Source organism: Amycolatopsis sp. ATCC 39116, assembly GCF_000231075.2.
Classification (GTDB): Bacteria; Actinomycetota; Actinomycetes; order Mycobacteriales; family Pseudonocardiaceae; genus Amycolatopsis_E; species Amycolatopsis_E tucumanensis.
Window position 1 is genome coordinate 1 of the sequence record NZ_AFWY03000033.1, and the last position, 87,462, is coordinate 87,462.

The 87,462-nt window shown below is 72.1% G+C and carries 84 protein-coding genes, 1 tRNA gene and 1 riboswitch; of the genes, 54 read left to right on the plus strand and 31 right to left on the minus strand.

The window, feature by feature from the left end; translation table 11 throughout:
* Positions 1-186: 186 nt before the first annotated feature.
* Both AMY39116_RS0327070 and AMY39116_RS0327075 read right to left on the minus strand, forming a co-directional pair.
* Positions 187-2,073, minus strand: a complete 1,887-nt coding sequence (locus AMY39116_RS0327070) for a glycosyltransferase family 39 protein (protein ID WP_020420744.1) — start codon at positions 2,071-2,073, stop codon at positions 187-189.
* The gene (locus AMY39116_RS0327075) at positions 2,070-3,584 is read right to left on the minus strand and encodes a cell wall metabolism sensor histidine kinase WalK (RefSeq protein WP_020420745.1); all 1,515 of its coding nucleotides are present in this window, start codon (positions 3,582-3,584) and stop codon (positions 2,070-2,072) included. The genes AMY39116_RS0327070 and AMY39116_RS0327075 overlap by 4 nt, the downstream gene beginning before the upstream one ends.
* 156 nt (positions 3,585-3,740) lie before the next feature.
* Between AMY39116_RS0327075 and AMY39116_RS0327080 the strand changes: the two genes are divergently transcribed.
* Positions 3,741-4,304, plus strand: coding sequence for a hypothetical protein (locus AMY39116_RS0327080; RefSeq protein WP_020420746.1), 564 nt, complete (start codon positions 3,741-3,743; stop codon positions 4,302-4,304).
* A 168-nt stretch (positions 4,305-4,472) separates the two neighbouring features.
* On the opposite strand, the gene AMY39116_RS0327085 is transcribed toward AMY39116_RS0327080, so the two are convergent.
* Complete coding sequence (locus AMY39116_RS0327085; protein ID WP_020420747.1) at positions 4,473-5,054, minus strand: helix-turn-helix domain-containing protein; 582 nt, start codon at positions 5,052-5,054, stop codon at positions 4,473-4,475.
* Positions 5,055-5,145: 91 nt separating this feature from the next.
* Between AMY39116_RS0327085 and AMY39116_RS0327090 the strand changes: the two genes are divergently transcribed.
* Positions 5,146-6,300 carry an MFS transporter gene (locus AMY39116_RS0327090; protein WP_039791781.1) on the plus strand — a complete coding sequence of 385 codons (1,155 nt, stop codon included), beginning with the start codon at positions 5,146-5,148 and terminating at the stop codon, positions 6,298-6,300.
* Here AMY39116_RS0327090 and AMY39116_RS0327095 read toward each other — a convergent pair.
* A complete protein-coding gene (locus AMY39116_RS0327095; RefSeq protein ID WP_020420749.1) occupies positions 6,297-6,704 on the minus strand; it encodes a MarR family transcriptional regulator in 408 nt (135 codons plus the stop codon). The genes AMY39116_RS0327090 and AMY39116_RS0327095 overlap by 4 nt on opposite strands.
* 51 nt (positions 6,705-6,755) lie before the next feature.
* Here AMY39116_RS0327095 and AMY39116_RS0327100 point away from each other — a divergent pair, with 51 nt between their 5' ends.
* Positions 6,756-7,085 (plus strand): SRPBCC family protein, encoded by a 330-nt coding sequence (locus tag AMY39116_RS0327100; protein ID WP_020420750.1) that lies wholly within the window; start codon positions 6,756-6,758, stop codon positions 7,083-7,085.
* 4 nt (positions 7,086-7,089) lie between these two features.
* On the opposite strand, the gene AMY39116_RS0327105 is transcribed toward AMY39116_RS0327100, so the two are convergent.
* Positions 7,090-8,634 carry an FAD-binding oxidoreductase gene (locus tag AMY39116_RS0327105; protein WP_020420751.1) on the minus strand — a complete coding sequence of 515 codons (1,545 nt, stop codon included), beginning with the start codon at positions 8,632-8,634 and terminating at the stop codon, positions 7,090-7,092.
* 219 nt (positions 8,635-8,853) lie between these two features.
* Here AMY39116_RS0327105 and tig point away from each other — a divergent pair, with 219 nt between their 5' ends.
* The 5 genes from tig to AMY39116_RS43630 all read left to right on the plus strand — a co-directional run bounded on the left by tig (position 8,854) and on the right by AMY39116_RS43630 (position 13,625).
* The gene (gene tig / locus AMY39116_RS0327110; protein ID WP_020420752.1) at positions 8,854-10,245 is read left to right on the plus strand and encodes a trigger factor; all 1,392 of its coding nucleotides are present in this window, start codon (positions 8,854-8,856) and stop codon (positions 10,243-10,245) included.
* Positions 10,246-10,385: 140 nt separating this feature from the next.
* Complete coding sequence (locus AMY39116_RS0327115; protein ID WP_020420753.1) at positions 10,386-11,000, plus strand: ClpP family protease; 615 nt, start codon at positions 10,386-10,388, stop codon at positions 10,998-11,000.
* A 26-nt stretch (positions 11,001-11,026) separates the two neighbouring features.
* Positions 11,027-11,656, plus strand: a complete 630-nt coding sequence (locus AMY39116_RS0327120) for an ATP-dependent Clp protease proteolytic subunit (protein WP_020420754.1) — start codon at positions 11,027-11,029, stop codon at positions 11,654-11,656.
* A 226-nt stretch (positions 11,657-11,882) separates the two neighbouring features.
* A complete protein-coding gene (gene clpX, locus AMY39116_RS0327125; protein WP_020420755.1) occupies positions 11,883-13,178 on the plus strand; it encodes an ATP-dependent Clp protease ATP-binding subunit ClpX in 1,296 nt (431 codons plus the stop codon).
* A gap of 42 nt (positions 13,179-13,220) precedes the next feature.
* Positions 13,221-13,625: a hypothetical protein gene (locus AMY39116_RS43630; protein WP_020420756.1), complete on the plus strand. Its 405-nt coding sequence runs from the start codon at positions 13,221-13,223 to the stop codon at positions 13,623-13,625.
* Positions 13,626-14,176: 551 nt separating this feature from the next.
* Here the strand turns inward: AMY39116_RS43630 and AMY39116_RS0327135 are convergent.
* On the minus strand, positions 14,177-15,109 hold the full coding sequence (locus AMY39116_RS0327135) for an alpha/beta hydrolase family protein (RefSeq protein ID WP_020420757.1): 933 nt from the start codon (positions 15,107-15,109) through the stop codon (positions 14,177-14,179).
* 73 nt (positions 15,110-15,182) lie between these two features.
* On the opposite strand from AMY39116_RS0327135, the gene AMY39116_RS0327140 reads away from it, so the two are divergent.
* A complete protein-coding gene (locus tag AMY39116_RS0327140) occupies positions 15,183-16,085 on the plus strand; it encodes an LLM class flavin-dependent oxidoreductase (RefSeq protein WP_020420758.1) in 903 nt (300 codons plus the stop codon).
* Between the two features lie 3 nt (positions 16,086-16,088).
* Here the strand turns inward: AMY39116_RS0327140 and fdhD are convergent, their stop codons facing one another.
* A complete protein-coding gene (gene fdhD, locus AMY39116_RS0327145; RefSeq protein WP_020420759.1) occupies positions 16,089-16,925 on the minus strand; it encodes a formate dehydrogenase accessory sulfurtransferase FdhD in 837 nt (278 codons plus the stop codon).
* 99 nt (positions 16,926-17,024) lie between these two features.
* Here fdhD and AMY39116_RS0327150 point away from each other — a divergent pair, with 99 nt between their 5' ends.
* Positions 17,025-18,383 carry an OFA family MFS transporter gene (locus AMY39116_RS0327150; RefSeq protein ID WP_020420760.1) on the plus strand — a complete coding sequence of 453 codons (1,359 nt, stop codon included), beginning with the start codon at positions 17,025-17,027 and terminating at the stop codon, positions 18,381-18,383.
* On the plus strand, positions 18,380-18,514 hold the full coding sequence (locus tag AMY39116_RS47920) for a hypothetical protein (RefSeq protein WP_020420761.1): 135 nt from the start codon (positions 18,380-18,382) through the stop codon (positions 18,512-18,514). The genes AMY39116_RS0327150 and AMY39116_RS47920 overlap by 4 nt, the downstream gene beginning before the upstream one ends.
* On the opposite strand, the gene AMY39116_RS0327160 is transcribed toward AMY39116_RS47920, so the two are convergent.
* A complete protein-coding gene (locus tag AMY39116_RS0327160; RefSeq protein WP_020420762.1) occupies positions 18,511-19,245 on the minus strand; it encodes a glucose 1-dehydrogenase in 735 nt (244 codons plus the stop codon). The two genes, AMY39116_RS47920 and AMY39116_RS0327160, sit on opposite strands and share 4 nt — an antisense overlap.
* A gap of 69 nt (positions 19,246-19,314) precedes the next feature.
* Between AMY39116_RS0327160 and AMY39116_RS0327165 the strand changes: the two genes are divergently transcribed.
* Positions 19,315-19,731 carry a MarR family winged helix-turn-helix transcriptional regulator gene (locus AMY39116_RS0327165; RefSeq protein ID WP_020420763.1) on the plus strand — a complete coding sequence of 139 codons (417 nt, stop codon included), beginning with the start codon at positions 19,315-19,317 and terminating at the stop codon, positions 19,729-19,731.
* A 27-nt stretch (positions 19,732-19,758) separates the two neighbouring features.
* Here the strand turns inward: AMY39116_RS0327165 and AMY39116_RS0327170 are convergent, their stop codons facing one another.
* Positions 19,759-20,427, minus strand: coding sequence for a GntR family transcriptional regulator (locus AMY39116_RS0327170; protein WP_020420764.1), 669 nt, complete (start codon positions 20,425-20,427; stop codon positions 19,759-19,761).
* A gap of 66 nt (positions 20,428-20,493) precedes the next feature.
* On the opposite strand from AMY39116_RS0327170, the gene AMY39116_RS0327175 reads away from it, so the two are divergent.
* Both AMY39116_RS0327175 and AMY39116_RS0327180 read left to right on the plus strand, forming a co-directional pair.
* Positions 20,494-20,913, plus strand: a complete 420-nt coding sequence (locus tag AMY39116_RS0327175; protein ID WP_020420765.1) for a VOC family protein — start codon at positions 20,494-20,496, stop codon at positions 20,911-20,913.
* Entirely contained in the window at positions 20,910-21,665 is a 756-nt protein-coding gene (locus AMY39116_RS0327180; RefSeq protein WP_020420766.1) for an SDR family NAD(P)-dependent oxidoreductase, read from the plus strand. The genes AMY39116_RS0327175 and AMY39116_RS0327180 overlap by 4 nt, the downstream gene beginning before the upstream one ends.
* Here AMY39116_RS0327180 and AMY39116_RS0327185 read toward each other — a convergent pair.
* Positions 21,650-22,123, minus strand: a complete 474-nt coding sequence (locus AMY39116_RS0327185) for a MarR family winged helix-turn-helix transcriptional regulator (RefSeq protein ID WP_020420767.1) — start codon at positions 22,121-22,123, stop codon at positions 21,650-21,652. The genes AMY39116_RS0327180 and AMY39116_RS0327185 overlap by 16 nt on opposite strands.
* A gap of 94 nt (positions 22,124-22,217) precedes the next feature.
* Here AMY39116_RS0327185 and AMY39116_RS0327190 point away from each other — a divergent pair, with 94 nt between their 5' ends.
* Positions 22,218-22,775: a YceI family protein gene (locus AMY39116_RS0327190; RefSeq protein WP_020420768.1), complete on the plus strand. Its 558-nt coding sequence runs from the start codon at positions 22,218-22,220 to the stop codon at positions 22,773-22,775.
* Between the two features lie 70 nt (positions 22,776-22,845).
* Entirely contained in the window at positions 22,846-23,343 is a 498-nt protein-coding gene (locus AMY39116_RS0327195; protein WP_020420769.1) for a VOC family protein, read from the plus strand.
* A 334-nt stretch (positions 23,344-23,677) separates the two neighbouring features.
* On the opposite strand, the gene AMY39116_RS0327200 is transcribed toward AMY39116_RS0327195, so the two are convergent.
* The 5 genes from AMY39116_RS0327200 to AMY39116_RS44795 form a co-directional block, all read right to left on the minus strand.
* Positions 23,678-25,984, minus strand: coding sequence for an FdhF/YdeP family oxidoreductase (locus AMY39116_RS0327200; RefSeq protein WP_020420770.1), 2,307 nt, complete (start codon positions 25,982-25,984; stop codon positions 23,678-23,680).
* A gap of 5 nt (positions 25,985-25,989) precedes the next feature.
* On the minus strand, positions 25,990-27,327 hold the full coding sequence (locus AMY39116_RS0327205; RefSeq protein WP_157358704.1) for an MFS transporter: 1,338 nt from the start codon (positions 27,325-27,327) through the stop codon (positions 25,990-25,992).
* Positions 27,328-27,388: 61 nt separating this feature from the next.
* Positions 27,389-27,826, minus strand: a complete 438-nt coding sequence (locus AMY39116_RS0327210) for a MarR family winged helix-turn-helix transcriptional regulator (protein ID WP_020420772.1) — start codon at positions 27,824-27,826, stop codon at positions 27,389-27,391.
* Between the two features lie 40 nt (positions 27,827-27,866).
* Positions 27,867-28,844: a hypothetical protein gene (locus AMY39116_RS0327215; protein WP_020420773.1), complete on the minus strand. Its 978-nt coding sequence runs from the start codon at positions 28,842-28,844 to the stop codon at positions 27,867-27,869.
* A gap of 56 nt (positions 28,845-28,900) precedes the next feature.
* The gene (locus AMY39116_RS44795; RefSeq protein ID WP_020420774.1) at positions 28,901-29,731 is read right to left on the minus strand and encodes a hypothetical protein; all 831 of its coding nucleotides are present in this window, start codon (positions 29,729-29,731) and stop codon (positions 28,901-28,903) included.
* Positions 29,732-29,823: 92 nt separating this feature from the next.
* On the opposite strand from AMY39116_RS44795, the gene AMY39116_RS0327225 reads away from it, so the two are divergent.
* A complete protein-coding gene (locus AMY39116_RS0327225) occupies positions 29,824-32,448 on the plus strand; it encodes a valine--tRNA ligase (protein ID WP_020420775.1) in 2,625 nt (874 codons plus the stop codon).
* 280 nt (positions 32,449-32,728) lie between these two features.
* Here AMY39116_RS0327225 and AMY39116_RS0327230 read toward each other — a convergent pair whose 3' ends face one another.
* Genes AMY39116_RS0327230 through AMY39116_RS0327240 form a run of 3 tightly spaced genes read right to left on the minus strand, consistent with a single transcriptional unit; the run spans position 32,729 to position 34,779 of the window.
* Positions 32,729-32,956 (minus strand): hypothetical protein, encoded by a 228-nt coding sequence (locus tag AMY39116_RS0327230; RefSeq protein WP_020420776.1) that lies wholly within the window; start codon positions 32,954-32,956, stop codon positions 32,729-32,731.
* 32 nt (positions 32,957-32,988) lie between these two features.
* Positions 32,989-33,480 (minus strand): DinB family protein, encoded by a 492-nt coding sequence (locus AMY39116_RS0327235; protein ID WP_051123605.1) that lies wholly within the window; start codon positions 33,478-33,480, stop codon positions 32,989-32,991.
* 9 nt (positions 33,481-33,489) lie between these two features.
* On the minus strand, positions 33,490-34,779 hold the full coding sequence (locus AMY39116_RS0327240; RefSeq protein ID WP_157358705.1) for a hypothetical protein: 1,290 nt from the start codon (positions 34,777-34,779) through the stop codon (positions 33,490-33,492).
* 188 nt (positions 34,780-34,967) lie between these two features.
* On the opposite strand from AMY39116_RS0327240, the gene AMY39116_RS0327245 reads away from it, so the two are divergent.
* The gene (locus AMY39116_RS0327245) at positions 34,968-35,414 is read left to right on the plus strand and encodes an ATP-binding protein (protein WP_020420779.1); all 447 of its coding nucleotides are present in this window, start codon (positions 34,968-34,970) and stop codon (positions 35,412-35,414) included.
* Here AMY39116_RS0327245 and AMY39116_RS0327250 read toward each other — a convergent pair.
* Complete coding sequence (locus AMY39116_RS0327250) at positions 35,403-36,269, minus strand: SGNH/GDSL hydrolase family protein (protein WP_020420780.1); 867 nt, start codon at positions 36,267-36,269, stop codon at positions 35,403-35,405. The two genes, AMY39116_RS0327245 and AMY39116_RS0327250, sit on opposite strands and share 12 nt — an antisense overlap.
* 88 nt (positions 36,270-36,357) lie before the next feature.
* On the opposite strand from AMY39116_RS0327250, the gene AMY39116_RS0327255 reads away from it, so the two are divergent.
* From AMY39116_RS0327255 to AMY39116_RS0327270, 4 genes are read left to right on the plus strand one after another with little or no spacing between them, the layout of a single operon-like run.
* Positions 36,358-37,074, plus strand: coding sequence for a GntR family transcriptional regulator (locus AMY39116_RS0327255; RefSeq protein WP_020420781.1), 717 nt, complete (start codon positions 36,358-36,360; stop codon positions 37,072-37,074).
* On the plus strand, positions 37,071-38,066 hold the full coding sequence (locus AMY39116_RS0327260; RefSeq protein WP_020420782.1) for an ADP-ribosylglycohydrolase family protein: 996 nt from the start codon (positions 37,071-37,073) through the stop codon (positions 38,064-38,066). The genes AMY39116_RS0327255 and AMY39116_RS0327260 overlap by 4 nt, the downstream gene beginning before the upstream one ends.
* Before the next feature lies 1 nt (position 38,067).
* Positions 38,068-39,510, plus strand: a complete 1,443-nt coding sequence (locus AMY39116_RS0327265) for a cytosine permease (RefSeq protein ID WP_020420783.1) — start codon at positions 38,068-38,070, stop codon at positions 39,508-39,510.
* Positions 39,507-40,397 (plus strand): PfkB family carbohydrate kinase, encoded by an 891-nt coding sequence (locus AMY39116_RS0327270; RefSeq protein WP_020420784.1) that lies wholly within the window; start codon positions 39,507-39,509, stop codon positions 40,395-40,397. Before AMY39116_RS0327265 ends, AMY39116_RS0327270 begins: the two co-directional genes overlap by 4 nt.
* A gap of 279 nt (positions 40,398-40,676) precedes the next feature.
* Here AMY39116_RS0327270 and AMY39116_RS0327275 read toward each other — a convergent pair whose 3' ends face one another.
* Both AMY39116_RS0327275 and AMY39116_RS0327280 read right to left on the minus strand, forming a co-directional pair.
* Positions 40,677-41,843: an acyl-CoA dehydrogenase family protein gene (locus tag AMY39116_RS0327275; RefSeq protein ID WP_020420785.1), complete on the minus strand. Its 1,167-nt coding sequence runs from the start codon at positions 41,841-41,843 to the stop codon at positions 40,677-40,679.
* Positions 41,840-43,060, minus strand: a complete 1,221-nt coding sequence (locus tag AMY39116_RS0327280) for an amidase (protein WP_020420786.1) — start codon at positions 43,058-43,060, stop codon at positions 41,840-41,842. The genes AMY39116_RS0327275 and AMY39116_RS0327280 overlap by 4 nt, the downstream gene beginning before the upstream one ends.
* A gap of 71 nt (positions 43,061-43,131) precedes the next feature.
* On the opposite strand from AMY39116_RS0327280, the gene AMY39116_RS0327285 reads away from it, so the two are divergent.
* Positions 43,132-43,407 carry a DUF2277 domain-containing protein gene (locus AMY39116_RS0327285; protein ID WP_017987717.1) on the plus strand — a complete coding sequence of 92 codons (276 nt, stop codon included), beginning with the start codon at positions 43,132-43,134 and terminating at the stop codon, positions 43,405-43,407.
* Here the strand turns inward: AMY39116_RS0327285 and AMY39116_RS0327290 are convergent.
* A complete protein-coding gene (locus AMY39116_RS0327290) occupies positions 43,395-43,988 on the minus strand; it encodes a bifunctional 2-polyprenyl-6-hydroxyphenol methylase/3-demethylubiquinol 3-O-methyltransferase UbiG (protein WP_020420787.1) in 594 nt (197 codons plus the stop codon). The genes AMY39116_RS0327285 and AMY39116_RS0327290 overlap by 13 nt on opposite strands.
* A gap of 73 nt (positions 43,989-44,061) precedes the next feature.
* Here AMY39116_RS0327290 and AMY39116_RS0327295 point away from each other — a divergent pair, with 73 nt between their 5' ends.
* The 9 genes from AMY39116_RS0327295 (at position 44,062) to AMY39116_RS0327335 (ending at position 51,949) form a co-directional block, all read left to right on the plus strand.
* Positions 44,062-45,531, plus strand: coding sequence for a folylpolyglutamate synthase/dihydrofolate synthase family protein (locus AMY39116_RS0327295; RefSeq protein ID WP_020420788.1), 1,470 nt, complete (start codon positions 44,062-44,064; stop codon positions 45,529-45,531).
* A complete protein-coding gene (locus AMY39116_RS0327300) occupies positions 45,528-45,920 on the plus strand; it encodes a DUF4233 domain-containing protein (RefSeq protein WP_020420789.1) in 393 nt (130 codons plus the stop codon). The genes AMY39116_RS0327295 and AMY39116_RS0327300 overlap by 4 nt, the downstream gene beginning before the upstream one ends.
* 113 nt (positions 45,921-46,033) lie before the next feature.
* Positions 46,034-46,399 carry a DUF4260 family protein gene (locus tag AMY39116_RS0327305; protein WP_020420790.1) on the plus strand — a complete coding sequence of 122 codons (366 nt, stop codon included), beginning with the start codon at positions 46,034-46,036 and terminating at the stop codon, positions 46,397-46,399.
* A 61-nt stretch (positions 46,400-46,460) separates the two neighbouring features.
* Positions 46,461-48,002, plus strand: a complete 1,542-nt coding sequence (locus tag AMY39116_RS0327310; RefSeq protein WP_020420791.1) for an alkaline phosphatase — start codon at positions 46,461-46,463, stop codon at positions 48,000-48,002.
* 54 nt (positions 48,003-48,056) lie between these two features.
* Entirely contained in the window at positions 48,057-48,467 is a 411-nt protein-coding gene (gene ndk, locus AMY39116_RS0327315; protein WP_017987723.1) for a nucleoside-diphosphate kinase, read from the plus strand.
* A 69-nt stretch (positions 48,468-48,536) separates the two neighbouring features.
* On the plus strand, positions 48,537-49,292 hold the full coding sequence (locus tag AMY39116_RS0327320) for an IclR family transcriptional regulator (protein ID WP_020420792.1): 756 nt from the start codon (positions 48,537-48,539) through the stop codon (positions 49,290-49,292).
* A gap of 56 nt (positions 49,293-49,348) precedes the next feature.
* Positions 49,349-50,260, plus strand: a complete 912-nt coding sequence (locus tag AMY39116_RS0327325; RefSeq protein WP_051123608.1) for an ABC transporter ATP-binding protein — start codon at positions 49,349-49,351, stop codon at positions 50,258-50,260.
* A complete protein-coding gene (locus AMY39116_RS0327330) occupies positions 50,260-51,063 on the plus strand; it encodes an ABC transporter permease (protein ID WP_020420794.1) in 804 nt (267 codons plus the stop codon). The genes AMY39116_RS0327325 and AMY39116_RS0327330 overlap by 1 nt, the downstream gene beginning before the upstream one ends.
* 58 nt (positions 51,064-51,121) lie before the next feature.
* Positions 51,122-51,949 carry an ABC transporter permease gene (locus tag AMY39116_RS0327335; protein ID WP_020420795.1) on the plus strand — a complete coding sequence of 276 codons (828 nt, stop codon included), beginning with the start codon at positions 51,122-51,124 and terminating at the stop codon, positions 51,947-51,949.
* A 713-nt stretch (positions 51,950-52,662) separates the two neighbouring features.
* On the opposite strand, the gene AMY39116_RS0327345 is transcribed toward AMY39116_RS0327335, so the two are convergent.
* A complete protein-coding gene (locus AMY39116_RS0327345; RefSeq protein ID WP_020420797.1) occupies positions 52,663-53,973 on the minus strand; it encodes a S8 family serine peptidase in 1,311 nt (436 codons plus the stop codon).
* A 523-nt stretch (positions 53,974-54,496) separates the two neighbouring features.
* Here AMY39116_RS0327345 and AMY39116_RS0327350 point away from each other — a divergent pair.
* The 5 genes from AMY39116_RS0327350 to proB all read left to right on the plus strand — a co-directional run bounded on the left by AMY39116_RS0327350 (position 54,497) and on the right by proB (position 61,477).
* Entirely contained in the window at positions 54,497-58,051 is a 3,555-nt protein-coding gene (locus AMY39116_RS0327350; protein ID WP_020420798.1) for an Rne/Rng family ribonuclease, read from the plus strand.
* Positions 58,052-58,206: 155 nt separating this feature from the next.
* On the plus strand, positions 58,207-58,521 hold the full coding sequence (gene rplU / locus AMY39116_RS0327355) for a 50S ribosomal protein L21 (protein WP_017987730.1): 315 nt from the start codon (positions 58,207-58,209) through the stop codon (positions 58,519-58,521).
* A 15-nt stretch (positions 58,522-58,536) separates the two neighbouring features.
* On the plus strand, positions 58,537-58,794 hold the full coding sequence (rpmA, locus tag AMY39116_RS0327360) for a 50S ribosomal protein L27 (RefSeq protein ID WP_017987731.1): 258 nt from the start codon (positions 58,537-58,539) through the stop codon (positions 58,792-58,794).
* Positions 58,795-58,913: 119 nt separating this feature from the next.
* Entirely contained in the window at positions 58,914-60,371 is a 1,458-nt protein-coding gene (obgE, locus tag AMY39116_RS0327365; RefSeq protein WP_020420799.1) for a GTPase ObgE, read from the plus strand.
* A complete protein-coding gene (proB, locus tag AMY39116_RS0327370; RefSeq protein ID WP_020420800.1) occupies positions 60,368-61,477 on the plus strand; it encodes a glutamate 5-kinase in 1,110 nt (369 codons plus the stop codon). Before obgE ends, proB begins: the two co-directional genes overlap by 4 nt.
* Here the strand turns inward: proB and AMY39116_RS0327375 are convergent.
* Both AMY39116_RS0327375 and AMY39116_RS0327380 read right to left on the minus strand, forming a co-directional pair.
* Positions 61,474-62,763: an MFS transporter gene (locus AMY39116_RS0327375; RefSeq protein ID WP_020420801.1), complete on the minus strand. Its 1,290-nt coding sequence runs from the start codon at positions 62,761-62,763 to the stop codon at positions 61,474-61,476. The two genes, proB and AMY39116_RS0327375, sit on opposite strands and share 4 nt — an antisense overlap.
* 942 nt (positions 62,764-63,705) lie before the next feature.
* Positions 63,706-65,811, minus strand: a complete 2,106-nt coding sequence (locus AMY39116_RS0327380; RefSeq protein ID WP_020420802.1) for an ATP-dependent DNA helicase RecQ — start codon at positions 65,809-65,811, stop codon at positions 63,706-63,708.
* Between the two features lie 264 nt (positions 65,812-66,075).
* Between AMY39116_RS0327380 and nadD the strand changes: the two genes are divergently transcribed.
* The 7 genes from nadD (at position 66,076) to AMY39116_RS0327415 (ending at position 72,652) form a co-directional block, all read left to right on the plus strand.
* A complete protein-coding gene (gene nadD, locus AMY39116_RS0327385; protein WP_081617688.1) occupies positions 66,076-66,669 on the plus strand; it encodes a nicotinate-nucleotide adenylyltransferase in 594 nt (197 codons plus the stop codon).
* Between the two features lie 73 nt (positions 66,670-66,742).
* Positions 66,743-67,132 carry a ribosome silencing factor gene (rsfS, locus tag AMY39116_RS0327390; protein ID WP_020420803.1) on the plus strand — a complete coding sequence of 130 codons (390 nt, stop codon included), beginning with the start codon at positions 66,743-66,745 and terminating at the stop codon, positions 67,130-67,132.
* A complete protein-coding gene (locus AMY39116_RS0327395) occupies positions 67,129-67,740 on the plus strand; it encodes a histidine phosphatase family protein (RefSeq protein WP_020420804.1) in 612 nt (203 codons plus the stop codon). Before rsfS ends, AMY39116_RS0327395 begins: the two co-directional genes overlap by 4 nt.
* Position 67,741: 1 nt before the next feature.
* Complete coding sequence (gene octT / locus AMY39116_RS0327400; RefSeq protein ID WP_020420805.1) at positions 67,742-68,476, plus strand: diglucosylglycerate octanoyltransferase; 735 nt, start codon at positions 67,742-67,744, stop codon at positions 68,474-68,476.
* 10 nt (positions 68,477-68,486) lie between these two features.
* Positions 68,487-69,350 carry a DegV family protein gene (locus AMY39116_RS0327405; RefSeq protein ID WP_020420806.1) on the plus strand — a complete coding sequence of 288 codons (864 nt, stop codon included), beginning with the start codon at positions 68,487-68,489 and terminating at the stop codon, positions 69,348-69,350.
* A gap of 198 nt (positions 69,351-69,548) precedes the next feature.
* Complete coding sequence (locus AMY39116_RS0327410; protein WP_020420807.1) at positions 69,549-70,304, plus strand: ComEA family DNA-binding protein; 756 nt, start codon at positions 69,549-69,551, stop codon at positions 70,302-70,304.
* 35 nt (positions 70,305-70,339) lie between these two features.
* The gene (locus AMY39116_RS0327415) at positions 70,340-72,652 is read left to right on the plus strand and encodes a ComEC/Rec2 family competence protein (RefSeq protein ID WP_020420808.1); all 2,313 of its coding nucleotides are present in this window, start codon (positions 70,340-70,342) and stop codon (positions 72,650-72,652) included.
* 49 nt (positions 72,653-72,701) lie between these two features.
* On the opposite strand, the gene thrC is transcribed toward AMY39116_RS0327415, so the two are convergent.
* Complete coding sequence (gene thrC / locus AMY39116_RS0327420) at positions 72,702-73,967, minus strand: threonine synthase (RefSeq protein ID WP_020420809.1); 1,266 nt, start codon at positions 73,965-73,967, stop codon at positions 72,702-72,704.
* A gap of 13 nt (positions 73,968-73,980) precedes the next feature.
* Positions 73,981-74,113, minus strand: a riboswitch (SAM riboswitch).
* Positions 74,114-74,249: 136 nt separating this feature from the next.
* On the opposite strand from thrC, the gene holA reads away from it, so the two are divergent.
* Positions 74,250-75,230, plus strand: coding sequence for a DNA polymerase III subunit delta (gene holA, locus AMY39116_RS0327425; RefSeq protein ID WP_020420810.1), 981 nt, complete (start codon positions 74,250-74,252; stop codon positions 75,228-75,230).
* A gap of 347 nt (positions 75,231-75,577) precedes the next feature.
* Here holA and rpsT read toward each other — a convergent pair whose 3' ends face one another.
* Complete coding sequence (gene rpsT, locus AMY39116_RS0327430) at positions 75,578-75,838, minus strand: 30S ribosomal protein S20 (protein WP_020420811.1); 261 nt, start codon at positions 75,836-75,838, stop codon at positions 75,578-75,580.
* A gap of 152 nt (positions 75,839-75,990) precedes the next feature.
* Between rpsT and AMY39116_RS0327435 the strand changes: the two genes are divergently transcribed.
* Positions 75,991-76,854 (plus strand): EamA family transporter, encoded by an 864-nt coding sequence (locus AMY39116_RS0327435; protein WP_020420812.1) that lies wholly within the window; start codon positions 75,991-75,993, stop codon positions 76,852-76,854.
* A 22-nt stretch (positions 76,855-76,876) separates the two neighbouring features.
* Positions 76,877-77,257 (plus strand): VOC family protein, encoded by a 381-nt coding sequence (locus tag AMY39116_RS0327440; RefSeq protein WP_020420813.1) that lies wholly within the window; start codon positions 76,877-76,879, stop codon positions 77,255-77,257.
* 508 nt (positions 77,258-77,765) lie between these two features.
* Here the strand turns inward: AMY39116_RS0327440 and AMY39116_RS0327445 are convergent.
* Positions 77,766-78,365 carry a class I SAM-dependent methyltransferase gene (locus AMY39116_RS0327445; protein ID WP_020420814.1) on the minus strand — a complete coding sequence of 200 codons (600 nt, stop codon included), beginning with the start codon at positions 78,363-78,365 and terminating at the stop codon, positions 77,766-77,768.
* Positions 78,366-78,467: 102 nt separating this feature from the next.
* On the opposite strand from AMY39116_RS0327445, the gene lepA reads away from it, so the two are divergent.
* Entirely contained in the window at positions 78,468-80,318 is a 1,851-nt protein-coding gene (lepA, locus tag AMY39116_RS0327450; protein ID WP_020420815.1) for a translation elongation factor 4, read from the plus strand.
* A gap of 7 nt (positions 80,319-80,325) precedes the next feature.
* Here the strand turns inward: lepA and AMY39116_RS0327455 are convergent, their stop codons facing one another.
* From AMY39116_RS0327455 to AMY39116_RS0327465, 3 genes are read right to left on the minus strand one after another with little or no spacing between them, the layout of a single operon-like run.
* Positions 80,326-80,769 (minus strand): pyridoxamine 5'-phosphate oxidase, encoded by a 444-nt coding sequence (locus tag AMY39116_RS0327455; protein WP_020420816.1) that lies wholly within the window; start codon positions 80,767-80,769, stop codon positions 80,326-80,328.
* A 9-nt stretch (positions 80,770-80,778) separates the two neighbouring features.
* The gene (locus AMY39116_RS0327460) at positions 80,779-81,549 is read right to left on the minus strand and encodes an ABC transporter permease (protein ID WP_020420817.1); all 771 of its coding nucleotides are present in this window, start codon (positions 81,547-81,549) and stop codon (positions 80,779-80,781) included.
* A complete protein-coding gene (locus tag AMY39116_RS0327465) occupies positions 81,546-82,469 on the minus strand; it encodes a daunorubicin resistance protein DrrA family ABC transporter ATP-binding protein (protein WP_020420818.1) in 924 nt (307 codons plus the stop codon). The genes AMY39116_RS0327460 and AMY39116_RS0327465 overlap by 4 nt, the downstream gene beginning before the upstream one ends.
* A gap of 64 nt (positions 82,470-82,533) precedes the next feature.
* Here AMY39116_RS0327465 and AMY39116_RS0327470 point away from each other — a divergent pair, with 64 nt between their 5' ends.
* From AMY39116_RS0327470 to AMY39116_RS44800, 6 genes are all read left to right on the plus strand, one after another.
* Positions 82,534-83,307, plus strand: a complete 774-nt coding sequence (locus AMY39116_RS0327470) for a TetR/AcrR family transcriptional regulator (protein WP_020420819.1) — start codon at positions 82,534-82,536, stop codon at positions 83,305-83,307.
* Positions 83,308-83,317: 10 nt separating this feature from the next.
* The gene (locus tag AMY39116_RS0327475; RefSeq protein ID WP_020420820.1) at positions 83,318-84,370 is read left to right on the plus strand and encodes a nitronate monooxygenase; all 1,053 of its coding nucleotides are present in this window, start codon (positions 83,318-83,320) and stop codon (positions 84,368-84,370) included.
* A 43-nt stretch (positions 84,371-84,413) separates the two neighbouring features.
* Positions 84,414-84,485 (plus strand) — tRNA-Val (locus AMY39116_RS0327480).
* A gap of 435 nt (positions 84,486-84,920) precedes the next feature.
* Positions 84,921-86,126 (plus strand): glycosyltransferase, encoded by a 1,206-nt coding sequence (locus AMY39116_RS0327485; protein ID WP_020420821.1) that lies wholly within the window; start codon positions 84,921-84,923, stop codon positions 86,124-86,126.
* 53 nt (positions 86,127-86,179) lie between these two features.
* Complete coding sequence (locus AMY39116_RS0327490) at positions 86,180-87,031, plus strand: helix-turn-helix transcriptional regulator (RefSeq protein WP_020420822.1); 852 nt, start codon at positions 86,180-86,182, stop codon at positions 87,029-87,031.
* Between the two features lie 41 nt (positions 87,032-87,072).
* Positions 87,073-87,462, plus strand: a 390-nt coding sequence (locus tag AMY39116_RS44800; RefSeq protein ID WP_020420823.1) for a glycine-rich domain-containing protein, incomplete at its 3' end; no start/stop codon positions are given.

Here is an 87,462-nt window from a genome sequence, read left to right on the forward strand (position 1 = left end):
CTCCCCGGTGCTCGGGTCGGCGTAGGCCGCGGTGGCGTCGGCGTTCACCGAACGCGGGCCGCGGGTGGTCGCGGTGGCCCACACGGGGCTGGTGGTGAGGCGGTGCATGGTGGCCTCCTTCGTGCTGTTATACCTCCACTGTCGACCGCCCGCCTGTGCTCAGGCTGAGATCAGCGTGAAGCCCAGTTATGAGCTCAGCAGGTACACCGTGGTGCCGCCGACGGTCGTGGCGGTGAAGTTCGCGGCGACCCACTCGGCGATCTCCTCGGCCGAGTCGCTGCCGCCGGTGCTGTTGATCTCGGTCGGCACGCCGATGAAGTAGTGGATCCGCCCGTCCGCCACGTACTGCTGGAACTGCGCCAGCGTCGGGGACGGGTCGGTGCCGTTGAACCCGCCCAGCGCCATCACAGGGAAGCCGGACGCCAGCTGGTAGCTCGCCGCCGGGTTGGAGCCGACGGTGGCCGCGACCCACGTGTAGTTCTCCGCGTCGGCTTGCAGCAGCGCGGTCATCTCGGCGCTCGGTGTCGTGGTGGTGAGCAGGCTGCCGACGCCGCCGCGCATCCCGCCGCGCTGACCACCACCGGGCGGGCCGCCCTGGCCGCCGAAGCCGCCGAACCCGCCGCTGCTCGGCCCGGCCGAGGGGATCGCGCCGGAGTGCGGCGTGGCGACGGTCGCCACCGTGTACGCGCCGGACCCGAGGAGCGAGGCGATCAGGGCCAGCGCCGCGACCCCGCGGGCGCCGGCGCGCGGCAGCCGGTCGGACACCAGCACCAGCACCGCGGCGGCCAGCCCGAGCAGCAGCACCACGTACTTCAGCCAGGGCAGCCAGGTGGATTCCCGCGTCAGCAACAGGTATGCGGTCAGCGCGGTGAGCACGACCCCGCTGGACAGCAGCCCGGACGCGATCGGGTGCGTCCGCGCCCGCCACAGCCGCACGGCGCCGGTGCCGACGAGCGCGGCGACCGCCGGGGCCAGCGCGACCGTGTAGTAGGGGTGGATGATCCCGCTCATGAAACTGAACACGCCGCCGGTGACGACCAGCCAGCCGCCCCACAGGATCGTCGCGGCGCGGGTCCGGTCGGTGCGCGGGGCGCGCCAGGTCAGCCACGCGAGCGCGCCGGTGGCGATCGCGGCGGCGGGCAGCAGCCAGGCGATCCCGCCCGCCATCTCACTGCCGAACAGCCGCGCCCAGCTGCCGCTGCTCTGCGCGCCGCCGAGGCTGCCGACCTCGTCGCCGGTGATCCGGCCGACGCCGTTGTAGCCGAGGGTCAGTTCGAGGATGCTGTTGCTCTGCGACCCGCCGATGAACGGCCGCGAGTCCGCCGGCCACAGCTCGACGACCGCGAGGTACCAGCCCGCCGAGACGACCACCGCGCCCAGCGCGCCGAGCAGGTGCAGCAGCCGCTTGCCCAGCGAGGCGGGTGCGGCGACGAGGTAGGCGATCGCGAACGCCGGGAGCACCAGGAACGCCTGCAGCATCTTCGCCAGGAAGCCGAACCCGACCGCGACCCCGGCCAGCGCGAGCCACTTCGGGGACGCCTTCTCCAGCGCCCGCGTCACGCAATACGCGCCGAGCACGAGCAGCAGGACCAGCAGCGCGTCCGGGTTGTTGAAGCGGAACATCAGCGCCGCCACCGGGGTCAGCGCGAGCACCGCACCTGCCAGCAGTCCTGCCGCCGGCCCGGAGACGCGGCGCACGGAAGCGAACAGCGCCCATACCGAGCCGACGCCCATCAGCGCCTGCGGCACGAGGATGCTCCACGAGCTGAGCCCGAACAGCCGCACCGACAGGCCCATCACCCACAGGGCGGCGGGTGTCTTGTCGACGGTGATCGCGTTCGCGGCGTCGCTGGAGCCGAAGAACCACGCCTTCCAGCTCTCCCCGCCGGCCTGCGCGGCGGCCGAGTAGAACGCGTTGGCCCAGCCGGACGCGCTCAGCCCCCACAGGTAGAGCACGGCGGTGGCGATCAGCAGCCCGCCCAGTGCCGGGCGCACCCACCCCGGGCGGGACGGGTGCGGATCGGCGGGTTCGGGGGTCGAGGGCGTGGAGCCGCGCTCGGCGAGGGCCGTCATGAGTTCACTGTGACCGCGCGAGCTTGGCCGGTCTTGTGGCGTTCCTGTGCGGAACCTGTGCGCGGCAGCCGCACCTCGAACTCGGTGCGGCCGGGTCTGCTGTGCACGCCGACCGTGCCGTGGTGCGCGTGCACCACCGCGGCGACGATGGCCATGCCGAGACCGGTGCTGCCTGCCGTGCGGGAGCGTGACGAGTCGCCGCGCGCGAAGCGTTCGAAGACGTGCGGCAGCAGGTCCGGCGCGATGCCGGGGCCGTCGTCGGTGACGGTCAGGACCGCGCTGCCGTCCGCCGACACGGTCAGCCGCGTGGTCACCGTCGTGCCGGGCGGGGTGTGCGTGCGGCCGTTGGCGAGCAGGTTGCCGAGCACCTGGTGCAGGCGCTGCGCGTCGCCGGTCACCACGACCGGGTCGGGCGGCAGCTCGAGCCGCCACCGGTGCCCCGGCCCGGTGATGTGCGCGTCGCCGACGGCGTCGGCGACCAGGCGGGTCAGGTCGACCTCGCCGGCGTCGAGCGGGCGTCCCGCGTCCAACCGGGCGAGCAGCAGCAGGTCGTCGACCAGCGTCGTCATGCGGTCGGCTTCGGATTCGACGCGGCTCATCGCGTGCGCGATTTCCGGCGGCACGCGGCCGCCGCTGCGCCGGGTCAGCTCGGCGTACCCGCGGATCGCGGCGAGCGGCGTGCGCAGCTCGTGGCTGGCGTCCGCGACGAACTGGCGCACCCGCATCTCGCTGTTCGCGCGGGCGTCGAGGGCGTTGTCGATGTGCACGAGCATCCGGTTCAGCGCGTAGCCGACCTGACCGACCTCGGTGGAGGGGTCGGTGTCGGTGACCGGGACGCGCACTGACAACGCGACGTCGCGGCGGTCCAGCGGCAGCTCGGTCACCTTGGACGCCGCCGCGGCCACGCGGTCCAGCGGGCGCAGGGTCCGGCGCACGACGAACGCCCCGACGAACCCCGCGCCCAGCACGGCGATCGCGGCGACCGCGGCGAGGATGATCCCGACGGTGAGCAGCGTGTCCTCGGCCTGGTTCATCGGCAGGCCGAGGACCAGCACGACCCCGTCGTCGATGGTCGCGATGACCCGGTAGTCGCCGCTGGACAGCGAGATCGTGTGGGCGTGGCCGTCGACCGGGATCGCCGGCAGGGCCGCGGCGTCGGCGGCGGGCAGCGCCTGCGCCTCGTTCTCCGGCGAGCCCGGGATGGGGGCGAGGGTGGCCGCTTCGAGCACCCGGCCGCCGGAGAGCTGCGCGTACAGGGTGCCTTCCGCGGTGCCCGGGATGTGCAGCGGATCGTTTCCGGCGGGCCCGTCGAAGTGCCGGGTCCGCTCGACCGCGTCCCGCACCTGGGTGTCGACCTGCTGGGTGAGGAACCTGCTCAGCGCGAACTCGCTGATCACGCCCACCACCAGGCACACGACGGCGAGCAGCGCGACGAGCGCCGCGATCAGCTTGGTCCGCAGCGGGCGGACGCGCCGCGGTCGCGTCCCGGCCCGCCGGTGGGGCAGGTTCATGCCACGACGATCCGTCGGGTTCGTGTGTGGTGCTTGTGCCGTCCCTGTGAGGCGGCTGTGTCCGTCCGGGCACAGGAATCCTTCACCCGTCCCACAGTCGGTCCACAGCGGAGCCGCCGAAGCTGGTCCTCGACGCACCGGCGAGAGGAACCCACGATGACCACGGAACAGCAGACCGCCCCGCAGTCCCAGGAATGGGGCGCCCAGCAGCCGCCGCGGAAGTGGTCCGCGCGCAAGACCGTGGCCGCGGTCGCCATCGCGGTCGGCGTCGCGGGCGCGGGTGGCGTGGCGATCTACGCGGCGAGCGGTTCGACCGATTCGTCGGCGATGAGCCAGGGCGGAATGGGGATGCCCGGCGGCGGTTCGCCGAGCGCGATGATGAACGCGCTGCACGGCGAGTACGTCGTCTCCGACGGCAACGGCGGCTACACCACCGAGCTGATGCAGATCGGCACCGTGACCGAGGTCAGCGCGACGTCGCTGACCGCCAAGAGCGACGACGGCTACACCAAGACCTACACGATCGACAGCGACACCGCGGTCGGCGGCAACGCCGACCTGAGCAGCATCGCCACCGGCGACACGGTCACAGTCGTCGCATCGGTGTCCGGCGACGCCGCGACCGCCGACACGCTGACCGAGGGCACTGCTATGGCAGGCCCGGGCGGTCAGCAGGGCGTGCTGCCGCGCCGCGACGACAGCACATCGGGCTCGAACTGACGTGGGCGCGAGGGAGAGCGACGCGCGGCGGGCCGGCTGGCTGACGCTCGGCCTTGCCGCCGCCGGGTGACCGCGGTCGCGGGCACGGTGCACGAGGCGTCGGCGACGGCGGAGTCCACTTCGGACAGCGCTACCGTCCGACTCCACCGAGGCGCCCCGCCCTAACCGTCAGCCGCGCGCCCGCGTGCGCAGGTGGATGCGCTCACCCTGCTTGCCGAACAGGCTCAGCACCTCCACGGCACCCCGGCCGGCCGCGCCGAACCAGTGCGGGATCTGGCAGTCGAACTCGGCGGCCTCTCCGGCGCCCATCACGAAGTCCTGGCCGCCCAGTTGCACGCGGAGCCGTCCACGCAGCACGTACAGCCACTCGTGGCCCGCGTGGGTGCGCAGGTGCGGCTCCTCGTCGTGCGCCGGGATGATCATCTTGTACGCCCGCGGTTCGGTCTGCTGCCGGGACAGCGGGATCAGCACCCTGCCGTCCTTCCGCGTCGGCTCCTGGGGCACCCGCGGGTCGACGATCCGGGGCGCGGCGACGATCTCGTCGAGCGGCACCCCCAGCGCGGCGGTGACCGGCAGCAGCAGCTCCAGGCTCGGCTTGCGCTGACCCGACTCCAGCCGCGACAACGTGCTCGTCGAGATGCCGGTGGCGCGCGCCAGCGCGGTCAGGCTGACGTTCTTCCGCTCACGGGCGCGCCGCAGCCGGGGAGCGATCTGCTCGATGACGGCGCCGACGGTCGGTTGCGACTCCACAGGCGGAGTGAACCAAAGGCGTCCCGGTTTCGGCAACGTCTGTTGTCGGAGCCGGGCGGATCTCCGGATCCTCGCGGTGGAGGTGATCCGAATGGAGATGTTGGTCGGCAGGCGGACCCGGAACCGCCTGCCCGCAGGGGTGTACCTGCTCGGCTTCAGCCTGTTCGCGATGGGCACGGCGGAGTTCCTGCTGGCCGGGGTACTGCCGGCGGTCGCCGCGGACCTGGACGTCACGCTGTCCTCGGCCGGGTTCCTGATCACCGCGTTCGCGCTCGGTGTGGTGCTCGGCGGGCCGCCGTTCGCGGTGCTCAGCCTGCGCTGGCCGCGCCGCACGACGCTGGTGGTGGCGCAGGGTGTCTTCGCCGCGAGCATCGCCGCCGGGCTGCTCGGTGACTACCCCGTCCTGGTGGTCACGCGCGTGGTCGCCGGCATCGCCTACGCCGGCTTCTTCGCGGTCGCGTCGGTGACCGCGATCAGCCTCGTGACCCCCGACCGGAAAGCCAGGGCCTCCGGCGTCGTGGTGAGCGGGCTCAGCGTGGCGATGGTCGCCGGCGGGCCCGCGGGCACGCTGCTCAGCCACTTCACCGACTGGCGCGGCGGGTTCTGGGCGGTGGTCGCCCTGACGGTGGCCGGGATCGCCGGGTGCCAGCTCGGCATCCCCGCCACGCCGAACCACGCGAGCAGGCCCAGCGTCCCGGGTGAACTCGCCACCATGCGGAAACCGGCGCTGTGGGGCCTGTTCGCGATCACGATCCTGACCACGGCCGCCTACATGATCACGTTCAACTACCTGGCGGCCATGCTCACCGTGCCCGAGGTGTGGGTCCCGGCGATCCTCGCGCTGTTCGGCATCGGGGCGTTCGCCGGGCTGTCGATCGGCGGCCGGGTGTCCGACCGCCGCCCGCACCTGGCGCTGCTGACCGGCGCCGGCGCGATCGTGGTGCTCTCGGTGGCGATGGCCGCCGCGGTCGGGCACGGCTGGGCGGTGGTGCCGCTGGTCTTCCTGCTCGGCGTGGCGGCGTTCGTGCTGAACCCGGCCATCTACGGACGCGTCTTCACCGTCGCGGCCGGCGCGCCGACCCTCGCCGGCGCCACCACCGTCTCGGCGTTCCAGCTGGGGATCAGCATCACCCCGGCGCTGGCCGCGGCCGCGCTCACGCGAGGCGCCCCGCTCACCTCGGTCTGCCTGATCGGCGCCGCGCTCGCCGCGGCCGCCGTGCCGCTGATCCTGCTGGACCGGCGTTAGGCCCCCTCCGCGACGCGGGCCAGCATCGCGCGGAACGAACGCTGCTCGGCGGCGCTCAGCGGGCCCAGCAGCTCGTCCTCCACGGCGCGGATGGCGGCCCGCGCCGCGGCGTGCCGGGCCTCGCCGTCCGGGGTGAGCCGCACCGTGTGCGAGCGGCGGTCCGCCGGGTCGCGTTCGCGCACCACCAGGCCCTCCTGGGCGAGTTCGTCGAGCAGGCCGATCAGCCGGGTCTTGTCGTAGCCGATGGCCTTCGCCAGCGCCAGCTGCGAGGTCGCCGGCTGCGCGGCGAGGCTCGACAACGCCGCGTACGCCCACATCGACAGCCCGTGCGCACGCAGCACGGGCTCCTCCGCCTTCATCAACCGCCGCACGATGCGCGCCAGCGAGGCGCCGAGTTCTGCCACGCACCGAATCGTAGAGTGACAAGACGATAAGCAAGAGCGTACGATCTGCTCATGCCTACGATTACCGAGTCCGTCTCGATCGCCGCCACGCCCCAGACCGTCTTCGACCTCGTGTCCGACCCCAGCCAGCTGCCGAAGTGGGCGCCCGGCGTGGACGGCACGCGCGTGCGCGTCCGCGCGTCACGGGAACACGGCACTGTCGACTTCTTCGCCGCCGACAACCCGGCCGCCGGCGTCTACACCCGCGTGCTGCCCAACGGCGAGGGCGCCGAATACCAGTTCACGATGTTCTTCCCGGACGGCACACCGGAGACGGTCGTCGCGGAGCAGGCTTCGGTCGTGCGCGGTGAACTGGAGTCCGTCCGCACGCTCTGCGAATGACCGGTCAGGGCCGGTGGAAGTGCTCCACGTGCACGGCCTCGTCCGGCACGGCGTGCTCGGCCAGCGCCGACCGCACCGGCCCGGCGACCTCGGCCGGCGCGCACAGCAGCCACTCGTCCACCTTCGACGGGTGCAGGCGCGCCTCCAGCAGCCCCCGGATGCGGCCCGGGTCCAGCCCGCCCGGCAGGTACCGCTCGTACGAGATCGCCAGCGCCTGGCCGATGCTGTCGAACGGCCGCGTCCCCCGCGCGTACCGCAGGCTCGGGTCGCGCTCGTCGGTCCGGTAGTGCGTCACCCGCAGCCGCCCTTCGAAGCGGCGCGTATACTCCGACAGCTCGTCGGCGAACAGCGTGTCGTCCCCGGACCGGTTCACGTACAGCAGGGTCACCCGGCTGCGGGGCGAGGTCTCCAGCAGGTGCACCACGACCGGCAGCACGGGCGCGATCCCCGACCCCGCCGCGACGGCCACCACGTGCCGCGGTTCCGAGCGCAGTGTGAACGTCCCGGACGGCGGCCGCGCCAGGACCCGGTCGCCGAGCCGCAACCCCATGGCGTACCCGGAGAACCGCCCGCCGGGCACCCGCTTGATCGCCACCCGCAGCTCCGGCTCGTCCGGGCACGCGCAGATCGCGTAGCTGCGCTCCACCGGCTCGCCGTCGATCTCGGCCCGCAGCACGAGGTGCTGACCCGGCGTGAACCGGAAGACCTCGCGCAGATCGTCCGGCACGGCGAGGGTGACCACGACCGCCTCGCCGGTCAGCGAGCGCACGCCGGTGACGGTCAGCGGGTGGAACTCCGACGGCGCCTCGGCGGCGGGCGCCACCGGCTCCGGCGACCGCGGCCGGGGGATCGCGGTGTGGCGGTAGAACGGACGGCCGGGCCGCTCGGCGTGCATCCGGTGGTAGCCGGTCGGCCGCCGCCGCGGGTGCCAGTCGTGGCACCACGACACCAGTGCGAGCGCGAGCCGCTGCGGCACCACGTAGACCACCGCCAGCTCCCACCCGTGCCCGGTGCCGACCACGGCCGCGAGCACGCACGGCAGGAACACGAGCATCCCGAGCATCTCGGCGCTCTCGGCGGTCGGCCGCCCAGGTGTGGACAGGTAGCGCCACGCGTACCAGAGGTCGACGGTGGCCCAGCGCAGCGGTAGCGTCCACGCCGGTCCACGCGTGTTCCACGGCGTGAGGTGCTCCGGCGAACCGGACCGGTGCTGGGTGAGGTGCACGTACCTGGCCGCGGGGAAACCGCCGAACGGCGACACGAACGGCACCGTCAGGCGGCCGAGCGCCCCGTTCACCCACGTGAGGCTGCCCGCGGCGTGGTGCGCGGCCTCGTGCAGCACGGTGAACAGGGCGACCACGGCGAGCGTGTGCAGCGGCACGGTCACCCACGCCGGTGAGTGCCAGACCAGGGCGAGCAGGGTCGCCCAGCTCCACAGGCCCAGCCCGCAGGCGGCGAGCGCGACGGTCGGCGCCACCACCATCGGCAGGCGCGTCGGGGGTTCCGCCACGACCTGCGGAACGCCCTGGACCTGGGCATCGGCTGTCACGGACCGGGCTCCTGGGGACGGCGGGACGGCAGGACCAAGACGGTAGACAAAGCGTGCGTAAATGTAAACGGAGCGCACGCGCCCGTACCTCACCGCCTGGCAGGCAGGGCCGGGCCGGTGCTGTCGGGTCACTGGCCTAGACTCGGCCTTTGGGCACAGCCGTGCCCGCTTGTCGGTTACCACCCGAAAACCAGGTTTTCACGGCTCGAGGAGAACACGTTGAAGAGCACCGTCGAGCAGCTCAGCCCGACGCGAGTCAAGATCAATGTCGAGGTGCCGTTCGACGAACTCAAACCGAACTTCGACCGCGCCTACTCCAAGATCGCCCAGCAGGTCCGCATCCCGGGCTTCCGCCCCGGCAAGGTGCCCGCTCGCGTCCTGGAGAGCCGGATCGGCCGCGCGCCGGTGCTCGATGAGGTCGTCAACGAGGCCATCCCGGCGAAGTACCTGGAGGCGGTGCGGGCCGGCGAGGTGCGCACCCTCGGCCAGCCGGACTTCGAGGTCACCAAGCTCGAGGACCGTGAGGTGCTGGAGTTCACCGCCGAGGTGGACATCCGCCCGGAGATCACCCTCCCCGACTTCAGCGGCCTGTCGGTCAGCGTCGACGACGTCGAGGTCACCGACGAGGAGGTCGACGCCGAGCTGGACAACCTCCGCGCCCGCTTCGGCACCCTGAAGGGCGTCGAGCGCCCCGCCCAGGACGGCGACTTCGTGTCGATCGACCTGTCGGCGACGGTCGACGGCCAGGAGGTCGAGGAGGCGGCCACCAGCGGCCTGTCCTACGAGATCGGCTCCGGCCAGCTGGTCGACGGCATCGACGAGGCCATCATCGGCGCGAACGAGGGCGAGACCAAGACCTTCACCACGAAGCTGGTGGCGGGTGAGTACGCCGGCCGCGACGCCGAGGTGTCGGTGACCGTGCAGAGCGTCAAGGAGCGCGAGCTCCCCGAGGCCGACGACGAGTTCGCCCAGCTGGCGAGCGAGTTCGACACCATCGACGAGCTCAAGGCCGACCTGCGCGAGCGCCTGGCCAAGATGAAGAAGGTCCAGCAGGGCGTGCAGGCGCGCGACAAGATCCTGGACGAGCTGCTGGAGTCCGTCGACGTCCCGCTCCCGGAGAAGGTCGTCGAGGCCGAGGTCGAGAACCGCAAGCACGACGCGATCCACGACCTGGACCACAGCGAGGAGAACCTCGCCAAGGTGCTGGAGACCCAGGGCAAGACCCTGGAGGAGTTCCACGCCGAGCTGCAGACCGAGGCCGAGAAGGCGGTGCGCACCCAGCTGCTGCTGGACAGCGTCGCCGACGCGGAGGAGGTCCAGGTGGGTGACGCCGAGCTGACCGAGCGGATCATCTACCAGGCCCAGCGCTTCGGCATCAGCCCGGACGAGTACGTGCAGCGGGCCCAGCAGTCGGGCCAGCTGTCCGCGATCTTCGCCGACGTGCGCCGCGGCAAGGCGCTGGCGTCGATCGTGCGCAAGGCGACGGTCACCGACGCCTCCGGCGCCGAGATCGACCTGAGCGACCTCTTTGGCGGCGACGAGGACGAGGCCCCCGCGGCCGCCACTGAGACCGAGGTCACCGAGGAACCCGCGGCCGCTTCCGAGAAATAAAGCTGTCAGCGAACTTGGGCGGTACCGGGCATGCCGGGCCGCCCGAGTTCGTTAGGGTCGGTTACAAGATCTCAGCATCTTCGACAGTGCACAGTGGATCTCCCTCCGGGAGGGCCACAGCGGTGAAAAGGCAGGCAGACGTGACGCAGCACAAGGCAGAGGCTCGCAGCTCGACCGCGGGCCTCAATCTGACCGACTCGGTGTACGAGCGGCTGCTCCAGGAGCGCATCGTCGTCCTCGGCTCCGAGGTCAACGACGAGGTGGCGAACCGGATCACCGCGCAGCTCCTGCTGCTGTCCGCGGAGGACTCCGAGTCGGACATCCGCTTCTACATCAACTCGCCGGGCGGCTCGGTGACCGCCGGGTTCGCCATCTACGACACGATGCAGCTCATCGAGCCGGACGTGGCGACCTACGCGATGGGCCTGGCCGCCTCGATGGGGCAGTTCCTGCTGTCCTCGGGCGCCCCCGGGAAGCGCTACTCGCTCCCGCACGCGCGCATCCTGATGCACCAGCCGTCGGCCGGTGTCGGTGGCACCGCGTCCGACATCGCGATCCAGGCCGAGGTCTTCGGCAAGTGGAAGCAGGAGCTGGCCCGGATCACCGCCGAGCAGACCGGTCAGTCGGTCGAGCAGATCATCGCCGACGGCGACCGGGACCGCTGGTTCACCGCCGAGGAGGCGCGGGAGTACGGCTTCGTCGACCACGTCCTCACCCGGGAGAACCAGCTCCCGTCCAGCAACGGCAGCCGCTGACCGGGCCTGATGAGGAGAAAGCTCTCATGAACAACTTCCAGCTTCCGCAGTCCCGGTACATCCTGCCGTCGTACGTCGAGCGCACGAGCTACGGCATGAAGGAGTCGAACCCGTACAACAAGCTGTACGAGGAGCGGGTCATCTTCCTGGGTGTGCAGGTGGACGACGCGTCGGCCAACGACGTGATGGCCCAGCTGCTGCACCTCGAGCACGAGGACCCGGACCGCGACATCACGATCTACATCAACTCGCCGGGTGGCTCGTTCACCTCGCTGATGGCGATCTACGACACCATGCAGTTCGTGCGCCCGGACATCCAGACCGTCGCGCTGGGCCAGGCCGCCTCCGCGGCCGCGGTCCTGCTGGCGGCGGGCACCAAGGGCAAGCGGCTCGCGCTGCCGAACGCCCGCGTACTGATCCACCAGCCCGCCACCGAGGGCACCTACGGGCAGGTCTCGGACCTGGAGATCCAGGCCAACGAGATCCAGCGGGTGCGCCGCCTGATGGAGACCACGCTGTCCAAGCACACGAACAAGACCGCCGACGAGGTCCGCGCGGACATCGAGCGCGACAAGATCCTGACCGCCGAGCAGGCCAAGGAGTACGGCATCATCGACGAGGTGCTGCCGTACCGCAAGGCGACGCAGATCGGCTGAGGCCCGGCCCCGGGACTCTGACCCGGCCGGTGCGTGTCCTACCCGGCGCGCCCCGGCCCCCGGTTTAGGGTCTCGGGGCGCCCGGCGCCCGCTGGTCCTCCCGCGCGGCGCTCCGGGCGGGTACCGTCTAGGGGCAGCGGCCATTTTTCCCGCTGGCTCGGCGGCGAGGGCAGGAACACGATCAGGTGTGCCGGCAGGCGCACCGGAGGGGAACAGGTCAACGGTCATGGCACGGATCGGCGACGGCGGGGACCTGCTGAAGTGTTCTTTCTGCGGGAAGAGCCAGAAACAGGTGAAGAAGCTCATCGCCGGACCCGGCGTCTACATCTGCGATGAGTGCATCGACCTGTGCAACGAGATCATCGAGGAGGAGCTGGCCGAGGCCGGCGACGTCAAGCTCGACGAGCTGCCCAAGCCGCTCGACATCCACGAGTTCCTCGACCAGTACATCATCGGCCAGAGCGACGCGAAGCGGACGCTCGCCGTGGCGGTGTACAACCACTACAAGCGCATCCAGTCCGAGGACAAGACCGGTCCGAAGGACGCCAAGGACGAGCCGGTCGAGCTGGCGAAGTCGAACATCCTGCTGCTCGGGCCCACCGGCTGCGGCAAGACCTACCTCGCGCAGACCCTGGCCAAGATGCTGAACGTGCCGTTCGCGATCGCGGACGCCACGGCGCTCACCGAGGCCGGGTACGTCGGCGAGGACGTCGAGAACATCCTGCTGAAGCTGATCCAGGCCGCGGACTACGACGTCAAGCGCGCCGAGACGGGCATCATCTACATCGACGAGGTCGACAAGATCGCCCGCAAGTCGGAGAACCCGTCGATCACGCGGGACGTGTCCGGTGAGGGTGTGCAGCAGGCGCTGCTGAAGATCCTGGAGGGCACGACGGCGTCGGTGCCGCCCCAGGGTGGGCGCAAGCACCCGCACCAGGAGTTCATCCAGATCGACACCACGAACGTGTTGTTCATCGTGGCGGGCGCGTTCGCGGGCCTGGAGAAGATCATCAACGAGCGGGTCGGCAAGCGCGGCCTCGGTTTCGGCGCCGAGATCCGCACGAAGGCCGAGATCGAGGAGAGCGACGTCTTCTCCGACACGATGCCCGAGGACCTGATCAAGTTCGGGCTGATCCCGGAGTTCATCGGCCGTCTCCCGGTCGTGGCGAACGTGACGCACCTGGACAAGCACTCGCTGGTCCGGATCCTCACCGAGCCGCGCAACGCCCTGGTGAAGCAGTACAAGAAGCTCTTCGAGATGGACAACGTCGAGCTGGAGTTCACCAAGACGGCGCTCGAAGCCATCGCCGACCAGGCGGTGCTGCGCGGCACCGGCGCGCGTGGCCTGCGCGCGATCATGGAGGAGGTGCTGCAGCCGGTGATGTACGACATCCCGAGCCGCACCGACGTCGCCAAGGTCGTCATCACGGAGCAGACGGTCCGCGAGAACGTCAATCCCACGATCGTGTCGCGTCAGCCGTCCCGGCGGCGCAGCAGCGAACGTGGCGAGAAAACGGCCTGATCTGCGTGAAGGCGGCTCCTCCACGCTCGCTAAGCTAGCCGGATGAGCGTGGAGGGGGCTGGTCCCCGTTCGGGTGCCGGCGAGGGCACCGCTCCGGCCGAGGCGGCCGGGGACACCGTCGTCCCGGAGGGGCAGGACGATGTGCGCGGCATCAGCGACCTGACCTTCCGGGTGGTCGCGCCGTACCTGAGCAGTCCGATCCTGTACAAGGTCATGCTGGTGCTGCTCGGGCTGATGACGTTGGCGTGCGTGGTAGCCGCCCCCGTGCGGCTGTCGGCGCTGCCCCTGATCCCGCTCCCGGTGCTCGGCATCGGGTTCTACGCGCTACGCCGGGTACGCACCGCGGACGGCGACTACCGCCCCCTGTTGCGCTGGTCAAGCCTCCTCTTCGCGGCGACGCTCATCGGCCTGTGGCTGCTGTCGGTAGTGGGCCGTTGGGTCAGCTGACCCAGCACCACCGGGAAACGGAAGCGGGCTGACCAACCACCCGCAAACCGCCGCCCGGCAATGCAACGCCACCGACTACCCCAACCAGACCTCCCCCGCCCCCGATCCACAGCCGATCTTTAGTCGCCGATCAGCGGGGTCAAGGTACTCTTTCCCGCCTTGACGCCGCTGCTCGGCGACTGAAACACACTCAGGGTGAGGGGGCGGGGGTGGTCGGAAGGTGACCGTTTGGCGCCGTGAGGCGCATCCGCCCGCAGGGCGGACTCCCCGCCGCGCGATAGCGCGGCTCTAAAGATCAAAAGAGTCCTCGCCGGACGGGCAGGCTCCGAGATGACCAGGGGTTGGGTGCCTCGTCTCACCTCATGCAGTGGGTCGCTGTGTGGTCATCCCGTCGCCTTCCGGTTTGTGCATATCACCTTGAGCCAGGGCCGCAAGGTTGGCATGTTCGGCCGCCGGTGAGCACAGAGGTTGCGGCCCTGGCTCAAGGTGATCGTCCAGTTCCAGGCGACGGGATGACCACCCAGCTCGGGTTTTGTGCAAAGACTTTTGCGCTACGCGCCGGGGTGGTGGCGGCCTAGGAAGCTCACCATGCTGGGCACCACCGTGCGGTTGAACGAGTCGCCGTGCTTGCCTCGCGCCGTGTAGCCGATTTCGGGTTTCACCGCCGCGATGAAGCGCCGGGCGCCGTGGATGAACGCGTCTTCCGTGCCGCACCACAGGGCGGTCGGGATGCCCGTCGTGGCCTCCAGGTGGCGTAGCGGGTCCATCGATGCCCAGTCGGCTTCGTCGCGGAAGGCGCGTCGCTTCGCCATCTCCGTCCACGACAGCATGAGCGCCGGCGCCAGCAGGGCCAGCGCGCCCACCGGCTGGCGGCGCTCCGCCCGGCGGCGGGCGTACAGCAGCGCCCCGAAACCGCCCATCGACATGCCGGTGCAGGCGAACGGCACCCCGTCCACGCCGCCGAGGCCGCGTTCCCGCAGCCACTGCGGCACCTCCTCCAGCAGCATGCTCATCGGATCGTCGCCGGGGACGTTTTTGTGCCAGTAGTTGTCGCCGCCGTCGACCGCCACGAAACCGTACGGCTGGACCCGCTTGCGGGCGACCTGGCTGGCCAGCTCGGCGAGCGTCCCGGTCGGCGCCGCCGTCCGGGCCCGCCCGTGCAGGCCGTGCAGCAGCAGCGACACCGGCAGGTTCCGCGGCGGCGACTTCGACGGCAGCAGGATCACCAGGTCGACCATCCGGTTCCGGTACCGCGACCACACCCGCTCGACCTTCGCGACCCCGATCTGCGACGCGGGCGACGACGACGCCACACCCAGCGCCCGCTGCAGCGCCTCGCTCACCGGCAGCACACCGGTCGCCGTCCCCGCGGCGACCGCGGCGATCCCCAGGCCCGAAGCGCCGGCGATCAGCACCGAGCGGCGGCTGGGCCGCCTGCGCGGTTCAGTCGCTTCGTCCTCGTCCACCTGGCCTCCCGGCGCCATTGAACATCAGTCCCGTAACCCATGTCGTGGGAAGTTCCGCAACCGATACACCGACGGGACTAATGTCGTGCCCATGCGGTTCGCGATCTCCATTCCCCAGTTCGTGGCCGACGGAACGTTCGACCCCGCCGCCTTCCGCTCGTACGTGCGGCGTGCCGAGGAACTCGGCTTCGAAAGCGGCTGGACCCAGGAGCAGGTCCTCGGCACCGCCCCGCACCTCTCGGCGAACGAGACCATGGCGTACGCGTTCGCCTGCACCGAGCGCCTGCGCCTCGGCTGCGCGGTGTACGTCACCCCGCTGCACATCCCGGCGCACCTGGCCAAGAGCCTCGCCACGCTCGACCAGCTCAGCCGCGGCCGCCTGGAGGTCGGCGTCGGCAGCGGCGGCCGCAACCGGCCGTTCGCCGCGTTCGGCCTCGACGGCGAGGCGCACGTCGCCCGGTTCACTGAGGGGATCCGCCTGGTCAAGGCCCTGTGGACCGAGGACGTGGTCGACTTCGACGGCCGCTTCTGGCAGCTCGATGGCGCCTCGATGCAGCCGAAGCCGTTCCAGAAGCCCGGCCCGCCGCTGTGGTTCGGCGGCAGCCACCCGAACGCGCTCAAGCGGGCCGTGAAGCACGGAGACGGGTTCTTCGGCGCGGGCTCCTCGACCACCGCGGCCTTCGCCGAGCAGGTCAAGACGCTGCGCGAGGTGCTGGCCGAAGCCGGGCGCGACGACTTCCAGGTCGCCAAGCGCGTCTACATCGCCGTCGACGACGACGGGGACGCCGCCCGCCGGCGCGCCGCCGACGGTCTCGCCGAGATCTACGGCAAACGCGGCTTGGAGGCGGTCGCGGTCGCCGGCACGCCCGACGAGTGCGTCGCCGGAGTGCAGGAGGTCGCCGCCGCGGGGGCCGAGCTGATCCTGTTCACCCCGTTCGCCGACCAGGCCGAGCAGATGGAACGCCTCGCCGCCGAGGTCATGCCCCGGATCTGACGCTCACACCCCGGCAGGCTCCAGCACGCGCTGGTCGCCCGTGTAGAGGTTCATGCTGGTGCCGCGCAGGAACCCGACCAGCGTCATGCCGTTCTCCTCGGCCAGCTCCACCGCCAGCGACGACGGTGCGGACACGGCCGCGAGGAACGGGACCCCGGCCATCGCGGCCTTCTGCACCAGCTCGAACGACGCCCGCCCGGACACCAGCAGCCCGCAGTCCGACAGCGGCACCCGGCCCTCCAGCAGCGCCCAGCCCAGCACCTTGTCGACCGCGTTGTGCCTGCCCACGTCCTCCCGCACGGCCAGCAGCGACCCGTCCGCCCGGAACAACCCGGCCGCGTGCAGGCCGCCGGTGCTGGCGAACACGCGTTGCTGCTCGCGCAGCGTGTCCGGGAGCCCCGCGAGCACCTCCGTGCTCACGGCGAAAGTCGACTCCCCGGGCGCGAAGCGGGTCTTGAGCTTCACCGCGTCGAGCGCCGCCTTGCCGCATACCCCGCACGAGGACGTCGTGTAGAAGTTGCGCTCCACACCCGTCTCCGGCGGCGCCACGCCCTCGGCCAGGGTGAGGTCCAGGACGTTGTAGGTGTTGCGCCCCTGGTCGTCGACGCCGTCGCAGTACCGGGCAGTGAACACGTCGTCTTTCGACGCGATGACACCCTCGGACAGCAGGAAGCCGTGCGCCAGCTCGACGTCGTGCCCGGGCGTGCGCATGGTGACGGCCAGGGACTTGCCGCCGACCCGCAGCTCCAGCGGCTCCTCGGCCGCCAGCAGGTCGGCGCGCCGCGTCTGCCCGCCCTCGGTCAGCTTCCGCACCGGTCGTCGCACCGTCACGCGCCCCATCGGGCACTCCATTCCGCTCATCGACGACAAGACCTTGCCGTGCCGTCGTACATCTAGTAAGAAATTGCAGGCTCAATCACCAGCGTAGGGGAGCCCGCCGTGGCCGTCACATTCCTCGACCGTTCGCACAGCATCGCGCCTCCGGACTGGAGCCGGTGGCTGATCCCGCCGGCGGCCCTGTCGGTGCACCTCGCGATCGGGCAGGCGTACGCGTGGAGTGTGTTCAAACCGCCGCTGGAGAAGGCGCTGGGCCTGTCCGGCACCCTGAGCGCGCTGCCGTTCCAGCTCGGCATCGTCATGCTCGGCCTGTCCGCGGCCTTCGGCGGCACCCTGGTCGAGCGCAACGGGCCGCGGTGGGCGATGTTCGTGTCGATGACCTGCTTCTCCACCGGGTTCGTAGTGTCCGCGCTCGGCGCGTTCACCTCCCAGTACTGGCTGGTGGTGCTCGGCTACGGCCTCATCGGCGGCGTCGGGCTCGGCATCGGCTACATCTCGCCGGTGTCGACGCTGATCAAGTGGTTCCCGGACCGGCCGGGCATGGCGACCGGCATCGCGATCATGGGCTTCGGCGGCGGGGCGCTGATCGCCTCGCCGTGGTCGAGCCAGATGCTCGAGTCGTTCGGGTCGACACCCAGCGGCATCGGCACCTCGTTCCTGATCCACGGCGTCGTCTACGCGGTGTTCATGTCGCTCGGGGTGTTCCTGGTGCGGGTGCCCGCCGAGGGCTGGAAGCCGAAGGGCTGGGAGCCGACGGCCGCGAAGGCCCGGTCGATGATCACCACGGCGAACGTGTCGGCCGCCAACGCCATCAAGACGCCCCAGTTCTGGTGCCTGTGGGTCGTGCTGTGCTTCAACGTGACCGCGGGCATCGGCATCCTGGAGAAGGCGTCGCCGATGATCACCGACTTCTTCCGCGGCACCTCGGTCCCGGTCGGCGCGACCGCGGCGGCCGGGTTCGTGGCGCTGCTGTCGCTGACCAACATGCTCGGCCGGTTCGTCTGGTCGTCCACTTCGGACTTCATCGGCCGGAAGAACATCTACCGCATGTACCTCGGCGTCGGCGCGCTGCTGTACCTGGTGATCGCGCTCGTCGGCAACTCGTCCAAAGTGGTCTTCATCCTCGCGGCGATGGTGATCCTGTCCTTCTACGGCGCGGGGTTCGCCACGATCCCGGCGTACCTGAAGGACATGTTCGGCACCTACCAGGTCGGCGCGATCCACGGCCGTCTGCTGACCGCGTGGTCGGCCGCCGGCGTGCTCGGCCCGCTGATCGTCAACGCGATCGCCGACAGCCAGAAGCGCGCGGGCAAGCAGGGCCCGGACCTCTACACCACGTCGTTCTACATCATGATCGCGCTGCTGGTGATCGGGTTCATCGCCAACGAGCTGGTGCGCCCGGTGAGCGCGAAGTACCACGAACCGGAGAGCGCGGACGCCGCGCGCGAGGAGGCGAAATGAGCACGCCGGAGCAGGTCCCCGCGCGCCGCCGGGTCTGGTTGATGATGCTGGCCTGGCTGTGGGTGGGCGTGCCGTTCCTCTACGGTCTCTACGAACTGATCCTCAAGGTCGTCAAGCTGTTCGGCGGCTAGAACAGCCCGCCGCCGGCGTGGATCGACTGCCCGGTGATCCACCCGCCGTCGGCGGAGGCGAGGAACGCCACGATCGACGCGATGTCCGACGGCTCGCCGAGGCGCCCCAGCGGCGTCTGGGCCGTGGTCGCCGCGAGGCGTTCGGCGCTCATTCCCGCTTCGAGCGCGTCGCTGCGGGTGGCGCCGGGCAGCACGCTGTTGGCGGTGATCCCGCGCGGCCCCAGTTCCTTCGCCGCGGCGCGCACGAGCTGCTCGGCAGCCGCCTTGCTGGCCGCGTACACGCCGCTGTCCGGTCGTGCGGTGACCGTGGCGCCGCTGGAGATCACGATGATCCGGCCGCCGTCCCGCAGCCTCTTCGCGGCCTCGCGCAGGGCGACGAACGTGGAGCGGGTGTTGGTGGCGAAGACCCGCTCGAAGTCCTCGTCGCTCGCCTCGGCGAGCGGGGCGAACCGGGCGATCCCGGCGTTGCCGACCAGGATGTCGAGACCGCCGAAGGCCGACTCGACGGCGTCGAACAGCGCCACGACCTGCGCCGGATCCGCGACATCGGCCTGGACCGCCACGGCCTGCCCGCCCGCGTTTGCGATGGTGCTGACCACCTTGGCCGCCGCGCCCGCGTCGGTGCGGTAGTTGACCACCACCCGGGCGCCCTCCGCGCCCAGCCGCTCGGCGATGCCCCGCCCGATGCCCCGCGATCCGCCCGTCACGAGGGCGACCCTGTCCGTCAGCACTGTTCCTCCAGATGATCGATAGTCGAGATACTCGACTAATTGGTGGAGGATGTCAACTATGCTGGGGGCATGGAGGGCTTGGCCGCGGCGGTCGCCGCGCTGCACCGCGAAGCGGCGGTGCTCTACGCGGGAATCGCCCGCGACTTCGACCTGACCAGCCAGCAGACCCAGGTGCTGTGCGGCCTGGCGCGGCGCCCGTCGTTCGGCGAGCTGGCGGCGTTGCTGGGCTGCGACAAGACGAACGTGACCGGGATGGTCGACCGGCTGGAGAAGCGCGGCCTGCTCGCGCGCGAGACCGACGCCAAGGACCGTCGCGTCAGCCGCGTCGTGCTGACCCCCGCGGGCGAGGAGCTGCGCGAACGGATCCGGCAGCGGTTCGCGGAACTGGTGGGGGAGCGGTTCAGTGCCCTGACGGACAAGGAACGCGCCCGGTACGCGAGCCTGGTCGAGGTCCTCGGCGGGCCGGTTCGGGCAAGCTCTCGCTGAGCCGCCGGCGAGCCTGAGCTGGACTTCTCAGCGGTGCAGCTCGCGCAGGCTCTCGATCAATCCCCGGCTCGCCGAGCGCACGTGTTCCTCCGCCAGGTCGCCCAGTCCCTCGACCCGCCCCGCGCGCAGCAGCGTCGCCAGCTCGCGGTGCTCGTCCACCACGCGCGTGCGGTAGTGCTCGTGCGACAGCCGCACCCGGTGGGCCTGGAACATGTGCACCTGCGACCGCACGGCTTCCCACGCGCTGGTCAGCCTGCCGTTGCCCGCCATGGCGTACACGCAGTCGTGGAACTCGATGTCCAGCGCCACCAGCCGGTCGCCGTCCGCCGGGCCGCGTGCCTCCCGGTCCATCGCCGCCACCAGCCGGTCGAGCTCGTCGAACTGCCCGGGTCGGCCCCGCTCGGCCGCGGTCAGCGTCGCCAGCCGGTCCAGCGCCGCGCGCACCTCGTAGACCTCGGTGATGTCGGTCTCGCTGAGCTCGATGATCCGCGTGCCCCGGTGCCACTCGCTGTGCACCAGCCCCTCGCGCTCCAGGATCGCCAGCCCCTCGCGCACCGACCCGCGGCTGACCTGTAGCGACCCGGCCAGCTCGACCTCGCGCAGAGCGCTGCCGGGCGCGAACCGGCCGGACAGGATCTCGTCGCGGATGCGGTCGGCGGCCTCCTCGGCCAGACCACGCCGCCGGGCGGGCTGCATGTCCTAATGTTGACATTACGACATCGGCCGGGTCAAGCTGGAGCCACCGACGATGAAGGAGGCACCATGACCCGCCCCGCGTTCCACCTCGCGATCCCGGTCGACGACCTCGGCCGCGCCCGGGAGTTCTACGGCGGGGTGCTCGGGCTGTCCGAAGGCCGCTCCGACACCAAGTGGGTGGACTGGAACTTCCACGGCCACCAGGTGGTCACCCACGTGGTCGAGGGCGCGCGCAACGAGGCGGGCCGCAACCCGGTCGACGGCCACGACGTCCCGGTGCCGCACTTCGGCCTGGTCCTGACCGTCGAGGCCTTCCACGAACTCGCCGGCCGCCTCAAGGACGCCGGCACACAGTTCGTCATCGAGCCCTACCAGCGCTTCGCGGGCGAGCCGGGGGAGCAGTGGACGATGTTCCTGCACGACCCGGCCGGCAACGCGCTGGAGTTCAAGGCCTTCCGCGACGAGTCTCAGCTGTTCGCGAAATGAGCCGCGGCGTCCTCGTCACCGGTGCGTCGGCGGGCCTCGGCCGCGCGATCGCCACGGCCTTCGCCGAGCGCGGCGACCGTGTCGCGGTGCACTACAACTCCAACCAGGCCGCGGCGGAAGCCACCCTGGCGGCGCTGCGCGGCGACGGCCACGCCCTGGTGCAGGGCGACATCCGGGAGGCCCAGCGCATCGCCGACACCGCTGAAGCCGCCCTCGGCGGGGTCGACGTCCTGGTCAACAACGCCGCCGTGGTGACCACCAGTGAGACCGCGCACCCGCTCGCCGAGACGACCTTCGAGCACTGGCGGGAGGTGTGGCGGCAGTCGGTCGAGGTGAACCTCCTCGGCGCGGCCGACGTCACGTTCTGCGTCGCCCGGCACATGATCGACCGCGGCGCGCGCGGGCGCGTGGTCAACGTCGGCTCGCGCGGCGCCTTCCGCGGCGAGCCGGACCACCCCGCGTACGGCGCGACCAAGGCGGCGCTGCACTCGCTGGGCCAGTCGCTCGCGGTGCACCTCGCGCCGCACGGCATCGCGGTGAGCACGGTCGCGCCCGGGTTCATCGCGACCGAGCGGGTCGCGGACTGGCTGAGCGGCGAAAGGGGCGGCGCGCTGCGGGCCCAGTCCCCGTTCGGCCGGGTCGCGGAGCCGCCGGAGATCGCCGCCGCGGTGGTCTACCTCGCCTCCGCCGAGGCCGAGTGGGCCTCCGGCGCCATCCTCGACCTCAACGGCGCCTCCTACCTGCGGTCCTGAGGACAGTCCTCCGGGCGGACCACGCGCAGGATCTGCTCGGAGATCGCCCGGAGGGCGTCCACCTGGTCCCGCGTGAGCACGTCGAACACCAGCTCGCGCACCGTGTCGACGTGGTGCGGCGCGGCCTGCTCGATCGCCTCCCGGCCCTCGCGCGTCAACACGATGAACGCGCCGCGCGCGTCGTCCGGGCACTCCTCGCGGGCCACCAGCCCGCGCTTCTGCATGCGCCGCAGGTGGTGCGACAGCCGGCTCTTCTCCCAGTCCAGCGCCCTGGCCAGCTCGAACACCCGCACCCGGCCCTCCGGCGTGTCCGTGAGCTGGACGAGCACCTCGAAGTCGGGCAGCGACAGCTGGGAGTCCGCCTGCATCCGGCGGCCCAGCGCGGCGTTGAGGTGGCTCTGCATCTTCACGTACGCGCGCCACGCCTGCTGTTCACCGTCATCGAGCCATCGGGTCATGCCATCGAGTATAGCGGGAATAGTTGACGCGTCATCCAAGTTGTGCCACTGTGTCGATGACACATCAACCAGACCTTCACGGGAGGAACCCGAAATGACCACCCAGACCAGCTACGCGAACCTGACCGGCGAGTACACCCTGGACCCGACCCACACCCGGATCGGCTTCGTCGCCCGCCACGCGATGGTCACCAAGGTGCGCGGCGCGTTCAACGAGTTCACCGGCACCGCCCACATCGACGGTGACGACCCGGCCAAGTCGTCGGTGACGGTCGCCATCAAGGCGAACAGCATCGACACCCGCAACGCCGACCGCGACGCCCACCTGCGCAGCAACGACTTCCTGTCGATGGACGAGCACCCGGAGATCACCTTCGTCTCCACCTCGATCCAGCAGACCGGGGACGCGAGCTTCGACGTCACCGGCGACCTGACGATCAAGGGCATCACGAAGTCCGTCACCGTCCCGTTCGAGTTCGAGGGCACCGCCCAGGACCCGTTCGGCAACACCCGGGTCGGCTTCGAGGGCAAGACCACCATCAACCGCAAGGACTTCGGGGTCACCTGGAACGCGGCGCTGGAGACCGGCGGCGTCCTGGTGAGCGACAAGGTCACCCTCGAGTTCGAGGTCTCCGCGATCAAGGCCGCCTGACGCGGATGCCGGTGGTGCCCGGCGGGTACGCCGGGCACACCACCTCCGCCACCGGAAAGGAACGCCAGCCATGACCTCCGTCGACCTCGACGCGGTCCGCCAGGAGCGCGACCGCATCCGCGACGCACACCTCAAGCCCGCGGGGGAGCGGCCCGCCTCGTCCGCCCGCGGCCTCCACCACACGGCGCTGATCAGCAGCGACGTCGAGCGGACCGTCCGCTTTTACCAGGACGTCCTGGAGTTCCCGCTGACCGAGCTGATCGAGAACCGCGACTACCCCGGGTCGTCGCACTTCTTCTTCGACATCGGCAACGGCAACCTGCTCGCGTTCTTCGACTTCCCGGGCCTGGACGTGGGCCCGTACGCCGAGGTGCTCGGCGGGCTGCACCACATCGCCATCTCGGTCGAACCCGAGCGGTGGCAGCGGCTGGTCGACAAGCTCGCCGAGGCCGGCGTCGAGCACGCGGTGCACAGCGACGTCTCGGTCTACTTCCGCGACCCCGACGGCGCCCGCATCGAGCTCATCGCCGACCCGCTCGGCGAGATGTACGGCAACACCGTCCTCTAGGACACCAGGCAACGCGGCGCCCCCGACGACGGCGCGATGCCAGCGGGCGGTGTCCAAGGTCGTGGCGCCAGGAAGTGGCCTACGGCCGTCGCAGCGCCCGCCGGGTGCGCCACTCCGCGTCCTCATTGAAAGTCGAGCGATCGTCACCGAGTCCAGCGGGACAAGCGCGTTGGCATCCGCAAAATAGGCCGCCGCGCACCCGCGGGTTGTCGGGAGGCCGCCACGTGGCAGTGGGTGCTCGTCTCCCGGCCGAGCATGTGGCTGAGCGTGTCGACTGGCCACGCGGCCTCGACCACCGCTCTGTTCGGCACTCGACCTGGTCGATCGACCCGGGTCAGGACGCGGGCTCCAGGCGGAGCACGATCGCCTTCGAGACCGGTGTGTTGGACTTCTTCGCCACCGAGTCCAGCGGGACCAGCGCGTTGGCCTCCGGGAAGTAGGCCGCCGCGCAGCCGCGGGCCGTCGGGTACGCCACCACCCGGAAGTGCTCCGCCCGCCGCTCGCTGCCGTCCTCCCACTCGGACACCAGGTCGACCAGCCGGCCGTCGGCGAAGCCCAGCTCCGCCAGGTCGTCCGCGTTGACCAGCACCACCCGGCGCGCGTCCTCGATGCCGCGGTATCGGTCGGACAGGCCGTAGATCGTGGTGTTGTACTGGTCGTGGCTGCGCAGCGTCTGCAGCAGCAGCCGGCCCGCGGGCACGCGCGGGAACTCCAGCTCGCTGGTCGTGAAGTTCGCCTTGCCCGTCGAGGTGCGGAACGACCGCGAGTCGCGCGGCGGGTGCGGCAGGACGAACCCGTCCGGCTGCCGCACCTTCGCGTTGTAGTCCTCGCAACCCGGCACGACCTGCGCGATCCGGTCGCGGATCAGGTCGTAGTTCCCCTCGAAGTCCCGCCACGGCACGGCGTGGCCGTCGCCGAACAGCTCGGTCGCGAGCCGGCAGATGATCGCCACCTCGGACAGCAGGTGCTCGCTCGCCGGCTTCAGCCGCCCGCGCGAGACGTGCACGCACGACATCGAGTCCTCGACCGTGACGAACTGCTCGCCCGCGGCCTGCGCATCCCGCTCGGTGCGGCCCAGGGCGGGCAGGATCAGCGCGGTCCGGCCGGGCACCACGTGCGACCGGTTCAGCTTCGTCGACACGTGCACGGTCAGCTCGCACGACCGCAGCGCGCGCTCGGTCAGCCCGGAATCCGGGGTGGCGGCGGCGAAGTTGCCGCCCATGCCGATGAACACCTTGCCGCGTCCGTCGCGCATCGCGCGGATCGAGTCCACGGTGTCGAGCCCGTGCTTGCGCGGCACCGGGATGCCGAACTCGTCCTCCAGCCGGCTCAGGAACGACTCGGGCATCTTCTCCCAGACACCCATCGTGCGGTCGCCCTGCACGTTGGAGTGCCCGCGCACCGGGCACAGGCCCGCGCCCGGCTTGCCGATCATGCCGCGCGCGAACGCCAGGTTGCTGATCTCCTGGATCGTCGCGACCGCGTGCCGGTGCTGCGTGACACCCATGGCCCAGCAGTAGACGGTGCGCTTGGACGCCGCGATCATCCGCGCCATCCGCTCGATCTGGGCGCGGTCCAGGCCGGTGGCCTCGTCGATCGCCGCCCAGTCGATCTCGCTCAGGTTCTTGGCCCAGTCGTCGAAGCCGTGCGTCGAGGACTCGACGAACTCGCGGTCCACGATCGTGCCCGGCGCGGCCTCCTCCCACGACAGCAGCAGGTGCCCGATCGCCTGGAACAACGCGAGGTCGCCGCCCAGCCGGATCTGCGCGAACTCGTCGGCCAGCGGCGTGCCCTTGCCGACGACGCCGCGCGGGTTCTGCGGGTTCTTGAACCGCATCAGCCCGGCTTCGGGCAGCGGGTTCACCGCGATCACCTTCGCGCCGCGGCCCTTGGCCTCTTCGAGCGCGGACAGCATGCGCGGGTGGTTGGTGCCCGGGTTCTGGCCGACGACGACGATCAGGTCGGCGTGGTGGATGTCGGCGAGGCTCACCGAGCCCTTGCCGATGCCGTAGGCCTCCGACAGCGCCGCGCCGGAGGACTCGTGGCACATGTTGCTGCAGTCCGGCAGGTTGTTCGTGCCGAACGAGCGCACCAGCAGCTGGTACAGGAACGCGGCCTCGTTGCTGGTGCGGCCGGAGGTGTAGAAGATCGCCTCGTCCGGGCTGTCCAGCTCCTTGAGCTTGCCCGCGATCAGCCGGAACGCCTCGTCCCAGGCGATCGGCTCGTAGTGCGTGCCGCCCTCGCGCAGCACCACCGGCTCGGTGAGCCTGCCCTGCTGCCCGAGCCAGTAGTCGGTGCGGTCGTGCAGCTCCTCGACCGGGTGCTGGGCGAAGAACTCCCGCCCGACGCGCCGTTTCGTGGCCTCCTCGGCGACCGCCTTCGCGCCGTTCTCGCAGAACTCGGCGAGCTTGCGGTGCTCACCGTCCTCCGCGCGCGGTTCGGGCCAGGCGCAGCCGGGGCAGTCGAAGCCGTCGCGCTGGTTGAGCAGGCGGAGGGTCTTCACCGTGCGGCCGGCGCCCATCTGCTCGACACCGCGCAGGAGTGACACCGCCACTCCCGGGATGCCCGCCGCCCACTCCTTGGGCTTGTGCACTTCGAGGGCGGCTTCGTCGATGTCGGCGCGGGGAGCGTTGCGTGTCACGTCCCCTATCTTGCGTCAGCGCCCGCCTTCGCGCGAGTACCGAGTTTCCGGTCGGTCACCGTGACCGTGAACAGCACGACGCCGATCACGATGAGCGCCGCGGCCAGTTCGTGCAGGCCGTGCGAGGTGGCCCGGTCGCCGAAGCACAGCGCGATCAGCGTCGACGACCCGATCGCGCCGAGGTACTGCGCCGTGCGGAACAGGCCGCTCGCGGTGCCCATCACCTCCGGCGGCACCTGGCCGTAGAGGACGGTCTGGTTGGTCACGCTCGTCAGGCCCTGGCCCAGCCCGAACACCGCGGCGAGCACCACCAGCGCGGCGATCCACGTGCCGTCGTGCACGAACAGCAGCAGCACCGACCCGGCGAGCAGCGCCAGCGAGTTGACGACCAGCCGCCCCTTGAGCCGTGTCGGCTTGCCGGCCGACGCCGCGGCCAGCACGGCGGCCACCGACATCGGGGTCAGCAGCGCGCCCGCCGTCGATTCGGTGAGCCCGCGCGCGGATTCGAGCCACTGGACGTAGCCGAACATGATCGAGTAGACGATGAGGAACGCCAGCGCCTGGCGCAGGTAGGTGCGCAGGAGCGGGCGGTTGCCCGCCAGCATCCGCAGGTCGACGAACGGGCGCTCGGCGTGCAGCTCGACCCGGACGAACAGGGCGCCCAGCACCAGCGCGACGCCGAGCAGGTACAGGTCGGACACCGCGGGCGCCATCACGTAGAGCAGCACCGCGAGCAGGGTCGCGGAGAACAGGGCGATGCCGGCGACGTCGATCGGCTCGCGCCGGCCGGTGCGCGGCGGGTCCTTGGGCACCCAGACGAGCGCGAGCACGAACGCGACCGCGGCGAGTGGGATGTTGACCGCGAAGATCGCCGGCCAGCCGGCCAGTCCGATCAGTGCGCCGCCCAGCGTCGGGCCGATGACCATGACGGTCTGCGACGACATCGCGAGGACCGACAGGATGCGGCTCGGCACGCCGCCGCCGGTGGCGTCGGCGCGTTTGCGCAGCACCGCCATCGCGGCGGGGAAGCCGGCGCAGGTGCCGATGCCGAGCACCACCCGGACCGCGACCAGCCAGCCCAGCGAGAACGCGAGCAGGCCGCCGACGCCTGCGGCGAACACGGTCACCGAACCGGCCAGCAGCACACGCCGCGCCCCGAACCGGTCGACGAACAGCCCGACGACGGGTTGCCCGACGGCCGTGGCCAGGTACAGCGAGGTGATCAGCCAGGCCGTTTCCCCCGGCCCGGCGCCGAACGCCTGGCCGATGGGCACCAGCGCCACGGCGATCAGGGTGGAGTTGATCGGGTTGAGCACCGCGCTGGCCACCAGGGGCAGGACCATGCGCGGCGGGTAGGCGGTTCGCGTGAGCTGTGTCGTCCGCTGGGACGTGGTCACCACTTCCTCATCGCTGCGCCAGCTTCGCGAGCAGGGGCAGCGCTTCGTCGATCTTGCGGCGCTCCTCGGCGGTGAGGTCGTCGGTCAGGGCGCGCGCCAGCCACTCCTCGCGGTGCTGGTGCACGCCCCGCACGGTCTTCTCGCCCAGGTCCGACAGGGCGACGAGCACGCGGCGCCCGTCACGCGGGTCGCGGGTGCGGCTGAGGTAGCCCAGCTCGTCCAGCGCGCCCAGCGTGGCCGCCATGGACTGCTGCCGGACGTGCTCGGCCGCCGCGAGCTGCGCCTGGGTGGCCGGGCCGTCCCGGTGCAGCCGCGCGAGCACGGCCGACTGCGAGGGCGTCAGGACGCCCGCGTTGTCCACCTGGCGCAACCGGCGGTGCAACTGCCCGACGACGGCGCGCACCGCACCGGCGAGGCGCGCCGCGTCGTTCGGTACCCGGGTCATATAGACAGTCTAGACTGTTGAGTCTGGGCTGTCGAAGTGACTACTCGCAGCCGCCGGTGAACTCCGGCATCGGCTTGGTCACGTCGTACATCGCCGCCTCGTCGAAGCCCGAGGTGTCCTGCGTGACGGGACGGGGCTCGCTGTAGGCCGGTGCGAGGTAGCCCCGCTTCGACGGCTCGCAGGCCATCGAGTAGATGACCCCCTGGGTCATCGTCACCCACAGGCCGCGGTCGTTCTTCTGGAACGAGGCGCCCCGGGTCAGTTCGAAGTCCACCTCGTAGCGGAGGAACACGTCGATGTCGGCGGGGCTCAGGATCGGCGCGTAGGTGCCGGGGTCGAACGCGTAGGCGACCGAGTAGTCCGCGTGCAGGGCGAGCCTGTTCGCGTCGTCTCCCGGGGTGGCGGTGATGGTGCCCGTGATCCGCGGGCCCGCCGGGAGCAGCCGGTAGCCGTCCTCGGCGAAGCTGACCACGGACCGGAAGTCGTCCGTCCGGTCGTTGATCGACTTGGCGAACTCCCGCCGGGCGTTCGGGGCCAGCAGGTTCAGCAGCAGCGATCCGTCGTGGCCCTCGATGGTGCGCCGGTCGAGCCTGCCGGCCCGGATGACCTCCCGCACCTGGCCGACCGCCGCCGCGACCTCGCCGGCGGAGAACCCGCCGACCGGGCCGGGCGGCGGGGCCAGCAGCCCGTCCACCGACTCGCCCCAGGTTTCGGCTGGGGTGCCGTCGAACGGGCGCTCCAGGTTCACGCGCGCGATGTCCGGCAGCACGCTCGGCGCGGTCGGGCGCATCTCGGCCGGTGGGGGAGCGCTGCCGTCGTAGTGGGCGGACGTCGAGCGGCCCCACTGGACGAGCCCGAACACCGCCCCGGCCACGACGACCAGCGACACGCCGGTCCAGGCGAGCCGCTTGCCCGTCCGGCGCTCGCGGCGCAGGCCGGCCCGCGCCTGCTTCGCCGCGCGCCGCTGCCAGTCGGGGTCCCGCAGATCCGGGTGCTCCGCGATGTCGTAGTCGTCCACTTCGGACCTGCCTTCCGGTTCGATCTCGCCTTCTGATCGACACCGGGGGGCGAGCGTTACGGGGTGCAGGCGTCCTGAGACCGATCCGCAAACAACGGTGCGACGAGGCTCACTCGGGCGTACCGGCAGGCGCCGCCTTCGAGGTAGGTCTGGCCGCCCAGGAAATCGATCCCCGCGGTGGCGGCCTTGAACGGCGGCGACCTGCGCACCACGAAATCGAGCTGGAACGTGCGCAGCACGACCAGCTCGGCGGGGTCGAACACCGGCGCGCCCGCCGGGTCGAAGGCGTACGCGACGCGCAGGTCCACCCGCACGGTCAGCTCCGCCCGGCTGGCGCCCGGGCCCACCGACATGGTCCCGTCCGTCTTCGGGCCCGCGGGCAGCAGCCGGTAGCCGTCGGCGATCACGGCCAGGTACACCGGGAAGTTCTCCGTGCGCGCCAGCACGGCCGGCTCCGCGGTCTCGCGCGCCCTGGGGGACAGGAGGCCGAGGAACCGCTCGAACCGGCGCTGCTCGATCACCTCGCGATCGACGTTGAGCGCCGCGGTCAGCTGCCGGACCTGCTCGGCGGCCGCGGCGACCTCGGCGGCGGAGAAGTCGCCGACCGGCATCGCGGCGGGCAGGCGCAGCCCGTCGATGCCGTCCGGCCACGCCGCCGCGGGCGTGGCGGCGAAGGGTGCGGCGAGGTCGACCGGCACCGCGACCGGCAACGCGGCAGGCAGGCCCGCGGCCCTGGCCGCGGACAGCACCGCCATCGGCCGGGTCGCGGGCGCCACCACCAGCGCCGCCACGCCGGCGAGGGCCAGTGTGGCCGCCGTCACCAGGGCCGTCATCAGCCGCCACGGTGCCCGCTCCGCGGGGCCGGGGATGTGCTCGTAGCCGTCCACTTCGGACCCATCGCGCCTCGCCGGAGATCGTTACCGGCCCCGGAGGAGATGCGGATGCGGCGCTGATTAGCAGGTTCGTACACTTACCGGTTGTGACGGAGAACGCCCCTGACCAGCAGCCCGCCCTCCCGGCCGCGTGGAACCCGGCCGACGAAGAAGCCGCCCTCTACCAGCGGTGGGTAGACGCGGGCTACTTCACGGCCGAGGCCGGGTCGGACAAGCCTCCGTTCACCATCGTGCTGCCGCCGCCGAACGTGACCGGCAGCCTGCACATGGGGCACGCGCTCAACCACACCCTGATGGACGTGATGACGCGCCGCCGCCGGATGCAGGGCTACGAGGTCCTCTGGCTGCCGGGCATGGACCACGCCGGCATCGCGACCCAGAACGTCGTCGAACGCGAGCTGGCCAAGTCCGGCAAGTCGCGCCACGACCTCGGTCGCGAGAAGTTCGTCGAGCGCGTCTGGGAGTGGAAGGCCGAGTACGGCGGCAAGATCCTCGGCCAGATGCGCCGCCTCGGCGACGGCGTCGACTGGTCGCGCGAGCGCTTCACCATGGACGAGGGCCTGTCCCGCGCCGTCCAGACCATGTTCAAGCGCCTCTACGACGACGGCCTCATCTACCGCGCCGAGCGCATCATCAACTGGTGCCCGCGCTGCCTCACCGCTCTGTCGGACATCGAGGTCGAACACTCCGAGGACGAGGGCGAGCTCGTCTCGATTCGTTACGGCGACGGCGAGAACTCGATCGTCGTGGCCACCACGCGCGCCGAGACGATGCTGGGTGACACCGCGGTCGCCGTCCACCCGGACGACGAGCGGTACAAGCACCTGGTCGGCACCGAGGTCGAGCTGCCGCTGACCGGCCGCCGCATCCCGATCATCGCCGACGACCACGTCGACCCCGAGTTCGGCACCGGCGCCGTCAAGGTCACCCCGGCGCACGACCCGAACGACTTCGAGATCGGCCGCCGCCACGACCTGCCGATGCCGACGATCATGGACGAGCGCGCCACGATCACCGTGCCCGGCCCATTCCAGGGTCTCGACCGGTTCGAGGCGCGCCCGGCGATCGTCGCGGCGCTGCGCGAGCAGGGCCGGATCGTCGCGGAGAAGCGCCCGTACCTGCACGCCGTCGGCCACTGCTCGCGGTGCGACACGGTCGTCGAGCCGCGGCTGTCGCTGCAGTGGTGGGTCAAGGTCGAACCGCTGGCCCGTGCGGCAGGCGACGCGGTCCGCGACGGCCGCACCAAGATCCACCCGCCGGAGCTGGAGAAGCGCTACTTCGACTGGGTCGACAACATGCACGACTGGACGATTTCGCGCCAGTTGTGGTGGGGCCACCGCATTCCGGTCTGGTACGGGCCGAACGGCGAGACGGTGTGCGTCGGGCCGGACGAGCAGCCGCCGTCCGGCGAGGGGTGGACGCAGGACCCGGACGTCCTGGACACCTGGTTCTCCTCGGGCCTGTGGCCGCTGTCCACGCTCGGCTGGCCGGAGAAGACGCCGGACCTGGCGAAGTTCTACCCGACCAGCGTCCTGTCCACCGGCTACGACATCCTGTTCTTCTGGGTCGCCCGGATGATGATGTTCGGCCTGTACGGCGGCGACGACGTCCAGCCGTTCGACCACGTCTACCTGCACGGGCTGATTCGCGACGCGCAGGGCAAGAAGATGTCGAAGTCACGCGGCAACGTCATCGACCCGCTCGACTGGATGGACAGCTACGGCGCGGACGCCACCCGGTTCACCCTGGCCCGCGGCGCGAACCCCGGTTCGGACATGGCGCTGGCCGAGGAGTGGGCCGCGGGGTCGCGCAACTTCTGCACGAAGCTGTGGAACGCCACCAAGTTCGCGCTGATGAACGGCGCCACCGTGGCGACGCCGCTGCCGCCGGCCGCGGAGCTGACCGAGGCCGACCGCTGGATCCTCGGCCGCCTCGCCGCCACGGTGTCCGAAGTGGACGAACTGCTGGAGGACTTCCAGTTCGCCAAGGCCGTCGACCGGCTCTACCACTTCACCTGGGACGAGCTGTGCGACTGGTACCTGGAGCTGGCGAAGGTCCAGATCGCCGGTGACCGGGCCGACAGCACCCGCGCGGTGCTGGGGCACGTGTTCGACACCGTGCTGCGGCTGCTGCACCCGGTGATCCCGTTCATCACCGAGAAGCTGTGGCAGGCGCTGACCGGCGGCGAGTCGATCGTCATCGCCGACTGGCCGAAGGCGGACGCCTCCTACGCCGACGCGGCCGCCGACGCCCGCATCGCCGACGTGCAGAAGCTGATCACCGAGATCCGCCGGTTCCGGTCGGACCAGGGCCTCAAGCCCGGCCAGCGCGTCGCGGCGCGCGTCAACGGCGCGGGCGTCGCGGACGTGTCGGCGCACGAGGAAGCGGTGCGCGCACTGGCGAGGCTGACCGCCCCGGAGGACGGTTTCACGGCGTCCGCCTCGGTCGAGGTGAGCCTGTCGAGCGGGAACGTGCACGTCGAGCTGGACCTGTCCGGTGCGGTCGACGTGGCGGCCGAGCGCAAACGGCTGGAGAAGGACCTGGCCGCGGCGCAGAAGGAGCTCAAGCAGACCGAGGGCAAGCTCGGCAACCAGGCGTTCCTGGACAAGGCGCCCGCCGACGTGGTCGAGAAGATCAAGGTGCGCCGGGACGCGGCGGCAGCCGACATCGAGCGGCTCACCGCGCGGCTGGCCTCGCTGCCCACGGCCTGATCACGCGGTCCGGGACGGGCTTCGCGCCCGTCCCGGCGCCGTTGTCGGCCCACGGAGCCGAGCTCGGGGCCACTTCCGCGAACGGACCGTCGGATCGCGAGCCGTGACGACGCCCGGTCGCGGGTTCGGTGGTGGCAGGGCGTGTCCAGCGGCGGCGGGTTCGTGGGCTGGGGTGGCGTCCGGTCGTGGGTTCAGGTGATGCTGTCGAGGATTTCGGCGACCGGAGGGTGCGGTCCAGCGTGGGCAGGATGAAGGTGGAGTCCGGCACCGCAGCCCCGATTCAGGCGAGGTGGCGAACCGCCAACCCGGCGTCGAACTCCGCGGGAACCTGTCGCCGGATGGCCCGCACGTAATCGGCCGTGCTCCACTCGGGGTGGCCGGTCGGGAGATCCGGCGTGGCGCAGCGGTGACCGCCAGCGGTGAGGATCGTGGTCAGCCTGTCCCAGCCCGCCGGGGACTGGGTGGCGCCGTGCGGGAAGACGAAATCCCGGCATGGCAGGACACTCACCCAGGCGCTGGTTCCCGCGCCGCGCGGAGTGGTCAGCGTCCGGTGGAGCCGTCGATCTGTTCACGCAGGATGTCGGCGTGCCCGGCGTGCCGTGCGGTCTCCTCGATCATGTGCACGAGCACCCAGCGCATCGACGGCGGGTCGGTCTCCCGCAGCGATCGCGCGCCAGGGCGGTCCAGATTCGGGCAGGCGGCGATGATCGCGTTGCAGCGCTCGACCATGGCGCGGTACTCGGCGAACAGCGTTTCGGCGGTGTCCGCCGGGCTGGGGAACGCCTCGTCGTCCCACAGTTCGACCTCTTCGCCCGCGTACGCCCACACGAACCAGTTGTGCTCGACCGCGATCAGGTGCTTCACGAGCCGCAGCAGGCTCGTGCCGGACGGGACGCCCGCGGTGCGCGCGGCCTCGTCCGCCACGCCGTGCGCCTTCCCGATGATCGCTTCCCGCAGGTAATCGAGGAAGGCCACGAGCGTCGTCTTCTCGTCCGCGTTCAGGCTGGGCGGTCGTAGATCACCCCGAGTCATCGGCTCACTCTAGGCGGGCGGGTAGACGAGGATGCTCTCGCCGCCGTCGGTGGCCGTGCCCAGGTACGCCGAGCCGGCCGCGACGCCGTCCGGGACCTTGGTGCCGTCGGGCAGCGGCGTCGCCGTGCCGGTGCTCAGGGACACGCTGACCGGCGTGTCGTCGCTGCCCGCCGTGCCGTAGGCGGTGTCCCCGCCGACCGCAGTCAGCTCGATCGCACGCCGGTCCGGGGTCTCCGCGAAGCACTGGCCCTGCCCGGTCGACAGGTCGAACGCGACGTAGCCGGCGAGCAGGTGATCGCCGGACACCACCGGTTCGAGACCGGACGGACCGTGGGCGGTGCCGCCGTCGAGGTCGCACTTCACCGAGCCGCGGACCTGTCCGGTCGCGCCGTCGTGCAGTGCCCACAACCACTCCGTGGGGTCCTCGGTCGGCCAGCCGGCGAGGACCGACCGCCCGTCGGGGGAACCGACCACCTCGTCGTTGCGGAAGCCCTCGTTCGAGCTCGCGCCGGTCGGCTTGACGTCGTCGCTGATCCACGCACCCGGCACCCAGAACGACTGGAAGCCCTGCACCAGCGGCCCGCTCGCGGTCGCCGCCACCACGGCCATCCCGTCGGTGCACGACCCGATGGCGTGCGGGCACTCCTTCGGCGGGCGCAGCCCGGCGTCGTCCTCCGGGTAGCTGGTCATGCTGCCGTCCGCGACGCGCACCACGGTCACCGTGTCCCCGTGCTCCAGGAACACCCGGCCGTCGGTCTGCGCCCAGTAGTCGCCGGACGTGACGGGCAGGCTGACCTCCCGCTCCGGCGTGACCGCCGTGCCCGACGAGTCCGTGCCGTACACGTAGAGGCGCGTGCTCCGCGCGGGCTTGTCGACGCCGTTGTCCGCGCCCGTGCCGGTAGTTGCCAGCACCGCGTACTCGCGGCCGCCGTCACTGGTCACGAACACTGTGGAGTCGAGGTCGCCCTCGGGCTCCGGCACCGGCAGGCTGCGCCACCGGACCGCCCCGGTGACGGCGTCGTGCGCGACCACGTGCACCCCGTCCGGACCGCTCGCCCGCACCAGCAACAGGCGGGCTTCCGGCGCGCCGGTCGGGCGCGCGAACTCGACGTCCTGCTCGGCGCTGATCGACCAGCCGCGGGCGGCGTCGAACTCGGCGGGAAGCGGTTCCCGCGGCGCGGACGGCGTGGCGCTGTTGGACGCGGGCGGCGCGGCTGGGTGCCCGCCGTCGGAACCACAGCCGGCGAGCACCACGACCGCGCAAGCCGCCGCCAGAACACCCGTCACCCTGTACGACACGTCACCACTCCCAGTTGATCATCGAACCGGAGCTGTGACGGGGGTGCGGCGCGAACGGTTCCGCCACCGGTCGGCGTTGGAAACGGCAAATCAGTGCAATTGCCAGGGAAGGGCACAAGGACCCTTCAGCGGTTCACTCGGAGGTGTGAAGATGGACGGACCTGTAGGTGCTCGAGTGGGGAAGACCGATGGACAGGACTCCCAGGCCGTCGGGGTGCACCGAGACCAGCCTGCACTGCCGCTGGCCCGCTTCGCCCCGTGACATCACGGCGCTGCGGTACGAGCTCGTGCGCTGGGCGCAGGACCTCGACCTCCCGGGTCACCTCGCGCACGCGATCGGTCTCGCCGGCTACGAGGCGCTGACGAACTCGGTGACCCACGCCTACCCGGAGGGCACGGACGGACCGGTCGAACTGCACGCGAGCCGGGACCACGACCTCATCGCCGTCACCGTCATCGATCGCGGCCGCTGGAAGACACCGCCGCCGGGCCGCTCGATGTCCGATGGCCGCGGGCTCCGGCTCATCCGTGGGCTGGCCGGGCACGTCGAGGTCATGGCGACCGACGAGGGCACCACGGTGTCGATGACCTGGCAGCTGCCGAACCACCTCGGGTTCGCGCGGTCAATCGCGTAGGTGCGCGTACGTCACCGCGGCGACGCCCTGCATGCCGATGAAGAACGGGTGGTAGTTCGCGGCCCACGGCTTGAGGTCCTTGCCGTTGATCCACGCCTGCCCCGGCGGGGCGCACGCGTCGTGGCCCAGTGACGGTCCGAAGGTGTCCACATAGGACGAATCACCGTCGTCGGCGACCGCCTTCGCCAGCGCCGCGTTGAGTTCTTCCTCCACGCTGTTGAGCCACGGGTAGTCACCGTCGGCGAAGGGCAGCACGTCCGGGCAGGTCCCCGACGGCGGCGCGATGCGCGGGTAGCCGATCACCAGCACCTCGGCCTCCGGCACGCGGTCGTGGATCTCGCCCAGCACCGCGGTGACGTTCGCCTGCGTCTGTGGCAGCCGCGCCTTGATCGTGTCGACGCCGTCGACGGTGAAGTGGCGCTCGCAAGGGTTGCCGGTGGGATCGGAGGCGCGCAGGCCCGGGCAGGTGCCGATGATCGTGCCGAAGACGCCGTAGTCGTTGCCCCCGATGCCGAGCGTGACCAGGTCGGTGTCCGGGCGCAGGGCGTCCAGCTGTGGCGGGTTCGGGCCGAGGATCACCTCCTGCGGGGCGACCATGTCGTGGGTGTCCGCGCCGCTGCACGAGACGTCGGTGAACGAGCCGACCCGCAAGGTGATCGCCAGCAGCGACGGGTAGTTCCCGGTCGAGCGGAGGCAGCCGACGGGGTCCAGGCGCTGCAGCGGGATCAGCGGGCCCGCCGTGTAGGAGTCGCCGAGCGCGACGTAGTGCCGGTAGCGGGGTTGGGCGGACGCGGTGAGCGTCGAGGCGAGCAACGTGCAGGCGGCGACCAGGAGGACGAACATGCTGCGGCGCATGGGTAGTTCATAGCTCCGCGCGGGTCAGCCTGCCGCCGCCATTCGGGTGGGCTCGCGTTCCGTCACCTGTCCGGGGTAATGTACAGGTATGGACAGGACTGAACAGGTCGGCTTTTCCAAGCGGCACCGCCTGGTCTCCGATCTCGCCGAGCAGATCCGGTCGGGCCGGCTGGCGCGTGGCGAGCGGCTGCCCGGGGAGCACCAGCTGGCGCAGCGGTACCAGGTGAGCCGGGGCACGGTCCGCAGCGCCCTGTCCGAACTGCAGCGGCGCGAACTGATCGCGACGGAGAGCGGCGTCGGTTCGTTCGTCACCTTCGACGGCGTCGAGCTGGACCAGACCGTCGGCTGGGCCACCGCGCTCGCCCGGTCCGGGTTCGAGATCACCACCGACCTGCTGGCGATCGAGCACGTGCGCGACGACGCACTCGCCGAGCGCTTCGGGGTCGAGTCGTTCGTCTCGATCCGCCGGTTGCGCCGCGACCAGGCCGCCGGTCCGGTGTCGCTGGAGGTCGCGCTCGTCCCGGGCACCGGCGCGCTCGCCGGGCTGCCGGAGCGGGGCCTGGTGCGCGGCTCGCTGACCGCGACGCTCGCCGACGCCGGCCTGCGCGCGGAAGGCGGTGAGCAGTGGATCGGCACCGAGGCGCTGACCCCGGAGACCGCGGCGCTGCTGGAACGTCCGGCAGGCACGCTGTTCCTTCGCGCGGTCCGCACGAGCACCGACGCGTCGGGCGGTCTCGTCGAGCACGTCGTCAGCCTCCTGGACCCGGCGCGGTTCCAGTTCCACCTCACGTTCGGCCGCCGGTGAGCGCGCGGGACCGGGCGCTCGGCGCGTTCGCCGGGCTCGCCCTCGGCGACGCGCTGGGCATGCCGACGCAGTCGATGTCGCGAACCGAGATCACCCGCCGCTACGGACGAATCGACACGCTCGTGGACGCAGTCGCCGACCAGCCGATCGCGCCCGGCATGCCGGCCGGCTCCATCACCGACGACACCGAACAGGCCCTGCTGCTGGCGCGGCTGCTCATCGACGGCGACGGCCGGATCGACCCGCTGGTGTTCGCCCGCGCACTGCTCGACTGGGAAGCCGACATGATCCGGCGCGGCTCGGCCGACCTGCTCGGCCCGTCCACGAAGCGTGCGCTGGACCTGCTCCAGTCGGGCGCGGACCCGGCCGAGGCCGGGCGTGGGGGCAGCACGAACGGCGCCGCCATGCGCATCACGCCGGTGGCGATCGCGACCCCGCCGGAGCTGGACTGCCTGCTCGACGCCGTCACCGAAGCCAGCCTCGTCACGCACAACTCCAGCCTCGGCATCGCCGCGGCCGCGGCCGTCGCGGCAGCCGTGTCCGCGGGAGTGGACGGCGCGTCGCTGCCCGAAGCGCTCGACCACGCCGAAGCGGCGGCCGCCGCCGGTGCCGGCCGCGGCGCCTGGAGCGCGGGCGGCGACATCGCGGCCCGCATCCGCTGGGCCCGCGGCTGGGTGTCCGGAATGGACTCGGCGACCCTCGCCGACGCCGTCTACCAGGTGATCGGCACCTCGGTCGCGGCGCAGGAATCGGTGGTCGCCGCGATCGCGCTGGCGCAAGCGCTGGGCGACCGGCCCGCCGACGCACTGACCCTCGCCGCCGGACTGGGCGGCGACACCGACACCGTCGCCGCGATGTGCGGCGCGATCCTCGGCGCGCAGCACGGCTTCGCCGGACTGCCCGCCGGACCGGTCGGCACCGTCCTCGCGGTCAACCGGCTGGACCTCGGCCCCGTCGTCGACGGGCTGCTGGAAATTCGTGGAAGGAAGTGACATGGCGACTGACACCGCTGTCGAGTCCCGCGCGGGTGCACTGGAGACCCGCGGCATCGAACCGGTCCCCGAGGCCGAACGCACCGGCAGGCCGGGGCAGCTGTTCTGGGTGTGGTTCGCCGCGAACATCTCCATCCTCGGTCTGCCGCTCGGCGCGACGCTGGTCGCGATCCAGGGGCTGACGTTCTGGCAGGCCGCGATCGTCGCGGTGATCGGGTCGGTCGGCTCGTTCGCGATCGTCGGCGCGGTGTCGATCGCCGGGCGGCGCGGGGGAGCGCCCGGCCTGACGTTGTCCCGCGCGGTGTTCGGCGTGCACGGCAACGCCGGGCCGACCGTGGTGTCGCTGCTGTCGCGGCTGGGCTGGGAGACGGTCAACACCACGACCGCCGCGTTCGCCCTGTTGTCCTTGTGCGCCATCGTGTTCGGCACCGCCTCGGACGCTAAGGCCGCGCCGGTGCTGACCATCGTGTGCATCGCGGTGTTCGTCGTCTGCACCGTGGTGGTGTCCGGGCTCGGGCACGCGGTGCTGGTCGCCGTGCAGCGCTGGGCGACGTGGATCTTCGGCGCGCTGAACATCGTCGTCGCGGTGAACCTGGTCGCGACCATCGACTGGAGCGCGGTCGGCGCCGCCGAGCCGGCGTCGGTGGGCGCGATGATCGCCGGGGTCGGGACGATCGCGGCGGGCACCGGCATCGGCTGGGCGAACGCCTCGGCCGACATGTCCCGCTACCAGTCGCCCGCGGTGCGGAACGGGTCGCTCGTGCTGTCCGCCGCCGCGGGCGCGGGGATCCCGCTGGTGCTCCTCATCGGTCTGGGCAGCCTGCTCTCCGCGGGCGACCCCACGCTGGCACAGGCGGACGACCCGGTCGCCGCGATCCGGTCGATGCTGCCCGCGTGGATGGCGGTCCCGTACCTGCTGGCCGCGTTCGGCGGGCTTCTGCTGTCCAACCACCTGTCGGTGTACTCCGCGGGGCTGACCACCCTGACGCTGGGCATCCGGATCAAGCGGGTGTACGCGGTGGTGGTCGACGTGATCGTCACCTTCGCCGGTGCCGCGTACTTCATGCTCGTCGCGGACAACTTCTACGGGCCGTTCATCGCGTTCATCAGCCTGCTCGCGGTGCCGATCACCGCGTGGGTCGGCGTGTTCGGCGTGGACATGCTGCGCCGCAGGCACTACGACCCGGCCGGGCTGATGGACCTGCGCCGCACCAGCGTGTACTGGTACCGGGCCGGGATCGAGCCGCGCGCGCTGCTGGCCTGGGCCGCGGGCATCGTCACCGGGTACCTGTTCACCACCGCGGGCACCGGCGAGGACGTGTGGTTCACCGGGCCGTTCGCGAACACCTGGCCGGGGCAGAACGGGCTGGGCTGGCTGATCACGCTCGTCGTGGCCGGCGGCCTGTACGGGCTGCTCGGCGGCGCGCGGACGGCGTCGAAGTGAGCAGGCTCGTCCACACCGGCCAGGTGATCGTCGACCTGGTGCTGCGGGTGCCGGACCTGCCGCGGCGCGGCGGTGACGTGCTCGCGGACGGGATGGATCTGACTCCCGGTGGCGGGTTCAACGTGATGGCCGCGGCGGCCCGCTCCGGCGCCGAGGTGGTCTACGCCGGCGCGCACGGCGCGGGCCGGTTCGGGGACGCGGTCCGGGCGGCGCTGGCGGCGGAGGGAATCGCGGTGGCGCAGGCTCCGCTGTCCGATGTGGACACCGGGGTGTGCGTGGTGCTGGTCGATGCCGGTGGTGAGCGGACGTTCGTGACCGGGACCGGCGCCGAGGGGTTGCTGGCGCCGGGCCGGCTGGACGACGTGCCGGTGGCGGCGGACGACCTGGTGTACGTCAGCGGGTACTCGCTGGCGCACCCGCCGAACCGCGCGGCGCTGGCGGCGTGGCTGCCGACCGTGCCGGCGCGGGTGCTGCTCGACCCCGGCCCGCTCGCCGCCGACCTGCCGCTGGACCTCGTGCTGCCGCACGTGGACATCCTGAGCTGCAACGCCGCGGAGGCCCGTGCACTGTCCGGAAAGGACTCGCTGACGGAGGCCGCGTCGTCGCTCGGCGGAACGGTCGTCGTCCGCGACGGCCCGGCCGGTTGCCTGCTGTCCGTGGACGGCGACGTGCGGACGATCCCGGGTTTCCCGGTGGAGCCCGTGGACACCAACGGCGCGGGCGACGCGCATTGCGGCGTGCTCGCTGCGGAGCTGTTGGCAGGGGCGGACCTTGTTGTGGCGGCTCGTCGGGCGAACGCAGCCGCCGCGATGGCCGTGCTCCGCCCCGGCCCCGCGACCGCGCCTGGCCGCCAGGAAATCGACGAGTTCCTGGCGGCTCAGCGGTAGGGCTGCGCCACTCAGGCCCGGCCGGCGAGCCCGACGCGCTCGCCGGCCGGGCCGCGCCGGCTCAGCGGTAGGCGCTCTGCGGCGGGGGCCGCGGGTCTTCTCGCGCCCGGCCGAGCGGTGCCGGGCTTGCGGTGGCTGTCGTCGGCGAACGGCGCTCAGCCCGAGTGGCGAGTTCCTCGGCGTCCACCGGGGACCGCGCGCCTTCTCGTGCCGGGCCGGCGGCACGAGAAGGCGCCCGGCCGGCGAGCCCGACGCGCTCGCCGGCCGGGCCGCGCCGGCTCAGCGGTAGGCGCTCTGCCCGGTCAGCAGCTGCCCGAGCACGAGCGTGTGGATCTCCTCCGTGCCCTCGTACGTCAGCACGCTCTCCAGGTTGTTCGCGTGCCGCAGCACCGGGTACTCCAGGCTGATCCCGTTCGCGGCCAGGATCGTGCGAGCCGTGCGGGCGATGTCGATCGCGGTGCGCACGTTGTTCAGCTTGCCGAAGCTGACCAGCTCGGGCGGCAACTCGCCGGCGTCCTTGCGGCGCCCGAGGTGCACCGCGAGCAGCATGCCCTTGTTCAGCTCCAGCGCCATCCCGACGAGCTTCTGCTGCGTCAGCTGGAACCCGCCGATCGGGCGGCCGAACTGCTCACGTGTCGACGCGTAGTCGAGTGCGGCTTCGTAGCAGGTGCGGGCCGCGCCGAGCGCGCCGAACAGGATGCCGAACCGCGCCTCCGACAGGCAGGACAGCGGCCCCTTCAGCCCGGTCACGCCGGGCAGCACCGCGTCGCCGGGCAGGCGCAGGTCGTCGAACGACAGCTCGGCCGTCGCGGACATCCGCAGCGACAGCTTGTGCTTGATCTCCCGCGCGGTGAACCCCGGCGTGTCCGTCGGCACCACGAACCCGCGCACGCCCTCGTCGGTGCGCGCCCACACCACGGCGACGTCGGCGAGGGTGCCGTTGGTGATCCACATCTTGGACCCGTTGAGGATCCAGTCGCCGCCGTCGCGCTTGGCGAACGTGCGCATGTCGCCGGGGTCGGACCCGCGGTCGGGCTCGGTGAGGCCGAAGCAGCCGATCGCCTCGCCGCGCGCCATGGCCGGCAGCCAGCGGTCCTTCTGCTCGTCCGAGCCGTACTTCCAGATCGGGAACATCGCCAGCGAGCCCTGCACGGACACGAAGCTGCGCAGCCCGCTGTCGCCCGCCTCCAGCTCCAGGCACGCCAGGCCGTACGCGGTGGCGCTGGTGCCCGCGCAGCCATACCCGGTGAGGTGCATGCCGAGCAGGCCCATCTCGCCGAGCTGCCCGACCAGGTGCCTCGGGAAGGTCGCGTCCTCGAACCACTGGCCGGCGTGGTCGGCGACCTCCTTGCGGACGAAGGTCCGCACCGTGTCCGCGATCTCGCGCTCCTCCTCGTTCAGCAGGTCGCGGATGCCGAGCAGGTCACGGGGGTCGGGCTTCGTCATGACGGCGTTCTTCCTGTGCGGGCCCGTGCCAGGGCGCGGGCGGGTGGACCGGCTTCGATCACTCCGCCGAGCAGGCAGAGCAGGGCTTCCTGCCGCCGTGGCCCGACGAGCTGGGCGCCGGCCGGGAGACCGGCGCCGGTCAGCCCGGCCGGGACCGTCAGCGCGGGATGCCCGCTGACGGAGGCTAGTGCGGTCAGCCGGTAGTAGGCGTTCTCGAGTGACTCCGCTCGCCCGCCGAGCTCGACCGTGTCGGTGTCGGCGGGCGCGGCGGTGACCGGCAGGGTGGGCATCAACAGGGCGTCGACCTCGGTGAACACCGCGTCCACCTCGCCGGCGATCTCGGCGGCGCGGGCGCGGGCGGCGTCGTAGTCGTCCCGGCTCACCTCGATGCCCGCCTTGAGCTGCCCGATCGCGCGGCCACGCAAGCCGGACGGGTCGTCCGAGTAGGCCTGCCACCACTGCTGGGCGGACTCGTACAGCATCGTCGTGAACCCGGCCGAGCGTGCGTGCCGGGCGCCCAGCGGCAGCTCGACCGGCACGATCTCCACGCCGGCCGCGCGGAGGGTGCCTGCGGCCGACTCGACCACTTCCAGCACCTCGGGGTCGATCTTGCCGCGCCACAGGTGCTCCGGCCAGCCCAGGCGCAGACCCTCGACCGTGTCCGGCGCTGGTTCGCCGTCGCCGGCCAGGATGCGGTGCACGGTGAGGCAGTCCGCCGCGGTCCGCGCGATCGGCCCGACGGTGTCCATCGACGGCACGAGCGGAGTCACCCCGCGCACCGGCACGGTGCCGTGCGTCGGCCGCAGCCCGGCGACCCCGCACAGCGCGGCCGGGATGCGGATCGAGCCCCCGGTGTCGGTGCCCAGCGCGACCGGCACGTCCCCGGTGGCCACGGCGACCGCCGAGCCGCCGCTCGAGCCGCCCGCGTCCCGGTTTGGCGCCCACGGGTTGCGGCAGCCGGGCGTGCGGACCGACCACGCCAGTTCCGGCACCGTGGTGCGAGCGACAGGGACGTAACCGGCGGCACGCAGCCGGGCGACCACTTCGGCGTCCTCGGCCGCGAGGTGGTGCCCCAGCCCGGGCGTGCCGTTGCGCGTCGTCTGGCCCGCCACGTCGAGGAAGTCCTTGACCGCGAAGGGGATTCCGGTTTCCGGTAGGGGAAAGCGCTCGACGTAGGCGCCGAAGTCGGTCGACAGCGCGCACACCTCCTCGTGCACGGGGACTTTCCCGAGAGCTTGCCCGATCAGTGTGACCCCGTCGAGGGCGCGGCGCGCGTAGTCTCGGCCACATGTGCCGAAACATCACGGTGCTCCGCGGGCTGGAGCCGTCGGCGACGGCGGAGGAGATCGAGGCCGCCGCGCGCCAGTACGTGCGCAAGGTGACCGGGGTGCAGACCCTGTCCGACGCCACGCGCGAGCCGTTCGAACGGGCGGTCGCGGAGATCGCCGAGATCACCACGCGGCTGCTCGGCGAGCTGCCCGCGCGCCGCCAGCCACCCACGACGGTCCCCCCGCTGCGGCGGCCCGAGGTGCGCGCGCGCATCGCCGCGCGTCAGGCGCGGTAGAGCAGCAGGTAGCGGAAGAACAGCAGCGGCCGCACGCTCGATCCGGGCAGCAGCCGCGCCGAGTCGCGTCGCACCTGGGTCATCGTCGTGTCCCAGTCGCGCACCGGCGCCTTCGCGACCGGATCCGGGCCGCCGTTGAGGTGCTCGCCCGCCGCCACGACCAGCCGCGCCGCCAGGTTGACCGGCGGCGCGAACAGGCCCCACATCGCCCAGTCCGCGAGCGAGCGCGGCTTGGCCAGCCCGAGCACCGCCAGCACCCCGCCCGGGTTGAGCGCCGCCCGCAGCTTCGTCACCGTCTCGAACGGCACGTGGTGCAGCGAGGCCAGGCACGAGATGAAGTCGTAGCGGCCCAGCTCCGCCGTCGTGACGTCCTCGTTCCGGTACGTGATGCCGGGGCCGAGCGCCCGCGCCGCGGCGATGACCTCCGCGGACGGGTCGATCCCCTCGACCGACAGACCCGCCGCGGCCAGCTTCCGGGTGAACCGTCCCGCGCCGCACCCCACGTCCAGCGCGGTGCGCGCCCCGGCGGGCACGTGCCGCAGCAGCAACCGGTGGTAGGCGTGGTTGTGGTCGAACGGCATGCAGCCCAACCTGCCAGTACCCGCGAAAGTAGACTCGGCCGGGTAGTCAACCCCGGCCGAAGAGGGAGAACGCGTGACATCGGGCGAGGACGAGGAGTACCCGGCGGAGCTGTCCAGCGGGGGCAACTTCGTAGCCGGGCCCCTGCCCGACGACCCGGCCGAGATCGACCCGGTCGACCTGGAGGAGATCGAGCGCCAGGCCCGCCGTGAGCTGCTGCGCGTCGAGGCCGAGCTGAACCAGCGCTGGCCGGAGACGAAGATCGAGCCGTCGCTCGACCGCATCGCCGCGCTGATGACCGTGCTGGGCGACCCGCAGAAGACCTACCCCGTCATCCACGTCGCGGGCACCAACGGCAAAGGCTCGGTCACCCGCATGATCGACGCGCTGCTGTCCCGCCTCGGGCTGCGCGTCGGCCGCTACACCAGCCCGCACCTGCAGCTGGTCACCGAGCGGATCGCCGTCGACGGCGCCCCGATCGCGGCGTCGAAGTACGTCGACATCTACCGCGACATCGCGCCCTACATCGGCATGGTGGACAACGCGGGCGGCCCGAAGATGAGCAAGTTCGAGGTGCTCACCGGCATGGCGTTCGCCGCGTTCGCGGACGCGCCGGTCGACGCCGCGGTGATCGAGACCGGCATGGGCGGCAGGTGGGACGCCACCAACGTCGCCGACGGGCAGGTCGCGGTCATCACGCCGATCGGCCTCGACCACACCGACTACCTGGGCAGCGACCTCGGCGGGATCGCCGGCGAGAAGGCCGGGATCATCAAGGCGGGCAGCGTCGCGATCCTCGCCGAGCAGGAGCCCGACGCGCAGCGCGTGCTGCTGGAGCGAACCGTCGAGGTGGACGCCACGGTCGCGCGCGCGGGCAGCGAGTTCGGTGTGCTGCGGCGCGAGATCGCGGTCGGCGGGCAGATGCTGAGCCTGCAGGGCCTCGGCGGCGTCTACGACGAGATCTTCCTGCCCCTGCACGGCGTGCACCAGGCGAACAACGCGCTGCTGGCGCTGGCCGCGGTCGAGGCGTTCTTCGGCGCGGGCAAGGACAGGCGGCTCGACATCGATGCCGTGCGCGAGGCGTTCGCGGCGGTGGAGATCCCGGGCCGCCTGGAGCCCGTGCGCGCCGCGCCGACGGTGCTGCTGGACGCGGCCCACAACCCGCACGGCGCGCGGGCGCTGGCCACCGCGATCGAGGAGGAGTTCGCGTTCCGCAGGCTGGCCGCGGTCATCGGGGTGCTCGAGGACAAGGACGTGCGCGGCGTGCTGGAGGCGCTCGAGCCGGTGGTCTCCGACGTCGTGGTCACCAAGAACAGCTCGCCCCGCGCGATGCCGCTGGACGAGCTGAACGAACTGGCGCTGGCGGTGTTCGGGGAGGACCGGGTGGTCGCCGAGCCCAGCCTGGACGCGGCGGTGGAGACCGCGGTCGCGCTGGTCGAGGAGAGCGACGGCGGCGAACCGCTGGCCGGTGGCGGTGTGCTGATCACGGGCTCCGTCGTCACGGTCGGGGACGCGCGGACGTTGTTCGGGAAGGAGCCCGCGTGAGCGAGGAGAATACGGTCCGGCCCCCGGCGAAGGACCCGATGAAGTCCTTCCGCGGCGTGATGGCCGGGACGCTGATCTGCGAGGCCATCACGGTCGGACTGGCGCTGCCGGTGATCGCGAACCTCGGCGGCGGCATCGGCACCCTCGCGGGCTGGGGGATCATCGTGATCGCCGTGCTGCACGTGCTGCTGTGCGGCGTGCTGAAGCGGCGCTGGGCGGTGCCGGCGATCCTGGTGCTGCAGGTCGCGCTGGTGGCGTACTTCGTCGACACGGTGGCGATCGGCGTCATCGGCCTGCTGTTCCTCGCGTTCTGGCTGTGGGCGCTGTGGCTGCGCAACGACGTGGCCCGGCGCATGGCCGAGGGCCGTCTGCCCAGCCAGCAGCAGTAGCGGCGATCCGAACAGAGAGCAGTGCTCTTGACAAGGGCACTCGGCCGGGTCATGCTTGTCTTCGTGAGAGCACTGCTCTCGAAATGGACAACCGATCTCGGAGGAGTGTTCCCATGAAGCGCACCGCCTGGGCCGTCGCCGGCGTCTTCCTGCTCGCGTTCGCCGTGTTCGAGGCTGTCAAGCACGGCGGCTGGACCGTCGGCGCCCTGCTGCTCGGCCTGATCGGGCCGGACCTGACGTTCCTGGCCGGGATCGGCGCGCCGCAGGCCGAGCGGGGCGTGCTGCCGCGCCGCGTGGTGCCGTTCTACAACGCCGCCCACCACTGGGCGGGTCCGGTGGTCCTGCTTGTGGTCTTCAGCTTCGTCGCGAGCCCCGCCGTCTTCACGCTCGGACTGGCCTGGCTCGCGCACATCGTCGTGGACCGCGCCTTCGGTTACGGTCTGCGCACGGCCGACGGCAGGCAGCGCGCCACCGCGTGAGTTCACCGTCCGGACAGCCGGAGTTGGCCCGTCGGCCCCCGAGCCCGCATAGAACTCCGGCATGACCGAACAGACCCGCCGCTCCGCCCTCAGAACCGGCCTCGTCGGCGCCGGTGTCCTCGCCGCAGGCGTCCTCGGCAGCCCCTTCGCGAACGCCGCCCTCGTCCGCAAGGACCGCCCCGTCCTGACGCACGGCATCCAGTCCGGCGACGTGACCCCGAACTCGGCACTGGTCTGGACCCGTGCCGACCGGCCGTCCCGCATGATCGTCGAGGTCTCCCGCGACCCGTCGTTCCGGCACGCGCGGACCGTCCGCGGCCCGCTGCTGACCCCGGACACCGGCGGCACCGGCAAGCTGCGGATCTCCGCGCTCGCGCCGGGCACCGAACTGCACTACCGGGTCACCGCGGAATCGCTCGACGGACGGGCCACCAGCGAACCGCTGACCGGCACCTTCAAGACGGCGCCGGTCGGCCGCAGCGACGTGCGCCTGACCTGGTCCGGCGACGTGGCGGGCCAGGGCTGGGGCATCAACCCGGACATCGGCGGCATGACCGCCTACGCCGCGATGCTCGCCCGCAAGCCGGACCTGTTCCTGCACAGCGGCGACACGGTCTACGCCGACGGCCCGCTCACCGAGACGGTCACGCTGCCCGACGGCCGCGTCTGGCGCAACATCGTGACCCCGGAGAAGACGAAGGTCGCCGAGACGCTCGACGAGTACCGCGGCCAGTTCGCCTACAACATGCTCGACGCGAACGTGCGCGCGTTCACCGCCGCCGTGCCCAGCTACGTCCAGTGGGACGACCACGAGGTGACCAACAACTGGTACCCCGGCGAGATCCTGGACCTGCCGCAGTACACCGAAAAGCGCGTCGACGTCCTGGCCGCGCGGGCGTTCCAGGCGTTCCACGAGTGGCAGCCGATCGACCCTCGCCGGGCGGTCGACGGCCGTGTGTACCGCAGCTTCACCTACGGCTCGCGGCTGGAGGTGTTCGTGCTGGACATGCGGACCTACAAGGACGCCAACACCGCGGACCCCACCAAGCCCGGGCAGATCCTCGGCGAGAAGCAGGCGAAGTGGCTCGTCGACGGGCTGTCCCGCAGCCGCGCGACGTGGAAGATCGTCCAGGCCGACCTGCCCATCGGGCTCGCCGTGCCGGACGGCTCCACCGGCATCGAGGGCGTGGCCAACAACCTCCCCGGCGCGCCCGCCGGCCGCGAGAGCGAAATCGCGTGGGTGCTCCGGGAACTGGCGAAGCGAAAGGTGCGCAACACCGTGTGGCTGACCGCGGACGTGCACTACACCGCGGCACACCACTATTCGCCGGACCGCGCCGCGGTCCAGGATTTCGACCCGTTCTGGGAATTCGTTTCCGGCCCGCTGCACGCCGGCGCGTTCGGCCCGAACACGCTCGACCCGACCTTCGGCCCGCAGGCCGTTTTCGTGCACGCCCCGCCCGCCGCGAACACTTCGCCGATGGCCGGTTTCCAGCACTTCGGCGAAATCAACATCGACGGCCGCTCGGGTGAGCTGCGAGTCGATCTCCGCGACGGCACGGGCGCCTCGCTTTGGTCGACCACCCTGGAACCGCAGCGCTGACCAGGCCAGTAGGCTTCGGGCAATCCGTGCACGTGATTAAGGAGAAACACAGTCGTGAGTGAACGCACGCTGGTTCTGGTCAAGCCCGACGGCGTACAGCGCGGCCTCGTCGGCGAGGTCATCTCGCGCATCGAGCGCAAGGGGCTGAAGCTGGCCGCGCTGGAGCTGCGCACCGTCGAGCGTTCGGTCGCCGAGGAGCACTACGCCGAGCACAAGGACAAGCCGTTCTTCGGCGACCTGCTGGAGTTCATCACCTCCGGCCCGGTCGTCGCGATCGCGGTGGAGGGCGTGCGGGCCATCGCGGCCTTCCGCCAGCTGGCCGGCGGCACCGACCCGGTGGAGAAGGCCACCCCGGGCACGCTGCGCGGGGACTACGGCCTGGAGACCCAGTTCAACCTGGTGCACGGCTCGGACTCGCCCGAGTCGGCCGAGCGCGAGCTGAAGCTCTGGTTCCCGGACCTCTGAGCAACCGCGGGGGCTTCCGGTGGGATTGATCCTTACCGGGAGCCCCTCGCGGGAATTACCATCTGGGGCATGACCGCCAACGAAGGCGATGTCCCGAAGTCGGTGCTGGCGCGCGGCCTGGTGTTGCTGGACGCGTTCGAACCCGCCGACGTCGAACTCTCCCTGGCCGAACTGTCCGCCCGCACGGGCCTGCCGAAGGCCACCGCCCACCGGATGATCGCCGAACTCGTCCGCTGGGGCGGGCTGGAACGTCACGGCGCCTCCTACCGGCTCGGGATGAAGCTCTTCGAACTCGGCCAGCGCGTGCCGCGGCGGCGTGAACTGCGCGAAGCGGCGTTGCCGTACCTGCAGGACCTGTACGAGGCCACGCACGAGAACATCCACCTCGCGGTGCCCGACGGCGGTCACACGTTGTTCCTGGAGAAGGTCACCGGTCACCGCTCGACCCCCATCCGCTCGCGCGTCGGCGGCCGGATGCCGGTGCACTGCACCGCGACCGGCAAGGTCTTCCTCGCGCTCGGGCCGCCGGAGTACTTCCGGCGCGTGACCGAGGCCGGGCTGGCCCGCAAGACGCCGCGCACGATCGTCGCTCCCGGGTTGCTGCGCCGCGATCTCGACCGGGCCGTGGAGCGCGGGTACGGGGTCAACCACGAGGAGGCCGAGGTCGGGGTCGCCGCGGTGGCCGCGCCGGTGTACGACCGGCGTCGCAGGCTGATCGCGGCCGTGTCGATCACCGGCAGCGCCGAGCGCCTCGACGTGGAACGGCTGGCGCCCGCGGTGCGGACCGCGGCGTCCGCGCTGACGCGGGAGCTGGCCGCGCCGTAAAACGATCGAAACTGTCGGTGCCCGGTCGTACTGTGCTGGGTGTGGACGAACCGAGCATGGTGCAGGCCAAGGCGCTGGTGAAGCGCTTCGGCGACTTCGAAGCGGTGCGGGGGATCGACGTCGAGGTCCGGCGCGGGGAGGCGTTCGGCTTCCTCGGGCCCAACGGCGCCGGGAAGTCGTCGACGATGCGGATGATCGCGTCGGTGTCGCCGCGGTCCGACGGGGACCTGAAGGTCCTCGGCATGGACCCGAACGTCGAGGGCCCCCGCATCCGCGCCCGGCTCGGTGTCGTGCCGCAGCAGGACAACCTCGACAACGAGCTGACGGTGCGGCAGAACCTGCACGTGTACGGCCGCTACTTCGGACTGTCCAGGGCGCACGTGCGCCGCAAGGCGGTCGAGCTGATGGAGTTCGCGCAGCTGTCCGACCGGGCCGAGGACGAGGTGGAGCCGTTGTCCGGCGGCATGAAACGGCGGCTGACCATCGCCCGTGCCCTGGTCAACGATCCCGAGCTGCTGCTGCTCGACGAGCCGACCACCGGGCTGGACCCGCAGGCGCGGCACCTGTTGTGGGACAGGCTGTTCCGGCTCAAGGCGCAGGGCGTCACGCTGATCATCACGACCCACTACATGGACGAAGCCGAGCAGCTGTGCGACCGGCTCGTGGTCATGGACGGCGGGCGGATCGTGGCCGAGGGCTCGCCAGCCGAGCTGATCCTGCGGTACTCCACCCGCGAGGTGGTGGAGCTGCGGTTCGCGCCGGGGGAGGAGGCGCCCGCGGACCGGGTGGCCGACCTGGCCGACCGGGTCGAGGTGCTGCCCGACCGCCTGCTGCTCTACACCGCGGCCGGCGAGTCGGCGCTGGAGCAGGTGCACCAGCGCGGGGTGCGGCCGCTGTCGTCGCTGGTGCGGCGGAGCACGCTGGAGGACGTGTTCCTGCGCCTGACCGGTCGGACGCTGGTGGACTGATGAGCGTTTCGTCGACGGGCCGGGTCGTCCCGGCGTGGCAGGGCGCGTGGTTGCGCGTCGAGGGGTACTGGGCGTGGTACCGCCGGTACTGGAAGTCCAATGTGTACTCGACCGGCCTGCAGCCGCTGTTGTTCCTGCTGGCGATGGGGCTCGGCTTCGGCTCGCAGGTGCAGGCCGGGCCGGCCACCGGCGGACTGTCCTATGTGCACTACATCGCGCCCGCGCTGCTGGTGTCGGCGGCGATGCAGAACGCGGTGGGGGAGTCGACGTACCCGGTGCTGTCCGGGTTCAAGTGGCAGAAGGACTACCTGGCCGTCACGGCGACGCCGGTCACGCCGGGGCAGGTGCTCGGCGGGCACCTGATCTGGGTGACGTTGCGGCTGTTGCTGTCCGGCGCGGTGTACGCCCTGATCGCGGTGCCGTTCGGGGCGTGGCTGAACGCCGGGGCGGTGCTGGTCGTGCTGGTCGGCGCCGTGACCGGCCTGGCGTGCGCCGCGCCGGTGACGGCCCTCGCCGCGACGACGTACGACGAGGGCGTCCGGTTCAACGCCGTGTTCCGGTTCGTGGTGATGCCGATGACGTTGTTCGCAGGGACGTTCTTCCCGATCGAGCAGATCCCGGTGGCGCTGCGCTGGCTCGCCTGGATCTCCCCGCTGTGGCACGGCAACGAACTCGCGCGGGGCGTCACCCTCGGCGGCCTGGAGCTGCTGCCCGCGCTCGGCCACCTGGCGTTCCTGGCGGCCCTGTTCACCGTGGGGGCGCTGCTGGCGCGCCACTACTTCTACCGCCGTCTGGTGGTGTGACCATGCCCGCCTGCTCCCTGCGGACCACCCGACTCCGGCCGACCACGCGAGGGCCCCGATGACCACACTCAGCGAAACCCCGCGCCGCGGCGTCCTTCTCCGCGTTCTGCCGCCCGGCCTGTACGCCGGCCGCGCCAGCAAGCTCGTCGAGCGCTCGATCCTGGCCTACTCACGCATGTGGCTGGTCTTCGCGTCCGGCGTGCTGGAGCCGCTGTTCTACCTCGTCGCGTTCCAGATCGGCTTCGGCAGGCTCGTCGGTGACGCCATCGGACCGGACGGGCAGCCGATGAGCTACGTCGCGTTCGTCGCGCCCGCCCTGCTCGCCTCGTCCGCCATGAACGGCGCCGTCTTCGACAGCACGTTCAACGTGTTCTTCAAGTTCCGTTACGCCAAGACCTACGACGCGATGCTGGCCACCCCGATCGGCCCGCTGGACATCGCGATCGGCGAGATTTCGTGGGCCGTCCTGCGCGGCGGGCTCTACTCGGTCGCGTTCTTCGCCGTGATGGCCGCGATGGGCCTGGTCACCTCGCCGTGGGCGCTGCTGCTGATCCCGGTCGCGCTGCTGATCGCGCTGGCCTTCGCCGCGATCGGCATGGCCTGCGCGACCTTCCTCCGCTCGACGTCCCAGTTCGACTACATCCAGCTGGCCGTCGTCCCGATGTTCCTGTTCTCCACGACGTTCTACCCGCTGTCGGTCTACCCGGGGCCGCTGCAGGTGCTGGTGCAGTGCTCACCGCTCTACCACGGGATCCAGCTGATGCGCGAGTTCGCCGTCGGCGCCCTGCACCCGGGCATGATCGGCCACGTCGCGTACCTGGTGGCGCTGGCGGTGCTCGGCATCTGGGGCGCGGCCCGCCGCCTCAGCGGGCTGCTCCTGCGCTGACCCGTGCTCTGTGAGGGGTAGCCCGCCGGGCACGGCACCCGGCCGCGCCTGTTGCCACCGCCTCGGGTCGCCCCGCGCGCCGGCATGGTCGGTCACGTCGCCTACTTGGTGGCGCTGGCGGTGCTGGGCATCTGGGGCGCGGCCTACCGCGTCAGCGGGCTGCTTCCGCGCTGACCCGCGCCGGGTGAGGTGGTGGCCCGCCGGCGCGGCACCCGGCCGCGCCCGTTGCCACCGCCTCGGGGCACCCTGCACCCCCGCATGGTCGGTCACATCGCCTCATAGGGGCGCGGTGCCCGTCGGGCGCGGCCCGCCGCCTCAGCGGCCTGCTCCTGCGCTGACCCGCGCCGGGTGAGGTGGTGGCCCGCCGGGCGCCGGCCGCGCCCGTTGCCACCGCCTCGGGTCGCCCGGCATGGTGGGCCACATCGCCTCATGCGTGGCCGGGTCCTGGCCGTTCGGGGCGCGCGGGGCGCCGACCGCGCCAGCTCGTGCCCGCTGTCTCGCGGAGGCGCGGGGTCACCTTTGCACCCGGGCAGGGAGGCCACATCGTCTATCCGATGGCGCCGTCCGGGCATCTGGAGCACGGCCCACCGCCACAGCGGGCTGCTCCCGCGCCCGCAGTCGCGTGGAAGCGCCGGACCACCTCGCACCCCGGCATGCCCAACCACATCCACTCACAGTGGCGCCGTCCTGGCCACCCGGAGCGCGGCCCACCGTCAGCCGGCGCCGACGCGCACCAGCCCGTGCCCGTAGAAGCCGTTGTAGCCGGTGTACCCGGCGCAGAACGCGTCCTGCCGCCCGTCGCCGGTGAGGTCGTAGTCGGCGGGGCAGGGCACCGGCCGCGCGCGTTCCTCCAGCGCGCGCCGCAGCTGCCGGGCCGTCGAACCGGGTCGCTCGGCCGCGAGCACCGCCGCCGCGCCGGCCACGTGCGGCGCCGCCATCGAGGTGCCGCACAGTTCGCCGTACCCGCCGGGCGTGGTGGACAGCACGCACGTGCCGCGGTCGCCGCCCGGCGCGGTCAGGTCCACCACGCCGAGCCCGTACGAGCTGTACCCGGCTTTCACCTCGTCCGGCCCGACCGCCGACACCGCCACCACGTCCCGCAGCGCGGCGGGCAGCGCGTCGCACCCGCCTGCCCGGAACGCCGGGGTCAGGTCGACGGCGTCGTTCGTCGCCGCGGCCACGTTCACCGTGCCGCGCGAAGCCGAGTAGGTCAGCGCCCGGCCGACCGCCTCGCGCACGACCTCGCGCTCCGGAGACCAGGCGCACGACGAGGCCCACGTGTTGATCGCGAAGCTGCTGTTGGTGACCGACATCCCGCGCTCGGCCGCCCACATCAGCCCGCACACCACGGCCTCCGGGGTGACCAGACCGCGGTCGTCGATGACCTTGACCGACGCCACCCGCGTGCCCGGCGCGACCCCGGTGGTGCCGCGGCCGTCGTCGGCCGCCGCGATGATCCCGGCGACGTGCGTGCCGTGCGCCGACGTCGTCGCCCGCCACGCGCGCTCAGCCGGGTCCGGCACACCGCTCAGGCAGCCGGCCGAGTCGCCCCGGTCGAGGGCGTCCGCGAGGTCGGGGTGGTCCGGGTCGATGCCCGAGTCCAGGACGCCGACCACGACGTCCGGGCTGCCCGTGCCGGGCCCGCCCACCGCGGCGAGGTTCCACTGCTCACCGGCGCGGTCCGCGGACGGCACCTCCGACGGCGTGGTCGCCCGCAGGCTGGGCCGCGCCGACCGCTGCCCCGCCCGCCGCTCGTTCTGCGCGCTGTACGTGCGGCCGGGGCCCATCCGCGGCGCGAAGTCCGGATCGCCGGAGGTGGCGACGCCCACACCGATCTGCGGGTGGTACCCGGTCAGCTGCCCGCACGCGGCTCCCACCTGGTCGCGGGCCGCCGGTTCGGGCGTGTCGCGGTCGAAGACGACCAGGTACCGCACGTCGCGCCCGCTGTCCGAGCACGCCTGCTCCGGCTCCGCCGCCGCGACGTGGGCCGGCGCCACCACCAGGACGGCGCACGCCACCGCCACCAGTGATCGTCCGAAGCCGGGCAACGGGGACCTCCAACAGGGCGAACAGCGGCCGGGGGGCCGTCGGCGTCCTGCCGCACGCTAAGCCACCCCCGCGGCGGCGACAAGCGCACGCGGCAAGTTCGCCCGGCCGTGGTCACGTGCCTGTTGGCACCGAGTACGCCGCACCGGACGCACCGTGTGGGATACTCGGCTTGGCTGCTTCCGCCGACACGTCCGCGACCTGCGGTCCGTCCGGGGGTTGCGGTCCGGAGACAGGCCGGAAGAGCGCCAGGTCGTCGCCGCCAGGAACCACCTGGGTGGCTCGACGAGCGGCAGGCGGGCGGGAACCGCCGGCTCGGACGGCCCGTCACCGAGCGGACCTGCCATCGGCGGGTGCCGGACCCCGGCACCGTCGGGGCGAGACGAGGCACAGGATTCCCGCCGGCGGTGACCACCCCGGCGGAACAGACAGGAAGGGCCCCTGTGCGGCCGCGTCCGCCAGCCCAAGCGGCTGGGACGCGCCCGGGGGCGGAGGAGATGTATGTCGAACGCGGACACACCCGCCGAGAACACCGGCGGGAACACCGCCCTACCCGCAACCGGCCCGCTGGGCGAGTTGCCGCCCCGCGTCCGGGTGCACGCCCTGGCGAAGCTGCTCGGCTCCAACAGCCGGGTCGTGCTGGCGAAGCTCACCGAACTGGGTGAGACGGCGCGCAGCGCCCAGTCGAGCGTGCCGCGGGAGGTCGCGGTGAAGGTCGCCGAGGCGCTCGCCCCGGCCGACGAGCAGGCCGTCGAGGAGGCCGCCGCTCCCGAGGCGGTCGCCCCGGCCGAGGACGCGGCGTCCGCGCCGGACGCCGTCCCGGAGAGCACGCCCGAGCCGGTCGTCGAGACACCGGCCGCCCAGACCACCCCCGAGCCCGCCATCCAGGCGACGCCGGAGCCCGAGACCGCGCCGGCGGCCGCGGCGCCCGAACCCGTGGCCGAGCCCGAGCCCGAGCCGGTGCGGCAGCCGCAGCGCCCGCCGCACATGCCGGTCTTCGCGGCCCCGTCGCCGGTGTTCCTGCCGCCGGAGGCCGGTGCCGTCGAGGAGGAGCCCGCCCCCAAGGCGGAGCAGGCCGCCGAGGTCAAGCCGGTGGACGAGGACTCCGACGAGGGTGAGGACGGCGCAGGCCGCCGTCGCCGCCGCCGGGGCCGTCGCGGCCGTGGCCGGGGCAAGGGCGGCGACGAGAACGCCACCGAGACCACCGAGGCCGACGAGACCGCGCCTGCCGAGGAGACCGCCAAGGCCGAGGACGAGGACACCGCCGATGAGGGCGAGCCGTCCGAGGACACCGACGAGACCGAGGGCTCGAGCCGTCGTCGCCGTCGCCGTCGCCGCCGCAAGGGCTCGGACGGCGACAGCGCCGACGCCACCACCGACGACCCGCCGAACACCGTCGTCCACGTCCGCGAGGCGAAGGCCGAGGAGAAGAGCGGCAGCAGCTCGGACGGGGTGCGCAGCGTCCGCGGCTCCACGCGGCTGGAGGCCAAGCGCCAGCGCCGCCGGGACGGCCGCGAGGCGGGCCGCCGCCGCGCGCCGATCCTGTCCGAGGCCGAGTTCCTGGCCCGGCGCGAGTCGGTCGAGCGCACGATGGTGGTCGCCGAGCGCGGCGAGCACACCCAGATCGGCGTGCTCGAGGACGGTGTCCTGGTCGAGCACTTCGTGACCTCGCAGGGCAGCGGCTCGATCGTCGGCAACGTCTACCTGGGCCGCGTGCAGAACGTGCTGCCCTCGATGGAGGCCGCGTTCGTCGACATCGGCCGCGGCCGCAACGCCGTGCTCTACGCCGGCGAGGTCGACTGGGACGCCGCCGGCCTGGAGGGCAAGTCCCGCAAGATCGAGCAGGCCCTGTCCACCGGCGACAACGTGCTGGTGCAGGTCACCAAGGACCCGGTCGGGCACAAGGGCGCCCGGCTGACCACCCAGATCTCGCTGCCGGGTCGCTTCCTGGTCTACATGCCCTCGGGCGGCGCCACCGGCATCTCGCGCAAGCTGCCGGAGAACGAGCGGCGGCGGCTGAAGGACATCCTCAAGCGGATCGTCCCCGAGGACGCCGGTGTGATCATCCGCACGGCGTCGGAGGGCATCAGCGAGGAGGAGCTGGAGCGCGACGTCCGGCGGCTGAAGGCGCAGTGGGAGGTCGTCAAGGAGAAGGCCGACGCGGCCACCTCCGGCAAGAAGTCCTCCGCCCCGGTGATGCTCTACGAGGAGCCGGACCTGCTGGTCAAGGTGGTCCGCGACCTGTTCACCGAGGACTTCGTCTCGCTCGAGGTCCAGGGCGACACGGCGTGGGAGACCATCCGCGCCTACGTCGAGCACGTCGCGCCGGACCTGACTCCCAGGCTCAAGCGCTACGTCGGCACCGGTGACGTGCTGGCCGAGCACCGCATCGACGAGCAGCTCACCAAGGCGCTGGACCGCAAGGTGTGGCTGCCCTCCGGCGGTTACCTGGTCATCGACCGCACCGAGGCGATGACGGTGATCGACGTCAACACCGGCAAGTTCACCGGTTCGGGCGGCAACCTCGAGGAGACGGTCACCCGCAACAACCTGGAGTCGGCCGAGGAGATCGTGCGCCAGCTGCGGCTGCGCGACATCGGCGGCATCATCGTGATCGACTTCATCGACATGGTGCTGGAGTCCAACCGCGAGCTGGTGCTCAAGCGGCTGACCGAGTGCCTCGGCCGGGACCGCACGCGTCACCAGGTCGCCGAGGTCACCTCGCTGGGCCTGGTGCAGATGACCCGCAAGAAGATCGGCACCGGCCTGCTCGAGGCGTTCTCCACGACGTGCGAGCACTGCAAGGGCCGCGGGGTCATCGTCTCGACCGAGCCGGTGAAGTCGGGCAACGGTGGCAACGGCGGCGGGCACCAGCACGGCGGTGGCGGCGGCGGTTCGCGCCGGTCGCGCGGCCGGGCCAAGGTCGAGGAGCCGCAGGCGGAGAAGACACCCGAGCCGTCGCCGGTGCAGCGGGAGAGCACGATCTCGGCCGTCGAGGCCATGGCCAAGGCCGCGAAGATCGCCTCGACGAAGACCGAGGGCGGCGAGAAGGCGGAGAACGGCGCGGCCCCGGCCGAGGCGACCCCCGCCGAGGCGCACACCGGCGCGGAGAAGGCCGGTGCGGAGAAGGCCGGCAGTGACCGCCCCGAGCGGCGGTCCCGCTCCCGTGGGAAGGCCCGCGCCGAGGCGGCCCAGCCCGAAGCCCAGACCCAGCCGAACGCGACGGTCCAGCCCGAGGCGGCGCCCCAGCCCCCGGCTCCGGCCGAGGCGCAGGCCGAGCCCAGCGCGACCGACCAGGCTGACGCAGCAGCCCAGCCCAGCGCGGCTGACGAGTCGGGTGCTGCCCAGTCGGGTGCGACCCAGACCGCTGCCACGGCTCAGACCGCTGCCACGGCTCAGTCCGGTGCCGTGGGGCAGCCCGTGGCGCAGGCCGAGCCCTCCGAGCCGGCCGGCTCGGAGGCGCAGCCTCCGGCCACGGCTTCGGCCGCACCGGAAGGTGCGGCCCAGTCCGGGACGGACCGGTCCGCGACTGGCTCCGAGAACGCGGCCCAGCCCACGTCGGCCCAGCCCACGTCGGCCCAGCCCACGTCGGCCCAGCCCACGTCGGCCCAGCCCACGTCGCCCCGGCCTGGGTCGGCCGGGTCCGCGTCGGTGCAGACTGCCTCGGCCCAGACCCAGCCTGTGTCGGCCCAGCCTGAATCTGCTCAGCAGGCGTCGCCCGAGCCCACCTCGGCGCAGCCTCAGGCCGGTGAGCCCGCCGCGGAGCAGGCGAAGCCCTCCCGCGCCCGGACCCGCCGCGTCGCCCGCAGGCCCGCGGCGCCCCCGGAGCCCGTCCAGGCCGCCGGCGAGCCGCAGGCCCCCACCGTCCCGGCCGGCCCCGTGGCCGGCGGACCGGCGCCCACCCTGGAAACCTCCAGCCCGGAAGCCACCGGGCAGGAGGAGGCGTCGCCCGAGGTCAGCGTGCCCACCCCGGCCACCAGGACGGCCCGCCGGCGCCCGCGCCGCGCGGCCTCCCGCCCGGCCGGGCCCCCGGTGCACGCGTCGGACCAGAGCTGATCCACCTACGTGAGCCCCGGTGTCAACCGGCACCGGGGCGTCACGTAACCTGTAAGACGGCCCGTCCCCGGACGGGCTATGGCGCGATCACCGGACCGCACACAGCGGGACGTGGCGCAAGCCCTCACCCATTGTCGAGTTAGCAGGAGACTTCCGTGTCGGCGTACGCGATCGTCAAGACCGGCGGCAAGCAGTACAAGGTGGCCGTCGGCGACGTCGTCGAGGTCGAGAAGCTCGAGGGCAAGCCGGGCACCGAGCACTCTTTCCCCGCCGTGCTGTACGTCGACGGCAGCGATGTCACGGCGGATGCCGAAGCACTCGCGAAGATCTCGGTCACCGGCAAGGTCGTCGAGCAGACCAAGGGTCCCAAGATCCGCATCCACAAGTTCAAGAACAAGACCGGCTACCACAAGCGGCAGGGTCACCGTCAGAAGCTGACCCGTGTCGAGGTCACCGGAATCACGAAGTAAGGAGCTGCAGGAGCCATGGCACACAAGAAGGGTGCGTCCAGCTCCCGCAACGGGCGCGACTCCAACCCCCAGTACCTCGGCGTCAAGCGCTACGGCGGTCAGCTCGTGAACGCCGGTGAGATCCTGGTCCGCCAGCGCGGCACCAAGTTCCACCCCGGCCTGAACGTCGGCCGTGGCGGCGATGACACGCTGTTCGCCCTCGCGGCGGGCACCGTCGAGTTCGGCGCGAAGCGTGGCCGCAAGACGGTCAACATCGTCCCGGCCGAGGCCTGAGGGTCCGGCTAGACAACCCAGCACCTTCAGCGAGGGGCGGGCCCGGAACAGATCCGGTCCCGCCCCTTGTTGCTGGAGATGGCTGATATCCCTCCGAAGAAACGAGAAGAGGCTTCACGATGGCGTCCCGGTTCGTTGACCGCGCGGTGATCCACGTCGCCGCGGGCGACGGCGGGCACGGCTGTGCCTCGATCCACCGCGAGAAGTTCAAGCCGCTCGGCGGTCCCGACGGGGGCAACGGCGGCAACGGCGGCGACGTGCGACTCGTCGTCGACCCGAACGTGCACACGCTGCTCGACTTCCACTTCCACCCCCACGCCAAGGCCACCAACGGCCGCCAGGGCCAGGGCAGCCACCGCGCGGGCGCGGCAGGCGAGACCCTGGAGCTCAAGGTGCCCGACGGCACCGTCGTGATGTCCGAGGACGGCGAGGTCCTGGCGGACCTGGTCGGTCCGGGCACGACGTTCGTCGCCGCGCAGGGCGGGCGCGGCGGCCTCGGCAACGCGGCGCTGGCGTCCAAGGCCCGCAAGGCGCCCGGGTTCGCCCTGCTCGGCGAGCCCGGTGAGGAACGCAGCCTCGTTCTGGAGCTGCGTTCGGTCGCCGACGCCGGCCTGCTCGGCTTCCCGTCGGCCGGCAAGTCGTCGCTGATCTCGGTGCTGTCCGCGGCCAAGCCGAAGATCGCCGACTACCCGTTCACGACGCTGGTGCCGAACCTCGGCGTGGTGAACGCGGGCGACACCGTGTTCACGATGGCCGACGTGCCCGGCCTGATCCCCGGCGCGAGCGAGGGCAAGGGCCTCGGCCTGGACTTCCTGCGCCACATCGAGCGCTGCGCGGTGCTGGTGCACGTCGTCGACTGCGCCACCTACGACCCGGGCCGTGACCCGGTGTCCGACGTGGACGCCCTCGAGGCCGAGCTGGCCCGCTACACCCCGGCGCTGGGCGGCGAGCTGGACTCCCGCCCGCGGGTCGTGGTGCTCAACAAGATCGACGTGCCGGACGCGGCCGAGCTGGCCGAGATGGTGCGTGGCGAGTTCGAGGCGCGTGGCCTGCCGGTGTTCGAGGTTTCCACGGTGACCCGCCAGGGCCTGCGTGAGCTGACCTTCGCGCTCGCCAAGGAGGTCGAGAAGTACCGGGCGGCGCAGCCGGAGGCGGAGCCGACGCGGATAGTGCTGCGGCCGGTGGCGGTCGACGACTCGGGCTTCACCATCGAGGAGGACCCGGAGGAGCCGGGCGGCTTCATCGTGCGGGGCGCGCGTCCCGAGCGGTGGATCCGGCAGACCGACTTCGGCAACGACGAGGCCGTGGGTTACCTCGCGGACCGGCTCAACCGGCTGGGTGTCGAGGACGCGCTGGCCAAGCGCGGCGCCGAGCCGGGCTGCCCGGTGACGATCGGCAACATCACCTTCGAGTGGGAGCCCTCCACGCCGGGCGTGGCGGCGCACATGACGGGCCGGGGCACCGACGTGCGGCTGGAGCAGAACAACCGCGTGTCGGCCGCCGAGCGGAAGGAAGCCCGGCGCATCCGCCGTGACGGGCCGGACCAGCCCGAGGACGAGGACTCGACAGCACGATGAGCGTGGCCCGCAAAGCCGTCGCGGCGGCGGAACGGCTGGTCGTCAAGGTCGGCTCGTCGGCGCTGACCACCGCTGGTGACGGGCTCGACGTGACGCGGCTGAACGCGCTGGTCGACGCCATCGCGGCGCGGATCGCGCAGGGCAGCCAGATCGTGCTGGTGTCCTCGGGTGCGATCGGCGCCGGGCTGGCGCCGCTCGCGCTCGGCAAGCGGCCGCGGGACCTCGCGACCCAGCAGGCCGCGGCGAGTGTCGGCCAGTTGCAGCTCGCGCACGCCTACGCCGAGTCGTTCGGCCGGTACGCGCTGACGGTGGGCCAGGTGCTGCTCACGTCCGACGACGTGGTGCGCCGCGCGCACTACCGCAACGCGCAGCGGACGTTCTCGCGCCTGCTGGCGCTGGGCGCGGTGCCGGTGGTGAACGAGAACGACACGGTGGCCACCGAGGAGATCAAGTTCGGCGACAACGACCGCTTGGCGGCGCTGGTGGCGCACCTGATCGGCGCGGACGCCCTAGTGCTGTTGTCCGATGTGGACGGTCTGTACGACGGGGATCCGCGATCGGGTTCGACGCGGCGCATCGCCGAGGTGACCGGCCCGGCGGATCTGGAGGGCATCGCCGTCGGCATGTCCAGTTCGGGGCTCGGTACGGGCGGGATGGTGTCCAAGCTGGCCGCGGCGCGCACGGCCGCGTCGGCGGGGATCCCGGTGCTGCTGGCCGCGGCGTCGGATGCTTCGCGCGCGTTGTCCACGGCCGAGGTCGGGACCGCTTTCCGGGCGGCCGACTGCCGGCTGTCCGCGCGCCGGTTCTGGCTCGGGTACGCGGCCGGCACGCGGGGGCGCCTGCACCTCGACGACGGTGCGGTGGCCGCGGTCGTGCGGCGCCGCCGGTCGTTGCTGGCCGCGGGGATCACCGGTGTGGACGGTGATTTCGAGGCGGGTGACGTGGTGGAGCTGGTCGACCCGGCGCAGCGTGTGGTGGCCCGTGGTGTGGTGGCGTTCGACGCGGGGGAGTTGCCCGAGCTGATCGGCCGGTCCAGCCACGAGCTGCCGGAGGAGCAGCGCCGGGAGGTCGTGCACGCCGACGATCTGGTGCCGTTCCGCCGTTAACGCAGTTCCGTGCCCTTCGTTTCGGGGAGGGTGAGCAGCACGAGGAACGCGATCACCGCGCCGGCCGCGACGTACCAGAAGAACAGGATCGACGCCCCGGCGGCGGAGAGCGCGCTGATGACCAGCGGCGCGGTGCCGCCGAACACGGCGACGGTGAGGTTGTACCAGGCGCCGATGCCGAGGCCGCGAAGTTCGGTGGGGAACAGTTCGCTCATGATCGCGGGCGCGAGGCTGGACAGGGCGGCGTAGAGCCCGAGGCCGACGCAGAAGACGACGAGCAGGTTGCCGAGGCCGGGTTTGACCAGTGTGGACAGCGGCACGATGAGGATCGCGGTGGCGGCGGACCAGACGAACAGCTGGGGTTTGCGCCCGATGCGGTCGGAGAGCGCGCCGTAGGGGTACTGGAGCGCGACGAACAGCGCGGTGCCGATGGACAGCGCGAGGAAGACGTCGACGTCGTTGGCGTGGCGGGTCTTGACCGCGAACGGGGTGAGGGCGCTGAAGAACGTGTAGTAGCACAGCGTCGAAAGCATCGTGATGCCGACGAGCTGGCCGACGGCCTTGGGGTGTTCGCGCAGGGTGGTCAGCAGCGGGCGGCGGACGCGTTGCGCGCGGCCCTTGTTCTGCTCGAACTGTTCGGTCTCGGAGAGGCTGCGGCGCAGCCACAGCCCGACGATGCCGAGGACGCCGCCGAGCAGGAACGGGATGCGCCAGCCGTAGGAGCTCATGGCGGCCTTGTCCATGGTGCGGGCGAGGACGAACCCGAGCACGGACGCGAGCAGCACCGCGGAGCCGGTGGAGATGTAGAAGAAGGACGAGTAGCGCCCACGCCACTTCGGCGGGGCGATCTCACCGAGGTAGGCGGAGGCGTTGGACACTTCGCCCCCGAGGGACAGCCCCTGCGCGATGCGCGCGAGGAGCAGCAGGATCGGTGCGAGCCAGCCGACCTGCTGGAAGGTGGGCAGGATCGCGATGACGATGGAGCCGCCCGCCATGAGCGTGATGGTGAGAATCATGGCCGGCTTGCGGCCGCGCACGTCGGCGAACCGGCCGAGCAGCAGGCCGCCGAGGGGCCGGAAGAAGAAGGCGAGCGCGTAGGTGGCGAACGTGTTGATCTGGGCGAGCAGATCGTTGCCCGCGGGGAAGAACGCGGTGGCGAAGTAGATGCTGAACGTCGCGTAGATCGTCCAGTCGAACCACTCCAGCGCGTTGCCGACGCTGGCCGCGAACAACTTCCGGACGGGCAGCCGGTGCCGGACTTCTGTGCCCACCTTCGACTCGACCATGGCGCACCTCCACGTTCACCCGATGGGGTCGGACAATGCCACACCTCGGCCGGGACCGAAAGATTCTTTTCTGCCGGAAACGTGCTGACCTGTGCTTTTCTCCCCGGGGCGGGTCAAAGTGACACCCACGTGGCCGATGCACCCCACACCGCCGCGCCCCACGCGCGGCCCCCCGGCGGCCCCCGCCAGGCCGAGCCCCGCCGCTTGCCGTGCTGGCCGCTCGGCCCATGGCCGTCGCGCGAGTTGCGCCGTCTGCCCCGCAGGCTGCTTGGCCCGCGAGGCCTCGGGGCGGGCTTTGCCGCGTGCCGTGCAGGCGGTCCGGCCAGCGAGGCCCGGGCGAGCCCCGCCGCTTGCCCCGGACGCCGCTCGGCCCGCGAGGCCTGGCGGCGAGCTTGTCGCTTGGCCGGCAGGCCGTCCGGCTCGCAGGGCGACTGGGCCAACCGTGCGACGGGCGAGTCTTGCCGCTTGCCCTGTAGGGCCGTCCTGCCCGAAGTGCTGCCGAGCGAGCCGTACCGCCTCGCCAGCCGGGGGCGCCCGGTGGGCCGAGCCGCCAAGCGAGCCGTGCGCCCGGGCGAGCCGTCCCTCCGCACGGGCGGTGCCGCCGAGCCGGTGTGCCGCCGAGCGGTGTGCCGCCGGGCGAGCCGCACCGGGGCGAGCCGGGCACCCCGGCGAGCCGTGCCTCCGCACGGGCCGTGCCGCCGGGCCGGTCGTGCCGCCGGGCGAGGCATGTTGTCGGGGCAACTGGTCTGGCCAGCCAGCACCGGTGGCGTGCACCGTGCGGCCCCGGCCCGGCCAACGCAACCGCCTGTGAGGCTGCGGTTGGGCGATGCGCCGTGCTCAGCTCGCTGTCCGGTAGACGTTGGCGGTCAATCGGTTGCGAAGCCGCCCCGGTCCCGAAGGCTGGGCGCCGCGATCACGAATCCCCCCGTCAATCCCCTCCCTTCAGTTCGTGCTCGCCAGCGCGAACGGCAGCACCGCAGGCGCCCCGCCCTGCCGTAGGAGCCGGGCGGCCAGCGTCATGCTCCAGCCGGTGTCCACGAGATCGTCCACAAGCAACACTGGGCCGTCCACCCCGGACAACTCCGCGGCCAGTGCACCCGGCACCGCAAGCGTTTGCCACAGGTCCGCGACCCGCTGCGCGCTGTTCGCCCGGCGTGGACGCCCGCCCCGGCTCTCCAGTGCGCCGAGGAAACGCAGTCGTCCGATCTGCGCCAGTCGGCTCGCCAGGTCGTGTACCAGGCGCGGCCGGGTCGCGGAGGGCATCGCCACCACGGCCACCGGCCTCTGCTCCCACCGCCAGGACGCCAGAACCTGAACGCAGGCCTGGAAAATGCGGTCCGGCACCTCGCCGTCGGCGGCCCGCTCGCCGACCAGCTCGCGCAACGGCCCGCCCCATCCGACGTCCGTCAGCCGTCCGAGTGTGCGTCCCGGCTCGGCCAGCTCGCCCTTCCCGATCCGCCCGGACAGCGGCACGTCGAGCGATGCCATGCCCGTCGGCCACTGGCGACGCGGGCTCACCTCGACCCCGGGCCGCCGGAGCCGCTCGTCGGTCTTTTCGACCGCCTCCGCCGAAACGGTGACGTCCCGATGCTCGCCCGTGCAGTTGTCACACCGGCCGCACGGCTCGGCGTATGGGTCGTCGAGCTGACGGCGCAGGAACTCCATCCGGCACGAAGTGGTGGCCTGGTACTCCAGCATCGCCTGCTGTTCCGCCCGCCGCGCTTCGGCGACACGCTCGTACCGTTCGCGCTCGTAGTGCCAGTCCTGCCCCGTCGCCTCCCAGCCGCCCTTGACGCGCCGCACCGCGCCGTCCACGTCGAGCACCTTCAGCACCATCTCCAGCCGCGACCGGGACAGTTCGACCATCGGCTCGAGCGCCACCGTCGACAGTGGCCGGTCGGCGTAGGCGAGCGCGTTCAGCACCTGGTTGACGCGCTGCTCGTCCGGGAACGCGAGAGACGAGAAGTACCGCCAGATCTCGGCGTCCTCCGCGCCCGGCAGGAGGATCACCTCGGCCCGGCGCACGCCACGGCCGGCACGGCCGACCTGCTGGTAGTAGGCGATCGGCGAGGACGGCGCCCCGACGTGGACGACGAAACCGAGGTCGGGCTTGTCGAAGCCCATGCCCAGGGCGGACGTCGCCACGAGCGCCTTGACCCGGTTGGCGAGCAGGTCGTCCTCGGCAGCCTCGCGATCGGCCGGCTCGGTCTTACCCGTGTACGCCGTGACCGGGAACCCGCGCTCCCGCAACATCTCGGCGATGTCGTGCGCGGCGGCGACGGTGAGCGTGTAGATGATCCCGGACCCCGGCAGCTCGCCGAGCCGGTCCGCCAGCCACGCGAGCCGCGCCTGCGGGGTGGGCAGCTTCGCGACCGACAGGTGCAGGCTCTCCCGGTCGAGCGGGCCGCGCAGCACCAGGGTGTCACCGCCCTGACCGAGCCCGAGCTGTTCGGCGACGTCGGTGACCACCCGGTCGTTGGCGGTGGCCGTGGTCGCCAGCACGGGCACGTCCTCAGGCAGCCCCGCCAGCAGCGTGCGCAGGCGGCGGTAGTCCGGCCGGAAGTCGTGACCCCAGTCGGAGATGCAGTGGGCCTCGTCGACGACGAGCAGCCCGGCCGTGGTGGTCAGCTTGGGCAGCACCGTGTCGCGGAAGTCGGGGTTGTTCAGCCGCTCCGGGCTCACCAGGAGCACGTCGATCTCGCCGGCGGCGATGCGCGCCTGCACGTCGTCCCACTCCTGCTGGTTGGCCGAGTTCATCGTCGCCGCGTGGATGCCTGCCCGCCCGGCCGCCGCGATCTGGTTGCGCATCAACGCCAGCAGCGGCGAGATGATGACCGTCGGACCCGCTCCTCGCTCGCGGAGCAGGGCGGTGGCCAGGAAGTACACGGCCGACTTGCCCCAGCCGGTGCGCTGCACGACGAGGGCGCGCCGGTGGTGGGCGACCAGTGCCTCGATGGCCGTCCACTGGTCGTCGCGCAGGGTCGCGCCGTCCCCGGCCAGTGCCCGGAGCAGCGTTTCGGCGCGTTCGCGCAGGAGGTGAAGGTCCACGGATCAACGTCTACCCGAAGGCTGCGACGAAACCGAGCCGAGTACCGCACGAGTGGACCAGTCGTCGAGTAATGTGACGCAAGACACAGCGAATGTCCGCATCAGGACACCCGAACGGCCGAGTCTCCTAGCTGTCGGGGTTCACTTGCGGGTTCGCCGGCGCCTCCGGAGGTTCCCCTCGAACCCCCGGCGGAGCGAAGTGCGCGGGTGCTGTTACCGGGGAGCGGGGCAGTACCCGCGCACTCGCGCTTCTACGATCCGTTCATGTCACCACGCCGAATCGGGGTCATGGGCGGCACGTTCGACCCCGTCCACCACGGCCACCTCGTCGCGGCCAGTGAGGTGCAGTCCCGGTTCGACCTCGACGAAGTGATCTTCGTGCCGACCGGCCAGCCGTGGCAGAAGTCCGGCAGGCAGGTCACCAGGGCCGAGGACCGCTACCTCATGACCGTCATCGCCACCGCCTCCAACCCGGTCTTCTCGGTGAGCCGGGTGGACATCGACCGCGGCGGCGAGACCTACACCGTCGACACCCTGCGTGACCTCAAGGCCGAGTACCCCGAGGACGAGCTCTTCTTCATCACCGGCGCCGACGCGCTGGAACAGATCCTGACCTGGCACAACGCCGACGAGCTGTTCACCCTCGCGCACTTCATCGGCGTCACCAGGCCCGGGTACAAGCTCAACGACCACCACCTGCCCAGCGGCAAGGTGAGCCTGGTCGAGGTGACCGCGATGGCCATCTCCTCGACCGGCTGCCGCGAACGCGTCGAGCACGGCGAACCGATCTGGTACCTGGTGCCCGACGGCGTCGTCCGGTACATCGACAAGCGCGGGTTGTACCGCAAGCCTGCCTGACACGCCGCTGGGCCCGCGGACGGCGGCAGGTACCCTCGGTGGACCGACGGTCTCAGGATGAGGGAGCACAGGAGTGGCAGCGACGTCCCAGGCACGTGACATCGCGACCGTGGCGGCGCACGCCGCCGCGGACAAGAAGGCCACCGACGTGGTGGTGCTGGACGTCTCCGAGCAGCTCGTCATCACCGACGTGTTCGTCATCGCCTCGGCGCCCAACGAGCGCCAGGTGGGGGCCATCGTGGACAACGTCGAGGAGAAGCTGCGGGAGGCCGGGCACAAGCCGGTCCGCCGCGAGGGCGCGCGCGAGGGCCGCTGGGTCCTGCTCGACTTCGTCGACGTCGTGGTGCACGTCCAGCACGACGAGGAGCGCTCGTTCTACGGCATCGAGCGGCTGTGGAAGGACTGCCCCCGCATCGAGGTCGACGGGCTCGCCGAGGCCGTCGACGCCGGGGACGCCTCGTGAGTTTCCGGCGCCTCGTGCTGTGGCGTCACGGGGAGACCGACTACAACGCCGCCGGCCGCATGCAGGGCCACCTGGACTCGGCGCTCACCGAGGTGGGCTGGAACCAGGCCCGCTTCGCCGCGCCCGCGCTCGCCCGCTTCGAGCCCGACCTGGTCATCTCGTCGGACCTGCACCGGGCCATGGACACCGCGACCGTGCTCACCGAGGCGATCGGGGTGCCGCTGCGCATCGACAAGCGCCTGCGGGAGACCCACCTCGGCGAGTGGCAGGGGCTGACTGGCGCCGAGGTCGACGAGGGCTGGCCCGGCGACCGCGCCATCTGGCGCGTGGACGCCACCTGGGCGCCCCCGGGTGGCGAGTCCCGCGTCGAGGTCGCCGAGCGCGCCTCCGAGGTCGTCAGCGACCTGCTGGCCGGCGACGACCCGGGTGAGACCGTGCTGCTGGCCGCGCACGGCGGCCTGATCACGGCCCTCACCGGCAAGTTGCTGGCCCTGCCGGTCGAGGCGTGGCCGCAACTCGGCGGGATCGGCAACTGCCACTGGGTCGAGCTGGGCCTGCGCGACGGCCGCTGGCGGCTGCACGCCTACAACGCCGGAATGCTCGGCTGAGATGCCGAGGCTGCTGGTCTTCGGGGACTCGCTGAGTTTCCAGGGCCCGGAGAGCCCCTGTGCGGCCGACGAGCCGCGACTGTGGCCGAACATCGCCGCCGCGGCTCTCGGCGGCAGCGCGGAGCTCGTGGCGTCCGCGGGCTGGACGGCGCGCGACGCGTGGTGGGCGATGATCGGCGACCCGCGGGTGTGGGCCGATTTGAAGCACGCCGACGTCGTGGTGCTGGCCGTGGGGAGCATGGACACGCTGCCGTCGCCGTTGCCGACCTACCTGCGCGGCGGCCTGCGATACCTGCGGCCGTCCGGGCTCCGCCGCACCGTCCGCAAGGCGTACCTGGCCGCCCAGCCGCGGCTGGCGGTCGCGATGCGTGGCCGCCCACGGGTCCTGCCCGCGAAGCTGACCGTGCACTACCTCGACCGGGCGGTCTACGCGCTGCGCATCCTGCGGCCGGAGCTGCCGATCGTGGCCGTCCTGCCGAGCGTCCACCGCGCGTCGTCCTACGGCAACGTGCACACTGGCCGGGAGGAGACGGCGGCCGCCATCGCCGCCTGGTCGCGGCGGGTGGACGTGCCGTTGCTGAACCTGGCCGAGGTCGTGGGGGAACACGTCCTGAGCGGTCGCGGCAACCCGGACGGCATGCACTGGGGCTGGGAGGGGCACGCGCTCGTGGGCAAGGCGATGGCCGCGCTGATCGGTCCGCTCCTGGCCCCCGGCGAATCGCCTGCCGGCACGTAGGCTGACCGTCGTGCCGGTTGCCGTCATCACGGATTCCACCGCCCATCTGCCCGAGGGCTTCGCCGAGCGCCACGCCCTGCGCGTCGTCCCGCTGCACGTCCTCATCGACGGGGTCGCCGCGCTCGACGGTGTCGAGGTGGGGGCTGCGGCGCTCGCCGAGGCGCTGGGGCAGCGCCGGATCGTGACCACCTCGCGGCCGACGCCCGGCGAGTTCGCCGCGGCCTTCCGCGAAGCGCTGGAGGCGGGCGCGGACTCGGTCGTGTCGATCCACCTGTCCAGCGAGATCTCCGGGACCTGGGAGTCCGCGGTGCTGGCCGCGCAGGAGGTCGGGCCGGACCTGGTGCGGGTCGTCGACTCGCGGGGAACCGCCATGGCGCTGGGGTTCGCGGCGCTGCACGCGGCTCGGGCGGCGTCGGCCGGCGCGTCGGCGGCCGAGGTGGAAGCGGCCGCGACGGCGGCGGTGCACTGCTCGGAGACCCTGTTCGTGGTCGAGACCTTGGAGTACCTGCGGCGGGGTGGCCGGATCGGCGCGGCGGCGGCGCTGCTGGGCACCGCGCTGGCCATGAAACCGGTGCTGCACCTGGACGACGGCCGGATCCAGCCGCTGGAGAAGGTGCGCACGATGAACCGCGCCACCGCGCGCCTGGTCGAGCTCGCGGAGGAGGCCGCGCGGGGAGAGCCGGTCGAGGTCGCGGTGCACCACCTGGCCTCGCCGCAGCGGGCGGTGGAACTGGCGAACCGCATCGAGGAGCGGCTGACCGTCGTCGAGGGTTGCGTGGTGTCGGAACTGGGTGCCGTGATCGGCGCGCACACCGGGCCGGGCGTCGTCGGCGTTGTCGTGCAACGGAACCCCGGCGGGCCTGGCAGCCGCTGAGCTTCCCGGGGACTCAGGAACCCTTTTCGCGCAAGCGCTTTGGGTCTTGCGTCCAAACCCTTCCACGTTGCCATACGCCACCGACAGAAAACCCTGGCACCGCGGCAGAACGCGCCACTTGTCCACAGACCCCCACTTGTCCACAGCCTCCGCGATTCCCACTTCTCCCTCCTCTCCGCGCCCCCTAGCGTCGAATGCGTGTTCGAACGATCAGCCCCGGAATCGCCGGGCATTCCCGTCAACCGCCGGCTCGAGCAGCTCGCCGGTCAGGCCCTCGCGGCCGACCGCGACACCGGGCCGCCGGGTGCCGTCGGGCGGCTGGTCGAGCGCTGGGTGCCCGAGTCGCTCACCGGCAGCCCTCAGCGGCGGCGCCTGACCACGGTGCTGCTGGCCCTGGTCGCCGTCCTGGTGCTCGTCGGGACGTCGATCGCGCTCCTCGGTGGCAGTCCGCCCGTCGAACGCGCGCCGGTGCTGCCCGCGGCGCCGGACCGGCCCGCGCCGGTCAGCGCATCGGCCAGCCGGGTCGCCGACAGTTCGCTGGTGATCAGCGTGGTCGGCAAGGTCCGGAACCCCGGGCTGGTCACGGTCCCCGGCGGTGCGCGGGTGGCGGACGCCCTCCGCGCGGCAGGCGGCGCGATCGAGGGCACCGACGTCACGGCGCTGAACCTCGCGCGCAAGCTGGCCGACGGCGAGCAGATCTACGTCGGCATCCCGCCGCCTGCCGGCGTGCAGCAACCGGCCGAGAGCGGCGGCGCCCCCGCGCTCGTCGACCTGAACACGGCCAGCGCCGAGCAACTCGACGCCCTGCCGGGGATCGGCGAGGTCACTGCCCAGCGCATCATCGACTGGCGCACGAAGCACGGGTCGTTCCGGTCGGTCGACCAGCTGCGTGAGGTCGAGGGCATCGGCGAGACACGACTGTCCCGGCTGCGGGAGCAGGTGACGGTCTCGTGATCACGGAACCTGTTGTCCGGCATGACTTTCGCCTGGTGCCGGCCGCGTTGTCGCTGTGGCTCGGAGCGCTGCTCGGACTGTTGTGGACGTGGTGGCTGGCTCTGGCGTGCGGCGCCGCGGCGGTGCTGGTGTCGTTGGGGCTGCTGATCAAGCTGCGTCCGGCCCGGTCGCGCTGGTGGGCGGGCGCGGCGGCGCTGCTCGTGGCCGGTCTCCTGCTCGCCGGTCCGCTCGGCCTCCGGTTGAACCGGGCGGAGCACGACCCGCTCCACGGCCTCGCGCAGCGGGGCACGGAGGTGACCCTGCGGGTGCTGGTGACGGAACGTCCGAAACCCGTGCGGTCGGCCGGATATGCAGATCAGCAGGCCGGGCCGAGGTCGGTGGTGATCGCGGCCGACGTCCTGCACGCGGAACGTCACGCTGAGCCGGTGGTCTCGACCGGACGGGTCGCGCTGCTCGCGCCGTTCGCAACGTGGAGCGAGATCATTCCGGGTCAGGAGGTCACCGCGAGCGGCGAGCTGGCCCCGCCGCGGGACGCCGACCTGACCGTGGCCGCGGTTCACGTTCGCGGGCCGCCCGTGGAAGCCACGGAGGCGCCCTGGTGGCAGCGCGCCGCGGAATCGATGCGTGAGGCGCTCCGCAACGCGTGCGCGGTCCTGCCCGAGGAGCAGGCCGGGCTGGTGCCGGGGCTCGTCGTGGGCGACACGAGCGGGCTGTCCGAACGGCTCGACCGCGAGTTCACTGACGCTGGCCTCACGCACCTGATGGCGGTCAGCGGGTCCAACGTCGCGATCGTGTGCGGCGCCGTGCTGCTGCTGTTACGGCTGTTGCGGGCAGGACCACGGTTGTCCGCGGCGCTGTCCGGGGCAGCGCTGGCCGGGTTCGTGGTCCTGGCTGGCGGGGAGCCGAGCGTCCTGCGGGCCGGAGTCATGGGCGCGATCGCCCTGCTGGCGCTGGCGCTGGGGCGGGAACGCTCAGTCGTCCCCGCACTGGCCGCCGCGACCTGCGTCCTCGTGGCGTGGGACCCGGCGATGGCCGTCAGCTTCGGCTTCGCGCTGTCGGTGATCGCGACGGCCGGGCTGGTGCTCCTCGCGCCGCGGTGGGCGGAGAGCCTTCAGCGGCGCGGCGTTCCGCCGGGCTTCGCCGAAGGGCTGGCGGTTCCGGCGGCGGCGTTCGTCGTGACAGCGCCTGTCGTGGCCGGGATGGCCGGGCAGCTCAGCCTGGTCAGCGTGGCGGCGAACGTGCTGGCCGCGCCGGCGGTCGCTCCGGCGACCGTGTTCGGGGTGCTGGCGACGGTCGTCGCGACCGCGTGGCCTGCCGGAGGTGAGCTGATCGTCCGGCTGGCCGGGCCGGAGGCGGGCTGGTTGATCGTCGTGGCGCGGCGGGCGTCGGAGGTGCCCGGTGCGGTGCTGGCGTGGCCCAGCGGCTGGTGGGGCGGGTTTCTCGCGCTGGTGGTCGCCATCGCCGTGGTTCTGGCACTGCGCCGTCGGCGCTTGCGGGTGCTGCTGGCGCTCGTGCTGGCCGGGGTGCTGCTGCTCGTCGTCCCGGGCAAGGTGATCGCACCCGGCTGGCCGCCACCGGGATGGGCGGTGGTCGCCTGTGACGTCGGTCAGGGCGACAGCCTCGTGCTCGCCACCGGTGAGCCCGGACGGGCGGTGGTGGTGGACGCCGGGCCCGAGCCGGGGCCGGCCGACCGGTGTCTGGACCGGCTGGGCATCGAGCGGGTGCCGCTGGTGGTGCTGAGCCACCTGCACGCCGACCACATCGGCGGACTCGACTCGGTGTTCGAGGGACGCTCGGTGGGCGCGATCGCGGTCGGGCCCGGGCGGCAGCCCGGCTGGGCGTGGCGGCAGGCCGGCCAGATCGCGGCCCGCCACCGGGTCCCGCTGCTCGAACTGGACCTGGGCCGGCGGCTCGAGTGGCCGGCGCTGAGCCTCGAAGTGCTGGGACCCAGATACGTGTCCGAAGGGGAGGACGACGACGGCACACAAATCAACAACAGCTCGGTGGTGCTACGAGCCCGCACACCGGCCGGCAGCGTGCTGCTGACCGGTGACGTCGAACTCGCCGCACAAGCCGACCTGCTGGCCGCCGGAACGGATCTGCACGCCGAGATCCTGAAGGTGCCGCACCACGGCAGCAGGTTCTCGCTGCCCCAGTTCCTGGCCGCGGTGTCCGCGCGGCTGGCGCTGGTGAGCGTCGGTTCGGGCAACCGTTACGGCCACCCGAACCGGACGACACTCGACACCCTGACCGCGGACGGTGCGCTCATCGCCCGCACGGACACCGACGGCGACACCGCGGTGATCCCCGACCAGACCGGACCGGCGGTCGTTCGCCGGGGAAAGTGAGGTGGAACCTTGATCAGAGGCGCCGGGCCTGGCAGAGACCCGGGACCTGTCAGAGACCCAGGGCCTTGTGCACGGCCGCCGCCGACGGCGGGACCGTCGCCTTCGGGCCGACCTCGTTCTCGATCGCGTCCAGGGTCTTCAGGCCGTCACCGGTGATGAGCAGGACGGTCTCGGCGTCCGGGTCGATCTTGCCCGCCTCGATGAGCTTCTTCGCCGTCGCGACGGTGACACCACCGGCGGTCTCGGTGAAGATGCCCTCGGTACGGGCGAGCAGGCGGATGCCCTCGACGACCTCTTCGTCAGTCACGTCCTCGATCGCGCCGCCCGTGCGGCGAACCGTGTCGAGCACGTAGGGGCCGTCGGCCGGGTTGCCGATCGCGAGCGAGCGGGCGATGGTGTCCGGCTTGACCGGCTGCACCACGTCGTGGCCGTTGCGGAACGCCGCGGACACCGGCGAGCAGCCGGCGGCCTGCGCGCCGAACACCTTGTACGGGGTGTCGTCGACCAGGCCGAGCTTGGCGAACTCGCGGAAGCCCTTGTCCACCTTGGTCAGCTGGGAGCCCGAGGCGATCGGCACGACGATCTGCTCGGGGATCCGCCAGCCGAGCTGCTCGGCGACCTCGTAGGCGAGCGTCTTCGAGCCCTCGGAGTAGTAGGGGCGCACGTTGACGTTCACGAACGCCCAGTTCTCGTGCTCGGCGGCCAGCTCGGTGGCGAGGCGGTTGACGTCGTCGTAGTTGCCGTCGACAGCGATCAGGTTGCCGTCGTAGACCGCGGTGGTCAGCACCTTGGCGCGCTCGAGCGAGGAGGGGATCAGCACCACGGACTGCCAGCCGGCGCGGGCCGCGGCCGCGGCGACGGCGTTGGCCAGGTTGCCGGTGGACGGGCAGGCCAGGGTGTCGAAACCGAACTCGCGAGCGGCGGCTAGGGCGACGGCGACGACGCGGTCCTTGAACGAGTGGGTGGGGTTGCCGGTGTCGTCCTTGACCCACAGGCTCTTCACACCGAGAGCCTTGGCGAGCCGGTCGGCCTTCACCAGCCTGGTACAGCCGGGCTCGGTGTTCGGGATCTCCTCGACGTTCGAGGGCACCGGCAGCAGCCGCTTGTAGCGCCAGATGTTGCGCGGCCCCGCCTCGATGTCCTCGCGGCGGACACGACCGAAGTCGTAGGCGACCTCCAGCGGCGAGAAGTCCTCGGCGGAGACGAACTCCGGGGCGAGCGGCTGGCGGTGGCCCTCTTCCTTGGAGACCAGTTCCACGGCCGGGCCGAGGTCGACGGTGCGACGGGTGGTGGTCGAATCGAGGGCTGCAGTCATCGCGAGGTTCCTTTCCTCATCTGCCCCGCTGACGCGGGCCGGAATTGGCACCGTGATCGTCAGCTACCTCGCGGAATCGAGATGACAGGCTGACGCCGGTTGCCGGGGCTTCGTCGGGCCGTTCCCTCTGCCCCTCTGGATGAGCGGTATTCGGTTGTGGTGGCTGTCGCGCTCGCGCGATGCCTGGTTGACAACATACGGCACCACGCTCGGAGCACGCCATGCCCCTGCGGGTTTCATCACGCTCCGGAGCTGTCGGTGGTCCGTGGGAGGATCTGAACCGTGACCGCGCCGGCAACCACCTCCGCCCCCCTGCAGCTCGTGCTCGGCGAAGAGGAGCTGCTCGTCGAGCGCGCCGTCCGCGCCGCCCTGGAACAGGCACGCAGAGAGGACGCGACGGCCGAGCTGACGAAGGTCCGGGTGTCCGATCTCACCCCGCCCGGCCTGGCCGAGCTGGTCAGCCCGTCGCTGTTCAGCGAGGGGCGCGTCATCGTGCTGGAAGGCGCGCAGGACATCGGCCAGGAGCTGGCCGACGCGGTGCTCGCCTACGCGAAGATGCCTGCCGACGGCGTCGTCCTGGTCGTCGTGCACACCGGCGGCGGCCGCAGCAAGGCGGCCAAGTCGCTGCCCGCGGCGCTGCGCAAGGCCGGCGCCCAGGTCACCGAGTGCCCGAAGATCACCCGGCCGGCCGATCGGGAGTCGTTCGTCCGCAACGAGGTGCGGCAGGCCGGCGGCAAGATCGACCCGGCCGGGGTGGCCGCGTTGATCGATGCCGTCGGATCCGACCTGCGAGAGCTGGCCGCGGCGGCGTCGCAGCTGGTGGCGGACTCGGGCGGCCGGGTCGACGAGGAAGCCGTGCGCCGCTACCACCGGGGCCGCGCGGACGTGACGGGCTTCGCGGTCGCGGAAAAGGCCGTCGCGGGCGAGCGCGGCGCGGCGCTCGAAGCGATGCGGTGGGCGCTCCAGATCGGCGTGGCGCACGTCCTGATCGCCGACGCCCTCGCGGACGCCGTCCGCACCATCGCCCGCGTGTCGGCGGCCGGCCGCGGCAACCCGAACCAGATGGCCGGTGAGCTGGGCATGCCGCCGTGGAAGATCCGCAAGGCGCAGGGGCAGTCCCGCGGGTGGACCCAAGCCGGACTGGCCGACGCGATGGCCGTGGTGGCGCGGGTGAACGCCGAGGTCAAGGGCCAGGCCGCGGACCCGGCCTACGCGCTCGAACGGGCCGTCCTGGAACTCGCCGCCGCCCGCGACAAGCGCTGAGCTCAGCGCCGCGGTCGGGCCGCGGCCGTTCGGCTCCTGGAAGCGGGGCGCGGTGGGGTGGGGAAGGTTTCGGCGTTCGGGACGAGCGCTGAGTTCGGTGCGCGAGTCGGACTGCGGTTGCTTGGTGTGAGGTGGGGCGGGCTCATCATCGCTCGGAACGAGCGTGAGTTCGCTGACCGGCGGGTCCGGGTGAGGGGCTGGCGCCTGCTGCGCCAATGGCTGTGCGGCCGCCGGAGCCGAGCGTGCAGGGAGTTGCGGGTTCAAGTCCCGTCACTCGCGAACCCGTCACCCCTGGACAGCAGAAGGGCGGGCACCCTGCTGGATGCCCGCCCCTCGGAAGATCAAGCTCAGAGCTGGTTGACGCGCTTGGCCATCGCCGACTTCTTGTTGGCGGCCTGGTTCGCGTGGATGACGCCCTTGCTGGCGGCCTTGTCCAGGGCGCGAGCGGCAGCCTGCTGCAGCTCGACGGCCTTGGCCTTGTCGCCTGCCTCGGCGGCCTCGCGGAACTTGCGGATCGCGGTCTTCACCGAGGACTTGACCGACTGGTTGCGCTGGCGCGCCTTCTCGTTGGTCTTGATGCGCTTGATCTGGGACTTGATGTTGGCCATGAAGGCGCTCCTTCGATCTGTCGGTGGCTTCGCTGCCGCGCTGTACCGGCCCCGGCGTGCGGGTTTCCTCCCTGGCGGAATGCCGCACGGCAACGACCGACAAGGTTAGCAGGGCGCTACGGTGGCACTCGCACTGGCTGGGGAGGCTGCAGGTGAACGGCACGGCGCTCGGGCTCGTCCTCGTCGCCGCCGTCGTGCACGCCGGGTGGAACCTCGCCGCCAAGCGGGTCGACGACGGGGCCCGGTTCGTCTTCCTCTACTACACCGTCTCGGCGGTGGTCTGCGCACCGGTCGCGGTCGTGGCGCTGGTGGTCGAGGGGCAGCATCCACAGTGGACCTGGCTGCCCGCGGCGCTGCTGACCGCGATCTTCCACATCGCCTACGGCATCGTGCTGCAGCGCGGCTACCGCGTCGGCGACCTGTCCGTCGTCTACCCGCTGGCGCGGGGGAGCGGGCCACTGCTGTCGGTGCTCGCGGCGGTCGTCCTGCTCGGCGAGCGGCCCGGGTGGCTCGGGCTCGCCGGCGCCCTCCTCGTCGTGACCGGGGTGCTGGTGATCGGGCTCGGCTCGCGCTCGGCGGCGGACGCGCGCGCCCGCCGGGCCGGGGTCTTCTACGGGCTGCTCACCGGCGTCACCATCGCGGCCTACACGCTCTGGGACGACCACGCCGTCAACGCCCTCGCCGTCCCGCCGTTGACCTACTTCGCCGCCGGCGCGGTGCTGCAGAGCCTGCTGCTCGCGCCCACGGCCGTGCGCGCGGACGGGCGGATCGGCGCGCTGTGGCGGGCGCACTGGCGGGAGGCGGTGGCCGTCGGGGTGCTGTCGCCGGTCGCCTACGTGCTCGTGCTCTACGCGATGCGCATGGCGCCGGTCAGCCTGGTCGCGCCCGCGCGTGAGGTGAGCATCGTGCTGGGCGGGATCGCGGCCTGGCTCGTGCTGCGCGAGCCGCACCCGGTGCGCCGCCTGGTCGGCTCGGTCGTCGTCCTGGCCGGAATTGCCGCGATTGCGGCTTCCTGACCAGGTGGGGTAGGCAGGAGGTATGGACGTCCTGAGCAGCCGGGTGCTGATCCACCCCCGTGACCCCGAGAAGACCACGGCGTTCTACCGGGACGTGCTCGGCCTGGCCATCTACCGCACGTTCCCCGGCGGGACCGTGTTCTTCACCGGCCAGGGCTACCTGGAGGTCGTCGGCCGCGGCGAGAAGGGCACCAGCCCGGACGTGGAGCTGTGGTTCCAGGTCCGCGACCTCAAGGCCACGCTGGACGAGCTGGCCGAGCGCGGGGTCGTGCCGGACCGCGAGGCCCGCCGCGAGCCGTGGGGCCTGGACGAGGCGCGCATCTCCGACCCGGACGGGACGTCGATCGTGCTGGTGGAGATCCCGCCGGACCATCCACTGCGGACGGACATCCGCCCGCAGTGAGCCGCCACGCGCGACCGGCGGCGGGCCTGCGATTGTTCCGGCGCGTTGGCGGATCTTGCGGGGCCGGGTTTGGGCTTGCGGCGCTGGTGGTGCCTGGGGCTGATTCTTGGGGGCGCTGATCGCGGATTTCGCGGGGGTTGGGTCTGGACTCGCGGCGCCGGTGGCGTGCGCGTGGCGCTGGTGACGGCGGATCTTGCGGGGCCGGGTTTGGGCTTGCGGCGCTGGTGGTGCCTGGGGCTGATTCCTTTGGTGCGCTGACCGTGGATCTCGCGGGGGCTGGGTCTGGACTCGCGCCGCCGATGGCGTGCGCGCGGTGCCGGTGACGGCGGATCTCGCGAAGCCGGGTTCGGGCTCGCGGCGCTGGTGGTGCCTGGAGGCTGAATCTTGGGGGCGCTGACCGCGGATTTCGCGGGGGGCTGGGTCTGGACTCGCGCCGCCAAGGGCGTGCGCGGCGCCGGTGACGGCGGATCTTGCGGGGCCGGTTTTGATTTTGGGGTAGCAGGGCGGCTCAGGCGGGGCGGTGGGCGCGGAACTGGGCGGCCAGCGGCGCGGTGACCCCCGGGGGTTGCCACACCCACGTCTGCAGGTCCGTGAAACCCGCCTCGACCAGTTCGGCCGCCAGCTCGTGCCGCGGCACGGGGAGCCACTTTTCGTGCGCCGAGAGGATCAGCCGCCCGCCCGGGCGCAGCACCCGCCGCAGCTCGTGGAAGCCCGCGGGGCGGTCGTCCCACAGTTGGACGTTGTTCACGCTCACCACCACGTCCACGGAGGCCTCGTCCAGGCCCGTCCGCTCGGCCGAACCGCGGGCCAGCCGGACCCGGCCCGCCACGATCTCCGCCGCGCAGCGGGCCTGCGCCAGCTCCAGCATCTCCGGCGACGGGTCCACCCCGTGCGCCAGCGCCGCGCGCCGGCCGGCCAGGCGCAGGCCCACCCCGGGACCGGGGCCGACCACCAGGACCGTCTCCTCCCGGGTGAGCCTCGCCACGTCCACGACGTGCGATTCCGTCGCGCCGTTCGCATGGGCCATCACGGCCCCGCCGATGCGGCCCAGCAGGCCACGGGGGTGACCGAAGGCCCGGTCCAGGATCTGCTCGATGGTTGTGCTCATACCTCCAGGTCAGCACTCGCCACCGCTCACCGGCATCGGGGATGACCCGGAAATCGGGCATGGGAACATGGAGTCGTACCCCACGACGAGCCGAGGATCCGAGTGAGCACGTTCGCCGACCAGACCTTCACGCCGCCGGAGCAGATCCGGAACTTCTGCATCATCGCGCACATCGACCACGGCAAGTCCACCCTGGCCGACCGGATGCTGCAGCTCACCGGCGTGGTCGAGGAGCGGGCCATGCGCGCGCAGTACCTCGACCGGATGGACATCGAGCGCGAGCGGGGCATCACGATCAAGGCCCAGAACGTGCGCCTCCCGTGGCAGGTCGACGGCCGCGACCACGTCCTGCACCTCATCGACACCCCGGGCCACGTGGACTTCACCTACGAGGTCTCCCGGGCGCTGGAGGCGTGCGAGGGCGCGATCCTGCTGGTCGACGCGGCACAGGGCATCGAGGCGCAGACCCTGGCCAACCTGTACCTGGCGCTGGAGAAGGACCTGCACATCATCCCGGTCCTGAACAAGATCGACCTCCCCGCGGCCGACCCCGACAAGTACGCCGCCGAGCTGGCGCACATCATCGGCTGCGACCCGTCCGAGGTGCTGCGCGTCTCGGCGAAGACCGGCATGGGCGTGCCCGACCTCCTGGACGAGGTCGTCCGCCAGGTGCCGCCGCCGGTGGGCGACGCGGACGCCCCGGCCCGCGCCATGATCTTCGACTCGGTCTACGACACCTACCGCGGCGTCGTCACCTACATCCGCGTCGTGGACGGCAAGATCACCCCGCGCGAGCGGATCCGGATGATGTCCACCGGCGCCACGCACGAGCTGCTGGAAGTCGGCATCATCTCGCCGGAGCCCAAGCCCAGCGCCGGTCTCGGCGTCGGCGAGGTGGGTTACCTGATCACCGGCGTGAAGGACGTCCGCCAGTCCCGGGTCGGTGACACCGTCACCTCCGAGCGCAAGGGCGCCACCGAGCCGCTGGCCGGCTACCGCGACCCCAAGCCGATGGTGTTCTCCGGCCTCTACCCGGTGGACGGCTCGGACTACCCGGAGCTGCGGGAGGCGCTGGAGAAGCTGCAGCTCAACGACGCGGCGCTGACCTACGAGCCGGAGACGTCGGTCGCGCTCGGCTTCGGCTTCCGCTGCGGCTTCCTCGGCCTGCTGCACCTGGAGATCACCCGCGACCGGCTGGAGCGCGAGTTCGGCCTGGACCTGATCGCCACCGCGCCGAACGTGGAGTACCGCGTGGTGCAGGACGACGGCACCGAGGTGCACGTCACCAACCCGTCCGACTGGCCGACCGGCGTGAAGATCGCCGAGGTGCACGAGCCGCTGTCGAAGGTCACCGTGATCGCCCCGTCGGAGTTCATCGGCGCGATCATGGAGCTGTGCCAGAGCAAGCGCGGCAACCTGCTCGGCATGGACTACCTGTCGGAGGACCGCGTCGAGCTGCGCTACAACCTGCCGCTCGCCGAGATCATCTTCGACTTCTTCGACTCGCTGAAGTCCCGCACCCGCGGCTACGCCTCGCTGGACTACGAGGAGGCCGGCACGCAGGTCGCCGACCTGGTGAAGGTCGACATCCTGCTGCAGGGCGAGCCGGTCGACGCGTTCTCCGCGATCGTGCACAAGGACGCCGCCTACGGCTACGGCAACAAGATGGCGGGTCGCCTGCGTGAGCTGATCCCGCGGCAGCAGTTCGAGGTGCCGATCCAGGCCGCGGTCGGGTCGCGGATCATCGCGCGCGAGACGATCCGCGCCATCCGCAAGGACGTGCTTTCCAAGTGCTACGGCGGCGACATCTCGCGGAAGCGGAAGCTGCTGGAGAAGCAGAAGGAAGGCAAGAAGCGGATGAAGAACATCGGCCGGGTCGAGGTTCCGCAGGAGGCCTTCGTCGCGGCGCTGTCCACCGACGAGCCTTCCGGCGACAAGGGCAAGAAGAAGTAGCGGCCGCTCAGGCGGTGCCGGAGATCCGGGCCGCCTCGACGAACACCGCGCACCGGCGCTCCTCGGCCATCACGCGGTCGTAGGTGTCCCAGTCGTCGTGGGTGCCGCCGGCCGCGGTGAAGATGTCGCGCAGCAGCCGGGGCAGGCCGGCCGGGTCGAAGGCTTCGTCCGGGTGGTCCGGGCCGATCAGCCGCACCGGTCCCTGCACCGCCGCCCACGTCCAGCCGCGCCGGAACACCACGGTCGCGTTGCCCCGCGCGCGCAGCAGGTCCAGCTTCTTCGCGTGGCCGACCGCCACGAACGCGACGGACGGGCGGCCGGACACCGGGTCGTCGAGGACCCCGGCGTTGACCACCGAAGCGTGCACCGAGCCGTCCGCCCGCGCGACCGCCACCGTGGCCAGGCCGGTTTCCTGGGCGGCGAGCGAGCGGACGGCGTCGAGGTTCGTCATGGGGCCAAGCTAGCGCCGGGAGCGCCGCCGGAACAACGCGCCCGCGACCGGCACCGCGACCAGCGTGATCCCGCCCCACCACAGCAGCGCGAGCCAAGCCGAGTTCCCGACCGGCCCGCCGAGCAGCAGCGCCCGCACGCTGTCGACCACCGGGGTCACCGGCTGGATCTCCACGAACGCGCGCAGCCCGTCCGGCATCGTGCTCGGGGGCACGAACGCGCTGCTCAGGTACGGCACGAACACCAGGATCATGCCCAGCCCGGCGGCGCTCTCCGTGCCGCCGGCGACCAGCCCGAGGATCGCCGCGATCCACGAGATCGCCACCATGAACACCAGCAGGATGCCGAGCGCGGCCAGCCACCCGCCGACAGCCGCGGTGGGGGAGAAGCCGATGAGCAGGCCGACGCCGATCATGATCGCGAGCGACAGCGCGTTCCGGACGATCGCCCCGGCGATGTGCCCGGTCAGCACCGCGACGCTCGACATCGGCATCGAGCGGAACCGTTCCACCACACCGCGTTCGAGGTCGTCCGCGACACCGACGGTGGTGGAGGTCGAGTTGAACGTGACGCTGATGGCGATGATCCCGGCGAGCACGTAGTCGATGTAGGCCGTGCCGCCCGTGTTGATCGCGCCGCCGAACACGTAGCGGAACATCAGCATGATCGCGACGGGCAGGAAGATCGCCGTCATCGCCTGGTCGGGGGAGCGCAGGATGTGCCGCACCGACCGTCCGATGAGGACGGCCGAGTTGTTCGCGTTCCAGTACAGGGTGCTCATCGGGCCGCTCCGATCGTCGTCGAGCCGGTCAGGGACAGGAAGACGTCGTCGAGCGACGGGCGGGTCAGCGCGAGGTCGGCGACCTCCGCGCCGGCCTGGTCGAGGCGCTCCAGGACCTCGCGGACGTCACGGGCGCCGTCGACGGGCACGTTCAGCACCAGGCCCTCCCCGGCGTGCGCCTCGCCGAGCACCAGCCGGGCCACCTCGAACGCCTCCGCGGTGGCGAAGGTCAGGTCGAGGCGCTCGCTGCCGACGCGCTGCTTGAGCGACGCCGGGGTGCCCTCGGCCACGACCCGCCCGCCGTCGATCACCGCGACCCGGTCGGCCAGCTCGTCGGCCTCCTCCAGGTACTGGGTGGTGAGCAGGACCGTCACGCCACCGGCCAGCAGGTCGCGCACGGTCTCCCAGACACCGGCGCGGCTGCGCGGGTCCAGCCCGGTGGTGGGCTCGTCGAGGAACAGCACCGGCGGCGCGGTGATCATGCTGATCGCCAGGTCGAGGCGCCGTTCCATGCCGCCGGAGTAGGTCTTCACCGGCCGTCCGGCGGCCTCGGCCAGGTCGAACTTCTCCAGCAGTTCGCTCGCCCGGCGGCGGGCCGCGGCGGTGCCGAGCCGGAACAGGCGGCCCATCATCACGAGGTTCTCGTAGCCGGTCAGCAGGCGGTCGACCCCGGTCTGCTGACCGGTCACCCCGATGATCCGCCGCACGTCCCGCGCCTGCCGCACCACGTCGAACCCGCCGACCCGCACCGAACCCGCGTCCGGCGCGAGCAGGGTCGTCAGGATGCGGACGGTGGTGCTCTTGCCCGCGCCGTTGGGCCCGAGCAGGGACACGACGCTGCCGCGCTCGACGGTGAGGTCGACACCACCGAGCACCTCTCTGCCCCCGAAGGCCTTGCGCAGGCCGCTGACCTCGATCATCACTCTCTCCCCTGTAACTGTGTATGGCGTAGACTGCTTTGTGTAAGTGATACACAGTTCTAGGATGGCCGTCAAGGACGAAAGGACGGCGATGACGGCGGAACGCACGCGAACCCTCGAACTCCTGTGGGGCGGCGGCGAACGGCCCACCCGGGGGCCGAAGCCCGCGCTGAGCGTGGACAAGATCGTCCGCGCGGCGATCGAACTCGCCGACGCCGAGGGCATCGAGGCGGTGTCCATGCAGCGGGTCGCGGCGGCGGTCGGCAAGACGACCATGTCGCTGTACCGGTACGTATCGGGCAAGGACCAGCTGATCGAGCTGATGGTCGACTACGCGGCCGAGGAGGAACCGCCGAAGCCGGCGGGCGAGGACTGGCGCGCCGAGGTCGCGGTGTGGGTGCGCGCGGTGTGGGAGTTCCACCTGCGGCACCCGTGGATGCTGCGGATCCGGTTGAGCGGCCCGCCGTCGGGTCCCCGGCAGCTGGCCTGGATGGAAGCCGGGATGCGGGCCATCTCCGGGCTGGGCCTGACCGGCGCCGAGATGATCTGGGCGATGACGTTCCTGGACGGCGCGGTGCGTGAGCTCGCGCGGATCTCGCTGGACATGGCGGAGGCGCAGCGCGAGGCGGGCATCACCGGGCAGGAGGCGGACGCGGACTTCGCCGCCGGGCTGCGGAAGTACCTGGATCCGGAGCGGTTCCCGATGCTGGCCGCCACGATCGCCGAGGGCACGTTCGACCCGGACGCCGAGGACGCCGGGATCCTGCCGGACCTGGAGTTCGGCGTGCAGCGCCTGCTGGACGGTCTCGAGGCGTACGCGCGGCGCCGGAAACCCTAGGGTGGGGAGCATGTTCGAAGAGCTGCGTGTCCCCGTTCTCGTGGCGCCGATGGCAGGCGGGCCCACGACACCCGAACTCGTCGCCGCCGTTGCCGAGGCCGGGGGATCCGGTTTCCTCGCCGCCGGGTACCTGAGCGCGGAGGCGCTCGGCGAGCGAATCGCGAAGACGCGGGAGCTGACGAGCAGGCCGTTCGGGGTCAACCTGTTCGTGCCGGGGCGGGAGTCCGATGTGGATCTGTCGCCCTACGTGCGGCGGATCGAGGAGGAGGCCCGGCACTACGAGGCCGAGCCGGGCGACCCGCGCTGGGAGGACGACGACTACCCGGCGAAGGTCGAGCTCGTGGCGGCGCAGCGGATTCCGTTCGTGTCGTTCACGTTCGGGCTGCCGTCCACAACGGACGTGGCGCGCCTGCACGAGGCCGGTTCGCAGGTGATCGTGACCGTCACCACCCCGGAGGAGGCCGTGCGAGCGGTCGAGGCCGGCGCGGACGCCCTGTGCGTGCAGGGGTTCGAGGCGGGCGCGCACCGCGGTTTGTTCGTCGACGATCCGGAGCACCCGGCCGGGGGCGAGGTGTACGGGCTGCTGGCGTTGCTGCGGTTGATCGGGTCCGCCGTGGACCTGCCGCTGATCGCGGCGGGCGGGATCGTGCACGGCGCGGACGTCGCCGCGGTGCTGGCCGCCGGCGCGGACGCGGCGCAACTGGGCACCGCGTTCCTGCGCGCCGACGAGGCCGGGACGCAGCTCGCGCACCGCAAGGCGCTGGCCGAGGGCGGGCGGGTCACGGCCATCACGCGGGCCTTCAGCGGCCGCCCGGCGCGCGGGCTGGTGAACCGGTTCCTGACCGAGCACACGCCGTACGCGCCCTCGGCGTACCCGCAGGTGCACCACCTGACCAAGCCGGTGCGGGCGGCCGCGCACGCCGCCGGCGACCCGGAGGGCGTGAACCTGTGGGGCGGGCAGACGTACTCGGTGGCGCCGGAAGGCCCCGCGGCGGAGATCGTGGCGCGCCTGAAGGCCGAAGCGAAGGCGGCGCAGGAGCGGGTGACCCGGCGACTGGGGTAGGTGCGCGGCGCCCGGGCGGGATGGGCTAGGATTTCGGCACACCGGGCGATTAGCTCAGGGGGAGAGCGCTTCGTTCACACCGAAGAGGTCACTGGTTCGATCCCAGTATCGCCCACCCGGACGGCCCGTCGACATTCGTCGGCGGGCCGTTTGTGTTCGCGGGGAGCGGTGTGGGGTTTCGTCCCAGCTCCATCCGCCGTCGTGCGCCCAGCGTCGTTGCAGGGCGCGGCCAGCATCGACTCGGCGCAAGAGAGGCGGCGGTGGCGGCGCAAGCCGCGATGGACGCGGTCAACACTGGCAGCGGACGATGCGGCGGCGCACGCCGGGCAGGCCGTCGACGCGGCGAACCACGCTGCCGTGATGCCATCGCTGGAGATATCGAACTGGTCAGGTGTGAGCGGGACTGTAACCGATCGAGAGGGACACCACTGACTCGCTCCCTCTACCTCCAACTTATCCCGGGCCAGGGGGCTTGCCGCAAGCCCCGGTCGGTGCTCCAGAATTGCCCACCGCCGGCCGGACGAGCCGGGGGAACGGGGGGGATCGCGAAGTGCGTGTGCTGCTGACGTCGTGGGGATCGCGTGGGGATGTCGAACCGCTGGTGGCGCTTGCGGTGGCGCTGCGGGAGTTCGGCGCCGAGGCGCGGCTCTGCGTGCCGCCCGACGAGGAGTTCGTGGAGCTGCTCGACCGGGCCGGTGTGTCGCTGGTGCCGTTCGGCCCGGCGGTCCACTCCATCGTCGCCAGGCCGAAGCCGCCGACGGTGGAGGACGCGTTCCGGCTCGCCCGCGAGCTGGTCGCCGCGCGGTTCGAAACGCTGACGGCCGCGGCCGAGGATTGCGACGCGCTCGTGGCGACCGGACTGATGCCCGTCGGCGCCCGGGACGTGGCCGAGAAACTCGGCATCCACTACGTGCTCGCCTGCTTCCACCTCCTCGGGCTGCCGTCGCGGCACTTCCCGCCCGGACGACGGCCGGGCACGCCCTCCCCGCGGGACGAAACCGACAACCGGGTGCTGTGGGAGCAGGACGCCCAGCGGGTGAACGACCTGTACGGCGAAGCGCTCAACAGCCACCGCGCGGCGCTCGGCTTGCCGCCGGTCGCCAACGTCCGCGACCACGTCCTCACCGGACGGCCGTGGCTCGCCGCGGACCCGGTGTTGTGCCCGTCGGAGGGCCGCACGGAACTCGACGTCGTGCAGACCGGGGCGTGGGTCCTGCCCGACGAACGCCCGCTGCCGGACGACCTGGGGGCGTTCCTGGACGACGGCGCGCCACCGGTGTACGTCGGGTTCGGCAGCATGGCCCCGCACGTCGCCCGGGAGGCCGCGCGGGTGGCCGTCGAAGCGGTCCGCGCGCAGGGCCGCCGCGTCCTGCTCGCCCGCGGCTGGGCCGGGCTGACCCCGGACGCCGGCGACTGCTTCGTCGTCGGCGAGGTCAACCAGCAGGCCCTGTTCCGCAGGGTGGCCGCCGTCGTGCACCACGGCGGCGCGGGCACCACCACGACCGCCGCCCGCGCGGGTGCGCCGCAGGTCGTCGTGCCGAGGATCGCGGACCAGCCGTACTGGGCCGGGCGCGTGACCGAATTGGGCATCGGCGCGACCCACGAGGGCTCGTCCCCGACCGTCGACTCTCTGTCCGCCGCGCTCACCGCCGCCCTGGCACCCGCGACGCGCGCCCGGGCGACCGAGGTTGCCGGTCAGGTCCGCGGCGACGGCGCGGCGGTGGCCGCGAAGCTGCTCCTGTCGGAAGCCGCCTGACTGGGGGTGTCAGGACCAGGCGAGCCGGCCGTGCCGCGGATTATCGTGGGAACGTGGCCGACGAACCGAACCTGCTGGGCGACTTCCTGCGCGCCCGCCGCGAACTCGTCACCCCCGAACAGGCCGGGATCCCCGTCCACGGCGTGCGGCGGGTTCCCGGCCTGCGCCGCGAAGAGGTCGCGATGCTCGCCGGCATCAGCGCCGACTACTACCTGCGCCTCGAACAGGGCCGCGACCGCAGGCCGTCGGTCCAGGTGCTCGATTCGATCGCCCGTGCGCTCCAGCTCGACGAGGAGATGACCGCCTACCTGGTCGGGCTCGCCACCGACAAGCCCCGGCGCCGGCGTCGGCCGGCCAGGGAGACGGTGCCCGCCGGCACCGCCAAGCTCCTTGGGACACTCCCGCTGCCCGCGTTCGTGGAAGGGCGCTACTTCGACGTCCTCGCCGCCAACCCGCTGGCCACAGCGTTGTCGCCACGTCTGGCGCCGGGCGGCAACCGGCTGCGGGACGTGTTCCTCGACGCGGGCGAGCGGGCGCTCTTCCCCGACTGGGAAAGCGCCACCGAGGAGCTGATCGCGGGCTTCCGCCAGTCGGTCGGCACCGACATCGACGACCCCCGCTTCGTCGAGCTCGTCGGCGAGCTGTCCCTCGCCAGCCCCCGGTTCCGGCGCCTCTGGGCCCGCCACGACGTGCAGCCGCGGCAGGGCGCGGTGGTGCGGTTCGACCACCCCCAGGTCGGCCGGCTGGTGCTGCACCGGGAAAAGCTCGTGGTCACCACCAGCAGCACTGATGGGATGATGCTGGTCGTGTACCACGCCGACGCGGGCAGCGACGACGCGGACAAGCTCGCGCTCCTCGCCTCCGCCGCCCTGCCGGCACCCGCGCCGGATCACTCCTTCGGCTGAAAGAGGTGCGCGGCCGCGGATGGCGGCGCACCCTTTCGTCCATGGCGTTCGGAAAAGCCGCCGCCGTGGCGGCTGTCCTGATCACGGCTGCCGCGCCGGCGGCCGGGGCCGAACCCGCCCACGGGGAGCAGGCCTTCACCGTCAGCGGCACGTTCACCGCGCCCGAGGGGATCACCTCGGTGTTCGTCGCCGTGTGGGGCGCAGGCGGCGGGGGTGGCGAGGCGAACCCCGGCGGCGGCGGGGGAGCGGCGTGGTGCTCCGTCGCGGTCACCCCGGCCGCCGAGTACACCGTCACCGTCGGTGTGGGCGGGCCGGCCGGGGAGCCGGGCAGCGACTCCAGCGTCGGCGTCGCCGGAAGCCCGGCGCTCGTCGTGGCGCACGGCGGTGCGGCCGGGACCGCCGAGGCGCCGGGCCGGGGCGGCGCCGCCGAT

Excerpts from the sequence above, each read along its gene's own strand:
- AMY39116_RS0327070 (WP_020420744.1), bottom strand. The coding sequence starts at position 2,073 with ATGACGGCCCTCGCCGAGCGCGGCTCCACGCCCTCGACCCCCGAACCC.
- AMY39116_RS0327075 (WP_020420745.1), bottom strand. The coding sequence starts at position 3,584 with ATGAACCTGCCCCACCGGCGGGCCGGGACGCGACCGCGGCGCGTCCGC.
- AMY39116_RS0327080 (WP_020420746.1), top strand. The coding sequence starts at position 3,741 with ATGACCACGGAACAGCAGACCGCCCCGCAGTCCCAGGAATGGGGCGCC.
- AMY39116_RS0327090 (WP_039791781.1), top strand. The coding sequence starts at position 5,146 with ATGGAGATGTTGGTCGGCAGGCGGACCCGGAACCGCCTGCCCGCAGGG.
- AMY39116_RS0327100 (WP_020420750.1), top strand. The coding sequence starts at position 6,756 with ATGCCTACGATTACCGAGTCCGTCTCGATCGCCGCCACGCCCCAGACC.
- AMY39116_RS0327120 (WP_020420754.1), top strand. The coding sequence starts at position 11,027 with ATGAACAACTTCCAGCTTCCGCAGTCCCGGTACATCCTGCCGTCGTAC.
- clpX (WP_020420755.1), top strand. The coding sequence starts at position 11,883 with ATGGCACGGATCGGCGACGGCGGGGACCTGCTGAAGTGTTCTTTCTGC.
- AMY39116_RS43630 (WP_020420756.1), top strand. The coding sequence starts at position 13,221 with ATGAGCGTGGAGGGGGCTGGTCCCCGTTCGGGTGCCGGCGAGGGCACC.
- AMY39116_RS0327135 (WP_020420757.1), bottom strand. The coding sequence starts at position 15,109 with ATGGCGCCGGGAGGCCAGGTGGACGAGGACGAAGCGACTGAACCGCGC.
- AMY39116_RS0327140 (WP_020420758.1), top strand. The coding sequence starts at position 15,183 with ATGCGGTTCGCGATCTCCATTCCCCAGTTCGTGGCCGACGGAACGTTC.
- fdhD (WP_020420759.1), bottom strand. The coding sequence starts at position 16,925 with ATGGGGCGCGTGACGGTGCGACGACCGGTGCGGAAGCTGACCGAGGGC.
- AMY39116_RS47920 (WP_020420761.1), top strand. The coding sequence starts at position 18,380 with ATGAGCACGCCGGAGCAGGTCCCCGCGCGCCGCCGGGTCTGGTTGATG.
- AMY39116_RS0327165 (WP_020420763.1), top strand. The coding sequence starts at position 19,315 with ATGGAGGGCTTGGCCGCGGCGGTCGCCGCGCTGCACCGCGAAGCGGCG.
- AMY39116_RS0327170 (WP_020420764.1), bottom strand. The coding sequence starts at position 20,427 with ATGCAGCCCGCCCGGCGGCGTGGTCTGGCCGAGGAGGCCGCCGACCGC.
- AMY39116_RS0327175 (WP_020420765.1), top strand. The coding sequence starts at position 20,494 with ATGACCCGCCCCGCGTTCCACCTCGCGATCCCGGTCGACGACCTCGGC.
- AMY39116_RS0327180 (WP_020420766.1), top strand. The coding sequence starts at position 20,910 with ATGAGCCGCGGCGTCCTCGTCACCGGTGCGTCGGCGGGCCTCGGCCGC.
- AMY39116_RS0327185 (WP_020420767.1), bottom strand. The coding sequence starts at position 22,123 with ATGACCCGATGGCTCGATGACGGTGAACAGCAGGCGTGGCGCGCGTAC.
- AMY39116_RS0327190 (WP_020420768.1), top strand. The coding sequence starts at position 22,218 with ATGACCACCCAGACCAGCTACGCGAACCTGACCGGCGAGTACACCCTG.
- AMY39116_RS0327195 (WP_020420769.1), top strand. The coding sequence starts at position 22,846 with ATGACCTCCGTCGACCTCGACGCGGTCCGCCAGGAGCGCGACCGCATC.
- AMY39116_RS0327205 (WP_157358704.1), bottom strand. The coding sequence starts at position 27,327 with ATGGTCCTGCCCCTGGTGGCCAGCGCGGTGCTCAACCCGATCAACTCC.
- AMY39116_RS0327210 (WP_020420772.1), bottom strand. The coding sequence starts at position 27,826 with ATGACCCGGGTACCGAACGACGCGGCGCGCCTCGCCGGTGCGGTGCGC.
- AMY39116_RS0327235 (WP_051123605.1), bottom strand. The coding sequence starts at position 33,480 with ATGACTCGGGGTGATCTACGACCGCCCAGCCTGAACGCGGACGAGAAG.
- AMY39116_RS0327245 (WP_020420779.1), top strand. The coding sequence starts at position 34,968 with ATGGACAGGACTCCCAGGCCGTCGGGGTGCACCGAGACCAGCCTGCAC.
- AMY39116_RS0327250 (WP_020420780.1), bottom strand. The coding sequence starts at position 36,269 with ATGCGCCGCAGCATGTTCGTCCTCCTGGTCGCCGCCTGCACGTTGCTC.
- AMY39116_RS0327255 (WP_020420781.1), top strand. The coding sequence starts at position 36,358 with ATGGACAGGACTGAACAGGTCGGCTTTTCCAAGCGGCACCGCCTGGTC.
- AMY39116_RS0327265 (WP_020420783.1), top strand. The coding sequence starts at position 38,068 with ATGGCGACTGACACCGCTGTCGAGTCCCGCGCGGGTGCACTGGAGACC.
- AMY39116_RS0327275 (WP_020420785.1), bottom strand. The coding sequence starts at position 41,843 with ATGACGAAGCCCGACCCCCGTGACCTGCTCGGCATCCGCGACCTGCTG.
- AMY39116_RS0327285 (WP_017987717.1), top strand. The coding sequence starts at position 43,132 with ATGTGCCGAAACATCACGGTGCTCCGCGGGCTGGAGCCGTCGGCGACG.
- AMY39116_RS0327290 (WP_020420787.1), bottom strand. The coding sequence starts at position 43,988 with ATGCCGTTCGACCACAACCACGCCTACCACCGGTTGCTGCTGCGGCAC.
- AMY39116_RS0327305 (WP_020420790.1), top strand. The coding sequence starts at position 46,034 with ATGAAGCGCACCGCCTGGGCCGTCGCCGGCGTCTTCCTGCTCGCGTTC.
- AMY39116_RS0327310 (WP_020420791.1), top strand. The coding sequence starts at position 46,461 with ATGACCGAACAGACCCGCCGCTCCGCCCTCAGAACCGGCCTCGTCGGC.
- AMY39116_RS0327320 (WP_020420792.1), top strand. The coding sequence starts at position 48,537 with ATGACCGCCAACGAAGGCGATGTCCCGAAGTCGGTGCTGGCGCGCGGC.
- AMY39116_RS0327325 (WP_051123608.1), top strand. The coding sequence starts at position 49,349 with ATGGTGCAGGCCAAGGCGCTGGTGAAGCGCTTCGGCGACTTCGAAGCG.
- AMY39116_RS0327330 (WP_020420794.1), top strand. The coding sequence starts at position 50,260 with ATGAGCGTTTCGTCGACGGGCCGGGTCGTCCCGGCGTGGCAGGGCGCG.
- AMY39116_RS0327335 (WP_020420795.1), top strand. The coding sequence starts at position 51,122 with ATGACCACACTCAGCGAAACCCCGCGCCGCGGCGTCCTTCTCCGCGTT.
- AMY39116_RS0327350 (WP_020420798.1), top strand. The coding sequence starts at position 54,497 with ATGTCGAACGCGGACACACCCGCCGAGAACACCGGCGGGAACACCGCC.
- rpmA (WP_017987731.1), top strand. The coding sequence starts at position 58,537 with ATGGCACACAAGAAGGGTGCGTCCAGCTCCCGCAACGGGCGCGACTCC.
- obgE (WP_020420799.1), top strand. The coding sequence starts at position 58,914 with ATGGCGTCCCGGTTCGTTGACCGCGCGGTGATCCACGTCGCCGCGGGC.
- proB (WP_020420800.1), top strand. The coding sequence starts at position 60,368 with ATGAGCGTGGCCCGCAAAGCCGTCGCGGCGGCGGAACGGCTGGTCGTC.
- AMY39116_RS0327375 (WP_020420801.1), bottom strand. The coding sequence starts at position 62,763 with ATGGTCGAGTCGAAGGTGGGCACAGAAGTCCGGCACCGGCTGCCCGTC.
- nadD (WP_081617688.1), top strand. The coding sequence starts at position 66,076 with ATGTCACCACGCCGAATCGGGGTCATGGGCGGCACGTTCGACCCCGTC.
- octT (WP_020420805.1), top strand. The coding sequence starts at position 67,742 with ATGCCGAGGCTGCTGGTCTTCGGGGACTCGCTGAGTTTCCAGGGCCCG.
- thrC (WP_020420809.1), bottom strand. The coding sequence starts at position 73,967 with ATGACTGCAGCCCTCGATTCGACCACCACCCGTCGCACCGTCGACCTC.
- rpsT (WP_020420811.1), bottom strand. The coding sequence starts at position 75,838 with ATGGCCAACATCAAGTCCCAGATCAAGCGCATCAAGACCAACGAGAAG.
- AMY39116_RS0327440 (WP_020420813.1), top strand. The coding sequence starts at position 76,877 with ATGGACGTCCTGAGCAGCCGGGTGCTGATCCACCCCCGTGACCCCGAG.
- AMY39116_RS0327445 (WP_020420814.1), bottom strand. The coding sequence starts at position 78,365 with ATGAGCACAACCATCGAGCAGATCCTGGACCGGGCCTTCGGTCACCCC.
- AMY39116_RS0327455 (WP_020420816.1), bottom strand. The coding sequence starts at position 80,769 with ATGACGAACCTCGACGCCGTCCGCTCGCTCGCCGCCCAGGAAACCGGC.
- AMY39116_RS0327460 (WP_020420817.1), bottom strand. The coding sequence starts at position 81,549 with ATGAGCACCCTGTACTGGAACGCGAACAACTCGGCCGTCCTCATCGGA.
- AMY39116_RS0327465 (WP_020420818.1), bottom strand. The coding sequence starts at position 82,469 with ATGATCGAGGTCAGCGGCCTGCGCAAGGCCTTCGGGGGCAGAGAGGTG.
- AMY39116_RS0327470 (WP_020420819.1), top strand. The coding sequence starts at position 82,534 with ATGGCCGTCAAGGACGAAAGGACGGCGATGACGGCGGAACGCACGCGA.
- AMY39116_RS0327475 (WP_020420820.1), top strand. The coding sequence starts at position 83,318 with ATGTTCGAAGAGCTGCGTGTCCCCGTTCTCGTGGCGCCGATGGCAGGC.